The organism is Methylobacterium oryzihabitans (genome assembly GCF_004004555.2).
GTDB classification, from domain to species: Bacteria; Pseudomonadota; Alphaproteobacteria; order Rhizobiales; family Beijerinckiaceae; genus Methylobacterium; species Methylobacterium oryzihabitans.
The window spans coordinates 56,030-167,838 of sequence record NZ_SACP01000005.1; the positions used below are offsets into that span (position 1 = coordinate 56,030).

General features: G+C 72.3%; 102 protein-coding genes, 1 other RNA gene and 1 riboswitch (2 of these 104 running past the window's edge). Of the genes, 60 read left to right on the plus strand and 43 right to left on the minus strand.

Translation table 11 applies throughout. The annotated features are described in order from the left end of the window. On the minus strand, window positions 1–1,300 hold the 5' portion of the coding sequence (locus tag EOE48_RS07085) for a dihydroorotase (RefSeq protein ID WP_127728094.1). It extends 53 nt beyond the left edge of the window; only the first 1,300 of its 1,353 coding nucleotides appear in the window; the start codon lies at window positions 1,298–1,300; its stop codon lies off the left edge, out of view. Window positions 1,301–1,397: 97 nt separating this feature from the next. On the opposite strand from EOE48_RS07085, the gene ygfZ reads away from it, so the two are divergent. After that, a complete protein-coding gene (gene ygfZ, locus EOE48_RS07090) occupies window positions 1,398–2,225 on the plus strand; it encodes a CAF17-like 4Fe-4S cluster assembly/insertion protein YgfZ (RefSeq protein WP_127728095.1) in 828 nt (275 codons plus the stop codon). A gap of 431 nt (window positions 2,226–2,656) precedes the next feature. On the opposite strand, the gene EOE48_RS07095 is transcribed toward ygfZ, so the two are convergent. The 3 genes from EOE48_RS07095 to fumC form a co-directional block, all read right to left on the minus strand. Further along, on the minus strand, window positions 2,657–2,947 hold the full coding sequence (locus EOE48_RS07095) for a ribbon-helix-helix domain-containing protein (RefSeq protein ID WP_127728096.1): 291 nt from the start codon (window positions 2,945–2,947) through the stop codon (window positions 2,657–2,659). Then, window positions 2,944–3,138 carry a DUF4169 family protein gene (locus tag EOE48_RS07100; RefSeq protein ID WP_127728097.1) on the minus strand — a complete coding sequence of 65 codons (195 nt, stop codon included), beginning with the start codon at window positions 3,136–3,138 and terminating at the stop codon, window positions 2,944–2,946. The genes EOE48_RS07095 and EOE48_RS07100 overlap by 4 nt, the downstream gene beginning before the upstream one ends. Window positions 3,139–3,241: 103 nt before the next feature. Beyond that, window positions 3,242–4,651 (minus strand): class II fumarate hydratase, encoded by a 1,410-nt coding sequence (gene fumC / locus EOE48_RS07105; RefSeq protein ID WP_127728098.1) that lies wholly within the window; start codon window positions 4,649–4,651, stop codon window positions 3,242–3,244. A gap of 101 nt (window positions 4,652–4,752) precedes the next feature. Here fumC and EOE48_RS07110 point away from each other — a divergent pair, with 101 nt between their 5' ends. Further along, window positions 4,753–6,156, plus strand: a complete 1,404-nt coding sequence (locus EOE48_RS07110) for a cytochrome P450 (RefSeq protein WP_127728099.1) — start codon at window positions 4,753–4,755, stop codon at window positions 6,154–6,156. An 18-nt stretch (window positions 6,157–6,174) separates the two neighbouring features. Here EOE48_RS07110 and EOE48_RS07115 read toward each other — a convergent pair whose 3' ends face one another. After that, window positions 6,175–6,783 (minus strand): SspB family protein, encoded by a 609-nt coding sequence (locus EOE48_RS07115; RefSeq protein ID WP_127728100.1) that lies wholly within the window; start codon window positions 6,781–6,783, stop codon window positions 6,175–6,177. 44 nt (window positions 6,784–6,827) lie between these two features. Next, window positions 6,828–7,192, minus strand: a transfer-messenger RNA (tmRNA) gene (ssrA, locus tag EOE48_RS07120). Here ssrA and EOE48_RS07125 point away from each other — a divergent pair. Further along, the gene (locus tag EOE48_RS07125; protein WP_246154016.1) at window positions 7,184–7,954 is read left to right on the plus strand and encodes a CPBP family intramembrane glutamic endopeptidase; all 771 of its coding nucleotides are present in this window, start codon (window positions 7,184–7,186) and stop codon (window positions 7,952–7,954) included. The genes ssrA and EOE48_RS07125 overlap by 9 nt on opposite strands. Before the next feature lie 286 nt (window positions 7,955–8,240). Continuing rightward, on the plus strand, window positions 8,241–9,035 hold the full coding sequence (locus EOE48_RS07130) for a thymidylate synthase (RefSeq protein WP_127728102.1): 795 nt from the start codon (window positions 8,241–8,243) through the stop codon (window positions 9,033–9,035). A gap of 231 nt (window positions 9,036–9,266) precedes the next feature. Here EOE48_RS07130 and EOE48_RS07135 read toward each other — a convergent pair whose 3' ends face one another. Genes EOE48_RS07135 through EOE48_RS07145 form a run of 3 tightly spaced genes read right to left on the minus strand, consistent with a single transcriptional unit; the run spans window position 9,267 to window position 12,375 of the window. Further along, a complete protein-coding gene (locus EOE48_RS07135) occupies window positions 9,267–10,127 on the minus strand; it encodes an MBL fold metallo-hydrolase (RefSeq protein WP_127728103.1) in 861 nt (286 codons plus the stop codon). A 48-nt stretch (window positions 10,128–10,175) separates the two neighbouring features. Continuing rightward, the gene (locus tag EOE48_RS07140; protein ID WP_127728104.1) at window positions 10,176–11,612 is read right to left on the minus strand and encodes a protein adenylyltransferase SelO; all 1,437 of its coding nucleotides are present in this window, start codon (window positions 11,610–11,612) and stop codon (window positions 10,176–10,178) included. A 46-nt stretch (window positions 11,613–11,658) separates the two neighbouring features. Next, window positions 11,659–12,375, minus strand: coding sequence for a nitroreductase (locus tag EOE48_RS07145; RefSeq protein WP_127728105.1), 717 nt, complete (start codon window positions 12,373–12,375; stop codon window positions 11,659–11,661). Window positions 12,376–12,669: 294 nt separating this feature from the next. On the opposite strand from EOE48_RS07145, the gene EOE48_RS30180 reads away from it, so the two are divergent. Together EOE48_RS30180 and EOE48_RS07155 are read left to right on the plus strand one after the other, a co-directional pair. After that, a complete protein-coding gene (locus EOE48_RS30180) occupies window positions 12,670–13,467 on the plus strand; it encodes a cold-shock protein (protein WP_127728106.1) in 798 nt (265 codons plus the stop codon). Window positions 13,468–13,534: 67 nt separating this feature from the next. Then, entirely contained in the window at window positions 13,535–13,750 is a 216-nt protein-coding gene (locus tag EOE48_RS07155; RefSeq protein WP_127728107.1) for a hypothetical protein, read from the plus strand. 7 nt (window positions 13,751–13,757) lie between these two features. Here EOE48_RS07155 and EOE48_RS07160 read toward each other — a convergent pair whose 3' ends face one another. From EOE48_RS07160 to EOE48_RS07180, 5 genes are all read right to left on the minus strand, one after another. Beyond that, window positions 13,758–14,696, minus strand: a complete 939-nt coding sequence (locus EOE48_RS07160) for an efflux RND transporter periplasmic adaptor subunit (protein ID WP_127728108.1) — start codon at window positions 14,694–14,696, stop codon at window positions 13,758–13,760. Beyond that, window positions 14,693–14,902: a DUF1656 domain-containing protein gene (locus EOE48_RS07165; RefSeq protein ID WP_127728109.1), complete on the minus strand. Its 210-nt coding sequence runs from the start codon at window positions 14,900–14,902 to the stop codon at window positions 14,693–14,695. The genes EOE48_RS07160 and EOE48_RS07165 overlap by 4 nt, the downstream gene beginning before the upstream one ends. After that, complete coding sequence (locus tag EOE48_RS07170) at window positions 14,899–16,941, minus strand: FUSC family protein (protein ID WP_127728110.1); 2,043 nt, start codon at window positions 16,939–16,941, stop codon at window positions 14,899–14,901. The genes EOE48_RS07165 and EOE48_RS07170 overlap by 4 nt, the downstream gene beginning before the upstream one ends. Further along, window positions 16,938–17,393: a MarR family winged helix-turn-helix transcriptional regulator gene (locus EOE48_RS07175; RefSeq protein WP_127728111.1), complete on the minus strand. Its 456-nt coding sequence runs from the start codon at window positions 17,391–17,393 to the stop codon at window positions 16,938–16,940. The genes EOE48_RS07170 and EOE48_RS07175 overlap by 4 nt, the downstream gene beginning before the upstream one ends. Before the next feature lie 183 nt (window positions 17,394–17,576). Beyond that, a complete protein-coding gene (locus EOE48_RS07180; protein ID WP_127728112.1) occupies window positions 17,577–17,915 on the minus strand; it encodes a phasin family protein in 339 nt (112 codons plus the stop codon). A gap of 307 nt (window positions 17,916–18,222) precedes the next feature. On the opposite strand from EOE48_RS07180, the gene EOE48_RS07185 reads away from it, so the two are divergent. Beyond that, entirely contained in the window at window positions 18,223–19,734 is a 1,512-nt protein-coding gene (locus tag EOE48_RS07185; protein WP_127728113.1) for a D-alanyl-D-alanine carboxypeptidase, read from the plus strand. A 110-nt stretch (window positions 19,735–19,844) separates the two neighbouring features. Here the strand turns inward: EOE48_RS07185 and EOE48_RS07190 are convergent, their stop codons facing one another. The 3 genes from EOE48_RS07190 to egtB all read right to left on the minus strand — a co-directional run bounded on the left by EOE48_RS07190 (window position 19,845) and on the right by egtB (window position 23,030). Next, window positions 19,845–20,564 carry a J domain-containing protein gene (locus EOE48_RS07190; RefSeq protein WP_187371336.1) on the minus strand — a complete coding sequence of 240 codons (720 nt, stop codon included), beginning with the start codon at window positions 20,562–20,564 and terminating at the stop codon, window positions 19,845–19,847. A gap of 148 nt (window positions 20,565–20,712) precedes the next feature. Next, complete coding sequence (gene egtD, locus EOE48_RS07195; protein ID WP_246154017.1) at window positions 20,713–21,696, minus strand: L-histidine N(alpha)-methyltransferase; 984 nt, start codon at window positions 21,694–21,696, stop codon at window positions 20,713–20,715. A 71-nt stretch (window positions 21,697–21,767) separates the two neighbouring features. After that, a complete protein-coding gene (gene egtB, locus EOE48_RS07200) occupies window positions 21,768–23,030 on the minus strand; it encodes an ergothioneine biosynthesis protein EgtB (RefSeq protein ID WP_127728115.1) in 1,263 nt (420 codons plus the stop codon). A gap of 218 nt (window positions 23,031–23,248) precedes the next feature. Between egtB and murI the strand changes: the two genes are divergently transcribed. From murI to EOE48_RS07230, 6 genes are all read left to right on the plus strand, one after another. After that, window positions 23,249–24,124 carry a glutamate racemase gene (gene murI, locus EOE48_RS07205; RefSeq protein ID WP_127728116.1) on the plus strand — a complete coding sequence of 292 codons (876 nt, stop codon included), beginning with the start codon at window positions 23,249–23,251 and terminating at the stop codon, window positions 24,122–24,124. A gap of 13 nt (window positions 24,125–24,137) precedes the next feature. Continuing rightward, the gene (locus tag EOE48_RS07210) at window positions 24,138–24,989 is read left to right on the plus strand and encodes an alpha/beta hydrolase (protein WP_246154019.1); all 852 of its coding nucleotides are present in this window, start codon (window positions 24,138–24,140) and stop codon (window positions 24,987–24,989) included. Between the two features lie 184 nt (window positions 24,990–25,173). After that, window positions 25,174–25,791 carry a 30S ribosomal protein S4 gene (gene rpsD, locus EOE48_RS07215; protein WP_127728117.1) on the plus strand — a complete coding sequence of 206 codons (618 nt, stop codon included), beginning with the start codon at window positions 25,174–25,176 and terminating at the stop codon, window positions 25,789–25,791. 333 nt (window positions 25,792–26,124) lie between these two features. Next, window positions 26,125–26,520 carry an ATP-dependent Clp protease adapter ClpS gene (gene clpS, locus EOE48_RS07220; protein WP_127728118.1) on the plus strand — a complete coding sequence of 132 codons (396 nt, stop codon included), beginning with the start codon at window positions 26,125–26,127 and terminating at the stop codon, window positions 26,518–26,520. Window positions 26,521–26,557: 37 nt separating this feature from the next. Beyond that, window positions 26,558–29,011: an ATP-dependent Clp protease ATP-binding subunit ClpA gene (gene clpA, locus EOE48_RS07225; RefSeq protein WP_127728119.1), complete on the plus strand. Its 2,454-nt coding sequence runs from the start codon at window positions 26,558–26,560 to the stop codon at window positions 29,009–29,011. Between the two features lie 116 nt (window positions 29,012–29,127). Beyond that, window positions 29,128–29,397, plus strand: a complete 270-nt coding sequence (locus tag EOE48_RS07230) for a hypothetical protein (protein WP_127728120.1) — start codon at window positions 29,128–29,130, stop codon at window positions 29,395–29,397. A gap of 10 nt (window positions 29,398–29,407) precedes the next feature. On the opposite strand, the gene EOE48_RS07235 is transcribed toward EOE48_RS07230, so the two are convergent. Further along, a complete protein-coding gene (locus EOE48_RS07235; RefSeq protein WP_127728121.1) occupies window positions 29,408–30,208 on the minus strand; it encodes a 3'(2'),5'-bisphosphate nucleotidase CysQ in 801 nt (266 codons plus the stop codon). 327 nt (window positions 30,209–30,535) lie between these two features. Between EOE48_RS07235 and EOE48_RS07240 the strand changes: the two genes are divergently transcribed. Continuing rightward, window positions 30,536–31,051: a DUF6101 family protein gene (locus tag EOE48_RS07240; protein ID WP_246154020.1), complete on the plus strand. Its 516-nt coding sequence runs from the start codon at window positions 30,536–30,538 to the stop codon at window positions 31,049–31,051. A 4-nt stretch (window positions 31,052–31,055) separates the two neighbouring features. Here the strand turns inward: EOE48_RS07240 and ubiA are convergent, their stop codons facing one another. Further along, complete coding sequence (ubiA, locus tag EOE48_RS07245; protein WP_127728123.1) at window positions 31,056–31,997, minus strand: 4-hydroxybenzoate octaprenyltransferase; 942 nt, start codon at window positions 31,995–31,997, stop codon at window positions 31,056–31,058. A gap of 40 nt (window positions 31,998–32,037) precedes the next feature. After that, window positions 32,038–32,517 (minus strand): hypothetical protein, encoded by a 480-nt coding sequence (locus EOE48_RS07250; protein WP_127728233.1) that lies wholly within the window; start codon window positions 32,515–32,517, stop codon window positions 32,038–32,040. 239 nt (window positions 32,518–32,756) lie between these two features. Between EOE48_RS07250 and EOE48_RS07255 the strand changes: the two genes are divergently transcribed. After that, on the plus strand, window positions 32,757–33,527 hold the full coding sequence (locus EOE48_RS07255; RefSeq protein ID WP_127728124.1) for a 16S rRNA (uracil(1498)-N(3))-methyltransferase: 771 nt from the start codon (window positions 32,757–32,759) through the stop codon (window positions 33,525–33,527). 115 nt (window positions 33,528–33,642) lie between these two features. After that, window positions 33,643–34,779: a carboxylate-amine ligase gene (locus tag EOE48_RS07260; protein WP_127728125.1), complete on the plus strand. Its 1,137-nt coding sequence runs from the start codon at window positions 33,643–33,645 to the stop codon at window positions 34,777–34,779. 27 nt (window positions 34,780–34,806) lie between these two features. On the opposite strand, the gene EOE48_RS07265 is transcribed toward EOE48_RS07260, so the two are convergent. Both EOE48_RS07265 and EOE48_RS07270 read right to left on the minus strand, forming a co-directional pair. After that, on the minus strand, window positions 34,807–36,489 hold the full coding sequence (locus EOE48_RS07265) for an acyl-CoA dehydrogenase family protein (RefSeq protein WP_127728126.1): 1,683 nt from the start codon (window positions 36,487–36,489) through the stop codon (window positions 34,807–34,809). Between the two features lie 127 nt (window positions 36,490–36,616). Further along, window positions 36,617–37,522: a DMT family transporter gene (locus EOE48_RS07270; RefSeq protein ID WP_127728127.1), complete on the minus strand. Its 906-nt coding sequence runs from the start codon at window positions 37,520–37,522 to the stop codon at window positions 36,617–36,619. Between the two features lie 194 nt (window positions 37,523–37,716). On the opposite strand from EOE48_RS07270, the gene EOE48_RS07275 reads away from it, so the two are divergent. Continuing rightward, the gene (locus EOE48_RS07275) at window positions 37,717–38,580 is read left to right on the plus strand and encodes a YihY/virulence factor BrkB family protein (RefSeq protein WP_187371345.1); all 864 of its coding nucleotides are present in this window, start codon (window positions 37,717–37,719) and stop codon (window positions 38,578–38,580) included. 6 nt (window positions 38,581–38,586) lie between these two features. On the opposite strand, the gene EOE48_RS07280 is transcribed toward EOE48_RS07275, so the two are convergent. Next, window positions 38,587–40,368, minus strand: coding sequence for a glucan ABC transporter ATP-binding protein/ permease (locus EOE48_RS07280; protein ID WP_127728128.1), 1,782 nt, complete (start codon window positions 40,366–40,368; stop codon window positions 38,587–38,589). 260 nt (window positions 40,369–40,628) lie between these two features. Here EOE48_RS07280 and EOE48_RS07285 point away from each other — a divergent pair, with 260 nt between their 5' ends. Together EOE48_RS07285 and EOE48_RS07290 are read left to right on the plus strand one after the other, a co-directional pair. After that, a complete protein-coding gene (locus tag EOE48_RS07285) occupies window positions 40,629–41,402 on the plus strand; it encodes a motility protein A (protein WP_127728129.1) in 774 nt (257 codons plus the stop codon). Window positions 41,403–41,430: 28 nt separating this feature from the next. After that, a complete protein-coding gene (locus tag EOE48_RS07290; protein ID WP_127728130.1) occupies window positions 41,431–42,264 on the plus strand; it encodes an OmpA/MotB family protein in 834 nt (277 codons plus the stop codon). A gap of 18 nt (window positions 42,265–42,282) precedes the next feature. On the opposite strand, the gene EOE48_RS07295 is transcribed toward EOE48_RS07290, so the two are convergent. Beyond that, on the minus strand, window positions 42,283–42,924 hold the full coding sequence (locus tag EOE48_RS07295; protein WP_127728131.1) for an RraA family protein: 642 nt from the start codon (window positions 42,922–42,924) through the stop codon (window positions 42,283–42,285). Window positions 42,925–42,947: 23 nt separating this feature from the next. Beyond that, on the minus strand, window positions 42,948–43,856 hold the full coding sequence (locus tag EOE48_RS07300) for an amino acid ABC transporter substrate-binding protein (protein ID WP_127728132.1): 909 nt from the start codon (window positions 43,854–43,856) through the stop codon (window positions 42,948–42,950). A gap of 144 nt (window positions 43,857–44,000) precedes the next feature. On the opposite strand from EOE48_RS07300, the gene EOE48_RS07305 reads away from it, so the two are divergent. Next, window positions 44,001–44,903 carry a LysR family transcriptional regulator gene (locus tag EOE48_RS07305; RefSeq protein WP_127728133.1) on the plus strand — a complete coding sequence of 301 codons (903 nt, stop codon included), beginning with the start codon at window positions 44,001–44,003 and terminating at the stop codon, window positions 44,901–44,903. Between the two features lie 7 nt (window positions 44,904–44,910). Here the strand turns inward: EOE48_RS07305 and EOE48_RS07310 are convergent, their stop codons facing one another. Beyond that, window positions 44,911–45,297 carry a CAP domain-containing protein gene (locus EOE48_RS07310; RefSeq protein ID WP_127728235.1) on the minus strand — a complete coding sequence of 129 codons (387 nt, stop codon included), beginning with the start codon at window positions 45,295–45,297 and terminating at the stop codon, window positions 44,911–44,913. A gap of 128 nt (window positions 45,298–45,425) precedes the next feature. Continuing rightward, window positions 45,426–48,026 (minus strand): DUF3772 domain-containing protein, encoded by a 2,601-nt coding sequence (locus EOE48_RS07315; RefSeq protein ID WP_246154021.1) that lies wholly within the window; start codon window positions 48,024–48,026, stop codon window positions 45,426–45,428. A gap of 654 nt (window positions 48,027–48,680) precedes the next feature. Here EOE48_RS07315 and EOE48_RS07320 point away from each other — a divergent pair. Together EOE48_RS07320 and EOE48_RS07325 are read left to right on the plus strand one after the other, a co-directional pair. Next, on the plus strand, window positions 48,681–49,232 hold the full coding sequence (locus tag EOE48_RS07320) for an HNH endonuclease (RefSeq protein WP_127728135.1): 552 nt from the start codon (window positions 48,681–48,683) through the stop codon (window positions 49,230–49,232). A 103-nt stretch (window positions 49,233–49,335) separates the two neighbouring features. Further along, a complete protein-coding gene (locus EOE48_RS07325) occupies window positions 49,336–50,229 on the plus strand; it encodes a TIGR01459 family HAD-type hydrolase (RefSeq protein ID WP_127728136.1) in 894 nt (297 codons plus the stop codon). 12 nt (window positions 50,230–50,241) lie between these two features. On the opposite strand, the gene EOE48_RS07330 is transcribed toward EOE48_RS07325, so the two are convergent. Together EOE48_RS07330 and EOE48_RS07335 are read right to left on the minus strand one after the other, a co-directional pair. Continuing rightward, window positions 50,242–50,742 carry a protein phosphatase CheZ gene (locus EOE48_RS07330; protein ID WP_246154039.1) on the minus strand — a complete coding sequence of 167 codons (501 nt, stop codon included), beginning with the start codon at window positions 50,740–50,742 and terminating at the stop codon, window positions 50,242–50,244. Window positions 50,743–51,013: 271 nt separating this feature from the next. Further along, window positions 51,014–51,397: a response regulator gene (locus EOE48_RS07335; protein ID WP_127728138.1), complete on the minus strand. Its 384-nt coding sequence runs from the start codon at window positions 51,395–51,397 to the stop codon at window positions 51,014–51,016. Between the two features lie 432 nt (window positions 51,398–51,829). Between EOE48_RS07335 and EOE48_RS07340 the strand changes: the two genes are divergently transcribed. Then, window positions 51,830–52,846, plus strand: coding sequence for a bifunctional riboflavin kinase/FAD synthetase (locus tag EOE48_RS07340; protein ID WP_127728139.1), 1,017 nt, complete (start codon window positions 51,830–51,832; stop codon window positions 52,844–52,846). Between the two features lie 4 nt (window positions 52,847–52,850). On the opposite strand, the gene EOE48_RS29100 is transcribed toward EOE48_RS07340, so the two are convergent. Beyond that, window positions 52,851–53,087: a hypothetical protein gene (locus EOE48_RS29100; RefSeq protein ID WP_187371337.1), complete on the minus strand. Its 237-nt coding sequence runs from the start codon at window positions 53,085–53,087 to the stop codon at window positions 52,851–52,853. A gap of 75 nt (window positions 53,088–53,162) precedes the next feature. Beyond that, on the minus strand, window positions 53,163–54,719 hold the full coding sequence (locus EOE48_RS07350; RefSeq protein WP_187371338.1) for an acyltransferase family protein: 1,557 nt from the start codon (window positions 54,717–54,719) through the stop codon (window positions 53,163–53,165). 339 nt (window positions 54,720–55,058) lie between these two features. Here EOE48_RS07350 and ileS point away from each other — a divergent pair, with 339 nt between their 5' ends. The 9 genes from ileS to EOE48_RS07395 all read left to right on the plus strand — a co-directional run bounded on the left by ileS (window position 55,059) and on the right by EOE48_RS07395 (window position 67,330). After that, window positions 55,059–58,046 (plus strand): isoleucine--tRNA ligase, encoded by a 2,988-nt coding sequence (gene ileS, locus EOE48_RS07355; protein ID WP_127728142.1) that lies wholly within the window; start codon window positions 55,059–55,061, stop codon window positions 58,044–58,046. A 26-nt stretch (window positions 58,047–58,072) separates the two neighbouring features. Further along, entirely contained in the window at window positions 58,073–58,576 is a 504-nt protein-coding gene (gene lspA / locus EOE48_RS07360) for a signal peptidase II (RefSeq protein ID WP_127728143.1), read from the plus strand. A 189-nt stretch (window positions 58,577–58,765) separates the two neighbouring features. Continuing rightward, complete coding sequence (locus EOE48_RS07365) at window positions 58,766–59,422, plus strand: hypothetical protein (RefSeq protein WP_127728144.1); 657 nt, start codon at window positions 58,766–58,768, stop codon at window positions 59,420–59,422. 315 nt (window positions 59,423–59,737) lie between these two features. Beyond that, window positions 59,738–61,123, plus strand: coding sequence for a M16 family metallopeptidase (locus EOE48_RS07370; protein WP_127728145.1), 1,386 nt, complete (start codon window positions 59,738–59,740; stop codon window positions 61,121–61,123). Window positions 61,124–61,190: 67 nt separating this feature from the next. Beyond that, window positions 61,191–62,498 (plus strand): M16 family metallopeptidase, encoded by a 1,308-nt coding sequence (locus EOE48_RS07375; RefSeq protein WP_127728146.1) that lies wholly within the window; start codon window positions 61,191–61,193, stop codon window positions 62,496–62,498. Between the two features lie 120 nt (window positions 62,499–62,618). Beyond that, window positions 62,619–63,029 carry a DNA-directed RNA polymerase subunit omega gene (rpoZ, locus tag EOE48_RS07380; RefSeq protein WP_127728147.1) on the plus strand — a complete coding sequence of 137 codons (411 nt, stop codon included), beginning with the start codon at window positions 62,619–62,621 and terminating at the stop codon, window positions 63,027–63,029. A gap of 401 nt (window positions 63,030–63,430) precedes the next feature. After that, window positions 63,431–65,662, plus strand: coding sequence for a RelA/SpoT family protein (locus EOE48_RS07385; RefSeq protein ID WP_127728148.1), 2,232 nt, complete (start codon window positions 63,431–63,433; stop codon window positions 65,660–65,662). Between the two features lie 220 nt (window positions 65,663–65,882). Next, entirely contained in the window at window positions 65,883–66,470 is a 588-nt protein-coding gene (pyrE, locus tag EOE48_RS07390; protein ID WP_127728149.1) for an orotate phosphoribosyltransferase, read from the plus strand. 218 nt (window positions 66,471–66,688) lie between these two features. Next, window positions 66,689–67,330, plus strand: a complete 642-nt coding sequence (locus tag EOE48_RS07395; protein WP_127728150.1) for a LabA-like NYN domain-containing protein — start codon at window positions 66,689–66,691, stop codon at window positions 67,328–67,330. On the opposite strand, the gene EOE48_RS07400 is transcribed toward EOE48_RS07395, so the two are convergent. Both EOE48_RS07400 and EOE48_RS07405 read right to left on the minus strand, forming a co-directional pair. Beyond that, window positions 67,318–68,253: an NAD-dependent epimerase/dehydratase family protein gene (locus tag EOE48_RS07400; protein ID WP_127728151.1), complete on the minus strand. Its 936-nt coding sequence runs from the start codon at window positions 68,251–68,253 to the stop codon at window positions 67,318–67,320. The genes EOE48_RS07395 and EOE48_RS07400 overlap by 13 nt on opposite strands. Further along, window positions 68,250–69,257, minus strand: coding sequence for an MraY family glycosyltransferase (locus EOE48_RS07405; protein WP_127728152.1), 1,008 nt, complete (start codon window positions 69,255–69,257; stop codon window positions 68,250–68,252). Before EOE48_RS07405 ends, EOE48_RS07400 begins: the two co-directional genes overlap by 4 nt. Before the next feature lie 254 nt (window positions 69,258–69,511). Here EOE48_RS07405 and EOE48_RS07410 point away from each other — a divergent pair, with 254 nt between their 5' ends. Continuing rightward, entirely contained in the window at window positions 69,512–69,730 is a 219-nt protein-coding gene (locus tag EOE48_RS07410) for a ribbon-helix-helix protein, CopG family (RefSeq protein ID WP_127728153.1), read from the plus strand. 14 nt (window positions 69,731–69,744) lie between these two features. Then, on the plus strand, window positions 69,745–70,065 hold the full coding sequence (locus tag EOE48_RS07415; RefSeq protein ID WP_127728154.1) for a hypothetical protein: 321 nt from the start codon (window positions 69,745–69,747) through the stop codon (window positions 70,063–70,065). 93 nt (window positions 70,066–70,158) lie between these two features. Here the strand turns inward: EOE48_RS07415 and EOE48_RS07420 are convergent, their stop codons facing one another. After that, entirely contained in the window at window positions 70,159–72,192 is a 2,034-nt protein-coding gene (locus tag EOE48_RS07420; RefSeq protein WP_127728155.1) for a protein meaA, read from the minus strand. Window positions 72,193–72,521: 329 nt separating this feature from the next. Here EOE48_RS07420 and ccrA point away from each other — a divergent pair, with 329 nt between their 5' ends. The 3 genes from ccrA (at window position 72,522) to EOE48_RS07435 (ending at window position 75,823) form a co-directional block, all read left to right on the plus strand. Then, window positions 72,522–73,817, plus strand: coding sequence for a crotonyl-CoA carboxylase/reductase (gene ccrA, locus EOE48_RS07425; RefSeq protein WP_127728156.1), 1,296 nt, complete (start codon window positions 72,522–72,524; stop codon window positions 73,815–73,817). 98 nt (window positions 73,818–73,915) lie between these two features. Next, window positions 73,916–74,518 (plus strand): 3-isopropylmalate dehydratase small subunit, encoded by a 603-nt coding sequence (gene leuD, locus EOE48_RS07430; RefSeq protein WP_127728157.1) that lies wholly within the window; start codon window positions 73,916–73,918, stop codon window positions 74,516–74,518. Window positions 74,519–74,617: 99 nt separating this feature from the next. Beyond that, on the plus strand, window positions 74,618–75,823 hold the full coding sequence (locus EOE48_RS07435; RefSeq protein WP_127728236.1) for a lytic murein transglycosylase: 1,206 nt from the start codon (window positions 74,618–74,620) through the stop codon (window positions 75,821–75,823). A gap of 135 nt (window positions 75,824–75,958) precedes the next feature. Here the strand turns inward: EOE48_RS07435 and EOE48_RS07440 are convergent, their stop codons facing one another. Together EOE48_RS07440 and glcF are read right to left on the minus strand one after the other, a co-directional pair. Continuing rightward, window positions 75,959–76,438 carry a YbaK/EbsC family protein gene (locus EOE48_RS07440; protein WP_127728158.1) on the minus strand — a complete coding sequence of 160 codons (480 nt, stop codon included), beginning with the start codon at window positions 76,436–76,438 and terminating at the stop codon, window positions 75,959–75,961. A gap of 70 nt (window positions 76,439–76,508) precedes the next feature. After that, window positions 76,509–77,852, minus strand: a complete 1,344-nt coding sequence (gene glcF / locus EOE48_RS07445; RefSeq protein WP_127728159.1) for a glycolate oxidase subunit GlcF — start codon at window positions 77,850–77,852, stop codon at window positions 76,509–76,511. A 157-nt stretch (window positions 77,853–78,009) separates the two neighbouring features. Here glcF and EOE48_RS07450 point away from each other — a divergent pair, with 157 nt between their 5' ends. From EOE48_RS07450 to EOE48_RS07490, 9 genes are all read left to right on the plus strand, one after another. Continuing rightward, complete coding sequence (locus tag EOE48_RS07450; protein ID WP_127728160.1) at window positions 78,010–78,774, plus strand: histidine phosphatase family protein; 765 nt, start codon at window positions 78,010–78,012, stop codon at window positions 78,772–78,774. A gap of 13 nt (window positions 78,775–78,787) precedes the next feature. Next, window positions 78,788–79,678 carry an NAD(P)H-hydrate dehydratase gene (locus EOE48_RS07455; protein ID WP_127728161.1) on the plus strand — a complete coding sequence of 297 codons (891 nt, stop codon included), beginning with the start codon at window positions 78,788–78,790 and terminating at the stop codon, window positions 79,676–79,678. Next, window positions 79,675–80,157, plus strand: coding sequence for a nucleoside deaminase (locus tag EOE48_RS07460; RefSeq protein ID WP_127728162.1), 483 nt, complete (start codon window positions 79,675–79,677; stop codon window positions 80,155–80,157). Before EOE48_RS07455 ends, EOE48_RS07460 begins: the two co-directional genes overlap by 4 nt. Window positions 80,158–80,234: 77 nt before the next feature. Continuing rightward, a riboswitch (cobalamin riboswitch) is annotated at window positions 80,235–80,429 on the plus strand. A 113-nt stretch (window positions 80,430–80,542) separates the two neighbouring features. Continuing rightward, window positions 80,543–82,723 (plus strand): TonB-dependent receptor, encoded by a 2,181-nt coding sequence (locus tag EOE48_RS07465; protein WP_127728163.1) that lies wholly within the window; start codon window positions 80,543–80,545, stop codon window positions 82,721–82,723. After that, a complete protein-coding gene (locus EOE48_RS07470) occupies window positions 82,723–84,162 on the plus strand; it encodes a PepSY domain-containing protein (protein WP_127728164.1) in 1,440 nt (479 codons plus the stop codon). The genes EOE48_RS07465 and EOE48_RS07470 overlap by 1 nt, the downstream gene beginning before the upstream one ends. Window positions 84,163–84,241: 79 nt before the next feature. Further along, entirely contained in the window at window positions 84,242–85,276 is a 1,035-nt protein-coding gene (locus EOE48_RS07475; protein ID WP_246154023.1) for a patatin-like phospholipase family protein, read from the plus strand. A 62-nt stretch (window positions 85,277–85,338) separates the two neighbouring features. Then, window positions 85,339–85,812: a DUF2243 domain-containing protein gene (locus EOE48_RS07480; protein ID WP_127728166.1), complete on the plus strand. Its 474-nt coding sequence runs from the start codon at window positions 85,339–85,341 to the stop codon at window positions 85,810–85,812. A 353-nt stretch (window positions 85,813–86,165) separates the two neighbouring features. After that, a complete protein-coding gene (locus EOE48_RS07485) occupies window positions 86,166–89,585 on the plus strand; it encodes an acyl-[ACP]--phospholipid O-acyltransferase (protein ID WP_127728167.1) in 3,420 nt (1,139 codons plus the stop codon). Window positions 89,586–89,611: 26 nt separating this feature from the next. After that, window positions 89,612–90,145 carry an isochorismatase family protein gene (locus EOE48_RS07490; RefSeq protein ID WP_127728168.1) on the plus strand — a complete coding sequence of 178 codons (534 nt, stop codon included), beginning with the start codon at window positions 89,612–89,614 and terminating at the stop codon, window positions 90,143–90,145. A gap of 105 nt (window positions 90,146–90,250) precedes the next feature. On the opposite strand, the gene EOE48_RS07495 is transcribed toward EOE48_RS07490, so the two are convergent. Continuing rightward, on the minus strand, window positions 90,251–91,480 hold the full coding sequence (locus tag EOE48_RS07495; protein WP_127728169.1) for a histidine-type phosphatase: 1,230 nt from the start codon (window positions 91,478–91,480) through the stop codon (window positions 90,251–90,253). Window positions 91,481–92,002: 522 nt separating this feature from the next. Here EOE48_RS07495 and EOE48_RS07500 point away from each other — a divergent pair. Then, window positions 92,003–93,169 carry a helix-turn-helix transcriptional regulator gene (locus tag EOE48_RS07500; protein ID WP_127728170.1) on the plus strand — a complete coding sequence of 389 codons (1,167 nt, stop codon included), beginning with the start codon at window positions 92,003–92,005 and terminating at the stop codon, window positions 93,167–93,169. A gap of 3 nt (window positions 93,170–93,172) precedes the next feature. Here the strand turns inward: EOE48_RS07500 and EOE48_RS07505 are convergent, their stop codons facing one another. Continuing rightward, the gene (locus EOE48_RS07505; protein WP_127728171.1) at window positions 93,173–94,024 is read right to left on the minus strand and encodes a LysR family transcriptional regulator; all 852 of its coding nucleotides are present in this window, start codon (window positions 94,022–94,024) and stop codon (window positions 93,173–93,175) included. 135 nt (window positions 94,025–94,159) lie between these two features. Between EOE48_RS07505 and EOE48_RS07510 the strand changes: the two genes are divergently transcribed. The 8 genes from EOE48_RS07510 to EOE48_RS07545 all read left to right on the plus strand — a co-directional run bounded on the left by EOE48_RS07510 (window position 94,160) and on the right by EOE48_RS07545 (window position 101,407). Further along, window positions 94,160–95,173, plus strand: a complete 1,014-nt coding sequence (locus EOE48_RS07510) for a bile acid:sodium symporter family protein (RefSeq protein ID WP_127728172.1) — start codon at window positions 94,160–94,162, stop codon at window positions 95,171–95,173. Between the two features lie 216 nt (window positions 95,174–95,389). After that, window positions 95,390–96,631, plus strand: a complete 1,242-nt coding sequence (locus EOE48_RS07515) for an O-antigen ligase family protein (RefSeq protein WP_127728173.1) — start codon at window positions 95,390–95,392, stop codon at window positions 96,629–96,631. Between the two features lie 79 nt (window positions 96,632–96,710). After that, a complete protein-coding gene (locus tag EOE48_RS07520; RefSeq protein ID WP_127728174.1) occupies window positions 96,711–96,953 on the plus strand; it encodes a DUF6894 family protein in 243 nt (80 codons plus the stop codon). Between the two features lie 118 nt (window positions 96,954–97,071). Next, the gene (gene hisS / locus EOE48_RS07525) at window positions 97,072–98,607 is read left to right on the plus strand and encodes a histidine--tRNA ligase (RefSeq protein ID WP_127728175.1); all 1,536 of its coding nucleotides are present in this window, start codon (window positions 97,072–97,074) and stop codon (window positions 98,605–98,607) included. An 88-nt stretch (window positions 98,608–98,695) separates the two neighbouring features. After that, a complete protein-coding gene (locus tag EOE48_RS07530; RefSeq protein WP_127728176.1) occupies window positions 98,696–99,832 on the plus strand; it encodes an ATP phosphoribosyltransferase regulatory subunit in 1,137 nt (378 codons plus the stop codon). A 2-nt stretch (window positions 99,833–99,834) separates the two neighbouring features. Then, on the plus strand, window positions 99,835–100,824 hold the full coding sequence (gene hisG / locus EOE48_RS07535) for an ATP phosphoribosyltransferase (RefSeq protein ID WP_127728177.1): 990 nt from the start codon (window positions 99,835–99,837) through the stop codon (window positions 100,822–100,824). Window positions 100,825–100,898: 74 nt separating this feature from the next. Then, window positions 100,899–101,213, plus strand: a complete 315-nt coding sequence (locus tag EOE48_RS07540) for a hypothetical protein (protein WP_246154027.1) — start codon at window positions 100,899–100,901, stop codon at window positions 101,211–101,213. Continuing rightward, window positions 101,177–101,407, plus strand: coding sequence for a type II toxin-antitoxin system RelE/ParE family toxin (locus EOE48_RS07545; RefSeq protein WP_246154040.1), 231 nt, complete (start codon window positions 101,177–101,179; stop codon window positions 101,405–101,407). Before EOE48_RS07540 ends, EOE48_RS07545 begins: the two co-directional genes overlap by 37 nt. 16 nt (window positions 101,408–101,423) lie before the next feature. On the opposite strand, the gene hemA is transcribed toward EOE48_RS07545, so the two are convergent. Next, window positions 101,424–102,680, minus strand: coding sequence for a 5-aminolevulinate synthase (hemA, locus tag EOE48_RS07550; protein WP_127728178.1), 1,257 nt, complete (start codon window positions 102,678–102,680; stop codon window positions 101,424–101,426). 239 nt (window positions 102,681–102,919) lie between these two features. Here hemA and EOE48_RS29105 point away from each other — a divergent pair, with 239 nt between their 5' ends. After that, window positions 102,920–103,090 carry a hypothetical protein gene (locus tag EOE48_RS29105; protein ID WP_187371339.1) on the plus strand — a complete coding sequence of 57 codons (171 nt, stop codon included), beginning with the start codon at window positions 102,920–102,922 and terminating at the stop codon, window positions 103,088–103,090. Window positions 103,091–103,218: 128 nt separating this feature from the next. Continuing rightward, window positions 103,219–104,508: a UDP-N-acetylglucosamine 1-carboxyvinyltransferase gene (gene murA, locus EOE48_RS07555; RefSeq protein WP_127728179.1), complete on the plus strand. Its 1,290-nt coding sequence runs from the start codon at window positions 103,219–103,221 to the stop codon at window positions 104,506–104,508. 4 nt (window positions 104,509–104,512) lie between these two features. On the opposite strand, the gene EOE48_RS07560 is transcribed toward murA, so the two are convergent. The 4 genes from EOE48_RS07560 to EOE48_RS07575 form a co-directional block, all read right to left on the minus strand. After that, window positions 104,513–106,309, minus strand: a complete 1,797-nt coding sequence (locus EOE48_RS07560) for an MBL fold metallo-hydrolase (RefSeq protein ID WP_127728180.1) — start codon at window positions 106,307–106,309, stop codon at window positions 104,513–104,515. A gap of 92 nt (window positions 106,310–106,401) precedes the next feature. Continuing rightward, window positions 106,402–106,857, minus strand: a complete 456-nt coding sequence (locus tag EOE48_RS07565) for an acyl-CoA thioesterase (RefSeq protein ID WP_127728181.1) — start codon at window positions 106,855–106,857, stop codon at window positions 106,402–106,404. 10 nt (window positions 106,858–106,867) lie between these two features. Further along, entirely contained in the window at window positions 106,868–108,079 is a 1,212-nt protein-coding gene (locus EOE48_RS07570; protein WP_127728182.1) for an ABC transporter substrate-binding protein, read from the minus strand. 274 nt (window positions 108,080–108,353) lie between these two features. Further along, window positions 108,354–109,148 carry a crotonase/enoyl-CoA hydratase family protein gene (locus EOE48_RS07575; protein WP_127728183.1) on the minus strand — a complete coding sequence of 265 codons (795 nt, stop codon included), beginning with the start codon at window positions 109,146–109,148 and terminating at the stop codon, window positions 108,354–108,356. Between the two features lie 138 nt (window positions 109,149–109,286). Here EOE48_RS07575 and EOE48_RS07580 point away from each other — a divergent pair, with 138 nt between their 5' ends. The 3 genes in view from EOE48_RS07580 to EOE48_RS07590 are tightly spaced (at most 25 nt apart) and all read left to right on the plus strand, a layout consistent with a single transcriptional unit that may run on beyond the window. Beyond that, on the plus strand, window positions 109,287–110,270 hold the full coding sequence (locus EOE48_RS07580; RefSeq protein WP_127728184.1) for a 3-hydroxyacyl-CoA dehydrogenase NAD-binding domain-containing protein: 984 nt from the start codon (window positions 109,287–109,289) through the stop codon (window positions 110,268–110,270). 25 nt (window positions 110,271–110,295) lie between these two features. Next, window positions 110,296–111,183: a beta-keto acid cleavage family enzyme gene (locus EOE48_RS07585; protein WP_127728185.1), complete on the plus strand. Its 888-nt coding sequence runs from the start codon at window positions 110,296–110,298 to the stop codon at window positions 111,181–111,183. Window positions 111,184–111,191: 8 nt separating this feature from the next. Next, window positions 111,192–111,809, plus strand: the 5' portion of a protein-coding gene (locus EOE48_RS07590; protein WP_127728186.1) for an ABC transporter substrate-binding protein. It continues 606 nt past the right edge of the window; the window shows 618 of its 1,224 coding nt (coding positions 1–618); the start codon lies at window positions 111,192–111,194; the stop codon falls past the right edge of the window.

The following is a 111,809-nucleotide window of genomic DNA, read 5'->3' on the forward strand; positions in this document are numbered from 1 at the left end:
TCTCCAGGCTGCCCTCCCACATCACCGCGTGGCCGCGCACCACGGTGCCGACCGGCCAGCCGGTGACGGCGACGCCGTCATAGGGGGTCCAGCCGCAGCGCGAGGCGATCCAGCCGTTGGTGATCGTCTCCCGGCGCTTGAGGTCGACCACCGTCACGTCGGCGTCGTAGCCGACGGCGAGGCGGCCCTTGCGGGCGAGCCCGAACAGGCGCTTGGGGCCGGCGCTGGTCAGGTCGACGAACCGCGCCAGCGACAGGCGCCCGGCGGCGACGTGGTCGAGCATGATCGGCACCAGCGTCTGCACCCCGGTCATGCCCGAGGGCGAATCGGGATAGGGCTTGGCCTTCTCCTCGAGGGTGTGCGGCGCGTGGTCGGAGCCGAGCACGTCGGCGACGCCCTGGGTAAGGCCCCACCACAGCGCCTCACGGTGGGCCGCGTCGCGCACCGGCGGGTTCATCTGCACCAGCGTGCCGAGGCGCGCGTAAGCCTCGTCGCCGTCGAGGGTGAGATGGTGCGGGGTCAGCTCGGCCGTCGCCACGTCCTTGTGGTCGGCGAGGAAGCGCATCTCCTCGGCGGTCGAGATGTGCAGGACGTGGATGCGCGCGCCGGTCTCGCGGGCGATGCGCACGAGGCGCTGCGTCGCCTTGAGGGCAGCCTCCGGCGAGCGCCAGACCGGATGCGACGACGGATCGCCCGGCACCCGCAGCGGTTTACGCTCGCGCAGCATCGCCTCGTCCTCGGCGTGGAAGGCGGCGCGGCGGCGGATGCGCTTGAGGATCTCGGCGATGCCGGCATCGTCCTCGACGAGGAGCGACCCGGTCGAGGAGCCGATGAACACCTTGATCCCGGCCGCCCCCGGCAGGCGCTCGAGTTCGGCGACGTCGGCGGCGTTCTCGTGGGTGCCGCCGACCCAGAACGCGAAGTCGCAATGCATCCGGTGATGGCCGCGCCGGACCTTGTCGGCGAGCGCCTCCGGCGTCGTGGTCTGGGGATTGGTGTTCGGCATCTCGAACACCGTCGTGACCCCGCCCATCACGGCGGCGCGCGACCCGGTCTCCAGGTCCTCCTTGTGGTCGAGCCCGGGCTCGCGGAAATGGACCTGGCTGTCGATGACGCCGGGCAGCAGGTGCAGGCCGCGGCAATCCCGCTCCGTTCCGGCGCTCGCCTGCGACAGGTCGCCGATCGCCGCGATGCGGCCGTCGCGCACGCCGATGTCGGCGGCGCCGATGCCGTCCTGGTTGACGACGGTGCCGCCGCGCAGGATCAGGTCGAAGCTCTGGCTGGTGACGCTCTGGCCCATGGGGCGGCTCCGGTGCATTGAGGGCGGGGCGGTGCGGGCTTATGTCAGCCCTCGCCGGGGTTCAAGCGCGCGGCCCCGGGGAAGGATGTGAGCCGCGATGCCCCTCGCCCCCCTGCCGGACCGTGCCGTCGTGTCGGTGTCCGGCGCCGACGCCACGAGCTTTCTCCAGGGTCTCCTGACCTGCAACGTCGAGTCGCTGCCCGAGGGCGAGGCCCGGCTCGGTGCCCTGCTGTCGCCGCAGGGCAAGATCCTGTTCGACTTCCTCGTCTCCCGCGACGGCGACGGCTTCCGCCTCGACGCGCCGCGCGACCGCGCGGCCGATCTCGTCAAGCGGCTCTCGCTGTACCGCCTGCGGGCGAAGGTGACGGTGGCGGAGACGCCGCTCGCCGTCCTCGCCGGCTGGGATGCGCCGGCGCCTGACGGCGCCCTGCGCGACGGCCGCCTGCCCGAACTCGGCTGGCGGCTCTACCGGCCGGACGCCGAGGCGCCGGCCGGCGACGCGACCGCGGCCGCCTATCACGCCCACCGCGTCGCCCTGGCGGTGCCCGAGAGCGGCGCCGACTACGCCCTGGGCGACGCCTTCCCGCACGAGGCCGGCATGGACCAGCTCGGCGGGGTCGATTTCCGCAAGGGCTGCTACGTCGGCCAGGAGGTGGTGTCGCGGATGCAGCATCGCGGCACCGCCCGCACCCGGATCGTCGGCCTCGCCTACCGCGACGGCGTCGCGGCGGCACCGGGCGCGCCGGTCACCGCCGGGCAGCGCACCCTCGGCCAGACCGGCAGCGCCGCCGGGAGCCGCGGCCTCGCGCTGCTGCGCCTCGACCGGCTGTCGGACGCCCTTGCCGCCGGCGAGGCGGTCGAGGTCGAGCATCGGCCGGTCGCGGTGGAGAAGCCGGCCTATGCGAATTTTGGGTTTCCGGGGTAGGAATCGAACGGCCGGCGCGCTTGAACCCTCCCCCCTCTGCGCACGGCTGTCCGGGCAAAAATCCCTTCAAAATCAAGCGCGGGATCCCCTCTCCCGAGTGGGAGAGGGGTAGGGTGAGGGTGGCTCGGGGTCAGAATAGAGAAGCAAGCGTCGAGTTGCGCAGCTCAACACTGGTAATTCGATCCTGATCCCAAGCCACCCTCACCCCCGACCCCTCTCCCACTCGGGAGAGGGGAGGCGCGCCACTTCTTTCCCCGGACAGCCCTGCCCTCTGCGGGGAGGGTAGCGAGCGGAGCGGGACGCATTCCCGCCGAGAGGGGAACGCGACGCCGATTCAGGTGGTGCCCGTCACCGCGGTCGCGACTGTTCAGGAAGCGTCCCCTCTCCCGCCCCGCATCCGCGGGGCACCCTCCCCCGCAGAGGGGGGAGGGTCAGGACGGCGGTGCTATGTCCGCCGGATCCGCCCCGTCGAACTCCGGCGGCGCTCCCTCCACCCACACCGCCCGCAGCACGAACACCCGGATCGCCGAGGACAGGTTCTGCCCGCCCCGTCCGGCATCGACCTCGCCGATCAGCGCCTGCATCGAGGTGCCGCGGGCGGCGGCGAGGTGGCGCAGGGCGTCCCAGAACGGCGCCTCCAGCGACACGCTGGTGCGGTGGCCGGCGATCATCACCGACCGCTTCAGGATTCCCGGTTCCGGCCCGCCGGCCGCGGAGCTCATTCCTCGGCGGGATCGGTCTTCGACAGGCGGTGGCCCTCATGACGGGACTGCTCCAGCGCCTTCTGGGTCTCGGCCCGGGTCCTGGCCGTCTTGGGCCGGCCGAAGGCGGCGCGGTTGCGGCCAGCCTCCTCGGCCTTGGCCGCCTTCTCGCGCGCCTTGCGCACCTGCCTGAGATTGATGATCTCCGCCATCGGCCGCTCCTCCGCACAGGAAGCCGGCGCGGACCCTGCACGGCCGCGCCGGTCGAGACACATCAAGGTGCCCGCAAATCCGCGCGGGCGCCAGAGGTTTGCGCTACTCGGCGCTCGGGGCCAGCATGTCCTCGGGCCGCACCACCGCGTCGAACTGCTCGGCGGTGACGTAGCCGAGCCGCAGGGCCTCGTCCTTCAGGGTGGTGCCGTTCTTGTGCGCCGTCTTGGCGATCTCGGCGGCCTTGTCGTAGCCGATGGTCGGGGCGAGCGCGGTGACGAGCATCAGCGAGCGGCTCATCAGGTCGGCGATGCGGTCGGTGTTCGGCTTGATGCCGACGACGCAGTTGTCGGCGAAGCTCACCGCCACGTCGGCGAGCAGCCGCACCGATTGCAGCACCGCGTTGCCGATCACCGGCTTGAACACGTTCAGCTCGAAATGGCCCTGGCTGCCGGCCATCGAGACGGCGGTGCCGTTGCCGATCACCTGGCAGCACACCATCGTCATCGCCTCGGCCTGGGTCGGGTTGACCTTGCCGGGCATGATCGAGGAGCCGGGCTCGTTCTCCGGCAGCGAGATCTCGCCGAGGCCCGAGCGCGGCCCCGAGCCCATCAGCCGGATGTCGTTGGCGATCTTGAACAGGCCGCTCGCCAGCGCCGACAGCGCCCCTTGCGTGAACACCAGGGCGTCGTGAGTCGCCAGCGCCTCGAACTTGTTGTCGGCCGAGGTGAAGGGCAGCCCGGTCAGCTCCGCCACCTTGGCGGCGAATTTTTCGGCGAAGTCCGGATGGGCGTTGAGGCCGGTGCCGACCGCGGTGCCGCCCTGGGCCAGCGCCAGCACGCCCGGCAGCGTCGCGGCGACCCGGGCGCCGCCGAGGGAGACCTGCGCGGCGTAGCCGGAGAATTCCTGGCCGAGGGTGACCGGGGTGGCGTCCTGGAGGTGGGTGCGGCCGATCTTGACGATGTCGGCGAACGCCTTGGCCTTCGCGTCGAGGGCGCCGTGCAGGTGGTGCAGCGCCGGCATCAGCCGGTCGTTGATCTCGCGCGCCACCGCGATGTGCATCGCGGTCGGGAAGGTGTCGTTGGAGGACTGGCCGCGGTTGACGTGGTCGTTGGGGTGGACCGGCGACTTGCCGCCGCGCTGGCCGCCGAGGCGCTCGTTGGCGAGGCTGGCGATGACCTCGTTGGCGTTCATGTTCGACTGGGTGCCCGAGCCGGTCTGCCAGACGACCAGCGGGAACTCGTCGTCGTGGCGGCCCTCGACCACCTCGGCGGCGGAAGCCGCGACCGCGTCCGCGACCTTGACGTCGAGCACGCCGAGATCCTTGTTCACCAGCGCGGCCGCCTGCTTGACGAGGCCGAGGGCGTGGACGAGCGGCGCCGGCATGCGCTCGGTGCCGATCTTGAAGTTCTGGATCGAGCGCTGGGTCTGCGCGCCCCAGTAGCGGTGCGCCGGGACCTCGATCGGGCCGAACGTGTCGGATTCGGTGCGGGTGGCGGTCTCGGTCGGCGACATCATGGCCTCTTTGGCGGGTCTGGACGGCGCCTACTTAAGCCAAGAGCGGCGGCGGCGCGACCGCGATTCGCCCGCGCCTGAGACGCCTTCGAGGTTCGCGCATGCCCGAGACCATCGCCGTGGAGGCCGACGCCCGGTCGCGGCCCCTGTTCCGCCCGGTGGTGCCGCGCCCGCGCACCGAGCCGATGGACCTGTTCACCTTCCTCAAGGCGGCGCGGGCGAACCCGATCACCACCTGGTTCGCCGAGCATTTCGAGCAGCCGATCGTCGCCGGCGAAGGAGCGATCGGCCGGATCACCGTGGTCAGCGAGCCGTCGGCGATCCGCCGCATCCTCGTCGACAACGCCGCCAACTACCGCAAGGACGACCTCCAGCGCCGGGTGCTGGCGCCGGGCCTCGGCAACGGCCTGCTCACCGCCGAGGGCGACGAGTGGCGCCTGCAGCGCCGCACCCTCGCGCCGATTTTCTCGCCGCGCCACGTCGCCGGCTTCCACGCCCCGATGAGCGCCGCAGCCGCCCGCCTCGCCCGGCGGGTGACGCGCCGGGACGGGCAGACCATCGACGTCGCCCTCGAGATGACGCGGGTCACCCTCGACGTGCTGGAGCGCACGATCTTCACCCACGGCCTGCCGCGCGACCCCGACGCCCTCGGGCGGGCGATCACCCGCTACTTCGAGGCGCTCGGCCCCATCGACCCGCTCGACGTGTTCGGCATGCCCGACTGGCTGCCGCGGATCGGCCGCCTGCGCGCCCGCCCGGCGCTGCGCTTCTTCGCCGAGGTGGTGGACGAGCTGATCGAGCGCCGCCGGGACGTGCTGGCGCGGGGCGAGGCGCCGCACGACCTGCTGTCGCTGCTGCTGAAGGCGCAGGATCCCGAGACCGGCCGCGGCCTGTCGGACCTCGAGGTCAAGGCGAACATCGTCACCTTCATCGGCGCCGGGCACGAGACCACCGCCAACGCCCTGACCTGGACGCTCTACTGCCTGTCGCAGGACGAGACCGCCCGCGCGGCGGTCGAGGACGAGATCGACGCGGCCTTCGCGGCCTCCGACGCGCCGCAGGCCGACGCCCTGCCCTGGACCCGGGCCTGCCTCGAAGAGGCGATGCGGCTGTTTCCGCCGGTGCCGTTCATGAGCCGGCAGGCGCTGGAGGAGGATCGCATCGGCCGCATCAAGATCCCGCGCGGCTCGCTCGTCACGGTGGCGCCCTACGTGCTGCACCGCCACCGGACGCTGTGGGACGAGCCGGATGCGTTCCTGCCCGAGCGGTTCCTGCCGGGGGCCCGCGGGCGGATCGACCGCTTCGCCTACCTGCCGTTCGGCGCCGGTCCGCGGGTCTGCATCGGCCAGAGCTTTTCCGTGATGGAGGCGACCGTGGTGCTCGGCCACCTGCTGCGGGCGGTGCGCCTGGAGCGCCCGGCCGGCGCGGCACCGGTGACGCCGCTGCACCGGGTCACGCTGCGCCCGGCGGAGAGCCTGAGGATGCGGGTGACGGCGCGGCGGTGAGCCGCGCGGAGCGCCCCGTTAGTTCTTCTTGCGGAAGGCGTCGAGGCTGACGACGGAGGCGCCGCCCTCGGCCGGCGCGTCGGCCTCGGGGGTCTCGGCCTCGGCGGCAGCCGGCTTCTCGGGGGTGGTCGCGGGGAGCTTCGGCACGCTCGCGGCGATGGCCGGCACCTTCGGCGCTGCCTCGGCCGGCTCGGAGCCGGCGCCGCGGATCGCCCGCAGGGTCGGCGCGGCGCCGGCGGCCGGGGCCGCGGCCTCCTCGCCGCCGGTGCCGTCGTTGAGCTCGAACTTGAGGCCGAACTGGACCGAGGGGTCGAAGAACCCGGTCACCGCCTCGAACGGGACCAGCAGCCGCTCGGGTACGCCGGAGAACGACAGCCCGACCTCGAAGGTGTGCTCGGTGACGCCGAGGTCCCAGAACTGGTGCTGGAGCACGATCGTCATGTCCTGCGGGTACTTTTCCCGCAGGCGCTGCGAGATGCGCACGCCCGGGTAGTCGGTGCGGAACGAGACGTAGAAATGGTGCTCGCCCATCAGGCCGTCGCGGGCGGCGTCGCCGATCACCTTGCGCACCACGCTGCGGAGTGCGTCCTGCACCAGGAGATCGTAGCGAATCAGATCGTCTGCCATCAACAGTCGCTTGCCTGGTGCCGCGAGGCCGTTCGGAAAAATTGAGTGGAGGCTTCTGTTGCCAGGTGCCTCCGAACCCCGCCTATGCGGTGCTACCCGCCAGGACTTCGTTTGGTCTTGGGGACCGCTTACGCGGCCACCGCCACCGGAGCAAAGTTGTCGTTGGCAACTATTGCAAAGGCCCGATAACGGCGGAACCATGCCGAGCGAAAGTCCAACCTTTACGCCCTCGTCGATCCTATTTCGCCCCCGCCGGAACCCGGCCCGTGTGGACCGGTTCGGGTTCGGGTGGAGGCGCCGGGTACCGCCCCCGGGTCCGATAGGTTTATTCCGAAGAACGTTTATCGCCATAGCCGGCCTTGCGACCGGCACTCGCAATATAGGGGCACTCGCGGCGGTTTTGAAGCCCATCGATCGCCATTCCGCGCCGGATCCGGCGGATGCGGCGGGCCGGCCACGGCGGCCGGGCCTGCGGCTGGTCGTCCTGGTGCTGCGCGCGCCCGTCTTCCTCGTCGCGGCGGGCCTTCTCGGCCTCGCGGCGGTCGCCGGGTCCGAGCGGCTGCTGGTGCTGCTCGGGCTGCGGCCGGCGGCGTTCGGGCCCGGCGGCTCCGGGCCGTCCGCCCTGGCCCTCGCGATGGTGCCGCTGCCGATCCTCGTCGGGCTGGTGGCGTGGCGCGCCCGTGTCCGCCATGGCGGCGGCTGGGCGCGGGCGCTCGGCCTCGTCGTCCCGCGCTCGCCCGGCCGCCTCGCGCTCGCGCTCGCGCTGTGGCCGCCGCTCCAGATCGGGTGGACGGCGATGCTGGCGGCCGCCTCCGGGGTGCCGCTGTCGCGGGCCTGGCAGCTGCCGCCGTTCGCCGGCGCCACCCTGGCGGCCTGGATCGTCTGGCTCGTGGTGTTGGCGCCGGTGGCGGAGGAGATGCTGTTTCGCGGCGACCTGTTCGCCCGCGCCCGCGGCCTGCTCGGGCCGGCCGCCACGGTCGTCCTCGCGGCCGGGCTGTTCGCGTTGAGCCACGCCGAGCGCGGCTGGGCGCAGCCGCTCTCGGTACTGCCGCTCGGCCTCGTGCTCGGCGCGGTGCGGCTGTGGTGCGCCAGCCTGTGGGCCGCGATCCTGCTGCACGCGGCGAGCAACGGCGCCGTCGTCGCGGTGATGCTGTGGCACGCCCGGCCGTGAACCATCGCGGCACGTTTCGGCGGACAACCCGTCAGGGCAATTGGGTGAAACCCGATTGTCGATCCGGCGGGCGCGAAGAGCGCCCCGCGCAGCGGGTCCAGGAGGACGACTGTCCTCCCGGACGCAGAGCGGAGCGAAGCCAAGGTCGCGGAGGCGGCCGCCGGCGACTGAGGCCAAGCAGGAAACCCAGGGCAATCGGGTTCACCCGATTGCCCTGGACAACCCGTCAGGAGAGGTGCCCGGGCGGGCCCGGATCGGCTAGGTTCTCGGGCTCCGGAGGACAGCGATGCGCCCCTACCACGACCTCCTCCAGCGGATCCTGAACCACGGGGTCGAGAAGCACGACCGCACCGGCACCGGCACGCTGTCGGTCTTCGGGCACCAGATGCGCTTCGACCTCGCCGAGGGCTTCCCCCTGGTGACCACCAAGCGGCTGCACCTGCGCTCGATCATCCACGAGCTGCTGTGGTTCCTCGCCGGCGACACCAACGTCGCGTATCTCCAGTCGAACGGCGTCACGATCTGGGACGAGTGGGCCGACGAGCGCGGCGACCTCGGCCCGGTCTACGGCAAGCAGTGGCGCTCCTGGGCCAAGCCGGACGGCGGCAGCGTCGACCAGATCGCCTGGGTGCTCGACGAGATCCGCCGCAACCCCGATTCCCGCCGCCTCGTCGTGTCGGCCTGGAACCCCGCCGATCTCGACCGGATGGCGCTGGCGCCCTGCCATTGCCTGTTCCAGTTCTACGTCGCGGACGGGCGGCTGTCGTGCCAGCTCTACCAGCGCTCCGCCGACGTCTTTCTCGGCGTGCCGTTCAACATCGCGAGCTACGCGCTCCTGACGGCGATGATGGCGCAGGCGACCGGGCTCCGGCCCGGCGACTTCGTCCACACCCTCGGCGACGCCCACCTCTACGTGAACCACCTCACCCAGGCCCGCGAGCAGCTCGGCCGCGACCTGCGCCCCCTGCCCCGACTGCGGCTCAACCCGGAGGTGCGCTCGCTGTTCGAGTTTCGCTACGACGACGTCGCGATCGAGGGCTACGATCCGCACCCGGCGATCCGGGCGCCGGTCGCGGTGTAGCTCGGCTCCTGCGCGGACCGGCCCCGCCCGATCCGCCCTGCGCCGCGACGGCCTGGGCGCCCGAGCCGGGTGGCTCCGTCCCCGATCATACGAAATCCGATTGATCGCTCGGCGATCCCTCCGGGATTGCTTCGCGATGCGGATTTCGGCTTCGCTCAAGCGTGTGGAGCCTCCGGCTCCACCGCGCGGGCTGATGATACGATTTTCGGAACTGATCGTCCGAAAATCGTATCACAGATCCTCCAGCCTCACCGGATACGCATGCGGGCGCCGCGCCAGCATCGCGTCGATCAGCGCCAGCACCTCGCGCCGGCCGGCATTCGCCGCCTGCTCGAACGGGGTCCAGGTCTGGTCGAAGTCGAGGGCGGCGAAGACCTCGCGGTAGCGCCGCAGCTCCGCCGGGGTCAGCGGCACGCCGCGCACGAACGCCTTGTGGGCCGAGATGGTCAGCGCCCGGCGCGGGTCGGCGGGGTCGAGCTCGAACTTCAGGGCGTCGCCGCAGAACACGATCCGGCGGGCGCGGTCGTACAGCACCGCGTGACCGTCGAAATGGCCGGCGGTGCGGATCAGGCTCAGGCCGGGCAGCGGCTCGAGGTCGTCGTCGTAGGGCCACGACACCTGGAGCGCGGCGCTCCAGGTGAAGTCGGCCGCCGGCAGGGCGAGTTCGGGATCGAAGCGGTCCTGGAGCTGCGCCAGGGCGCCGTAGCTGTGCGGGTGCGAGGCCGAGATCACCTTCAGCCCGCCGAGGGCCGCGATGTGGTCGAGCGCCGCCTCGCTGAAGACCGGGCAGCCCTCGAACCCCATGTTGCCCTCGGGCGTGACGATCACGTAGGCGCTCGGGCCGATGCCCGAGACGGGGTCGTTCCAGAACCGCCACACCCCGGGCTCGACCTCGGCCCAGTGGCACGGGAAGGCGGCCTGCGCCTCGGCCACGGTGCGGAAGCGCCAGCCGTCCTGCGGCACGACGTGGCGGGCGTCGAGGCAGAGCGGGCAGGACGGCGGGGCCGCGAAGTGGCGCTGCCAGAAGCCGCAATTGTCGCAGACGAAGCCGGGCAGATCGAGGGCGCCCGCGAAGGGCAGGTAACCGGGCACGGGCGCGTCCTCGCCGTCGTTGGAGATCCGCCGATATAGGCCCGCGCCTCAGCCCGTCGATGCCGGGGCGGTGCCGTAGGCCTCCGCCATCTCGGCGATGGCCGCGAGCTTGGCGTGGAGCGCCGACCAGTCGTCGGAGGCCGCGATCGGCGCCCACAGGGCCTCGACCTCGTCGATCAGCATCGTGCAGGGTCGCTCGCGCGCGAAGTACGGATGGTCGAGCCGGGCGCCGGGGACGGGCGCGAACGGAACCAGGGCGGCGTGGACGCGGGCGAAGTCCTCGCCGGCATAATGCTCGGCGATCGGGCTGCGGGCCGCCCGCGTCTCGCTCGCCCGGCCGCCGTACCAGTCGAAGAACGCCTGCTCGAACGGCGCGCGGGTGCGGGTGAGGAAGGCCCAGAAGGCTCCGGCCAGGGCGTGCATCTCGCCCTCGTCGCCGGTCGGCGCGAGGCCGAGGCGGCGCAGGACCGCCTCGGCGAAGGCCGCCTGGAGGGCCGGACCGAAGCCGGCCAGCGCCTCCTCCAGCCGCTCCTTGGAGCAGAGCGGCAGCAGGCACTCGGCGAGGCGGGCGACGTTCCAGGCCAGGGCCTCGGGCTGGCGGCCGAAGGCGTAGAGGCCGTGCTCGTCGAAATAGGCCGCCGTGAAGGCGAGGTCGGCGACCGGCGCGAACCGCCACGGCCCGTAATCGAAGCTCTCGCCCGTGATGTTGATGTTGTCGGTGTTGAGCACCCCGTGGACGAAGCCCGCCGCCATCCAGTTCGCCCCGGTGCGGGCGACGCGGCGCCCGACCTCGGCCAGGAATCCGGCGGCGCGCGCGGCCTCGTCCTCGTGCCACAGGTCGGGCAGGTAGGTGCGGATCGCGTGGTCGAGCAGCCGGCGGATCTGGTCGGTCTCCTCGCGGTAGGCGAGGCGCTGGAAGCTGCCGATGCGGATGTGCGAGTGGCTGAGCCGCACCAGCACCGCGGCCCGGGTCGGCGACGGCTCGTCGTGGCGCTCGAGCTGCTCGCCGGTCTCGATCAGGCTGAACGACTTCGAGGTGTCGACGCCGAGCGCCTCCAGCATCGCGGTGGCCAGCACTTCGCGCACCCCGCCCTTGAGGGTCAGGCGGCCGTCGCCGCTGCGCGACCACGGCGTGCGGCCGCTGCCCTTGGTGCCGAGGTCGAGCAGGCGGCCGTCGCGCAGGTCGTGGAGTTGCGCGAACAGGAAGCCGCGGCCGTCGCCGAGATCGGGGTTGTAGTGCCGGAACTGGTGGCCGTGGTAGCGCAGGGCCAGCGGCTGCTCCAGGCTGCCGGGCAGCGGTGCGAACCGGCCGAAATGCGCGATCCAGGCGTCGTCGGAGAGCCCGCCGAGGCCGACCCGTTCGGCCCAGGGCTGGTTGCGGTGGCGCAGGACCGCCTGCGGGAAGCGGGCCGCCTCGACCGGATCGTAGAAGTCCGGCCCGAGTTCGGCATGGCGACGGGACGGGCGGAAGCTGTCAGCCGGCATCGGCACCTCGGACGGAACGCGTGTCACGGAATCGGGAACGCCCGGATCACCGGTCGGGGTCCGGCCGGCCGGGGCCGGGGAAGCCGAGCAGGGTGGCGAACTCGTCCGGTCCGGCCCGCTCCGGCACGAGGCGGTTCTCCGGGGCGGATGCGTCGGCGTAGCCGAGCGCCATGCCGCAGACCACGTGCTCGTCGGCGCCGATCGGCAGATGGCGGCGCAGCACTGCGTGGTAGGGCGCGAAGGCCGCCTGGGCGCAGGTATCGAGGCCGCGGGCGCGGGCCGCGAGCATCAGGGTCTGGAGGAAGCCGCCGTAATCGAGCCAGCTCCCCACCGCCAGCCGGCGGTCGATGGTGAAGATCAGCCCGACCGGCGCGTCGAAGAAGCGGAAGTTGCGGGCGTGCTGGGCCTGCATCCCGGCCTTGTCGTCGCGCCCGAGGCCGAGCAGGCCGTAGAGCCCGAGGCCGACGGCCCGGCGCCGGCCGCGATAGGGCTCGAAGAACGTGTCGGGATAATATGGCTGGGCCGCCTCGCCCTCCTCCCCGGCGAGGTAGGCGGCGACCACCGCTTCGCAGACCCGGTCGCGGACCGCCCCGGCGAGCGCGTAGGCCCGCCACGGCTGCATGTTGCTGCCGCTCGGCGCCTGGGCGGCGAGATCGAGGAGCGTCGTCACGGTCGCGGCCGGGACGGGATCGGGCCGGAACGCCCGCACCGCCCGCCGGCTCCGGATGGCGGCATCGACCGCCGCCGCTGTTTCATCGGGCATCACAGGCTCCTGCGCGATGGATTCCGAGTCGGAAAAAAGGTGGGATCACGGCGGAGATCCGCGCTGCCTCCGACAAATCAGTCTGTCAATCCGCTCCGGAACGTGAGAAAGTGGCGTCGTCGGCCCCATGTCAGGCAGATCCGCCTTGCGGTACGGTCTGAGTTGCGTCAGGACTGTGGCTGTCGTCTTGGTCACCGCAACCGGGAATGGAGACGCGTTGCCGCTTCGCCGTCACACAGACGGGCACGGCGGCGCGAAGGTTTGGTCGGCGGGTTACGTTTTTGCGAGCTTCTAATGGGACGTGGTCGTGATTTCAGGGAGCCGCGCCGTCGCGGCTTCGACGAGGGTGGTGGTGAGCCGCGGTGGCCGGACCAGGCCCCCCCGAGCGGCGGTGGCTACGGCGGCGGCGGTTACGGTGGTGGCGGCGGCGGTAGCTACGGCGGCGGAGGCGGCGGCTTCGGCGGTGGTGGCTTCGGCGGCGGCGGTGGCGGCGGTTTCGGCCGCGGCGGCCCGGCCCGTCCCAGCGTCGCCCCCTCCGGACCGGAGCGCGACGCGACGGTCAAGTGGTTCAACAAGGAGAAGGGCTTCGGCTTCGTCGAACTCGGCGACGGCTCGGGTGACGCCTTCCTCCACATCCGCGCGGTCGAGGCCGCCGGCCACGACGACCTGATGCCGGGCACCCGGCTGACGGTCCAGACCGCCCAGGGCCAGAAGGGCCCGCAGGTCACGAACATCACCAGCGTCGACACCAGCACGGCCGAGGCGCCCGCGCGCCGCGAGCCGCGCCCGCCGCGCGCCGGTGGCTTCGGCGACCGTGGCGGCTTCGGCGGCGGCGGCGGTGGCGGCTTCGGTGGCGGCGGACGCTCGGCGTCGGGCCCGTCCACCGAGATGACCGGCACCGTGAAGTGGTACGATCCCGCCAAGGGCTTCGGCTTCGTCTCGGTCAAGGACGGCGGCAAGGACGTGTTCATCCACCGTTCGGCCCTCGCCCGCGCCGGCCTCGATTCCCTCGCCGAGGGTCAGGCGGTCACCATGGCCGTCGTCGAAGGCCAGAAGGGCCGCGAGGCCCAGAGCATCAACGTCGACGAGTGATCGTCCCGTGCGGTTCGTCCCGCACTTGAATTACGTGGAGCGGTGGCCCCTGGCCGCCGCTCTTCTCATGTCCGGCCTGCTCGCAGGCCCGGCGGCGGCCGAGGACTTCACCGGCTTCTATGCCGGCGTCAACGCCGGCTGGGGCCGCGGCCCGGCGAAGGACGAGCCCCCGGCCTTCGGCACCTCCACCCCGCACGCGCCGTCCGCGCTGCCGCCGAGCGCGGCCCGGGCCGCCGGGGCGAATCCTGGGATGCGTGCGCCCCGCGACCGGCCGGCGCGCTGACCATTCCTCACCGGGCCGGCGCGACCCGCTCGGCCACGCCCTCCCACATCTTCAGCAGCCGCGGCGAGGCCCCCTCCCCCTTCGCCTCGACCGACACCGTCGCGGTCCGGCCGGCGATCAGCCGCACGCCGTCCGGCAGCGCGTCGAGGGCGATGCGGACCGGGACGCGCTGGGCGAGCCGCACCCACGAGAAGGTCGGGTTGACGTTGGCGAGCAGGCTCGACCCCGCACTGCGGTCGCGGTCCTCGATGCCGCCGGCGATGCTCTCGACCCGGCCCGACAGCGTGCCCGCCTCGCCCATCAGCCGCACCGTCACCGGATCGCCGACGCGGATGCGCGGCAGCTTGGTCTCCTCGAAATAGCCCTCGACCCGTAGGGTGTCGTCGTCGATGAGCGCCATCACGCCGCGCCCGACCGTCACGTAGGCCCCCGGCCGCAGGTCCATGTTGGTGATGCGGCCGTTGACCGACGCCTTGACCTCGGAACGGGCGAGGTTGAGCCGGGCGACGTCGCGGTCGGCGGTCGCCTGATCGTAGGCGGCCTGCGCCTCCAGGCTCGCCGCCCGTGCCGCCTCGACCCGCTGCTGCGAGACCGCGTTCTCGCTCAGCTTGGAGTAGCGCTCGTAATCGGCCGCCATCTGCTCGGCCGCCGCCTTCTTGCCGGCGACCGTCGCCTCGGCCTGCCGCAGAGCGAGGCTGAATCGCTCCGGGTCGATGCGGAACAGAACGTCGCCCCGGCGCACCGGCTGGTTGTCGCCGACCTTCACCTCGGTGACGAGGCCCGAGACGTCGGGCGCCACCGCCACCACGTCGGCGCGCACCCGCCCGTCCCGGGTCCAGGGGGCTTCGAGGTAGTAGTCCCACAGGCCGACGCCGACGACGAGGGCGGCGGCGACCATCGCCAGGGTGACGACGACGCGGATGAGGCTGGTGAGGAGCGAGGTCATGACACGAACCGGGGGGCGAGATGGACGACGAGGCCGAGCACGACGACGTAGAGCGCGAGGTCGAACAGCGGGCGGTGCCAGACGAGGCGGTAGAAGCCGGCCCGCGCGAGCACGACGCGCAGCGGGACGACGAGGACGAGGGCGGCGAGCGCCCAGGCGAGAAGCGCCGGGACGAAGACGCCGTAGAGGTCGATCTGGCCGGTCACGCGGCGAGTCCTCCGAGGGTGCCGGCCCCGGCCGGGCGATAGGCCGGCGCGTCCGGAAAAAGTCCGCGGCGCAGGCCGACCAGGGCGAGCAGCGTGCGCTCGGCCTCCGGGTGCCGCGGGACGCGGCCGGCGACGTCGAGGCTGTCGTCGAGGAGTGCGAGGATCGCCGGCGGGGCGTGGGGCGCGTCGGTGCGGAAATGCCCGGCGAGGGCGGCGAGCAGGCGCTCGACGCGGGTCCTGGCCTCCTCCGGCAGGGCGCGGCGGGCGCGGCGCAGCTCGACCACGTTGATGCCGGCCCGGACCTCGCCGAGGAGGCCGGCGGTCCAGGCCGCGTCCTCCGGCGGCAGTGCGGCGAGCCGCGGCGCGATCAGCCCGACCCTGTCGAGCATCAGCGCCGCGAGGCGCAGGCCGTCCTGGCCGCCGAGCCGGCTCGCCGCCTCGGCGAGGCTGCGTCGGTTGGTCCGGTGCAGGCGCCGGGCGCTCCAGGCGGCGCCGACCGAGCGCATCAGCCGGATCACCGCCGCGGCGGTCCACATGCCGATGACGATCGCCAGGGTCGAGTTGGCGAACGACTCGAAGTCGCCGCGATAGCCGTTCTGGAGCGCCAGCATGGTCGAGCCGTTCACCGCCGCCCCGAGGGCGAGGGGCGCGGTCCGCGGCCGGGTCATGAAGTAGCCGCACGGGATCAGGGCCGGCGCCAGCGCCAGCACCACCATCTCGAACGTCGTCGCCTGCGGCAGGATCGCGAACAGGTAGAGGCCGGACGCCGCCGCCCCGAGCAGGGCCGAGTTGGCGAAGCCGAGGATCTGCGGCGCCGGGTCGTCGAGGGCGGCGAACATGCAGCAGGTCACGGCGGCCATCATCGGCGCGGCCGAACCGTCGCTCCAGCCGGTCGCGATCCAGATCGCGCAGGTGAGCAGGATCGCCACCACCGTGCCGACGCTCGACAGCAGCGCCATGCCGTGATCGGCGTGGCGGATGCGGCGCGACTTGGCGGTGTAGCGGAAGCGCAGCGGCCCGCTCGGCGGCACCCCGGCCGTGAGATGGGCGCGCAGCACCCGGATGTCCTGGCTGAGATCGATGAAGTCGCGCAGCCGCCCGAGCAGGCTGGCGAGGACGAGGGCGTTCCAGTCCGGCCGCGGGCCGAGCCCCGCATCGAGCGCCTGCACCTCGCCGCGCAGCCGCTCGGCGGCGGCCGGATCGGTGGTGCCGGCGGCGAGCCACTCCGCCACCCGGTCCAGCAGGTCGCGGACCGGGCGCGGCAGCGCCCCTGCCGCCTCCAGCACCCCGACCCGGTCGGCGACGCCGCCGACGATCGGCAGCACCATCAGCATGTGCTGGCGCAGCACCGCCATCGCGGCGACCGGGCGCGCGTCGCCCGGGCGTTCGTAGCGCAGGGGCGTCGCCAGGGCGTCGAGGGCGACCGCGTCGGCGGCGAGCCGCAGCCGGGCGACCCGGCGCCCGTCGCGGCGGCCCCGGAACCGGCCGAGGCCCTCGGCGGCCCAGGCCCGGGCCTCGCGGCTCCAGCCGTCGAGCCGGGTGGCGATCACCGGCCGCACCGATTGCGGCAGGACGACCGTCGAGACGAGGCTGGCGCAGAGGATGCCCAGCGTGATCTCTTCCGCCCGCGACACCGCGGTGTCGAAGATCGCGCCGGGCTCCGAGACCGACGGGAAGCCGACCAGCGCCGCGGTGTAGCCTGCGAGCATCGGCAGGTAGCTGCCCGGGGTGCGGTCGAGGAGCGCGAAGTACAGGCAGGCGCCGACCCACAGGGCGATGGCGAGCGAGAGCAGCTCGGGCGCATCGACGAGGTTGGGCACCAGCACCACCGCCACCGCCGCCCCGACGAGCGTGCCGCCGACCCGGTAGACCGCCTTCGAGCGCGTCGCCCCGGCGAGCGCTTGGCTGGTGATGTAGACGGTGCCGACCGCCCAGTACGGCCGCGGCAGGTCGATCCACAGGGCGATCCCGAAGGCGAGCATCGCCGCCGCGAAGGTTTTGAGGGCGAAGGCCCAGTCGCGCCAGGCGGATCCCGTCATGACGCCGCTCCCTGGCCCGACGCACCTCGCTGCACCGCCTGGAGAACGCGCAGGCCCGCTTCGAGGTCGGCCCGGCTCACCCCGGCGAACACGCTCCGGCGCAATCGCACGAGTTCGCCCTCGATACGCGCCACCGCCGCGCGGCCCTCGGCGGTCAGGCTCAGCACCTTGGCGCGGCGGTCGGCGGGATCCTCGCGCCGCGTCACGAGGCCGGCGGCTTCGAGCTGGTCGAGCAGCCGCACGAGGCTCGGCCCCTCGATCCCCACCGCCTCGGCGACGGCGCTCTGCCGCGGCTCGCCGTCGAGCCGGCCGATCGTCACCAGCGGCAGCGCGGTGGCGTCCGACACGCCGTGGATCCGCATTCCGGCATCAGCGAGCCGCCGCCAGTGCCGGCCGGCCTGCAGCAGGGCCCCGGTATAGGCCTGTTCCAGGCGGGCCCTGTCCGTCGTCATCGCGTGCTCCCGTCGGCGTTGCGGGGCAGTCTAACCGATAGGATCCAAACAATGAGGCTGCGAAGATCTCGGACCGCCCCGGCACCGGGCGCAGGGCCGCGACGGAGAAAGGCGCGGACCGACCGGCCGCGCCTCTGGGTCGTCTCGGGATCTGGGGCCGGCGCGGGCGCCGGCCCGGCGCCGTCACGCGGCGGTGGGGACCTTCTGGACCAGGCCCTCGTAGGGCTTCACCAGGTCCTTGGCGAGGGCGGTGTAGAGCTCGGTCATCTTGGCCGACTGGGCGGCGAGACGCTCGAACGAGGTCTTGACGTATTCGGTCTGGATCTCGACGGCCTTGTCGAGCGAGCGCACGCCGGCGAGCTTCTCGAGGGTGGCGGTGCCGAGCTCGAACGACTGCTTGGCGAAATCGGCCGCCTCGACCGCGATCGCCTGGCTCGACTTCGACAGCGTGCCGAAGCTGCGCAGCATGGCGTCCATGCCTTCCTTGCCGACCTTCTGGGCGTTCTCGATCTGCTGGTTCATTCGACGATCCGGCGCGCGCGGCGCCGCCCCTCCTCGCGTGGCAGACAACGGGTCCGGAGCCGCCCACGCATCGCGTCTCCCGGTAACCCTGATATGTGCACTGCACAAAGGGCGTCAAGGGGCGTTTTGTGCGTCGCACAATGCAGACAATTGTTCCTATTAACCCGGGCGTAACCGAGCCTGCCTAGCCTGATTGACAGTGATGCCGCCGCGTCGGGCCCCCTGGCCGGACGCCAGCGGCGGCCCTGCGGCCGGCTCCGGAACGACCGCGTCGCAGGGCGGATCTCGCGAGTGGGATTGGTGCGTGATGGGTTGCGTTCGCGGCGTTTCTGGAGGTGCGATCCCGGCCGCGTTCGCGGTGGCCGTCCTGGCCACCGCCCTGGCCTCGACCCCGGCCGAGGCGCGCCGGCGGGCGCATGGCGGCGGGGGCGGCTATAACCCGCCCTACGCCGCGATGGTGGTGGACGTGAAGTCCGGCCGCGTGCTGCACGCGGTCAACGAGGACGCCCTGCGCCATCCGGCCTCGATCACCAAGGTGATGACGCTCTACCTGCTGTTCGAGCAGATCGAGCGCGGCAAGATGAGTCTCGACACGCCGCTGGAGATCTCGGCCAACGCCTCCCGGCAGGCGCCCTCGAAGCTCGGCCTGCGCCCAGGCTCGACCATCACCGCCGAGGAGGCGATCAAGGCGCTGGTGACCAAGTCGGCCAACGACGTCGCCTGCGCGATCGGCGAGAACATCGCCGGCTCCGAGGCCGCCTTCGCCGAGATGATGACCCGCAAGGCCCACGCCCTCGGCATGAGCCGCACGCACTACGCCAACGCCTCGGGCCTGCCGGATTCCGACCAGATCACCACCGCCCGCGACCTCACCATCCTGGCGCAGGCGATCCAGGACCGCTTCCCGCGCTACTACCGGTTCTTCCAGACCCGCTCCTTCGCCTTCCGCGGCCGGGTGATCGGCAACCACAACAACCTGCTCGGGCGGGTCGAGGGCGTCGACGGCATCAAGACCGGCTACACCCGCGATTCCGGCTTCAACCTGATGACCTCGGCCCGGACCGCCGACCGCCACATCGTCGCGATCGTGCTCGGCGGCAAGTCGGGGGCGAGCCGCGACGCGATCATGGCCAAGCTGGTCCAGAGCAACCTGCCGCGGGCCTATGCGGGCTCCCGCACGACCCCCGCCGTGGTCGAGGTGGCCGAGCGGGCCCGCCCCGCCGTGGTGGCCGAGCGGCCGGTGGCGACCCGCACGATGGTCGCCTCGGCCGACGACGACGACGCGGTCGCCACCACCGCCTCGACCGGACAGCCCCTCGAGCTGATGCCGTCGCGCCAATCCGCCTCGACCACCACCCCGGGCGCCGCCCGGTGGCGCAGCGGCCCGCAGGGCGGCGCGGTGCCCGGGGCGGCCCAGGCCTACGCGCCCGCCCAGGCGCCGGCCGCGTTCCCGGCCCCGCCCCCCGGCGCCAAGTACGCCTCGCGCCTGCCGGCCTCCGAGCCCGGCGAGATGCGCGCCCCCTCCCCCGCCCGGACCGAGGCGCCGGCCGCGAGCGTCAAGGCGGTCAGCGTGACGCCGTGGGTGATCCAGCTCGGCGCGATGGACGACGAGGCCAAGGCGAAGTCGATGCTCGCCGAGGCCCGCAGCCGCGGCGGCAGCTCCCTGTCGAAGGCGGCGCCGTTCACCGAGAAGGTTTCGCACGGCGGCACCACCCTGTACCGCGCCCGCTTCTCGGGCTTTGCCGAGTCCGAGAGCGCCCAGGAGGCCTGCCGGGCGCTCAAGCGCAGCGGCTTCACCTGCTTCGCCACCCGTAGCTGACCTGCGATCCCGCCGCGGCCCCGTTCGGGCCGCGTCCGCCGGCTTCCGCGAACCGGAACGCCGGCGGTCCGGTCACGCCCTCATCACCCCGTCGACACGCGCGTGGAGTATCAGCGATGTCGGTTGAGCAGACGGTCCTTGGCCGCGTTGACGCGCGCCGCGAGGTACCCCGACCCGCCCTGGTCCGGATGAAGCCGCTTCATGAGCGTCCGGTGAGCCCGTCGCACGTCGTCGACGGGCGCCCCGCGCTCAAGCCCCAGGACCTGATAGGCCTCCTCCTCCGTCATCGACCCTGGCTGCGGCGCGGCGCCCGCCCGCGGGTCCGGGTGGCCCTCAGCGTGTTCACGCCATCCGGGCATCCGGCGGTCCAGATACGCCTCTAGGAAGCGGGCGCCCTCCGGGTCGCCGGCGCGGCAGGTCGCCAGCAGCTCGGACAGGGCGGCGGGGGGCAGGTCGTCGAGGGCGCGCCCGGCGAGGCGGCCGGCCAGCACCGTGCCGCGCAGGGCACCCGAGCGCGGGTCGATCTCCATCTCGATCATCGCCGAGCGCAGCCGCGCCGCCCCCGCCGGCGGACCTCCGGGCAGCAGGGCGTCGAGGCCGAACGGCAGCGTCGGCCTGTGGGTGCCGAGCAGCCACGCCCCGACGAAGCCGAGCACCGTCGCCATGTCGAGGCGACCGCGCAGCAGCATCACCGCCGCCACCGCGAGGGCGAGCCAGCCGCCGGCGCGGCGCGCGTGCTTCACCAGCAGCGCCCGCGAGGGCGGCGCGTTCTGGCGGCCGAGCCACCACAAACCGACCAGGACCAGGGCGCCGAGACCGAGGGGAATCATTCAGGGGACCGCGGAAGGACCAGAACCGGGCCCCTTGTCGCCCGGGAGCCGCCGGCCGTCGAGGCGCCGGGCCGCGACCGTGGCGCGCAAGCCGCGCCGGATCCCGGGGGAGCGGGCCCGCGGGCCGGGCTCCCCGGGACCCGGATGCTCAGTGCCGCCGGATCGTCGTAGTGGTCAGGGCGTGGACCGAGAACAGCCCGTCCGGATCGGTCCACACCGCCCTGCCCTCCCAGCCGGCGCGGGCGGCAAGCGCCCGGAAGCCCGGGATCGTGTACTTGTAGCTGTTCTCGGTGTGGATGGTCTCGCCCTCGCGGAAGGCGAACGGGACGTTCGCCACCGTCACGACCTGATCGCGGCGGCTGACGAGGTGCATCTCGATCCGCGCCAGATTCTCGTTGAAGAAGGCGCGGTGGGCGAAGGCGTCGAGGTCGAAATCGGCCCCGATCTCGCGGTTGATCCGGCGCAGCAGGTTGAGGTTGAACGCCGCCGTCACCCCGGCCGCGTCGTCGTAGGCGGCGTCGAGCACCGCCTTGTCCTTCACGAGGTCGACGCCGACGACCAGGCTGGCGCCGGCCCCGAGGGTGCGGGCGAAGTGGCCGAGCAGGGTCGCGGCGGTCTCGGGCTCGAAATTGCCGATGGTCGAGCCTGGGAAGAAGCCCATCCGGGCCTCCGGCAGGTCGTCCGGCAGGGCGAAGGGCCGGGTGAAGTCGGCCGCCGCCGGCTCGATGCGCAGGTGCGGGAAGTCGCGGCCGAGATCCTCGGCCTCGCTGCGCAGGAACTCCTCCGAGACGTCGACCGGCACGTAGGCGCCGAGGCCGGGCAGGTGCGGCAGCAGGCGGCGGACCTTCTCAGTCGAGCCGCTGCCGAACTCCACCAGAGCGCCGCCGGGCGCCAGCAGCGCGGCGATCTCGGCGCCGTGCCGCTCCAGGATCGCGAACTCGGTCCGCGTCGGATAATATTCCGGCAGCCGCGTGATCTCCTCGAACAGCGCCGATCCGGCGCTGTCGTAGAAGTACTTGGCCGACAGAGTCTTGCGCGGCGCCGCGAGGCCCGCGAGCACGTCCTGGGCGAAGGCGGTCGCGGCGGGGCCCTGGGCCGGCGCGGGGGCGAGATGGGGCGTGGCAGCGTTCACGGCGGACTCCGGGGTCGGCGGCCGGGACAGCCCGCCGCCTTGCATAGGGTCAAGGCAGGACTGCCCGCGGATCAGGCGGACTGCACCTGAGATAGTCTGACGCCGGTGAACTGCCAGCGCTGGTGCGGGTAGAAGAAGTTGCGGTAGGTCGCCCGGCTGTGGCCGGCCGGCGTCGCCACCGACGAGCCGCGCAGCACGAACTGGCTGACCATGAACTTGCCGTTGTACTCGCCCAGCGCCCCGGGCAGCGGCCGGTAGCCCGGATAGGCGCCGTAGGCGCTGCGGGTCCATTGCCAGACGTGGCCGAAGGCGCCGTCGAGCCCGGCCTCGCGCTCGGCGGTCTCCCACTCGGCCTCGGTCGGCAGGTCGCGGCCGGCCCAGCGGGCATAGGCGTCGGCCTCGTAGTAGCTGACATGGGTGACCGGCAGGGTCGGGTCGACCGGCTGCATCCCGGCGAGCGTCATGCTCGACCACACCCCGTCGCGACGGCGCCAGTAGCCCGGGGCCTCCCAGCCCTCGGCCTGGGCGGCGACGAAGCCGTCGGAGAGCCACAGGTCGGCGCGGCCGTAGCCGCCATCCTGCATGAATTCGAGCCAGTCGCCGTTGGTGACGAGGGCGCGGTCGACCGAGACGCTGGGGATCAGCGCCTCGTGCCGGGGCGATTCGTTGTCGAAGCTGAAGCCGTCGCCCTCGTGACCGACCCGGCGGATGCCCCGCTCCAGCCGCACGCTGCCCTCGGCCGCCGCCGGGACCGGGAAGCGCCATGCCGGATCGTAGGCCGGCGCGAGCGGGTTCTGGGCGAAGGCGTGCAGGATGTCGGTGAGCATCAGTTCCTGGTGCTGCTGCTCGTGGTGCAGGCCGATCTCCACCACCGCGACGAGGTCCGGCAGCGCCGCCTCGGGGGCGGTCCCGATCAGCCGGCACACCGCCGCGTCGACATGGGCGCGGAACGCCGCCACCTCGTCGCAGGTCGGGCGGGTGACGAGGCCGCGGCTGATGCGCGGCGCCCGCGGGCCGGCCTGCACGTAGTAGGAATTGAACAGGTAGGCGAAGCGCTCGTCGAACGGCCGGTAGCCGGGGACGTGGGGCCCGAGCAGGAACTGCTCGAAGAACCACGTCGTGTGCGCCCGGTGCCACTTGGTCGGGCTCGCGTCGGCCATCGACTGGATCTGCTGGTCCTCGGGCGAGAGCGGCGCGGCGCGGCGCTCGGTCTCGTCGCGGACGTGCCGGAAGGCGGCGATCCACGCCTCGCGGTCGACGGGCCGGGCCGATACCGGGGGCGGCGGGAATGCCGGCGCGCGCGTCTGGGTCGTGACGGTCGCGGTCGCAGCCATGCCGTGTCTCCTTGTTGGCGGCGGACAAGCTGACCGCCTTATCTGTAGTGCGCGGAAGGATCGTCCACCCGCGACCGGACGCGGAGACGATCCTCCCCCCGCCTTTCCCCGCTGCGCTGCGTCAGGCGCGGCCTTTTTCCGGCCGCAGTGACCAAGCCTTAACGAAGCCGCCGGAGAGTTTCCGGCATTCCCCGGTACGGTTTCCGAGATCCATGGCGATGCGGTTCGATCTGATGGCGGGCACCCTCTCGGCGCTGCCGGGTCCGGTGCTGCGGGCGCCCGTCGTGCTGGTGTTCGATTCCGGGCTCGGCGGCCTGACGGTCCATGCCGAGCTGCGCCGCGCCCGGCCCGACGCCCGCGTGATCTACGCCGCCGACGACGCCGCCTTCCCGTACGGCGACCTGTCCGAGGAGGCGCTGGTTGCCCGGGTGGTCGCGGTGATGGAGCGGCTCGTCGCCGCCCACGCGCCCGACGTGGTGGTGATCGCCTGCAACACCGCGACGACCCTGGTGCTGCCGGCCCTGCGGGCGCGCTTCGCGCTGCCCTTCGTCGGCACGGTGCCGGCGATCAAGCCGGCCGCCGCCGCGACGCGCTCCGGCCGGATCAGCGTGCTCGCCACGCCCGGCACGGTGCGGCGCGACTACACCCGCGAGCTGATCGCCGCCTATGCCGGCACCTGCGCGGTGACGCTGGTCGGGGCGACGCGGCTCGCCGGCCTCGCCGAGGCCGAGCTCGCCGGCGCGCCGGTCCCGGACGACGACCTGTGGCGGGAGATCGCGCCGTGCTTCGTCGCGGACGGTGCGGATCGCACCGACGTGGTGGTGCTCGGCTGCACCCATTATCCGCTGCTGCTGCGCCGCTTCGAGCGCCTCGCGCCGTGGCCGGTGACCTGGATCGACCCGGCCCCGGCGGTGGCGCGGCGGATGGCGCAGCTCCTCGGCCCGGCGGCGCAGCCGCGCCACCTCGACGAGACGCCCGCCGCGGAGGCGGTGTTCACCGGCGAGCGACCGATCGGCGAGGCCCTGCGCGCCGCCCTGGCGGATCGCGGCCTCGGCCGCGTCACCACCGGCTTCATGCCGCTGCCGCGGCAGTAGCGTCCCGCCTGCCGTGCGACACTTCCCGAAGCCGGGGCGCTGGCTGCGGCGGCTCGCCCTGGGCGCGGTCCTGGCGGCTCTGCTGGTCTACGCGACCGTCGCGGGCGTGCTGTGGTCCGTGCAGCGCGACCTGATCTACCCGGGCTCGCGCGGCCTCGTGAAGGGATCGCGCGAGCGGCCGGCGGAGGTGGCGGAGATCCGGCTCGGGACGGCGGACGGCGAGACCCTGCGCGCCCTGTGGCGCCCGCCCGCCCCGGGCTGCGGCGTGGTCGTCAGCTTCCACGGCAACGCCTCGCAGCCGGAGAGGCCGGCGGCCCGCTTCGTGCGCGATCCGTGGCAACGCCACGGCTGGGGCCTGCTCGCGGTCGCCTACCGGGGCTATCCCGGCTCGACGGGGCGGCCGAGCGAGGCCGGGCTGATCGCCGACGGGCTCGCCGCGGTGGCGGAGGTCGAGCGGCGCGTCCCGGGCGCCCCGGTGCTGCTGCACGGCCACTCCCTCGGCACGGCGGTCGCGGTGGCGGTGGCGGCCGAGCGGCCGCATCTCGGCCTCTACCTTGAGGCCCCGTTCGCCTCGATGACAGCGATGGCGCGCCTGCGCTTCCCGGCGATTCCGGCCTTCCTGCTGCGCGATCCCTGGCGCTCCGACCTGCGCATCGCCGGTGTCGCCGGCCCGATCGTGATCGTGCACGGCGGCGCCGATCCGGTGGTTCCGCTCTCGCAAGGGGAGAGGTTGGCCCGGGCGGCTCCGAACGGAACGCGGTTCATCGTCGTCGAGGGCGACCACGTCAGTCTGCTCGGCCGGGAGGACGGCCCGGCCGAGGCGCTGTTTCGCGCCGCGATGCCGCCGGGCTGCAAGGCCGGCTGAGTTGGCCGGCTGACGAAGCCTTGACTTCCCGGGCGGTTGCCCGTAGCAGCACCGGGCTTGCGGGGTCCTTCGGGGCCCCGCGGCTTTTTCAGCGCACCCGCGGGCCGCCGGTCACGGCAGCCCTGTCGCCCCGGACGGGGAGCAGGAGGGCGCGTTCCTCACCACTGACATTCGAGGACACGCGATGTCGAAACGCGTTCAGGCGAAGCACAAGCTCGATCGCCGCATGGGCCAGAACATCTGGGGCCGCCCGAAGAGCCCCGTGAACCGCCGCGAGTACGGCCCGGGCCAGCACGGCCAGCGCCGCAAGGGCAAGATGTCCGACTTCGGCACGCAGCTGCGCGCCAAGCAGAAGCTCAAGGGCTACTACGCCAACATCACCGAGAAGCAGTTCCGCCGCTACTACGCCGAGGCGATCCGCCTGCGCGGCGATTCGGGCGAGAACCTGATCGGCCTGCTCGAGCGCCGTCTCGACGCGGTGGTCTACCGCTCGAAGTTCGTCGCGACCCCGTTCGCGGCGCGCCAGTTCGTCAACCACGGCCACATCAAGGTCAACGGGCAGCGGGTCAACATCCCGAGCTACCTCGTGAAGGCCGGCGACGTGATCGAGGTCAAGGAGGCGTCCCGCCAGCTCGAGGTCGTCGTCGTCGCCTCGCAGCTCGCCGAGCGCGACGTGCCGGACTACATCGAGGTCGACCACGGCAAGATGACCGCGCGCATGACCCGCGTGCCGGGCCTGTCCGAGGTGCCCTACCCGGTCCACATGGAGCCGAACCTCGTCATCGAGTTCTACTCGCGCTGACCGATCCCGGGCGCGGGCGGATTTCCTCCGCCCGCCTCGCCGAGAAGCCGCCCCCCGTGGGCGGCTTTTCGCGTTTGCGGGGGCCGACCACCGTGGACGATCCTGCACGTCCTCCGAGGGCCGTCCCCTGGGCGGCCCCGCGTGTTTTGCAAGCCCCGCCCCGCTGCTCCGGGCCGCAGCCCTCCCCCGACTGGCGAACGCCCCCCCGGGCCTATAGATTAGGCTCGGCACCGGCGCGCGGCGTGCTACGCTGCCGGTTCGCGGCAGCGAGGGACCCGGTCGAGGGGGGCCCGCGTTCCCGATTGCGCCCAGGGTGAGGTCGAAACGATTCAGATGGCTCAGGACCCGAGGCAGGTCACCGATCCGAAAGGCCCCGTCGGCGCGACGCCCCGCGCACCGGGCGGTGACAACGGCAACGAGGGCGGGGACGGGCGCTCCGGCACGGCGGTCATCACCCGCACGAAGCCGCGCACCAAGCGGCCGAACCTCTACCGCGTACTGCTGCTCAACGACGACTACACCCCGATGGAGTTCGTGGTCCACGTCGTCGAGCGCTTCTTCAACAAGTCGCGCGAGGACGCGACCCGGATCATGATGCACGTCCACCAGAACGGCGTCGGGGAGTGCGGCATCTTCACCTACGAGGTGGCGGAGACCAAGGTGACGCAGGTCATGGACTTTGCCCGGAAACACCAACATCCTCTCCAGTGCGTCATGGAAAAGAAATAGGCATCAGCCAAGACAGGCACCAGCAAAGAGGCCCGCTTTGCCCAGCTTCTCCCGCAGCCTTGAACAAGCCCTTCACCGCGCTCTGGCGCTGGCCGGCGAGCGCCGCCACGAATACGCCACGCTGGAGCATCTTCTGCTCGCCCTGGTCGACGACCAGGACGCGGCGGCGGTGATGCGGGCCTGCAACGTCGATGTCGATCTGCTGAAGCGGAACCTCGTCGAATACATCGACACCGAGCTGTCGAATCTCACCGGCGACGGGCGGCAGGACGCCAAGCCCACCGCCGGCTTCCAGCGCGTGATCCAGCGCGCGGTGATCCACGTCCAGTCCTCCGGACGGGAGGAGGTGACCGGGGCCAACGTGCTGGTGGCGATCTTCGCCGAGCGCGAGAGCCACGCCGCCTACTTCCTGCAGGAGCAGGACATGACCCGCTACGACGCGGTCAACTACATCAGCCACGGCATCGCCAAGCGGCCGGGCCTGTCCGAGGCCAAGCCCGTGCGGGGCTCCGAGGAGGAGAGCGCCGCCGAGCGCCCGAGCGGCCCTGAGGAGGAGCGCGCCGGCCAGAAGAAGAAGGGCGACGCGCTCGACGCCTACTGCGTCAACCTCAACAAGAAGGCCCGCGACGGCCGGATTGATCCGCTGATCGGCCGCCACGCCGAGGTCGAGCGCACGATCCAGGTCCTGTGCCGGCGGCAGAAGAACAACCCGCTCCTCGTCGGCGATCCCGGCGTCGGCAAGACCGCGATCGCGGAAGGGCTGGCGCGCAAGATCATCCAGCACGAGGTGCCGGAGGTGCTGGCCGACGCCACCGTGTTCTCCCTCGACATGGGCACGCTGCTCGCCGGCACCCGCTACCGCGGCGACTTCGAGGAGCGCCTCAAGCAGGTGATGAAGGAGATCGAGGCGCACCCGAACGCCATCATGTTCATCGACGAGATCCACACGGTGATCGGCGCCGGTGCGACCTCGGGCGGCGCGATGGACGCCTCGAACCTGCTGAAGCCCGCGCTGGCCTCGGGCGCGCTGCGCTGCATCGGCTCGACCACCTACAAGGAGTACCGCCAGTACTTCGAGAAGGACCGCGCGCTCGTCCGCCGGTTCCAGAAGATCGACGTCAACGAGCCGTCGATCCCCGACGCGATCGAGATCGTGAAGGGCCTGCGCCCGTACTTCGAGGAGTTCCACAAGCTCAAGTACACGACCGAGGCGGTGAAGGCGGCGGTCGAGCTGTCGGCGCGCTACATCAACGACCGCAAGCTGCCGGACAAGGCGATCGACGTGATCGACGAGACCGGCGCCTCGCAGATGCTGGTGCCCGAGGGCCGGCGCAAGCGGACCATCGGCGTCAAGGAGATCGAGACCACGATCGCCTCGATGGCGCGCATCCCGCCCAAGACCGTGTCGAAGGACGACGCGGTGGTGCTCTCGCACCTCACCGACAACCTCAAGCGCGTCGTCTACGGCCAGGACAGCGCGATCGAGGCGCTCACCGCCTCGATCAAGCTCGCCCGCGCCGGCCTGCGCGACCCCGACAAGCCGATCGGCGCCTACCTGTTCGCCGGCCCGACCGGCGTCGGCAAGACCGAGGCCGCCAAGCAGCTCGCCGCCAGCCTCGGCGTCGAGATGCTGCGCTTCGACATGTCGGAATACATGGAGCGCCACACCGTCTCGCGGCTGATCGGCGCGCCTCCGGGCTATGTCGGCTTCGACCAGGGCGGCCTGCTCACCGACGGCATCGACCAGCACCCGCACTGCGTGCTGCTGCTCGACGAGATCGAGAAGGCCCACCCGGACCTGTTCAACATCCTGTTGCAGGTGATGGATCACGGCAAGCTCACCGACCACAACGGCAAGCAGGTCGATTTCCGCAACGTCATCATCATCATGACGTCGAATGCGGGCGCGGCCGATCTCGCCAAGGCGGCGTTCGGCTTCACCCAGAACAAGCGCACCGGCGACGACCACGAGGCGATCAACCGCCTGTTCGCCCCGGAATTCCGCAACCGCCTCGACGCGATCGTGTCGTTCAGCCACCTGCCGAAGTCGGTGGTGTCGAAGGTCGTCGACAAGTTCGTGCTCCAGCTCGAAGCGCAGCTCGCCGACCGCAACGTCACGATCGAGCTGTCCGACGAGGCCCGCGACTGGCTGGTGGAGAACGGCTACGACGAGACCATGGGCGCCCGCCCGATGGCCCGTCTGATCCAGTCCACCATCAAGACGCCGCTCGCCGACGACGTGCTGTTCGGCCGGCTCAAGGACGGCGGCGCGGTCCGGGTGGTGGTCAGGCACCAGGAGGGCGAGAAGCCGAAGCTCGGCTTCGAGTATCCGGCCGGCCCGGTGACCCCGAAGCCGGAGAAGGACGTCACCAACGCGGCCAAGAAGAAGCGGTCGCGCCCGAAGGCGGCGCCCAAGAAGCCGAACAAGGGCAATGGCGACGGCGGCGGCGGCGTCCGCACCGTCCCGAAGGTGCCGCTGGTGCGGGCCTGACGCATCGCCCTGCACGGGGTCGCGCCGGGCAGCGGTCTCGGCTATGACCGCAACGAAGCGATGGAGGTTCCCGGCGGCCCGCCGCCGGGACCGGACGAGACAGTGACGAGACCACCATGAACGGCGACCTCAACGAGGGGCCCCTCGCCCCGGCCTCGACGGTCGCGCCGCCGCCCAAGCTGACCGGCCGGGAGAAGCGGCGCCTGCGCCGCCGGCGCCGGATCATCGGCGAGGAGATCCTGGCCTGGCTGCTGGTGCCGCTGATCGTGCTCGCGGGCTACTGGGCGGTGACGGCGGGACTATCGGCGATGGGCACCAGCCCGAGCGCGGTGCTCGACCAGCTCAACCAGATCAAGCTCGCGCTGGAGAAGAAGCGCGGCACGTGAGGCGCTGCCCTCAGCGCAGGGCGGCCAGCACCGGATCGCGCAGGGCCTCGGGCAAAGCCACCAGCTCGCCGTGGATCGGCTCGCGCTGGTTGTAGGCCGGTACGCGGCCGTCGAGGCCGACCATCGTGCCGCCGGCCTCGCGCAGGATCAGGTCGGCGCCGGCGAGGTCCCAGTCGCGCGCGTCCGACGAGATCAGCCCGACATCCACCGCTCCCTCGGCCACCCGTGCCAGCCGCAGCGCCAGGGAGGGAATCCGCGGCAGCCGGACCAGCGCGGCGCCGCCGAGGCGCCGCTCCATGTGGTCGGCCATCGGCTTGGGGCCGGCGACCCGCGCCCCGGCGAGGTCGGCACGCGGGCTGACCCGAATCGCCTCGCCGTCGCGGCGGGCACCCTGCCCGGCCACCGCCTCGTAGGTGATGCCCGGCACCGGCGCCGCGACCATGCCGAGCACCGGCTCGCCGTGGCGCAGCAGCGCCACCGCGATCGACCAGTCCGGATCCCCGTTGAGGAAGGCCCGGGTGCCGTCGATCGGATCGACGATCCACACCATGTCGTGCCGGAGGCGGACCGGATCGTCCCGGGTCTCCTCCGACAGCCAGGCCGCCTGCGGCGCGATCTCGCTGAGCCGGATCTTCAGGAAGGCGTCGACCGTGACGTCGGCCTCGGTGACCGGCGAGCCGCCGGCCTTGTTCCAGACCCGGGCGCTGGTGCGGGCGCCGTCGCGGAAGAACGGCAGCGCGAGGCGGCCCGCCTGCTCGACGGCGGCCCGGACCTGGACGAGGAGCGCGGGCAGGTCGTCTGGGGAAGGCATGGATGGCCGATCTCGAAGGTTGAGAAGCGCGACGTCGGGCCGGTGGCGTGTCCTGGCCGGGCGCGGCCTCCGTTGTAGGCGCGGGCGTCCCGGGCCACAAGGACGCGCCGCCGCGGCATCGGCGCTGGTGGCGGGCTCGCTTCACGGTTGCGGCAAGGTCATTCGACGACCGCGACAAGGATCTGTTGAGCATCGGAAGCGGCAACCTCCGCTTAACTCTGCCTCTTAAGGCGTTCTGAGGCGACACTGCCCCAGTCTCAACTCTAACAAGCGGACGACCCGCCAGAGGTCGCCGCCCCACGGGACAGGGCGTCGAGCACCATGGTCATGAGAATCCCCTCTCCGGACTGGCAGGCCGCACCACACAGGGTCGAAGGCGAGTTTCCCAACACCCATCGCGGCCCGATCCATGCCGAGCCGACGCCGCTTCCGGTCGTCGGCGCCCTGCCGGGAGCCGCCGCCGCCGGCGGCGTCGCCCTGTGCTTCGACGCCGAGGCCAGCGACGCCTGCGACGAGGACCGGTTCGCGATCGTCGTGGTCGACGCGGCCGGCGACCCGCTGATGCGGCTCGGTACCTACGACGACGGGGTGGTCGTCGCGGTGTGGCGCCGATTCGCCGCCGAATCGGGGCTGCCGATGCTCGTGATCCAGGAAGACGGCGTCGTCACGCCGATGGGCGACCAGCTCGGCCGGGTGAAGCTCGGCGCGACCCGGCTGCGGCGCCGCAGCGGCCTGCTCGGCGGGCGCCGGCCGCGCTTCCTCGTGCGCCGCAAGACCGGCAGCCTGCCGCTGCGGCCGATGGTCCACCGCAACGAGGACGCCCTGACCGACGGCGAGGTCTAACCTCTCACGCCAGCCCCTGCCAGATCGCGTCGAGGGCGAGGCCCGCGAACAGGATCAGCCCGGCGTCGCGGTTGGAGCGGAACAGCGCCAGCGCCCGGTTGCCGTCGCGGGGATCGAGCCGCCAGACCTGCCAGGCGAGGTGGGCGGCGAACAGGCCCGCCCCGATCATCCCGACCGGTCCGGCGCCGGCGAGGTGCAGGGCGACCGCGATGGCGGCGACCGTGACCGCGAAGCAGGCGCCCACCGCCGGCCGGACCCAAGGGCCGAAGAACCGGGCCGAGGACTTGATGCCGGCGATCTCGTCGTCCTCGATGTCCTGCACCGCGTAGATCGTGTCGTAGCCCACCACCCAGGCGATCGTGCCGGCGTAGAGCCACAGGGCCGGGGCATCGAGGCTGCCGGTGAGGCCGACCCAGCCCATCAGGCCGCCCCACGCGAAGGCGAGGCCGAGCACGACCTGCGGCACCGGCATCACCCGCTTCATGAACGGGTAGATCGCCACCGGCGCCAGCGAGGCGAGGCCGACCAGGATCGCGACGCGATTGAACTGCAGCAGCACCGCGAGCCCGACCAGCGCCTGCAGCGCCAGGAACACCGCCGCATCGCGGGTGCGGATCTGCCCGGACGGCAGCGGGCGCAGGCGGGTGCGCTCGACCCGGCCGTCGAGGTCGCGGTCGGCGATGTCGTTGTAGGTCGAGCCGGCACCGCGCATCGCGACCGCGCCGACCAGGAACAGCAGCATGTGCCAGGGGTCGGGCCCGGTGCGGCCGACCGCGGTCGCCGCGAGGGCGGCCGACCACCAGCACGGCAGCAGCAGCAGCCACCAGCCGATCGGCCGCTCAATGCGGGCGAGCCGCAGGTAGGGGCGGAACCGGGCCGGCGCGTGCCGGTCGACCCAGTGGCCGCGCACGGCATCCGCGACCGGGCGGTCGTGCCCGGCGATCATCGGGACGGGCCCGCGGCGACCGGTCGCCGGGCGGCGCGGCTCAAAGGGCGCCCTGCGGCAGGCGGTAGCTGCCGGTGAGGCCGGGGCCGCCGAGCAGCCCGCCACCGCCGCCTCCGGCGGCGTTCTGCGCCGCCTGCTCGCGGGCGCGCTTCTCCATCACCGCCTGCTGCTTGGCCGCGGCGCAGATCTTGCTGTGGATGCCCGTGACCTTGGTGTGGTCGGCCTTGAACCCCTCGACGAACGAGTCCGGGATCGAGCACCAATCCTTGTTGGCGGTGATCCACTTCAGTCCCTCGTTGCCGTTGGCCTGGAGCTTGCCGAACACCGTGCAGGCCTGGGAAGGCGTCATCTTGACCTTCTTCGACTGCGACGAGGCGTTGATCTTGGCAACGATGTCCTTGCGCTCGCTGAGCGTCTTCTGGATCACGCTGCAATCGGCCCCCTGCGCGAGGGCCGGGGCGCTCGCCAGCACGGCGGCGAGCACGGCTCCGGCGATGGTCGCCAGGGTCATCTGGAACATGCGGATCATCTGTCTCATCCCCCCGCGATCGGGCCCTAGCACGACAGCCCGGATGCCGCGAGGTGCGGTGCGGCGGCGCACCGGGCCATCCCCGAAGAAATCGTTGCCGTCCGCGTCGAAGCCCATGCTTCTGCACGGGAATGTGGCGGCTTTAGAGCGCCGGGCCTCCCGGCACCGGCATGGCCGCGCTTGCTTCGCGTAATTGACAGCCGCCTGCCGCCTCGGCGACGAGGGCGGCCATGGCCGCCACCGACTTCTCCACCCCGCGCCTGTTCCTCGACATTCCGATGGCCGCGGGCACCCGCCACACCCTCGACCGGGCGCAGGCCAACTACCTGCTCACGGTCCTGCGCCGCAGCGAGGGCGACGGCGTGCTGGTGTTCAACGGCCGCGACGGCGAGTGGCTCGCCGCGATCGCGCCGACCGGGCGCAAGGCCGCCGACCTCGTCCTGCGCGAGCGGACCCGGCCGCAGACGCCGCCGGGCGACCTGCACTACCTGTTCGCGCCCCTGAAGGCGGCGCGGCTCGACTACGTCGCCCAGAAGGCGGTCGAGATGGGCGCGAGCGCGATCCGGCCGGTGGTGACCCGGCGCACCCAGGGCGACCGGATCAAGCTCGACCGGCTGCGCGCCAACGCCATCGAGGCGGCGGAGCAGTGCGGCATCCTGGCGATTCCCGACCTGCACGAGGCGGTGCCGCTGACCGAGGCCGTGGCCTCCCTGGAACCCGGCCGCGTGCTGGTGTTCTGCGACGAGGACGCGCCGATCGCCGATCCGGTCGAGGCCCTGCGCCGGGCGGCTCCCGCCGGGGGGACGCGGAACGCCGCCCTCCCCCTCGCCGTTGTGCTCGGACCCGAGGGGGGATTCACGCCGGAGGAGCGCGCCCTCATCCTGGAACGGCCCGGGACCATCCGCCTGTCGCTCGGACCGCGCATCCTGCGCGCCGACACCGCCGCCGTGGCGGTGCTGGCCCTGGTGCAGGCGGTGCTCGGCGACGGCCGCGGCGCCTGATCCCCCGCCATCATCCTGACCCAAGACGCATCGAGGCTCCCGCGAGCCGGCCGTCGCGCGGCACACGCCGCCGGCGCCGCGTCCCGTGCGACCGACACCCGGAGATCCTGACAGCATGCAGGCGGAATTCGGTTTCTGCATCGAGGAGGAGGTCTTCGTCAGCGACGCGGCGCGGCGCGATGCCGCCCGCGCCCGCCTGCGCGACCTCCTCGACGTCTGCCGCGGCGCCTTCCCGACCGTGCGGGCCGGCCCGTCCGAGCCGCAACTCGCCTGGACCACCCCGGCCCTGCACGCCTTTGCCGACGCCCGCCGCACGCTCGCCGAGTTCCGCGCCGGCATCGGCGCCCTCGCCCAGGCCCGCGGCCTCGCCCTGATGGCGGCCGGCACCCATCCGCTGGCGCAGTGGAGCCGGGTGCGCCCGCGCGATGCCGCGCCCCGGGACGCGGTCCGGCGCGACCTTCAGATGGTCGGCTGCCGCACGGTGGTGTGCGGGCTGGGCGTCCACGTCGCGGTGCCGGACGGCGTATCGCGGGTCGACGTGATGAACCGCATCCAGCCGTTCCTGCCGCTGCTGCTGGCGCTCTCGACCTCGTCGCCGTTCTGGCAGGCGCAGCGCACCGGGCTGCTCGGCTACCGGCTGGCGGCCTCGCGGGAATTGCCGCGCAGCGGCCTGCCGCCCTATTTTCGCGACGACGACGATTACCGCCGCTACGTCGAGACCGTGATGGCGGCCGGCGCGATCGACGACCTCGACCACGTCTGGTGGGTGATCCGGCCCAATCCGCACCACCCGACCCTCGACCTGCGCATCGCCGACAGTTGCACCCGCCTCGACGACGCGCTGGCGGTCGCAGCGCTGTTCCGCTGCCTCGTGCGCCGGCTCTGCGCCGATCCCGCCCTGCACCGCGATCTCAGCGGCACCTCGCACGCGCTCGTGGCCGAGAATTGCTGGCGCGCCCAGCGCTACGGCATCCACGGCAGCTTCGTCAGCGAGGCCGGGGCGAGCGCCCGGCCGGTCCGCGACGTGCTGGCCGAGACCCTGGCCCTGGTGGCGGAGGATGCCCGCGCCCTCGGCTGCGGCGCCGAGCTCGACCTCGTGCGCTGGATCGTCGCCCGCGGCACCAGCGCCGACCGGCAGCTCGCCCTGTTCACCGAGGCGCAGGGGCGCGGGCTGGCGCCGCGCGACGCCCTGGCCTCGGTGGTGGACTGGCTCACCGCCGAGACGGTCGGGCAGAACCCGACCCGGCACTGACCGGCACTTGCGGGGGAAGCGCCGCGATCACTGCGTCTCGAGCAGCCGGCGGGCGATGACCTGGGCCTGGATCTCGGCCGCGCCCTCGAAGATCGACAGGATGCGGGCGTCGCACAGCACCCGGCTCACCGGGTATTCGAGGGCGAAGCCGTTGCCGCCGTGGATCTGGAGCGCGTTGTCGGCCGCCGCCCAGGCGACGCGGGCGGCGAGCAGCTTGGCCATGCCGGCCTCCAGGTCGCAGCGCTTGCCCTCGTCCTTCTCGCGGGCGGCGAAATAGGTGATCTGGCGGGCGATCGCGATCTCGACCGCCATCATGGCGAGCTTGTCGGCGACGCGCGGGAACGCCACCAGCGGCTTGCCGAACTGGATCCGCTCCTCACCGTAGCGCAGGCCGAGGTCGAGGGCCGATTGCGCGACGCCGATCGCCCGGGCCGCGGTCTGGATGCGGGCCGATTCGAAGGTCTGCATGAGCTGGGCGAAGCCCTTGCCCTCGACGCCGCCGAGAAGGTTCGCCGCCGGCACCTCGAACCCGTCGAAGGCCAGTTCGTACTCCTTCATGCCGCGGTAGCCGAGCACCTCGATCTCGCCGCCCGACAGGCCGGCGACCGGGAACGGATCCGCGTCGGTGCCGCGCGGCTTCTCGCCGAGCAGCAGCGACAGGCCCTTGTGGCCCGGCTCCTCGGGCCTGGTGCGCACCAGCACGGTCATCAGGTCGGCGCGGACCGGGTGGGTGATCCAGGTCTTGTTGCCGGAGATCCGCCACACCTCGCCGTCCTTCGTGGCGCGGGTGCGCAGGGAGGCGAGGTCGGAGCCGGTGTTGGGCTCGGTGAAGACCGCGGTCGGCAGGATGTCGCCGGAGGCGATCTTGGGCAGGAAGCGCTGCTTCTGCTCCTCGGTGCCGCCGCACAGGATCAGCTCGGCGGCGATCTCCGAGCGGGTGCCGAGGGAGCCGACGCCGATATAGGCCCGCGACAGTTCCTCCGAGACGACGCACATCGAGATCTTCGGCAGGCCCATGCCGCCGTATTCCTCGGGGATCGTCAGGCCGAACACCCCGAGCTCGGCCATCTGGCCGATGATCTCGAGCGGGATGTAGGCGTTCTCGCGGTGCCAGTCCTGGGCGTGGGGCGCCACCTCGGCCTGCCCGAAGCGGCGCATCTCGGAGCGGATCGCCTCCATGTCCTCGTCGAGGCCGCTGTCGCCGATCGTCGCCGACGCCTGACCGTCGCGGATCCGCCGCACCAGGGCGGCGCGGTTCCCGGCGGTGTTGCCCTCGGAAATCAGGGTCTCGACGGCGCCGGTGCGGTGGCGGGCGACCTCCTGGGCCGACAGGCCGAGGGAGGTGGTCGGGCGCACGGTCTCGCCCTGGCTCATCGGGATGCCGGAGAAGATCTGGTCGAGGTATTCGCCGAGGCCGATCCGTACGAGCAGCGTCTCGGTCTCGCCGAGCCGGCCGGCCTCGGCGAGCCGCCCGGCATAGGCGGCGAACTGGTCGATCGCCTCGGCGTAGGTCGCGAGCCAGGCCAGCCCGTGGGCGGCGTGCTGCTCGGCCTCCAGCCGCTCCGCCGAGAGGCGCCCCTCGGGCGACAGGACCGAGGCGCGCACCCGCCGGGCGGCGTCGGCGGCCAGCGCCTTGGCGGCGAGGGCGGCCTCTCCGGCGAGGGTCACGAGGTCGGTCGGGGCGGGCGAGATTGCGGCCTGGGCGGACATCGGCATCTCCGGGATTGCACTGTTGCAGTGCATGATAACGGCGAATGGAGCCCGTGTAGAGCGTCCCGTCCGCGGTTGCATCCCGACTTTCGGCGTTCTCGTCCCCAACGTCACCCGGCGGCGCGGCTCAGCCCCGGCTCGCCACCGCGACGCCGGCCACCGCCACCACCATGCCGAGGATCTGCACCGGGGCCAGGGTCTCGCCGAAGCCGAGGAAGGCCATCGCGGCCGAGACCGGGGGCACGAGGTAGAACAGCGCCGAGACGCCGGCCACCGCGCCGCGGCGGATCAGGGCGAGCAGGATCAGGATGCCGCCGACCGACAGGCCGAGCACCGCCCAGGCGAGACCGAAGAACACCTCCGGCACCGCCTCGACCCGGCCGTCCTCCAGGAGCAGCGCGAGGGGCACCGTCATCGCGGCGGCGCCGACGAACTGCACCGCGGCGTTGGTGCGCAGGTCCGCCGCGGCGCCCGTCCGCTTCTGCCACAGGGTGCCGAGCGTGATCGAAGCGGTGCCGCACAGGCACACCGCCAGCGCCTCGGGCGGGATCGCGCCCGCCCCGGCCCCGATCTTCGGCGCCAGCACCAGCCCGGCGCCGACGAAGCCGAGCGCGATGCCGAGCCAGCGCCGCGGCGAGACCCGCTCGCCGAGCAGCGGCCCGGCCGCCGCGGCGGTGAACAGCGGTTGCAGGCTCGTCACGAGCGCGGCGATGCCGGCCGGCATGCCGCGATGGACCGACCAGAACACCGCGTCGAGGTAGAGCCCCTGGATCAGCACGCCGGCGACCAGGGCGTCGCGCCAGCCGCGCCAGCCGGCGGGCCAGCGCGCTCCGGAGACGAGCGCGAGTCCGGTCAGCACCGCCACCGTGCCGAGGAACCGCAGGCTGAGGAAGGTCAGCGGCTCGGCATGCGGCGCCACCAGCCGCGCCACCACGAACCCGGTCGCCCAGATCAGCACGAAGGCGCCCGGGGCGAGCCGCGCGGCGGAGGCGGCCGTATCAGGCCAGGAGATGGGCAGGGAGCGGGGCAACATGCACGATCCTGCAGCACGGCCGTCGCCGGCTTGCAACCATGACGCGGCGCGCAGGCCCCATCCGCCCGGCGCAGGACCGGCTCCGGGCCGCGGGTGCTTCCCTTTGCCGGCCTCATCGCCCTAGGTGAGGCGGCACCGTCCCCAGCGGTCGGTCCGCCGGAGTCCCGAGCCCCGTGATCCGCTTCCGTACCGCCATGGAGATCGCCGCGATCGCGGCCCAGCGCTTCGTCGCGCATGACGGGTGGGCCATCGCGAGCCACATCGCGCTGTCGTTCCTGACCTCCCTGTTTCCGTTCCTGATCCTGCTGACCGCGCTCGCCGGCGTGTTCGGCACCCAGTCGCTCGCCGACGAGGCCGGCAACCTGCTGTTCGAGATCTGGCCGAGCGAGGTCGCGGGCCCGATCGCCGGCGAGGTTCACCGGGTGCTCACCGAGCAGCGCGGCGGCATTCTCACCCTCGGCGCGGTGCTGGCGCTGTACTTCTCGTCGAGCGGGGTCGAAAGCCTGCGGGTCGGGCTCAACCGCGCCTACGGCCTGCGCGAGATGCGGCCGTGGTGGGTGACGCGCCTCGAATCGATCGGCTACGTCATCATCGCGGCGTTCTCGATGCTGACCTTCACCTTCCTGGTGGTGCTCGGGCCGCTGATCTGGCGCGGGCTGGTCCTCGTCGCCCCCGGCATCGAGCCGCTGCAGCTCACCGTCGCGGTCGGCCGCCTCCTCGTCACCGCGCTGCTGATCGCGGTGGTGCTGGTGATCGCCCACAAGTTCATCGCCGCCGGGCGCCGGCCCTGGCACATGGTGCTGCCGGGCGTGGGCGTGACCCTCGGCCTGTGGTTCCTCGCCGGGCTCGGCTTCGGCGCCTATCTCGACCGGTTCTCGGGCGCCTACGTCTCGACCTATGGCGGACTCGCGACCGCGATGGTGTTTCTGGTGTTCCTGTACTGGCTCGCCGCGATGTTCCTGTTCGGCGGCGAGGTCAACGGTACGGTGATCGCCGCCCGCCGCCGCCGGCTCCAGGCCAAGGCCCAGAGCCGGCGCGAGACGGTGAAGCTCTTGTAGCCCGGCTCACGCCGCCATCGCGTAGTCCGGCTCCTCGGGCCCGGCCATGAACTGGGCCCGGGCCAGTTCGGCGAAGCGGCCGCCACGGGCGACGAGGGCGTCGAAGGTGCCGCTCTCGACGATGCGGCCGCGATCGAACACCAGGATCCGGTCGGCGTTGCGGATCGTCGCGAGGCGGTGGGCGATCACGAAGGTCGTGCGTCCCTCCATCACCGCGTCGAGGGCGCCCTGGAGCTTGCGCTCGGTGGCGGCGTCGAGGGCGCTGGTCGCCTCGTCGAGGATCAGCACCGGCGGGTTCTTCAGCAGCGCCCGGGCGATCGAGAGCCGCTGGCGCTCGCCGCCCGACAGCGAGCGGCCGCGCTCGCCGATCACCGTGTCGAGGCCGTCGGGCTGGCGGGCCATGAAGTCGCCGGCCTGGGCGCGTTCGAGGGCGTCGAGCATCTCGGCGTCGGTGGCGTCGGGCCGGCCGACCTGGAGGTTCTCGCGGATCGAGCGGGCGAACAGCATCGGCTCCTGAAAGACCACCCCGATGGTGTGGCGCAGGGACGCGACCGAGAACTCGCGGATGTCGGTGCCGTCGAGGCGGATGGTGCCCTCGTCGGGATCGAAGGCGCGGTGGAGCAGGCTCAGGGTGGTGGACTTGCCCGATCCCGTGGTGCCGACGAGCGCCACGGTCTCGCCGGGCTTCGCCGTGAACGAGACCCCGTCGAGCGCCGGGCGGCGGCCGTCGTAGGAGAAGCCGACCGCCTCGAAGCTCACCTCGCCGTCGAGGTGCTCGATCGGCCGGGCGCCGGGCCGGTCGCGCACCGCCGGCACGGTGTCGAGGATCTCGAAGAACTCCGCCATCTTGGGCGCCTGGAGGAAGAGGCCGTTGATGAAGGCGACGACCTGATCGAGCCGGCCGACCAGCATGGTCGCGAGGCTCATGAACGACACCACCTCGCCGACCGAGGCCAGCCCGTTGAGGTGCAGCACGATGCCGGTGACGAAGATCGCCGTCATCGTGACGGTGGCCGAGGCGCGGGTGGCCACGGCGGCGAGCGCCCACCACGACAGGACCGGGGTCTGGGCGGCGAGCAGGTCGCGGATGATGCCCTGCATCGCCTCCTTCTCGGCCTTGGCGCGAGTGAAGGACTGGATCACCGCGACGTTGCCCAGCGCGTCGGAGGCGTGGGCGGCGAGGCCGGAATGATGGTGCTCGACCTCGCCCTGGAGCGTCTCGGTGCGGCGCAGGACGAAGGCGGTCAGCAGGGTGAACACGCCGACCAGCACCACCAGGATCGCGCCGAGGCGCCAGTTCAGGAACAGGGTCAGCGGCAGCAGCACGCCGAGCGAGACCAGGGCGGCGCAATGGTCGCGGAAGAAGCCGAGCCACAGCCACGCCATGCCGTTGGTGCCCTCCAGCATCGCCTTCAGGATCCGGCCGGAATGGTTGGCCGAGTGGAAGGCGAGCGGCAGTTCGAGGACGTGCTCGAAATAGCCCGCCATCGCGGAGAGCCGCCGGCGATGGGCGAGGCGGTCCGCGTGGAGCGCGATCAGCACGCCGGCCGCGATGGTGAACAAACCGAACCCGACCCAGGCGCCGATCAGCCACAGATCCGCCGCCGAGGCGAAGCCGCCGCCGCGCTCGGGCGCGTGGGTGAGCCGGTCGATGATGCGGCCGAACAGCACCGGTTCGGCGAAGGCCGCGACGGCCAAGGCCACGTTGGCGAGACCGAGCACCGCGCCGAGGCGCAGGTCAGGGCCGAGCTGGCCCATCACCCGGGCATAGAGGCGAAACAGCCGCATCCGATGAACTCCGAGAACCCTCGTCGCGCGGGCATCACGGACCCGACGCCTTCCCCGTTTCGCGCCGTCCCGACCTTGTTGCAGCGGTCGGTGGAGCGGCGCGTGTCCGTCATGGGGCACGGCGCCTGAACGGCGCATGACATGGGTCATTCGAAAGCCCGGAATTGTCGGGTTTTTTACGCTTCGTTGAGCCCGGTTCCCTACCATCGCGGGTGGAACCAGTGCCGCCGGCCGGCGGCCGGCAGGAATTCGGCAGGGCCATGGATCTCGCAACCGGCGCCGGCCTCATCGGCGGCATCGCCGTCGTCATCGTGCTCATCCTGATCGACGGCGGCAACTTCGCGGCCTATTTCGACAAGCACGCGGTGATCGTGATCTTCGGCGGCGCCACCGCCGCCACGATGCTGCGGTTCCCGTTCTCGGTCATCATGCACGGCGTGCCGATGGGGCTGCGCTTCGCCTTCACCATGCGGGCGATCCGCCCGCGCGACCTCATCGAGGAGATCACCCAGATCGCCGAGGTCGTGCGCAAGTCGGGCCCGATGGCGCTCGAGAACATGGAGATCTCGGATCCGTTCCTCGCCCAGGGCGTGCGCTACCTCGCCGACGGCTACGACCGCGAGTTCATCCGCGACACGATGGAGCGGGACCGCGACAACTTCCTGATGCATCTCGACGAGGGCTCGAAGGTCTACCGCGCCTTCGGCGACTGCGCGCCGGCCTGGGGCATGATCGGCACGATTCTCGGCATGGTGACGATGTTCGCCAACATGTCCGATCCCTCGAAGCTCGGGCCCGCGATGGCGACCGCGCTGCTCGCGACCCTCTACGGCGCGCTGATCGCCAACATGATCGCCCTGCCGATCGCCGACAAGCTGCACGTCAAGCTGGAGGAGGAGGACGTGTCGCGCTCCCTCATCATCGACGGCATCCTGATGATCCGCGACGCCAAGAGCGCCTCGCTCGTGCGCGAGATGCTGGTCGCCTACCTGCCGCACAACCACCGCGACGAGCTGGCGCCCGAGCCGGCCTGACCCCGGCACCCACGGCAGGAGGCCGGCCTTGGCGAGGAAGAAGCGCGGCGGTGCCCATGGCGGCCATGGCTGGTTCGTGACCTTCGCAGACCTGATGGCGCTGCTGATGAGCTTCTTCGTGATGATCGCGGCCTATTCGACGCAGGACCAGAAGAAGCTCCAAGCGGTCGCCGGCTCGATGCGGGAGGCGTTCGGCGTCAACAAGGAATCGCGCCTCAACGGCATCATCGAGCGCAACGGCCTGCCGACCAACCCGAAGGTCCGCGACGTCAGCCAGGTCCCGCCGGAGAAGTCTTCCGACCGGACCGCCCCGCCCTCGCCCGACGACCTGTTCGACAACGGCCTGGAGAAGAACACCTACAAGGACTCGTTCTCCTACGCGATGGCGTCCCTGCGTCAGGCGCTCCAGGACCTGCCGGAGATCGCCGAGCTGTCGAAGAACATCGTCATCGAGCCGAGCCCGCTCGGGCTCGACATCTCGCTCGTCGACCAGGACAACCGGTCGATGTTCCCCGACGGCTCGACCCGGCCCAACGACCGAACCCGGCAGGTGCTGGAGCGCATCGCCCCGGTGATCCGCCGGATGCCGAACCGGGTCGCGGTCTCCGGCTACACCGCCGCCGACCGCCCCGGCCGCCGGCCGCCGGCCCCGCCCTGGGAATTGTCGGCCGGGCGCGCGGTCAGCGTGCGCGAGGTCCTGGCCCTGGCCGGGGTGCCCGACGACCGCTTCGCCTCGGTCTCCGGCAAGGCGGACACCGAGCCGCTGTTTCCCGACAACCCCTACCTCGCCGCCAACCGCCGGGTCACCGTGACCCTGCTGCGCGAGGCGCCGCCGACGCCGGTGGGGCGCGGCCTGCCGTAGGAGGCGCGGGTCCTCGCCTCACGCCCCCGCCGGCTTCGCGTAGCGCCCGTCATACTCGCCGCGCTCGATCAGGCGCATCACCTCGGCCTCGCGCGCCTCCTGCGCCCGGACCGCCTCGGCCAAAGCGAGGGCGCCGGCGGCCGGGAAGGTCACGATCCCGTCCTCGTCGCCGACCACCACGTCGCCGGGCGACACGACCCAGCCGCCGATCGCGACGGGAACGTCGATCTCGCCCGGGCCGGTCTTGTACGGGCCGCGATGGGTGACGCCGCGGGCGTAGCAGGGGAAATCCGAGGCGGCGAAGTCGGCGCGGTCGCGGATCGCCCCGTCGACGACGAAGCCGGCGGCGCCGCGCGCCTGCGCGATCGCCTTCATGATGCCGCCGACGAGGGCGCGGCCGGTCTCGCCGCCGCCGTCGACCACCACCACATCCCCCGGCCGGACGATCTCCAGCGCCTGATGGATCGCGAGGTTGTCGCCGCCCCGCACCCGGACGGTGAGCGCCCGCCCGAGCAGGCGGCCGCCGCGGTGGAACGGCTGCAACCCGACGATCCCCGGCAGGCGGCCGAGATTGTCGCTGATCGTCGCGGTGGCAGCTCCGGCGAACGCCGCGAGGATCGCCGGGTCGAGGGCCGGCGCCGCGTTCGGGGCCTGGGTCATGCGGGCGTCTCCGTCCTCGTCGGTCACGGCAGCGCGTAGGCGGCCGGGTCCGGGCTGCTCGTCGGCTCGGCATAGACCCGCTTCAGCTCCGGCGAGAGCGGGACCCGGAAGTTGAGCCCGTTCGGCGGCACCGGCGACTGGAACCACTTGGCGTAGAGCGCCGTCATGGCGGGGCTGCGGTAGAGGTCGGCCGTCGCCCGGTCGGCGAGCGCCTTGAACGGTGCGTCGTCCCGCCGCAGCATGATCCCGTAGGGCTCAGGGAGAGAGAACGCCTCCTCGCTGACCTTGTAGGCCGCCGGCTCCTTCGACTGGGCGATCAGGATGCTGAGCTGGACGTCGTCGGTCACCATCGCGGCGACGCGGCCGGTCTCCAGCAGCAGGAAGCCCTCGGCCGGGTCCTTGGCCGACTGGATCGTCATGCCGAGCTTGCGCTCGCCGTTGACCCGGTTGAGCTGGATCGCGTTGGTCGAACCCGCCACCGTCGCGACCGTGCGCCCCTTGAGGCTGTCGATGCCGTCGAGCCCGGACGCGACCTTCGAGGCGAACCGGGTCGCCGCGAGGAAGTGGGTGTTGGTGAAGGTGACCTGCTTCTGCCGCTCGGCGTTGTTGGTGGTGGTGCCGCATTCGAGGTCGATCGACCCGTTGGTCATCAGCGGGAGCCGGGTCGAGGAGATCACGGTCTGCTTCTCGACGCGCAGGTCCGGCGCCTTGATCTCGGCCTTGATCGCCTCGACGATCGTCTCGCAGATGTCGACCGTGAAGCCGCTGATGCCGTTCTTGTCGTCGAGGTAGCTGAACGGCACCGACGAGTCGCGCACGCCGAGCACGATCCGGTTGGTCTCCTTGATCTTCTTCAGCGTCCCGGACAGCTCCTGCGCCGTGGCGGGGCCGCAGAGGAACGTGGCGGCGAGGAGCGCGAGGATCGGACGCATGAGGTCTCCGTTTCGATGGAAGGGCGCGCGCGGCAGCACCGGATGATGGCGGCCGCAACCCTGCGGCAGCGGGCCGGGCGAAAAAAGCGATAAAAACTTCGCCGGAGACTTGCCAAAAAGGAATGCCACGCGGAGGAGTGCCCGGTGCCGACCCTCAAGCAGCTCGACGCCCTGCACTGGATCGCCGCGCTCGGCAGCTTCGAGCGGGCGGCAGAGCGGCTCGGCACGACGCAATCGGCGGTGTCGAAGCGGATCCACGAGCTGGAGGCGGCTCTCGGCGTCGAGATCTTCGACCGGAGCCAGCGCGGGGCCCGCCTCACCCCGACCGGCGAGGCGGTGCTGGCGACCGCCGGCGACATGCTGGACCTGCGCGACCGGCTGCTCGACTTCGCGGGACAGGATCCTCCCTCGATGCGCCGGCTCCGCTTCGGCGTGACCGAGCTGACCGCCATGACCTGGCTCCCGGCCTTCGTCTCGGAGCTGCGGGCCGCCTATCCGCGGGTCGCGCTGGAACCGGAGGTCGAGCAGAGCGCCGACCTGCTCGAACGGCTGGAGAGCGGCAGCCTCGACTTCATCGTCGTGCCGGACGTGTTCTGGCACTCGGCCTGCCGCGCCGTGCCGCTCGGCAGCGTCGAGAACGCCTGGTTCAGCAGCCCCGGCCTCGTCGGCGAGCCGCACCCGATCGGCCTCGACGAGCTGATGACCCGGCCGATCCTGGTCCAGGGCAACCGCTCCGGATCGGGCCTGTTCTACGAGCGCTGGCTGCACCAGCACGGGGCGAGCCCGCGCCGGGCGATCCGCAGCAACAGCATGACCGCCCTCGTCGGCCTGACCATGGCGGGAATCGGGATCAGCTACATGCCGCGCCTGTGCCTCGGCGGCATCGTGGCGAGCGGCGACCTGCGCATCGTCGAGACCGATCCGCCGCTGCCGCCGGTGACCTACGTGCTGATGGTCCGCGCCGGCGAGGCGCAGACCCTCGTCGCCACCGTCACCGACCTCGCCCGGCGCACCTGCGACTTCTCGCGTCCGGTGCGCTGGAGCTGAACGCGGATCACTTCGCGACCAGCAGCGCCCAGTACACCTTGTACTTCGAGCCCGGCGCGTAGGCGGTGGCGATGCCCATCCGGGTCGCGTCGGGGTCGAGCAGCACCGCGTTGTGGGGCGGGCTGTCGCGCCAGCCGGAGAACGCCTCGGCGAGGGTGTGGTAGCCGGCCGAGAGGTTGGCGTGCGGATCCGAAAAACCCATCCGCGCCGCCACGGTCTTGACGATGTCGGCCTGGCTCGGCCGGCCGGCGGCGGCCATCGCGGCGGTCTCGGTCACCGCGAGCTGCTGCAGGCCGGGATCGAGGGCGAGCATCGGCAGGCCCCTGTTGCGGCGGTAGGCGGCGATCATCTCCTGCGCCGCGCCGGCATCGAGCTGGGCGTTGGCGGCGTTCATCGGCCAGTACAGGCTCGGGGTCCCCGGCGTCGCCGGCACGCTCGCGTCGAGACCTCGGGCGCAGGCGGAGACCAGCACCAGCAGGCCGAGGGCGAGGACGGGCCGGAGACGGGCGGGGACGACAGGGATCAAGGGACACTCTCGGGCGTTCGGCGGCGGGCCTCCGCGGCGGGGGCCTCGCCGGCAGGCCGGTCCTCGGCGGCGCCGCGGCCGGGGACCGCGACCGAGGTCGTTCCCACCGTCCGGGCGATCATCCCGAGGGCGTCCTGCATCGGTTCGAGACCCTGGACCGTCACGATGCTCGCTCCCGGCCCGAGATTGGGGATCAATCCCTTCTCGGACAAGGTGCGGAACACCGCGAAGTTGAGATCACTCTGAACTTTCAGTTGCGACGCGACGTCGGTGATCATCGCGATCAGCTCGAATTCGAGGAACGGATCGCCGATCTTGCGGAAGACCACCCGCGGCGGCGGCTCCTTGAGCACGTCGGCATGGGCCTTGGCGCAGGAGACGATCAGCTCGGCGGCGTTGACCGGGTCCTGGTTGCGCAGGACGTTGACGGTGATCGCGACCCGGCCGACCCGGTCGCCGCGGACCCGGTTCTTCACCACGCCGGAGATCAGGTTGGAATTCGGCACGATCACCGCCGAGCGGTCGAAGGTCTGGATCTCGGTCGAGCGCACGCTGATGCGCCGGACGTAGCCCTCGTTGTCGCCGATCACCACGAGGTCGCCGACGCGGATCGGGCGCTCCCACAGCAGCAGCAGGCCCGACACGAAGTTGTTGACGATCGACTGGAGGCCGAAGCCGATACCGACCGACAGCGCGCCGGCGACGATGGTGACCTTCTCGAGGCTGAGGCCCAGATACGAGAACGCCACCGCGAGGGCGACCAGGAAGCCGACATAGCCGGCGATGGTCGCGATCGAGTTGCGCAGGCCGAGATCGAGGTCGGTCGCCGGCAGGTAGGTGTTCTCCAGCCAGCGCTTGATCGCCCGGGCGATCACGATGCCGACGGCGAACAGCGCGAGCGCCACCGCGATCGTCGACAGCGAGATCGTCACGTCGCCGACCTTGAAGCCGAAGAACGCCGCCCGCGCCGAGGCGAGCAGGTCGGTCGAGTCGACGCCCCAGGTGGCGAGCAGGATCACCGCGGCGGCGGTGAGCAGCACCACCCGGACGAAGCCGGTGATGAGCACCGCGATCTGGTTGAGCGAACGCTTGCGCAGGCCGGTATTGGCCTGGAGCGCGGTGGCGAAGCCGGAATCGTTCTGCAGCGCCCCGCCGACGAAGCTGTCGACGCTGAGGATGCACAGGGTCAGCATCGACGCGGCGACCGCGGTCCACAGCAACTGGTTGATGAGGAACGACGACAGCGCGATGTAGCCGGTGACGGCGCTCGCGGCGATCGCCGCGACCACGATCCAGCCGACGAGGCGCAGCGGCCCGCCGATCCCGGTGGAGGATTCCGCCGCGACGTAGGGGCCGAGGCAGGCCTCATCGGTCTCGGCCCGGGCGGCGAAGCGGCGCAGGCCGATCGCCAGCACCACCGCCACCACGAGGGCGAACAGGCCCTTGGTGACGATCGTCACCGGCAGGCCGACCGAGATGCCGGCGTTGAGGGCCTCGATGGTGCGCCCGCCCGTGATGACGACCGCGATCCCGACCGCGAGGCGGTTGATCCGCTCGGCGGTGGCGTCCTCCATCGCGATCAGCCGCCAGGCCGGCCGGCCGGGGGAGAGCAGCGCGTCGGCCATCGCCTCGACGACCGCCACGAAGGCGATCGCCCCGAGCAGGCTGTGGAACACCGTGAGCAGGCGGGCCGGCATCACGTCGGTGACGTCGACGGTGTAGCCGACGACGAAGCTGCCGAGCACCGCCGGGACCGCCCCGATGAGAAAGACCCGCCACGCGGCCAGCACCTTGGCGCCGCGTTCCGGCGCGCGCGCCGCGGACGCGCGGTGGCCGACCGCCGGGGCGATGTGCCGGCGCCCGATATAGAGCGCGACCGAGACGCCGATCGCGAGGGCGACGAGGAGGAGGCGAAAGGGCGTGCCGTTGCGCTGGACCTGAACCACCGCGTCGGCGGCCGCGGCTTCCAGCGACTTCAGGTCCCGCGGCACGTCGCCGAGCGCCCGCTGCCACAGGTCGGGGCTGACCAGCGGATCGGTGCGCTCGAACAGCGCCCGGGTAAAGGCGGTGCGGCGCCGGTTGCTGATCTGGTCGGAGATCTGCTCGCTCTGCACCAGCAGCGAGCGGGCGATGCGCAGGGTGTCGTCGGTCTCGGCGACCGCGGCCTCGCGCTGGGCCCGCTCCTCGGCCACGTCCTGGGCCTCCGGCGCGTCCTTGGGCTTGGGCCCGATCTGGTTCAGGCGCTCCTTGGCGGCGTCGAGCCGGGGGCCGAGATTGTCGATGACCTGCCGCAGGCGGTCGGCGACCGGATCGATCCCCTCGCGCAGCATCGCGAGGTCGTCCTTGTTGAGCTCGCGGTTGGAGAGCGCCTTCTCGCGCTGGTCGAGATCGGCCTTCTCGTTGTCGAGCTGGGCGCGGACCTGCTGGATCTGCTCGGAGATCGGCGGCGGCTTGACCGGCGCCGCGGGAGCCGGAGCGGCCGGCGCCGGCGCCCCGGCGGCGGGCTTGTCGGCGGCCGGGCGAGACGGCGCGGCGGCAGGCTTGGCCGGTGGATCCTGCGCGACCGCGAAGCCGGGCGCCAGGACGGCGGCGGTCATCAGGGCGGCGATCCATCGGCGAAACCGTCTCATGCGTGGTCCTTCCGGTCGTGGCAGGTGCGGCGCGGGCACCCGGCTCGGCGATCCCGCGCACGGGGGTGACCTAGGGCAGGGTGCGGCGCGGTGAACAGCGCCCGTCATGGCCGGCCATCGCGGCGGAATGAGGCCGCCGGGGGCAAGTCGTCCCCAGCCTGTGGGCCGCGACGTCTGGCCCGGCCGGCGAACCTTCACAAGCCTGTCATCGTGATATTAGACTTAGCCCCAATGGACACGGCCTCCTCGTTCCACGCCGCCCGGGCGACCACGGTCCCGCCGGGCCGGCCGCAAAGCCGGTCCGGGTGCCCCGCCCCGGTGCCGCCCCCCGTCGGCGGTCCCCCGCGGGTCCGTGCCGGCTGGCCGCCGCGTCCTCTCCTCCTCACTCCCACCGGCCGGCCCGGAGGATAAGGCGATGGCTCCCATCTCCTGCCTCCGCGAGCGGTCCGAAGGCCGGCCTCGCGCCGGGCCCTTCCACCGCGGCCGGTCTCCCCGCCAGGGCAGGATGATGCTGGACAGTCGAACGCTTCTCCGTCGTGCGGCCGGAGGGCCGCTCTCCTCGTCCCGCGCCGACCGGATCCGGTCGGCGGCCGGGATGGACAGCCGGGCGGGAGGGCGCGCATGAGTGCCGACCTCCAGACCCTCGTGCTCAACGCGGATTACCGTCCGCTCTCCTACAATCCGCTGTCGCTGTGGTGCTGGAAGGACGCGCTGACCGCCCTGTTCCTCGACCGGGTGACGCTGGTGGCGACCTACGACGCCCAGGCCCGCTCGCCGAGCAAGAGCTTCCAGATCCCGAGCGTCGTCGCGCTGAAGAGCTACGTCACGCTGGCGCGCACGCCGGCCTTCACGCGCTACAACATCTACCTGCGCGATTCGTTCTCGTGCCAGTACTGCGCCGTGCGGCTGCCCTCGGGCGGGCTGACCTTCGACCACGTGGTGCCGCGCTCCCGCGGCGGGCTCTCGACCTGGGAGAACGTCGTCGCGGCCTGCTCGCCGTGCAACCTGCGCAAGGCCAACCGGACCCCGGCCGAGGCGGAGATGCCGCTGCTGACCGAGCCGCGCCGGCCGACCCGCTACGAGCTGCACCACCGCCAGCCGGAATTCGACCACCGCCAGTACCACCATACCTGGCTCGACTACCTGTACTGGGACAGCGAGCTGGAGAGCTGAGCCCCCTCCCCCGCTGGCCGGCGGGACGTTGCGTTCCCGGTCCCGGGCGTCTAGTCCGGAACCGTCGCGGGCATGCTGCGGCGCAGCAACGAGGATGCGGCCGATGACGCGGACGACGGGTGCGACGGTGCCGGTGCTGGACGGGATCGCGGATCTCGCCCCGCGCTTCGACCTGATCCTCTGCGACGTCTGGGGCGTCCTGCACAACGGTGAGCGGGCGCATGCGGCAGCCGGCGAGGCGCTGACGCGCTTCCGCGCGTTGCCGGGCGAGCGGCCGCGCCGGGTGGTGCTGGTCTCGAACGCCCCGCGGCCGGGCTCTTTGGTGCAGGCCCAGCTCGACGGATTCGGCCTGCCGCGCTCGGCCTACGATGCGATCGTCACCTCGGGCGACCTGACCCGGGCGCTGATCGCCGCCAGCGCCGGGGAGCCGGTCCACCATCTCGGTCCCGAGCGCGACCTGCCGATCTTCGAGGGGCTCGACCTGCGCCGCACCGGAGCCGAGGAGGCCGCCCACGTCGTCTGCACCGGGCTCCTCGACGACGAGACGGAGACGGCGGAGGATTATCGCGAGCGGCTCGCGGCGATGCAGGCGCGGGGCGTGCGGATGATCTGCGCCAACCCCGACCTCGTGGTCGAGCGCGGCACCCGGCTCATCCCCTGCGCCGGCGCCCTGGCGAGCCTCTACGAGCACCTCGGCGGCGAGGTGGTGTGGGCCGGCAAGCCGCACCGCCCGGTCTACCAGGAGGCGGTCGCCACCGCCGCGGCGATCGACGGTGTGGAGCCCGTCGCGCCCGGACGGATCCTCGCCATCGGCGACGCGATCCGCACCGACATCGCGGGGGCGCACGGGTTCGGGGTCGCCTCGCTGCTGATCGCCCGCGGCATCCATGCCGCCGAACTCGGGATCGAGGGCGGGGCGACGCTCGGCGACGTGGCGCACTGGCTCGAACGCCAGCCGGTCCATCCGGACGCGATCGTCGAGCGTCTGCAATGGTGACGCGGCACGCCGTCAGGAGAACAGGGCGTCGATCGCGTCCTGGGGCGTCGCGGGTCCCTTGAGCTGGGGCCCGTTGAGCATCAGGGTCTCGGCCCGGGACTGGCGCTTGGCGTCCTCCGGATCGAGCTTGGCCTCGCCGTCCTGGATCTTCACCGTCGTGGCGAAGCTCTCGAGGCGCTTCTCGAGCTGGCCGAGGGCCTCGACCACCTTCGAGATGCGCTGGCCGGTGATGTCCTGGAAGGTGCAGGCCTCGAAGATCTCGTAGATCCGGCTCTCGACCTTGGCGCGGTAGCCGTCGAGGGTCGAATCCTCGATGACCAGGATCGCCTCGGCCGCCTCCATGATCGAGTTGGTGGCGCCGGCGGTCGCCGCCACCACGCTGCCGAGCTCGTCATGAGCCATCGGCAGTCGGTCGCGCATCAGCTCCTGCGCCCGCAGTGCCGCGATGCCGGATTTCAGCCGGGTGATGTAATCGGCGATCTCCTTGAGTTCGCCGACCACCGCCGGATCGATCCCGCTCGCCTTGGGCGCCCGGCCCGCCGGCTCCGGCCGTCGCTCGGCCGGGGCATCGCCCAGCACCCGAGCGATCGACGAATAGACTCGTTCCGTCGTCTGCCTCAGCACGACCCGCTCCTTGCCGGTCCGTCGCACCCCGTGCGCCGGGCGTCGCCACCCGGGGGAGGTCATGGGGCCGCCACAGGCCCCACGCATCCCGCCTCGCCCGCTCCCGATCGCCGGACCGCGACGCGGCCCGGAACGCGGCGGCCTCGCGCCGCCGGCGCGCTCAGGCGCCGCAGACCGCCTCGATCTTGGTCTTGAGGGTCTGGGCGTTGAACGGCTTGACGATGTAGTTGTTCACACCGGCCTTCTTCGCCGCGATGACGTTCTCGGTCTTCGACTCCGCCGTCACCATGATGAAGGGCGTGGTGCGCAGGCCGTCGTCGGCGCGGACGTGGCGCAGCAGCTCGTAGCCCGTCATCGGCTCCATGTTCCAGTCGGAGATGACGAGGCCGTATTTCTTCTGCTTCAGCTTGGCGAGGGCGCCGGTGCCGTCCGAGGCGTCGTCCACGTCCTCGAAGCCGAGCTGCTTGAGCAGATTGCGGATGATGCGGACCATCGTCTGGTAATCGTCCACGACGAGGATCGGCATGCCGAGGTCAAGGGCCATCGTTTCGGCTCCGTTCGCGGGCGGGGCGCGTCGGCGCGCATCGCTCCTGCACCAGTGATCGAGAGAAGACGCCGGATCGCGCTTCTGCCTGTCCGGTGTAGTCCGGCCGCCTTGCGAAGCCGTTAATCGGATACGGAAGCGGTGGATCGTCGATCGTCGCGCCGTGGAGAACCATCGCTCCGACTCTACAGACGTGGTGATCCGGGTGTTTCGACTTACCTTTCGTAAAGGTTGCTTTTTCCCTTCCGCATGGAACCTCGCGCGGATGGGGGCGGAGAGTCCGCATGGGCGAGCCGGATCCGCCGGACGGCCGCCGGTCCTGCGCCGGCGCCCCGCGCGCTTGACCCCCCCGGCGGATTTCGACAGGGTCGCGCGGCCGCGGCGGGGGCCGCGGCGTGACCGCCCTCATCGCGCTGACCCGATCGGATCCTCATGTTGCCGAGCGACGAGACCGCCGCGACCCCTCCTGCGGCGTCCTCCCCGCTGCGTCCCGCCCCGATCGTCAACCGCGACGGCGACCCGGTGCCGGCCCGCCTGCGCGGGGCCGTCGCGGCCCTGGGCAACTTCGACGGCATCCATCAGGGCCACCGGGCGCTGATCGCGGCGGTGCGCGAGGAGGCGGCGGCGCGGGGCGTCGCCGCGACCGTCCTCACCTTCGAGCCGCATCCGCGCGAGTTCTTCGCGCCCGACCGGCCGATGTTCCGCCTCACCGACGAGGCCGCCAAGCTGCGGGTCCTCGACCGTCTCGGACTCGACGGCGTGTTCGTGCGCCGGTTCGACGCGGCGCTCGCCGGCACCGGGGCGGAGGGGTTCGTCGCCGGATTGCTGCGCGGGGAACTCGGCCTGTCGGGCGTGGTGATCGGCCACGACTTCCATTTCGGCCGCGGGCGCGAGGGCACGCCGGAGGTCCTGCGCGCCTTGTGCGCCCGCCACGGCCTCGCCTGCCGGATCGTCGGCGCGGTGGCGCCGGGAGCCGGCGCGGCCCCGGTCTCGTCCAGCGCGATCCGGGCCGCCCTCGAAGCCGGCGACGTCGCGGCCGCCAACCGCCTGCTCGGCTACCGCTGGTTCGTCACCGGCACCGTTCGCCACGGCGACAAGCGCGGGCGCACCCTCGGCTTCCCGACCGCCAACATGGCGCTGCGCGCCTGCGGCCTCGCCCACGGCATCTACGCGGTCCGGGTCCGCCTCGCCGACGGGTCGGTGCGGGACGGTGTCGCGAGCTACGGGCGTCGCCCGACCTTCGACGACGGGGCGCCGCTGCTCGAAACCTTCCTGTTCGACTTCTCCGGCGACCTCTACGGCCAGGAGGCCGGCGTCGAGTTCGTCGGCTGGATCCGCGGCGAGGCCCGGTTCGACGGCGCCGAGGCGCTGGTCGCGCAGATGCACGACGACGCGGCGCGGGCGCGCCGGATCCTCGCAGGGGACGCCACGCCCTCGATGCTCGGCTGAGCGGTCAGTCCGGGGCCAGTTCGCGGGCCGGCCCCTCGATCGCGCGGCCGTGCGGACGTGGCCGGCGTCGCGTCTCGCGCGCCTCGTCGTCGCGCTCCGGGATCAGCACCGGATCGGCCGGGGTGACGCTGCCGGTGGCGTCGATGTCGCCCGACAGCGGCGGGGGCGGCGGGCGGTCGCGGGCGGCGGCCGGGACGGCGAACAGGGCGAGCGCTGCCACAGCGGCGAAACGAATCGGCATCGGGAACCTCCCGTCGGGGAACCGCGCTGGACTCGCGGGGTCAACCCGCTGCCCGGCGCGTCCGTTCCGGGTGTCTCACGACCCCGGCAGCAGGATCGTGCCGTCGTCCGGGTCGACCAGGAGCGCGACCGGCGGCGGTCCCGGCGGGCAGGCGGCGGCCGGCACGCGGACCCGGAACCCGATCCGGCGGCTCTTCACGCCCTCGAAGCCCGGCCTTTGCGCCACGTCGCCGCGCTGCCGGCGCGCGAGGTCGGCCCCCGCCGGCACGCCGCCGCAGAAGGCGAGCAGGACGAAGCTCCGGTCCGGCCGGGCCGAATCGAACGCGAAGGCGCGCAGGCGCGCCTCGGTGTGGGTGACCCGGTCGAGCCCCTCGACCGCCGCCCGGATCGAGGCCGGCGGCGGGCGGCCGGCGAGGGCTGCCGCGGCGCTGTCCGGCGACAGCCAGGAGGCCGGCGGGAACGCCGCCGCGAGGTCGGCGGCGCGGGCGAGCCGGCGCTCCTCGCGCACCGCCTGGACGCTGCCGAAGCCGGCGGTGCCGAGGAACAGCGCGAGCCAGGCCGCCATCACCCCGGCGACGCGGCGGCGGGGCGCGGCGTCGATCGCCCGCCGCAGGACGCGGTAGGCGCGCAGGTCCCACGGCCCGAGGAGCGCCGTCGCCGCCAGGATCGCGGCGATGCAGGCCGGCCACAGCGCCGGGCCGGACCAGCCCGCCGGGGCGAGGTGGAGGACCAGGAAGATCACCGGGACGTGGGCGAGGTAGAGCACGTAACTCCAGTCGCCGAACCGCAGCGCCGCGCGGGTCATCGGCCCGTCGTCGCGCACCTGCCGCCCCTGCACCGCGAGGCCAACCGCCAGGATCGCCGCGAGGCCGCACAGCCACCGCGCCGTCGTGATCGGTACCACCGTGCTGGCGAGGACCAGCGGCGGGACGAGCAGAAGCAGAGCGGGATGCAGGTGGTGGCGGGCGAGCAGGCGCGGCAGCAGGAGGCCGGCGGCGAACGGCGCGCAGGCGCTCGCGACGAGGACGAGGTGCAGCGGCGGCTGGGCCCCGGCGACCGCCGCGGGCGGCAGCAGGCACCACGCCGCGGCGAGCACGACGAGCCAGCCGGCCGCGACGGCGGTGAGGCGGGAGGCCGCCCCGGCCAGGGCGAGCCCGAACAGGGCGACGTAGAAGGTCAGCTCGAAGACGAGGGTCCACTCGACCCCGAGCGGGTAGGTGCGCGGCCCGCTCGGCGCCAAGGTGAGGGCGAAGAAGCCGATGCTGAACCCGAGCTTCAGCAGCGCGAACAGGCCGCCGAACAGCAGCGTCACCGCGAGATAGGCCGGGACGATGCGGGCCACCCGGTGCGCCAGGAACGTCGCGGGCGCGGTGCGGCCGAGGAGCCCGGCCATCAGGAATCCGGAGATCGCGAAGAAGATCGCGACGCCGAACGCCCCCAGGATGCCGTCGAGCATCGGGACGGCGCGCGGGATGCCCCGCAGCATCTCGAGATAGGCCGCGACGTGGTGGATCACGACGCAGGACGCCGCGACGAAGCGCAGGATCTGGAGATTCGGGATCTGGCCGCGCGGAAGCGCCGGAGACGCCTGAAGACCATTCGGCCGCGTGCCGGCAGGCGGTGACGTCAGCACCCGTCGATCCCGTCGTCCGGCATGGCAGTTCCGCTCCCCGGTTGCATGAAGTGGTGGCGCCGCTCTAGCGCCGTTGCCCGCGGCCGTGAAGGGCGCGGGCCACCGTGTCGACGGGCGCCGCCGCAATCGCCCGCTTCCCCCACCGCCCCAGCGCTGCTAGAAGCGCCGGATGACCGTTTCGCACCCGCGCGCCGCCGTGACCCGGCGAATTACGAGCCCGGCTTCCGCCTGAGGGCCGCGTCGTGCGGCCGCGGAGGCCGGGATCCTGCCGCCATCCGCGAAACCTCCCGAGCCGGGTCCGCCGCGACGGCCCGCGCCCGCCAGACGAGCCCTCGACCGATGACCGATTCCAAGCCCGCCGCCGGGCGCGACTATTCCGAGACCCTGTTTCTCCCCCGCACCGACTTTCCGATGCGGGCCGGGCTGCCGCAGCGCGAGCCGGAGATCCTGTCGCGATGGGCCGCGACCGACCTCTACGGCCGCATCCGGGCGGCGGCGGCCGGTCGGCCGAAATTCGTGCTCCACGACGGCCCGCCCTACGCCAACGGCCACATCCACATCGGCACGGCCCTCAACAAGATCCTCAAGGACGTGATCGTGCGCGCGCAAGGCGCGCTCGGCCACGACGCGAACTACGTGCCGGGCTGGGACTGCCACGGCCTGCCGATCGAGTGGAAGATCGAGGAGCAGTACCGCGCCAAGGGCCGCAACAAGGACGAGGTGCCGGTCGTCGAATTCCGCCGCGAATGCCGCGCCTTCGCCGAGCACTGGCTGTCGGTGCAGCGCGAGGAGTTCAAGCGCCTCGGCGTCACCGGCGACTGGGACCATCCCTACGTCACGATGTCCTACCCGGCGGAAGCCGCGATCGCCCGCGAGCTGATGACCTTCGCGACCACCGGCCAGCTCTATCGCGGCTCGAAGCCGGTGATGTGGTCGGTGGTCGAGAAGACCGCGCTCGCCGAGGCCGAGGTCGAGTACGAGGACCACGTCAGCGACACGATCTGGGCGGCGTTCCCGGTCGTCGCCGGGCCGGACGACCTCGCCGGACCCGACGATCTCGTCGGCGCCAGCGTGGTCATCTGGACCACGACCCCGTGGACCATCCCGGGCAACCGGGCGGTCGCCTATTCCAACAAGGTTTCCTACGGACTGTATCGTGTCGTTGCCGCTGCTGAAGAGAACTGGGCTCAACCTGGTGTTCGTTACGTTGTTGCTGACCAACTCGCGGGGGATGTTTTTAAGGCCGCTCGCGTCGAGGCTTTCGAGCGGGTGGCCGCGGTTGCCCCGGAGACGCTCGCCGGCCTGACGCTCGCCCATCCGCTGGCCGCGTGGAACGAGGGCTACCGCTTCGCGGTGCCGATGCTCGACGGCGAGCACGTCACCGACGAGGCCGGCACCGGCTTCGTCCACACCGCCCCCGGCCACGGCCGCGAGGATTTCGAGGTGTGGATGGCCAACGGCCGGGCGCTGCGGGCGCGCGGCATCGAGGTCGCGATCCCCTACACGGTCGACGCCGACGGCGCCCTGACCGAGGCCGCGCCGGGCCTCACCGGCCGCCGGGTGCTGACCGACAAGGGCGACAAGGGCGACGCCAACAAGGCGGTGATCGCCGCGCTGACCGAGGCCGGGACGCTGGTGGCGCGCAGCACGCTCAAGCACAGCTACCCGCATTCCTGGCGCTCGAAGAAGCCGGTCATCTTCCGCAACACGCCGCAATGGTTCATCGCCCTCGACAAGCCGGTCGAGACCCTGCACGGCGAGACCCTGCGCGAGGTGGCGCTGCGCGAGATCGCCGCGACCCAGTGGGTGCCGCCGCAGGGGCAGAACCGCATCACCGGCATGATCGCCAACCGCCCGGACTGGGTGGTGTCGCGCCAGCGCGCCTGGGGCGTGCCGATCACCGTGTTCGTCCACAAGGGCACCGGCGAGATCCTGCGCGACGAGCGGGTCAACGCGCGCATCGTGGCGGCCTTCGCGGCCGAGGGCGCCGATGCGTGGTTCACCGACGAGACCGGCGGCCGGTTCCTCGGCCCCGACCACGATCCGGCCGATTACGACAAGGTCACCGACGTCCTCGACGTGTGGTTCGATTCCGGCTCGACCCACGCCTTCACCCTCGACGATCCCGAGCAGTTCCCCGGCCTCGCCGGCATCCGCCGCAAGCGCGACGGCGGGGCGGACACGGTGATGTATCTCGAGGGCTCGGACCAGCACCGCGGCTGGTTCCACTCCTCGCTGCTCGAATCCTGCGGCACCCGCGACCGCGCCCCCTACGACGTGGTGCTCACCCACGGCTTCGTCCTCGACCCCAAGGGCGAGAAGATGTCGAAGTCGAAGGGCAACGTCGTCGCGCCGCAGGACGTCATCAAGGGCTCGGGCGCCGACATCCTGCGGCTGTGGGTGGCGGCCTCGGACTACACCGACGACCTGCGCATCGGCCCCGAGATCATCAAGACCTTCTCGGAGACCTACCGCAAGCTGCGCAACTCCCTGCGCTGGATGCTCGGCACGCTGGCCCACTTCGACCCGCAGGACCGGGTCGCGCCCGAGGCGATGCCGGAGCTGGAGCGGTTCATCCTGCACCGCCTCGCCGAGCTCGACGGCGAGATCCGCGAGGCCTACCGGACCCACGACACCAAGCGGGTGGTGGCGTTGCTCAACGGCTTCATGACCGGCGACCTGTCGTCGTTCTACTTCGACGTGCGCAAGGACGCGCTGTACTGCGATCCCGCCTCCAGCCCGGCGCGCCGGGCGGCGCTGACCGCCGTCGAGGAGACGTTCCGGCGGGTGACGATCTGGCTCGCGCCGGTGCTGGCCTTCACGGCCGAGGAGGCGTGGCTCGCCCGCTTCCCCTCCGCCGAGGGCTCGGTCCATCTCCAGACCCTGCCGGAGACGCCGGCGGCGTGGCGCGACGACGCCCTGGCACAGCGCTGGGCGCGCATCCGCCGGGTGCGCCGGGTCGTCACCGGGGCGCTGGAGATCGAGCGCGCGGCCAAGCGCATTGGCGCCAGCCTGGAGGCGGCGCCGGTGGTGTTCATCGCCGACCCCGAACTGCGCACCGCCCTCGACGGCGTCGACTTCGCCGAGATCTGCATCACCTCGGACATCCGGGTCGAGGCCGGCGAAGGCCCGGCCGACGCCTTCCGCCTCGACGAGGTCCGCGGCGTCGCGGTGGTGCCGGCCCTGGCCGAAGGGCGCAAATGCGCCCGCTCGTGGAAGGTGACGCCGGCGGTCGGCAGCGATCCGGACTATCCGGACGTGACGCCCCGCGACGCCCTGGCGCTGCGGGAATGGGATGCGCGCCATCCGGCCCAGGCGGCGGAGTAGCGGGGGCCTCAGCCACCGCACCCTCGATGCGCCCCCTGCCCTTCGGCCTCCTCGTCGCGGTCGCGACGCTGGTCCTCGATCAGGCGAGCAAGCTCGGCCTGCTGTTCTGGGCCGACCTGCCGCTGCGCCAGCCGGTGGTGCTGGCGCCATTCGCCCAGCTCATCGTGGTGTGGAACCGCGGCATCTCCTACGGGCTGTTCCAGCAGGACGGCGACCTCGGCCGCTGGATCCTGGTCGGCATCTCGCTGGTCGCCGCCGCGGCGCTCGGCGCCTGGATGGCGAAGGCCGGCAGCCGCCTGCTCGCCGGGTCGCTCGGCCTGATCGTCGGCGGCGCGATCGGCAACGCCATCGACCGCGCCGCCTACGGCGCGGTGTTCGACTTCGTCCACCTCCATGCTGGCGGCTGGTCCTGGTACGTGTTCAACGTCGCCGATGCCGGCATCGTGTTCGGCGTCGTCGGCCTGCTCTACGACGGCCTGTGGGCCGACCGGCGCGGCGTCGCGACCGCCGGCAAGGAGCCGGTCAAGTAAACCGGCGAGCAGACCGGCGTCTTGCGCCCGTGCGTCCGGCCGGAACCTGTGTGTCGGCGCCGACACAGCCTGCCGGCACCTTGCGTGACTTGGCCGTGGCGCCATACCTTCGCCCGAAACCGCACCCACCCGAGAGGGCGAGACGGGGCGCACCGGCCGCAAAGGCCGGCAACCAAGGCAGGGGCCAGCATGATCCATCACCGCACGATCCTCGCGCTCGCGGCCTGCGCGGCGGCCTTCGGTGCCGGCGGCGCCCGGGCCGCGGAGGAAGGCGTCTTCATGAAGAACGCCCTGTCGCGGATGGGTCTGATCGAGCCCGAGCGCCCGACCATCACCTATCGCGAGCGCGCGCCCCTGGTGCTGCCGCCGAAGATGGACAAGGCCGCGCTGCCGCCGCCGGTCTCCCGCGGCGCCGTGCGCGAGAGCAACGCAAACTGGCCGGTCGATCCCGAGACGGTCGGGCGCGAGCGCCGAGCGGCCGAGGCCCGCAAGCCGATCGCCCGCGGCGAGCAGGGCCGGATGAACGACAACAACACCACGCTGTCGATCTACGAGATGCGGGCCGGCCGCCGCGAGGGCGCCAGCGTCGAGACGACGCCGACCTACAAGCCCGGCGACAACGTCAAGGAATCGACCTGGCTCAACCCGCTGTCGCTGTTTTCCAGCAACAAGGCCGAGGCGACCCCGTCCGAGATCGAGCCCGACCGCGACACCCTCACCGACCCGCCGACCGGCTACCGCAAGGCCCCGGCCAAGGTCGCCCGCACGAGTTCGGATCCGGTCGGCGGCCCGATCAACGACCGCGCCGAGGCCGATCCCGGCGCCTACCTGCGCTCGCGCCAGTAGGGTCGTCCGCGGCGCACCGTCGCCCGGCTCCCCGTTGGGGTCCTCTCCCGGCGCCGGGACCCGGGAGATGTCGCGTTCGGCCGGCGCCGCCCAGCCCTGCGCAGTCTTCGCTGCCTGAACCGTGACTGGTTCTCTGGTACGATTCTTCGGAAGGATCGGGTCCACGTCGCCTTAAAATGCTCTAGAACCCCCTATTCAAGGAGTTCCGATTCCCGGCGGCGCGGTGGCGATTCGGGCGGGAACGGGAGCCTCCGGCAACGGAGGCGGTTCGAGAACAGCACGGACGGCCCCGGCCGTCCGACGAGGTAGAGCAGGATGCACGACGACAGGAAGCGCTCCGCCTTCGGGCCGGCCACGACCCAGGGCGCGACGCTGCGCACCGATGCCGCGCCGTTCGGGCGGGCGGAGGCAGGGGGGCCCGAAGTCGCTTCCTTCGTTCTCGACAACGGGCTCGACGTGGTGGTGGTGCCCGATCACCGCGCCCCGGTCGTCACCCACATGATCTGGTACCGCAACGGCTCGGCCGACGATCCGCTCGGCCAGTCGGGCATCGCCCACTTCCTCGAGCACCTGATGTTCAAGGGCACCGAGACCCACCCGGTCGGCGCCTTCTCGAAGGTGGTGTCGGGCCTCGGCGGCCAGGAGAACGCCTTCACGTCGTTCGACTACACCGCCTACTTCCAGCGGGTCGCCCGCGAGAACCTCAAGACCATGATGGAGTTCGAGGCCGACCGGATGACCGGCCTCGTCCTCGACGACGCGGTGGTGGCGCCCGAGCGCGACGTGGTGCTGGAGGAGCGCCGCATGCGGGTCGAGACCGACCCGAGCGCCCAGCTCTCCGAGGCGATGGCCGCCTCGCTGTTCGTGCACCATCCCTACGGCATCCCGATCATCGGCTGGATGCACGAGATCGAGGATCTCGACCGCACCCACGCCCTCGACTACTACAAGCGCTTCTACACCCCCGAGAACGCGATCCTGGTGGTGGCCGGCGACGTCACCGCCGACGAGGTCCGCCGGCTGGCCGACGGCACCTACGGCCGCGTGGCGGGGAGCGGCGCCCGCCCGCGGCGCCTGCGCCCGCGCGAGCCGGAGCCCCGCGCCGCCCGCCGCATCAGCGTCGCCGACCCGAAGGTCGAGCAGCCGACCCTGCAGCGGCTCTACCTCGTGCCGTCCTGCATGACCGCGAAGGACGGCGAGAGCCACGCCCTCGAACTGCTGGCCGAGGTGCTCGGCGGCGGGCCGACCTCCTACCTCTACCGCAGCCTGGTCCTGGAGCAGGGCGTCGCGGTCAATGCCGGCGCCTGGTACATGGGCTCGGCGATCGACGACACCCGGTTCTCGGTCTACGCGGTCCCGGCGGCGGGCGTGAGCCTCGAGGCGCTGGAGGAAGCGGTCGACCGCGCCCTGCGCCGGGCGCCAGACGAGGCCCTGGGCGCCCAGGCGATCGAGCGGGCCAAGACCCGGCTCGTCGCCGAGACGGTATATTCCTCCGACAGCCAGTCGTCCCTGGCCCGGATCTTCGGCTCGGCGCTCGCCATCGGCGAGAGCATCGAGGACGTGCGGCGCTGGCCGTCGGAGATCAACGCGATCGACCGCGACCGGCTCGCGGCGGTCGCCCGGCGCTACCTCGTCCCGGCCCGCTCGGTGACCGGCTACCTCATCAAGGCGCGCGACCACGAGGAGGCGGGGGCGGCCTGACCGCCTCCCTCCCCCGTCGCAGGGGCCGCGCCGGCGGCCGCCGTCACCCAATCGACAAGAGGTCCCCATGACCCTCGCGGATGCCACACTGGTCGCCCCCCGCTCCGCCGCCCTCGCCGCCGCTGCCTCGCCGGCCAAGGCCAACGCCGTCGTCTCGGCCCGCGGGATCGAGGCGTGGCACGTCGAGTCCCCGGTCGTCCCGCTGATCGCCCTCGCCTTCACCTTCGAGGGCGGCGCGGCGCAGGACCCCGCCGGCAAGTCCGGCGCGACCCAGATGCTCGCCCGCCTGCTCGACGAGGGCGCCGGGCCCCACGAGTCGGACGCGTTCCAGGAGCAGCTCGCCGCCCGCGCGATCGAGCTGAGCTTCCATGCCGGCCCCGACGCCATCGGCGGCTCGCTCAAGACCCTGGTCGCCCATGCCGACGAGGCGATCGGGCTGCTCGCCCTGGCGCTGGCGCAGCCGCGCTTCGACCCGGCGGCGATCGAGCGGGTGCGTGGGCAGATGCTCGCCGGCCTGCGCTACCAGCAGAACGACCCCGGCGTCCTCGCCTCCCGGCGCTTCTTCGCCGAGGCGTATCCGGACCATCCCTACGGCCGTCCCTCCGCCGGCACGATCGAGAGCGTGTCGAGCATCACCCGGGACGACCTCGTCGCCCTGCACGCGCGGCTGATGAGCCGGACGCGCGTCAAGGTCGCGGCGGTCGGCGCCATCGACGCCGACGCCCTGGCGCGGGCGCTCGACCGGGCCTTCGGCGACCTCGGCGAGGGCGGACCGCTCGCCGTCGTGCCGGAGACCCGCCTCGCCGGGCTCGGGCGCCGGCTGGTGGTCGATCTCGACGTGCCGCAATCGGTGATCCGTTTCGGCACCCACGGCGTGGCGTGGCGCGACCCGGACTTCATCCCGGCCTACGTGCTCAACCACGTCCTCGGCGGCGGCGCGTTCACGTCGCGGCTGTTCCAGGAGGTGCGCGAGAAGCGCGGCCTCGCCTACTCGGTCGGCACCTCGCTCGTCAGCCACCGGGCCTCGGCGATGACCTGGGGCTACACCGCGACCAAGAACGAGCGGGTCGCCGAGTGCCTGACGGTGATCCAGGACGAGATCGCCCGCCTCACCGGCGACGGCCCGAGCGACGACGAGCTGCAGAAGGCCAAGGACTATCTCACCGGCTCCTACGCGCTCGGCTTCGACACCTCGACCAAGATCGCGCACCAGCTCGTGCAGATCGCCTTCGAGGGCCTGGGGATGGACTACATCGCCCGCCGCAACGGCCTCATCGCCGCGGTGACGCAGGACGACATCCGCCGCGCCGCCCGGCGCACCCTCGGCGACGGCCGGCTCCTCGTCGTCGCGGCGGGACGGCCGACCGACATCTGACGACGGCTCACGTGCGACGCAACAAGCCTCGCCTCCGGCGGGCGCTTGTTGCGTGCGCGCGTCGCGTATATGTAGGCCGATCCCCGAGATTGCCGTTCGTCCGAAGGAAGGAGCCTGCGCATGGCTCGCGTCACCGTTGAAGACTGCATCGACAAGGTCGAGAACCGCTTCGAGCTGGTCCTGCTCGCCGGCCACCGGGCCCGCCTGCTCTCGTCGGGTGCGCCGCTCACCATCGACCGCGACCGCGACAAGAACCCGGTCGTGGCCCTGCGCGAGATCGCCGACGAGACCATCACGCCGGACGACCTCAAGGAGCAGCTGATCCACTCGCTCCAGAAATACGTCGAGGTCGACGAGCCCGAGGCCGAGACCGTGCCGCTGCTGTCGAGCTCGCCGGCCGCCGCCGCGGTGGCACCGCAATCGAGCAGCGACGATTCCGAGGTGACCTTCGACCGCATGAGCGAGGAAGACCTCCTGCGCGGCCTGGAGAACCTCGCACCCCCGACCGAGAGCGACGACGAGGGCGACTGAGGCGCAAGGCCGCCGCCCGGAAACCCTCCCCCCTTTGCGGGGGAGGGTGGCGAGCGCAGCGAGCCGGGGCGAAGCCCCGCGAGAGGGGAACCCGGCTTCCGAATAGGTCGCGCCCCGGCTGACGGACGCCACGTTCTGAGGCGTCGCGCTCCCCTCTTGCGGGACTATCGTCCCGGCCCGCCCCACTCCGTGGGGCACCCTCCCCCGCAGAGGGGGGGCAGGCCATTGTTGCGAGACGGACCCGCAGCCTTGCGCCCGACGCCCGCACAACGATGGCCCCGCGACGCCGGAGGATCTGGCGCCGCCGCACGAACGGCGCGATAGTCTCATCCTCCCCTCACCGGTGCCGGCAGCGGCGCCCTCGGAACCGGACGCACGGGCGGCCAGGAGACCTCCGGCGGATGATGCGCCAGTACGAACTCGTCGAGCGGGTCAAGGCCTACAACCCCGCCGCCGACGAGGCGATGCTCAACCGGGCCTACATCTACGCGATGCGGGCCCACGGGACCCAGAAGCGGGCCTCCGGCGATCCGTTCTTCGCCCATCCGCTCGAAGTCGCCGCGATCCTCACCGACCTGCGCCTGGACGACGCCACCATCGTGGCGGCCGTGCTGCACGACACGGTCGAGGACACCGCCGCCACCCTCGACGAGATCAACCGAACCTTCTCGCCCGAGATCGGCACGCTCGTCGACGGCCTGACCAAGATCAAGCGGCTCGACCTCGTGTCGAAGCGCGCGGCCCAGGGCGAGAACTTCCGCAAGCTGCTGCTCGCCATCGCGGCGGACGTGCGCGTGCTGCTGGTCAAGCTGGCCGACCGGCTGCACAACATGCGCACGCTTCAGCACATGACCGCGGAGAAGCGCGCCCGCATCGCCCAGGAGACCCTCGACATCTACGCGCCCCTGGCGAGCCGGATGGGCATGCAGGAGATGCGCGAGGAGCTCGAAGACCTCTCGTTCCGCAACCTCAAGCCCGACGTCTACGCGACGATCAGCCGGCGCCTCGCCGACCTGTCGGCGAAGTCCGAGCGGCTGGTCGAGAGCATCGAGGCCGACCTGACCCAGAGGCTCGCCGCCAAGGGCATCACCGCAACGGTCAAGGGACGGCAGAAGCGGGCCTACTCGATCTACGCCAAGATGGAGCGCAAGTCGGTCGCGTTCGAGCAGCTCTCCGACATCTTCGGGTTCCGGGTCGTGGTCGACGACGTCGACACCTGCTACCGGGCGCTCGGCGTCGTCCACACGACCTGGCCGATGGTGCCGGGCCGCTACAAGGACTACATCTCGACCCCCAAGCAGAACGACTACCGGTCGATCCACACCACCGTCATCGGCCCGAAGAGCCAGCGGGTCGAATTGCAGATCCGCACCGGCGCGATGGACGAGATCGGCGAGTACGGCATCGCCGCCCACGCGCTCTACAAGGACGGCTCGCCGCATCTGGCCACCGAGAGCGGCGCCTACCAGTGGTTGCGCCGAACGATCGAGCTGCTCGCCGAGGGCGACAGCCCGGAGGAGTTCCTGGAGCACACCAAGCTCGAACTGTTTCAGGATCAGGTCTTCTGCTTCACCCCGAAGGGCCGCCTGATCGCGCTGCCGCGGGGCGCGACGCCGATCGATTTCGCGTATGCCGTCCATACGGATGTCGGCAACACCGCGGTCGGCACCAAGATCAACGGCCGCATCGCGCCGCTGCTGACCCAGCTCCAGAACGGCGACGAGGTCGAGATCGTGCGCGCCGACGGCCAGACCCCGCCGGCGGCCTGGGAATCCCTCGCCGTCACCGGCAAGGCGCGGGCGGCGATCCGCCGGGCGACCCGTTCGGCGGTGCGCCGGCAATATGCCGGGCTCGGGCGCCAGATCCTCGACCGCGCCTTCGAGCGCGCCGGCAAGAACTTCTCCGACGAGAAGCTGCGCGGCGCCCTCTCGCGCCTCGCCCGGGTCTCGACCGAGGACGTGTTCGCGGCGGTCGGCCGCGGCGAGATGTTCTCCGGCGACGTCGTGAAGGCGGTCTATCCCGACTACAAGGACGAGCGCCGCAGCAACGCCCCGGTGCCGGCCCCGGGGCCGAAGCCGCACGTCAACGGCGCCGGGCGGCTGTCCCTCGACAAGGACCAGACCGTGCGTCTGACCTGGCCCGGGCGCGACGCCGCCGGCGGCGAGGGCGCGGGCCAGGATGCCGGCATCCCGATCCGCGGCCTCGACCGCGACGTGCTGGTCCGCTTCGCCCCCGAGGGCGGCGCGGTGCCGGGCGACCGGATCGTCGGCATCCTCACGCCCGGCGAGGGCGTGACGATCTACCCGATCCAGTCGCCGGCGCTCGCCGCCTTCGACAACGAGCCCGACCGCTGGCTCGACGTGCGCTGGGACGTCGACGGCGGCCCCCATCAGCGCTTCCCCGCCCGCCTCGCCCTGCAGTCGATCAACGAGCCCGGCAGCTTCGCCCAGATCGCCCAGGTCATCGCCGACCACGACGGCAACATCGACAACATCTCGATGCGGCGGCGGACCCAGGACTTCACCGACGTGGTGATCGATCTCGCGGTCTGGGACCTCAAGCACCTCACCGCCATCGTGTCGGAGCTGCGGGCCAAGCGGGTGGTCAGCCGGGTCGACCGGGTGAACGGGTGATGCGATGTCCGGAAGATGTCTTCCGGAGATCGCATCACGAGCCCGCGCGGTGGAGCCGGAGGCTCCACACGCCTGAGCGAAGCCCGTTTTCGCATCGCTTCAGGTGGTCCCCACGGGACCGCCCGAAGCGATCGATCGGAAACGGCATGATCCTCCGGTTGCCTACCGCCCGGGGCGCTGCCACAACCGAGCCCGGCTTCCTCCAGCGCTCCGGTGACCGATGACATCCGACGAGGTTCTCGACGAATTCCGCGCCGCCGGCGCCCTCCTCGAAGGCCACTTCATCCTGTCGTCCGGCCTGCGCAGCGCGGTGTTCCTGCAGAAGATGGCGATCTTCACCGACCCGGTCCGGACCGCGAAGGTCTGCGCCGGCCTCGCCGACCTGATCCGCGCACGCTACGGCGCCGTCGACTACATCGTGTCCCCGGCGGTCGGCGGCATCGTGCCGGGCTACGAGACCGCCCGGGCGCTTGGCGCCAAGGCGATCTTCGTCGAGCGCGACCCCGGCGGACCGTTCGCCCTGCGCCGCGGCTTCCGCATCCCGCACGGCGCCCGCGCCGTGATGGTCGAGGACATCGTCACCACCGGCCTGTCGTCGCGGGAATGCCTCGCCGCCCTTCGGGACGAGCCGGGCGAGGTCGTCGGCGCCGCCTGCCTCATCGACCGCTCCGGCGGCAAGGCCGATCTCGGAATGCCGCTCGCCGCCCTCGTCACCCTCGACATCCCGAACTACTCCCCCGACGCGCTGCCGCCGGAACTCGCCGCGATCCCGCCGGTCAAGCCCGGCAGCCGCGCCCTCCCGGGCTGAGCCCGATCCCGCGCCGGGCGGGAATTGCGGGGAACACCCGCCCCGCCGCTTGACACCCGTGCAAGTCCGTTCTTACTTCGATCCCGAATTGCAAATCACGGGGCATTGCCTCCCGTTTTGCCGTTTTTCATCGTCGGCGCCGTTCCAGCGAGATATTCTTCCTCGCCTGACCAGCGTTCTTATTGTTCGCGGCCGTGCCGCACCACCAGGACTATTCGATGGGTTATCATCGCAGCGCCCTCTTCATTGACGGCGCCAACATCTATGCCACCACCAAGGCGCTCGGATTCGACATCGACTACCGGAAGCTCCTGGCGGACTTCAAGGCGCGGGAGAACCTTCTTCGGGCCTTCTACTATACGGCGATCATCGAGGACCAGGAATATTCGTCGATCCGGCCGCTGATCGACTGGCTCGACTACAACGGTTACCGGGTCGTGACCAAGCCGGCCAAGGAGTTCACCGACTCCAACGGCCGCCGCAAGGTCAAGGGCAACATGGACATCGAGCTGGCGATCGACGCCCTCGAACTCGCCTCCCACATCGACCACATGGTGCTGTTCTCCGGCGACGGCGACTTCCGCTCCCTCGTCGCCGCGATGCAGCGGCGCGGGGTGCGGGTCACCGTCGTCTCCACGATCCAGACCCAGCCGCCGATGGTCTCCGACGACCTGCGCCGGCAGGCCGACGAGTTCGTCGACATCGTCACGCTGATCCCGCGCATCGGGCGCGAGGCCGGCGAGCGCCCGGCGCGTCCGCCGCGGGTCCTCGAAGGGCCGGACCGTCCCCGGCCGGCGCCGAGCCTGGAGAACCGCTACGGCATCCGCCAGCCCGACGACGAGGACGATCACGAGGATTGAGGGGAACTCCCGCGCGCCAGGGCCGCGAGGCCCTCGCGCGTGGTGAGCGGCGCGGTCCATCCGAGGGCCGCGAGCCCGTCCGGGCGGGCGACGAGCGAGCCCGAGAGGCGCTCCCACGCTTCCGCCCGTCCGGCGAGGCGCAGGCCGAGCGCCAGGAGGCCGGCCGGCACCGGCAGCAGGCCCGGCCGGCGGCCGAGCCCGGCGCGGAGCGCCGCGATCATCTCCGGCAGGGCGAGCGGGTCGGGTTCGGCGACGATGAACGGCCGGCGCAGGGAGTCCGGCGCCCGCAGCACCGTCGCGACGGCGGCGGCCAGGGACTCGACCGAGACGAGGGAGCGGCGGCCCGACAATCCTCCGAAGGGCAGCGGCAGCGGGCGCGCGGCCAGCGCCAGGAGCGACGCCATGTTGCCCTTGACCCCCGGGCCGTAGACGAGGACCGGGCGCAGGACGGCGTAGTCGATCCCGGCACCGGCCAGCGCCTCCTCGGCGGCGAGCTTCGAGCGGCCGTAGGGATCGACCGGAGCCGGCGCGTCGGCTTCGGTGACGATCCCCGGCGCCGAGGGCCCGGTCTGGGCGCGGATCGAGGACAGGAACACGAACCGGCGCACCCGCGCCTTGGCGGCGGCCTGGGCGAGGCGCAGGGTCGCCTCGGTGTTCGAGGTCCGGTAATCGTCCTCCGGCGTTCCCGACATCGCGTGGGCGAGGCCGGCGGAATGCACCACCGCGTCGACCCCGGCGAGCGCCGCCGCCATGTTCTGCGGCCGGGCGAGGTCGCCGACCACGGCGCCGCTGAGGCCGGGCGGCAGTTCGACCGGGCGGCGCAGGATCACCCGCACCCGGTAGCCGCCCGCGGTGAGCGCGCCGAGCAGGTGGCGTCCGATGAAGCCGGTCGAGCCGGTGAGGGCGATCAGCGGGCCGGTCATGCGGCGGCGGGCTCCTGTCCACGGGGGGTGGCGAACAGCGCGAGCACCCCGGCGACCAGGGCGGCCCCGAGGGCGAGCGCTCCGAGCGCCACCGGCCAGGACGGCCAGACCAGGGTGGCGGCGGCGAGCAGCGCCAGGGCGAGGTTGAGGGCGAACACCGTCCCGACCACCGCCGGCACGGCGCGGCCGTTGGCGGTGGCGCGCTGGTAGAAATGGCTGCGATGTGCCTGCCAGACCGGCTCGCGGGCCTGGGCCCGGCGCAGCAGCGTCAGGGTCGCGTCGGCGAGATAGTACAGCGGCAGCAGCAAAGCGGCGGCGAACCCGCCCTCCCCCGCCAGCCGGTAGAGCAGCCACGCCAGCAGCAGCCCGATCGGCAGCGAGCCGACATCGCCGAGGAAGAGCCTCGCCACCGGCCGGTTGAACGGCGCGAAGCCGAGCATCGCGCCGAGCAGGCAGGCGGCGACGAGGAGCGGTGCCGCCGCCAGATGCCCGGCGAGGCCGAGCCCCACGAGGGCGCCGGCGACCGGCACCACCTCGGCGACCGTCATCCAGTCGAGCCCGTCCATGAAGTTGACGAGGTTGACGAACCACAGCCCGGCGAGCAGCGACAGCCCCCATTCGGCGCCGACGGGCAGGTCGGGGAACAGACGGGTCCCGGAGGCCGCGACCACTCCGCCGACCGCCAGCGCCTGGAGCAGGAGCCGCGGCAGGACCGGCAGCGGCCGGATGTCGTCGATGGTGCCGACGAAGGCGAGGCCGAGCGTCGCCGCGGCGAGCATGGCGGCCTCTTGCCCGAAGGGCTCCGGCCAGAAGGCGACGCCGACGAGGACGGCCGCACCGATCACCGCGATTCCCCCGCCCTGAGGGGTCGGCGCCGCATGGCTCGATCGGGCGTTGGGGCGCGCCATGGCGTAGCGCCGCAGGAGCGGCATGAGCAGAACGATCATCCCGGCTGCGACGAGCGCGGCGACCGGGATCGCGACGAGAGCGGGATGGGACGGCATCGGGCTGCTCTACGCCGTACCCGTCACACGGAAAAGGTCGTTTCAGGAGGGAGAGACCGGACGAGGCCCCGAGACGGTCGGCCCGAGGTCTCGTGGCCCGATGCGCGGAGACCGCATCATCGCGTCCTCGACGTCCACCCGTGGCCCGTGTTACGCGTCGGATACGCCTGTTTTACGCGCCTTTGCACCTTCGAACGCGCATCGCGTTCGCCTCACGGCATGAGTCGTTCGCGTTCGATACCCGGAGAGGATCAATGGCCAGCGATTCGGTCCGCCTGAACCTCCAGATCTCGCCCGATCTGAACGAGATGATCGAACGCATCGCGAACGAGACGAAAACCAATCGCACCGCCGTGATCCGACAGGCCCTCGCGCTCATGAAGGTCGCGCATGACGCCAAGGCCAAGGGCAAGCACATCGGTTTGGTGACCGATCCCGACAAGCTCGATACGGAAATCGTCGGCCTGCTCTGAACGGGGGGCCGTTCATGCCGAACGAAATCAGGCTCGATGAGGCACTGGGCGATGCGGTCATCCGCATCGAGCCGCGCGAGAATTCCGATGATCGGGCAGAGCGGCTGCGCCGCGAGCGGGCGGAGAGCCGGTTCGAACTCGCGAAGCGCTACGTTTCGCTCGGGATGTTCTGCACGGGGATCATCGCGATCACGACTGTCAGCGTCTACGTCGCGGCGTTCGATCCATCCGCATCCCCGGACACGAAACGGTGGGCGCAGCTCACCGTTTCGTCGATCATCACGGGCGGCCTGTCCTTCATTCTCGGTCAGGCCACCGCGAGCAAGAGCCGGTAGGCGGGCCCGAGCATCGCCGACGGAACGGACACCGCTTCGTCGGCGAGCACCCCCCGGATCCGCGACCCGGAGTGAAGGCCGGCGGCTCCCGCCTCAGAACACCTCTTCCCGCCGTGGCGCCCCTTCCTCCGCCTCCCGCTTGGCGATCGCCCGCTCGACCACCTTGGCGAGGCCGACCATGATCGTGTCGAGGGAGTAGTCCTTCGGCGTGTAGACCGCCGACACGCCCATGTTCTTGAGCACCTGCTCGTCCTCCGGCGAGATGATGCCGCCGACGACGACCGGGACGTGGTCGAGCCCTTCGTGGCGCAGCAGCGCCTTGACCTCGCGCACCAGCGGGACGTGCGAGCCCGACAGGATCGACAGGCCGACGACGTGGGCGCCGCGCTCGCGCGCCTTGGCGACGACCTCGGCCGGGGTCTGGCGGATGCCGTCGTAGGTGACCTCGAAGCCGACGTCGCGGGCGCGCAGGGCGATCTGCTCGGCGCCGTTGGAATGGCCGTCGAGGCCGGGCTTGCCGACGACGAGCTTCGGCGTCTCGCCGAGGCGCTCGCCGAGATCGGCGATCAGCAGGCGGGCTTCCTCCGCCGCGCCCGACGAGGCGGTCTCCAGCGTCACGCCGGTCGGGGCGCGGTACTCGCCGAACACCTCGCGCAGGCGCTGGCCCCATTCGCCGGTGGTGACGCCCGCCTTGGCGCAGGCGATCGAGACCGGCATGATGTTGCGCCCTTCCCGCGCCGCCGATTCGAGATCGGCGAGCGCCGCCTCGACGGCGGCGCCGTCGCGCTGCGACCGCCACGTGCGGATGCGCTGCTCGGCCTCCATCTCGACGGTCTCCGAGACGGTGAAGATCGCGCCGTCGCCGGCGGTGAGCGGCGAGGGCTCGCCGGTCTCGAAGCGGTTGACGCCGACCACCACCTGCTCGCCACGCTCGATCGCGGCGATGCGGCGGGCGTTGGACTCGACCAGCGCCCGCTTGAGCGCCCCGGTCTCGATCGCCGCGACCGCGCCGCCGAGCGCCCCGATCCGCTCCAGTTCGGCCCGGGTCTCGGCCTTCAGCGCCTCGACCTTGGCGTCGATGACGGTCGAGCCGTCGAAGATGTCGTCGAATTCGAGCAGGTCGGTCTCGTAGGCGAGGATCTGCTGCATCCGCATCGACCATTGCTGGTCCCACGGCCGCGGCAGGCCGAGCGCCTCGTTCCAGGCCGGCAACTGCACCGCGCGGGCGCGGGCGCGCTTGGACAGGGTGACGGCCAGCATCTCGATCAGGATGCGGTGGACGTTGTTCTCCGGCTGCTGCTCGGTGAGGCCGAGGGAGTTGACCTGCACGCCGTAGCGGAAGACCCGCTTCTTCGGGTCGTCGATGCCGTAGCGGTCGCGGGTGATCTCGTCCCACAGGTCCGAGAACGCCCGCATCTTGCAGATCTCGGTGATGAAGCGGAGACCCGCATTGACGAAGAACGAGATCCGCCCGACCACGTCGGCGAAGGTCGCCTCGTCGAAGTTCGGGTCGTCGCGCACGGTGTCGAGCACCGCGATGGCGATGGCGAGTGCGTAGGACAGCTCCTGGACCGGCGTCGCCCCCGCCTCCTGCAGGTGGTAGGAGCAGACGTTCATCGGGTTCCACTTCGGCACCTGGGCCGTCGTGAACAGGATCACGTCCTTGGTCAGCCGCAGGGACGGGGCCGGCGGGAACACGTAGGTCCCGCGCGACAGGTACTCCTTGATGATGTCGTTCTGGGTCGTGCCCTGGAGGGCGGCGAGCGGCGCGCCCTGCTCCTCGGCGACGGCGAGGTAGAGCGACAGCAGCCACGGCGCCGTCGCGTTGATCGTCATCGACGTGTTCATCTGGGCGAGCGGGATGTCCTGGAACAGGGTCCGCATGTCGCCGAGATGGGCTATCGAGACGCCGACCTTGCCGACCTCGCCGCGGGCAAGCTCGTGGTCGGGGTCGTAGCCGGTCTGGGTCGGCAGGTCGAAGGCGACCGAGAGCCCGGTCTGGCCCTTGGCGAGGTTGCGCCGGTAGAGCGCGTTCGACTCCGCCGCGTTGGAATGGCCGGCATAGGTCCTGATGATCCAGGGCTTGTCGCGCGCCGGCCCCGCCCCGCCCGTCACCTGCTCAGCCATGCGCCTCGTCTCCCCTCCGGATGGTCGCCACGGGGCCGGGACCATGGCCGTCCCGGCGCGGGGGCCGCGCCGTCGCGCCCCGCCCCCGGGGGACGCGAGGCCCCCGCCCCATCGTAGTCACAGGCTCCGCCTGCGTCACCCGTGACCTAAGCAGCAATCCGCCGCCGCGATCGCGGGACCGCGACGAAAGTCCGATTGCCTCTGCGGCGCGGTGTGCGATCTGCCCAGGGACAGGGCGACCTGCCCTGTTCCGATGCTTGTGGTCTATTGGAACCGGCGGGGTTCGCCGCTAGCATCGGTGCGGTGCAACACGCTGGGAGGGGTTCACGATGGCTGCGAGCGCCGCGGTGCAACCGATCGCCGCCGGGGCGGCGGGAGGCAAGGACCTGTACGAGATCGGTGAGATCCCGCCACTCGGTCACGTCCCGGCCAAGATGTACGCCTGGGCGATCCGCCGGGAGCGGCACGGGCCCCCCGAGACCTCGATGCAGCTCGAAGTGCTGCCGACCTGGTCGATCGGCGACGACGAGGTGCTGGTCCTCGTGATGGCCGCCGGCGTGAACTACAACGGCGTCTGGGCCGGCCTCGGCGAGCCGATCTCGCCGTTCGACGTCCACAAGGCCGATTTCCACATCGCCGGGTCGGACGCCTCGGGCATCGTCTGGGCGGTCGGCGCCAAGGTGAAGCGCTGGAAGGTCGGCGACGAGGTCATCGTCCACTGCAACCAGGACGACGGCGACGACGAGGAGTGCAACGGCGGCGACCCGATGTTCTCGCCCTCGCAGCGGATCTGGGGCTACGAGACGCCGGACGGCTCGTTCGGCCAGTTCTGCCGGGTGCAGTCGCGCCAGCTGATGAAGCGGCCCCAGCACCTGACCTGGGAGGAGAGCGCCTGCTACACGCTCACCCTCGCCACCGCCTACCGGATGCTGTTCGGCCACGCCCCGCACACCGTGCGGCCGGGCCAGAACGTGCTGATCTGGGGTGCGTCGGGCGGGCTCGGGGTGTTCGGCGTCCAGCTCTGCGCCGCCACCGGCGCCAACGCGATCGCGGTGATCTCCGACGAGTCGAAGCGCGACTACGTGATGAGCCTCGGCGCCAAGGGCGTCATCAACCGCAAGGACTTCAACTGCTGGGGCCAGCTTCCCAAGGTCAACTCGCCCGAGTTCAACGAGTGGACCAAGGAAGCGCGCAAGTTCGGCAAGGCGATCTGGGACATCACCGGCAAGGGCAACGACGTCGACATCGTGTTCGAGCATCCCGGCGAGGCGACCTTCCCGGTCTCGGCGCTGGTGGTGAAGCGCGGCGGCATGGTGGTGTTCTGCGCCGGCACGACCGGCTTCAACATCACCTTCGACGCCCGCTACGTCTGGATGCGCCAGAAGCGGATCCAGGGCTCGCACTTCGCCCACCTCAAGCAGGCGGCCTCGGCCAACCAGTTCGTCATCGACCGCAGGGTCGATCCCTGCATGAGCGAGCTGTTCCCCTGGGACAAGATCCCGGAGGCCCACACCAAGATGTGGAGGAACCAGCACGCGCCGGGCAATATGGCGGTGCTGGTGAACGCGCCGCGGGCGGGCCTGCGGACCTTCGACGACGTGCTGGAGCTGTCGGGATCGCGCTGATACCGGGACCGGCGCGCTTGCGCGCCGGTCCCCGCTTGCTAGAAGTCCTTGAAACCAGCCGCGCGGCGCCTCCCCCGCGCGGCACGGGGACGAGGCCGATGGAAAAGTTCACCGTTCTGGAAGGCGTCGCGGCGCCGCTGCGGATCGTCAACGTCGACACCGACCGCATCATCCCGAAGCAGTACCTCAAGACGATCAAGCGCACCGGCCTCGGCAAGGGCCTCTTCTCCGAGATGCGCTACAGCGACGACGGCTCCGAGAACCCGGACTTCGTCCTCAACCAGCCGGCCTACCGCAACGCCAAGATCCTGGTCGCCGGCGACAATTTCGGCTGCGGTTCGTCGCGCGAGCACGCCCCGTGGGCGCTCGCCGATTTCGGCATCCGCTGCGTGATCTCGACCAGCTTCGCCGACATCTTCTACAACAACAGCGCCAAGAACGGCATCCTGCTCATCACGGTGAAGCCGGAGGACCTGGAGAAGCTGTTCGACGACGCCGGGCGCGGCGCCAACGCGACCCTGACCATCGACCTGGAGCGCCAGGAGATCCGCGGTCCGGACGGCGGCACCCTGCACTTCGACATCGAGCCCGGGCGCAAGCACAACCTGCTCAACGGGCTCGACGACATCGGCCTGACGCTGGAGAACGAGGGGGCGATCGACGCCTACGAGGCCAAGCTCGCCGCGCGCGCCTGGGCGTGAGGGCCGGTCCGGTCACGGTCGCGCGAGGCTCAAGGCTTCGTTAACCGTGATGCCGCCCTATTCCCGTGCTCTGGTCGGGGAAGAGGGACGAGGCCGATGATGATGCTGCGCGCGCGCGAACGGGCTGCCGCCCTGCTCTGCCTTGCCGGTTGCGGGCTTGCCGGTTTCGCCATGCCGGCCGCGGCGCAGGCGGATTTCGGCGGCTGCCTCGCCGGCCTGCGCCAGCAGGCGGTCGCCGGCGGCATCGCGGCCCGCACCTTCGATTCCGCCACGGCCGGCATCAGCTTCGACCCGAAGGTGATCGAGTCGTCGCAGTTCCAGCCCGAGTTCAAGACGCCGATCTGGGACTACATGGCGGCGCTGGTCGACGAGGAGCGGGTCGAGGACGGGCAGGCGGCGATGCGCCAGCACGCCTCCGCCCTCGCCCAGGCCGAGGCGCGCTACGGCGTCGACCGCTACACCATCGCGGCGGTCTGGGGCGTGGAGTCGAATTTCGGCAAGAACCTCGGCAAGTCGCCGCTGGTCCAGTCCCTCGCGACTCTCGCCTGCAGCGGCAACCGCCGCCGCGACTTCTTCCGCGGCGAGCTGATGGCGACGCTCAAGATCATCGACCGCGGCGACATCGACGCCAGCCGCCTGACCGGCTCGTGGGCCGGCGCGTTCGGCCAGACCCAGTTCATGCCGACGACCTACCACCGCCTCGCCGTCGACCTCGACGGCGACGGGCGGCGCGACATCGTCGATTCGGTGCCCGACGCCCTCGGCTCGACCGCGAACTTCCTGCGCGTCGCCAAGTGGAACAACGGTCACCCCTGGGGCTACGAGGTGCGGCTGCCGGACGGCTTCAGCCTCGCGGCGGCCGGCCGCAAGAACAAGCGCCCGGTCGCGCACTGGGCGAGCCTCGGCGTGACCCGGGTCGACGGGCGCCCGCTCTCGGGGGGCGATGCCGCCGGCATCATCGCGCCGGCCGGAATCGAGGGCCCGGCCTTCCTGGTGACGAAGAACTTCGACGCGATCTACTCCTACAACGCCGCCGAATCCTACGGTCTCGCCATCGCGGTGCTGTCCGACCGCCTGCGCGGCAAGGCCGGGATCCGCACGGCCTGGCCGACCGACGACCCGCCGCTGTCGCGGGCCGAGCGGCGCCAGCTCCAGGTCGCCCTCGCGGCCCGGGGCTACGACGTCGGCGAGCCGGACGGCCGGGTCGGCTCCAAGACCCGCGACGCGATCAAGGACGTCGAGCGCCGCCTCGGCATGACCCCGACTGGGCGCCCGGGCGCCAAGGTGCTGCAGGCCCTGCGCTGAGGGGAGGCCGCCGCATCGGGCTCGGCCGCCCCGTGGAACCGTGGCACTCGAACGGGCGCGCGGGCCTCCCGGGGACGGCGTGCGCGCGACGACGTCCCGATGCTTCGCCGTCGCATCGCCCCGTCACCGGGTTCGCTACGCTGACCCGGCATCGGCCTCCTGGCACACGTCGACCCACTGCGCGCCGGCGAGGTCCGCCATCCGGTCGGGCGACAGCCGCACCGCGCTGTTGGGCGAGCCCGCCGCCGGCACCACCTCGTCGAAGGCCTTCAGCCCGACGTCGCAATAGACCGGCAGCGGCGCGACGAGCCCGAACGGGCACACGCCGCCGACCGGATGGCCGGTGAGAGTCTCGACCTCCTCCGGCCCGAGCATCCGCGCCTTGCCGCCGAACGCCGCCTTCACCTTGCGGTTGTCGAGCCGGGCGTCGCCCCGCGCCACCACCAGCAGCACCCGCTCGCCGACCCGCAGCGACAGCGTCTTGGCGATCCGCGCCGGCTCGACGCCGTGCGCCTGCGCCGCCAGCGTCACCGTGGCCGAACTCGCCTCGGTCTCGATCACGGTGAGGTCGGGGGCGATCGCGGCGAGGTGCGCGCGGACGGATGCGAGGCTCACGCTGGGGGCTCCGTGTCGGGGAAGGAGCCTGTTTGCGCCGCCCGGTCGTCCCCGGGCAAGCCCGGCTCGCCTACTCCGCCGCCGCGAGCGCCGGGCGCCGGTCCGGCAGCCCGTCGAGGGCGGCCGGGCGCGGGCCGCCGGTGGCCCAGTCGAGCAGTTCGACGGTGTGGACGATCGGGATCGCGGTGCCCTTCCCGATCTGCGTGGCGCAGCCGATGTTGCCGGTGGCGATCAGGTCGGGCTTGATCCGCTCGATGTTGGCGACCTTGCGCTCGCGCAGGCGCCCGGCGAGTTCCGGCTGGAGGATGTTGTAGGTCCCGGCCGAGCCGCAGCAGATGTGGCCCTCCGGCACGTCCTTCACGGTGAAGCCGGCGCGCTTGAGCAGCGCCTTCGGCTCGGTGCGCAGGCCCTGGCCGTGCTGCATCGAGCAGGCCGAGTGGTAGGCGACGACGAGGTCGGTCTCGACCACCGGCTCGGACAGGCCGAGGCTCGTGACGTACTCGGTCACGTCCTTGGCCAGCGCCGACACCCGCCTCGCCTTCTCGGCATAGGCCGGGTCGTCGCGGAACATGAAGCCGTAATCCTTGATCGTCGTGCCGCAGCCCGACGCCGTGACCACGATCGCGTCGAGGCCCGGCCCGTCCATCTCGGCGATCCAGGCGTCGATGGTGCGCCGCGCCAGCGCGTGCGACGACGCCTCGCGGCCCATGTGGTGGGTGAGCGCGCCGCAGCACCCCTCCCCCTTGGCCTGCACCACCTCGATGCCGTGGCGGTTGAGCAGCCGGATCGCCGCCTCGTTGAAGTCCGGCCGCAGCACGCTCTGGGCGCAGCCGCGCAGCAGCGCCACCCGGCCGCGCCGGGGGCCCGGCGCCGGGAAGGTGCCGGGCCGGTCGCCGGCGCCGCGCCCCGGCAGCGGCGAGGGCGCGAGGTCGAGCATCGCGGCAAGCCGGCTGCCGAGGCCCGGCACCCGCGCGGCGACCGCGCGGAACGGCCGCGCCGCGGCAGCGGCGAGGAGCGCGAGGCGGAAGCGGTTCGGATAGGGCAGCACCCGCGCCAGCACCTCCCGCATCAGGCGGTCGCCGAGCGGGCGGCGGTAGGTCTGCTCGATGTGCGAGCGGGCGTGGTCGACGAGGTGCATGTAATGCACCCCGGACGGACAGGTGGTCATGCAGGACAGGCACGACAGGCAGCGGTCGACGTGCTTGACCACCTCCGGCGTCGCCGCCTTGCCGCCCTCCAGCATGTCCTTGATGAGGTAGATGCGGCCGCGCGGCGAATCGAGCTCGTCGCCGAGCATCAGGTAGGTCGGGCAGGTCGCGGTGCAGAAGCCGCAATGCACGCAGGTGCGCAGGATCTTCTCCGAGGCCGCCATGGCCGGGTCGGCGAGCTGCGCGGGGGTGAAGCTGGTCTGCACGGCGGTTCCTCGGCGGCGTTTCTTCGTCTGCGCCCCTTTCTAGAACATTTTCAGCCTGCGGGGAGCGTGGCGATGCCGCGCCGCCGGGTTTCCCGCCCGCCGCGCGAACCGATCGCCTCCCCGCGACGTTGGTGGGCGTCCTTAACGCAGGTGAACGATGTCGCAGCTTTGGCCGGACCGGATCTGGATCGTTCGCCACGGCGAGAGCGCCGGCAACGTCGCCCGCGACGAGGCCGACCGGGCCGGGCTCGCGCGCATCGCCATCGACGAGCGCGACGTCGACGTGCCGCTGAGCCCCCGCGGCGAGCGGCAGGCCCGGGCGCTGGGCGCGTGGTTCTCCGCGATGCCGGCCTCCGAGCGGCCCGACGTGGTGCTGACCTCGCCCTACGTGCGCGCCGAGCGCACCGCGGCGCTGATCCGCGAGGCCGGCGGGCTGGCCGAGCCGATGCCGGATTTCGTCGTCGACGAGCGGCTGCGCGAGAAGGAGTTCGGCATCCTCGACCGGCTGACCCGGGCCGGCATCGTCGAGCTGCATCCCGAGCAGGCCGAGCTGCGCCGTCTGCTCGGCAAGTTCTACCACCGGCCGCCAGGCGGCGAGAGCTGGTGCGACGTGATCCTGCGCCTGCGCAGCAGCCTCGACACGATCTCGCTGCACTATCCCGGGCAGCGGGTGCTGATCGTCGCGCATCAGGTCGTGGTCCTGTGCCTGCGCTACCTCATCGAGCGGATGACCGAGGACGAGATCCTGGCGATCGACGCCGAGGGCGACGTCGCCAACTGCTCGGTCACCGAATACGCCTTCGACCCGCGGCTGGGGCAGTCCGGCGCCCTGGCCCTGCGGCGCTACAACGTCGTCGCCCCCGTGGCCGAGGGCGGCGCGCCGGTGACCGCCGAGCCCGACCGCAATCAGGCCGCGCGCTGAAGGAGGCGACACCATGCCGACGCCGACCGAACTCACGCCCGACCTGCTCCGACGCATGCCCCTGCCCCGGCTGGATGCCGGCAGCAAGGACGAGCGCGGCCGCGCCATGGTGATCGGCGGCAGCGTCGAGGTGCCGGGCGGAGTGCTGCTCGCCGCCAACGCGGTGCTGCGGGCCGGCGCCGGCAAGGTCCAGGTCGCCACCGTGGCGTCCTGCGCCCAGGGGCTCGCCCTGGCGATCCCCGAGGCGCTGGTGATCGGCTTTCCCGAGACGCCGGAGGGCGGGCTTGAGGCGGAGCCGGCGATCGAGCGGCTGGTGCCGCGGATCGGCCGTTGCGACGCGGTGCTGGTCGGGCCCGGGATGGCGCAGGGCGACGCGACGGTGGCGCTGACCGAAGCCCTGCTCGCCGGCGACGAGGCGAGCTTCGTCCTCGACGCCGCCGCCCTCGACGGGCTGCCGGACCACCCCGAAACCGTCCGTTCCTGCGGCGGCCGGGTGGTGATGACGCCCCATGCCGGCGAGATGGCGAAGCTGCTCGGGCGCGAGCGCGAGGCGATCGAGGACGATCCCCTCGCAGCGGCCTGCGAAGCGGCGGACCGGTTCGGCGCGGTGGTGGTGATGAAGGGCGCCCGCACCTGCATCGTCGCCCCGGACGGCCGGGCCTGGAGCTATGCCGGCGGCGGGGTCGGGCTCGCCACCTCCGGGTCGGGCGACGTGCTCGCTGGCCTCGTCACCGGCCTGATCGCCCGCGGCGCGCCGGTGGCCGAGGCCGCCCTGTGGGGGGTCCATCTCCACGGCGAGGCCGGGCGGCGGCTGGCCCGCTCCCACGGCCCGGTCGGGTTCCTGGCCCGCGAACTCGGCGCCGAGGTGCCGCGGCTGCTGCACGAGACCGGACGCGAGGCGTGAGCGGCCCGGCAGACGAGGCGGCGTTCATGCGCCGGGCGATCGCCCTGTCCGAGGAGGCGGTGGCGAAGGGGCAGGCGCCGTTCGGCGCGGTGGTGGTCGATGCGGCGGGCCGGGTCGTCGGCGAGGGCCACAACACCGTGCGGGCCCACCACGACCCGACCGCCCACGGCGAGATGGTGGCTCTGCGCGACGCCTGGGGGCGGCTCGGCGAGCGCGGGCCGCTGGAGGATTGCACGCTCTACACCAGTTGCGAGCCGTGCCTGATGTGCACGGTGGTGATCGCGCAGATGCGCCTGCGCCGGGTCGTCTTCGCCGCCCGCGGCACCGACGTGCCCGGGGCGCAGCGCCTGTTCGACGCCGACCTCGCCAAGGCCGCGGCCTGGATCGACGGGCGCCCGGGCTGGCGGGCGGTGGAGGTCGAGGGCGACGTGTTGCGCGACGAGGCCCTGGCGGTGATGCGGCTCTTCGACTGGCTGTAGAACCGCCACACCCGGCGAATCCCGGTGGGTGGATTCAACCTTGCCGGGCATCGCCGGTTGACCGCGCGCAGGCCGCGGATACTGTCACAGCGACGGTTCCCCTCGGGGATCAAAAGGGAACGCGGTGAGGGCTCACGCCCGAGGCCGCGGCTGCCCCCGCAACTGTGAGCGGCGAGCCCTCCACCACCACGTCACTGGGGTCCGAGCCCTGGGAAGACGGTGGCGGGCGACGACCCGCGAGCCAGGAGACCTGCCGTCAGCCGTGGTCACACGCGAGCACGTCGGGCGGGGTGTCCTGATGGTAGCCGAACCGGACGCCCGCGGGCGGCCCGGCGCGTCTTCTGGTTCGCGGTGACGTGCCACTGCCGTCCCGGGTCCCACCACCGTGCCTGTCCTCCCCCGTCACCGCTCGCCGGAGCGGCGCCTCGCGCGCCTGCTCCTCGTCTCCGCCGGCCTGTCCGCAGCGCCCGCCTCGGCCCAGCCTGCCTCGGCCCAGGAGGCCGGGACCATCGCCCTCGACGCGATCTCGGTCGCGGGACGCGGCTCCGCCCCCTACACGGCGGCCCCGGCCGGCCTGAACCTGACCACGCCGAGCCGCAGCGGCAGCCGGCTCGGCCTCAGCCCGATCGAGACGCCGGCCAGCCTCGAGATCATCCCGGGCCAGAAGATCCGCGAGCGCGGCCAGGAGACGGTCGCCGAGGCGGTGACCCAGAACGCCACCGGCATCACCTCGATCGCCGCGCCGGGCAACGGCTTCACCTCCTACACCTCGCGCGGCTTCCCCGGGCTGAACTCGGTGATGCAGCTCTACGACGGCACCCGCCTGTTCGTCGGCAACGGCACCATCACCTTCCCGTTCGACACCTGGAACGTCGACCGGATCGAGGTGCTGCGCGGCCCGGCCTCGGTCCTGTACGGTGAGGGCGCGATCGGCGGCGTCGTCAACGTGGTGCCGAAGACGCCAACCTTCGTGGCGATCAACGAGGCCCGGGCGGCGGTCGGGTCGGACGCGGTGACGCGGCTCGCCCTCGACAGCGGCGGGCCGCTCGGCGAGAGCGTCGCCTACCGGCTCAACGTCAGCGCCAACCGCGCCGCCGGCTGGCTGCGCGAGAACGGCGAGTTCCAGAACATCGCGGTCTCGGGCGCCCTGCTGTGGCAGGCCGCGCCCGACCTCGCGGTCAGCCTGTCGCACGATTTCGGCTACCAGGAGCCGATGCGCTACTTCGGCACGCCGCTCATCGCCGGCGGCATCGATCCGCGCACGCGGCTTCGCAACTACAACGTCGACGACGGCCTGATTCGGTTCCGGGACAACTGGACCCAGCTCAAGACCGAGTGGAATCCGAGCGCCGACATCACGGTGCGCAACACCGCCTACTACCTCACTTCGAACCGGCACTGGCGCAACGTCGAGACCTACGCCACCCTGCCGGGCCTGCGTCGGGTCGAGCGCCGCGACTACATCGAGATCACCCACGATCAGGCGCAGATCGGCAACCGCTTCGACGTCGCGCTGCGCGGCAGCCTGTTCGGGCTGCGCAACGAGGGGCTGGTCGGGTTCGAGGTCAACCACATCGACTTCCAGCGCAACAACAACGCGCCCTATGGCGGCGTCAGCCGGGTCGATCCGTTCGCCTTCGATCCGGGGGCGTTCCTGCGCGTGAACCTCACCGGGCCCGACTACCGCTCCTCGACCGATCAGGCCGCGCTCTTCGCCGAGGACCGGCTTTTTCTGACCGACCGGCTCTCGCTCGTCGCCGGCCTGCGCTACGAGGCGCCGACGATCCGGCGCAGCGACCTGCGCAACCCCGCCAACGACTTCAGCCGGAGCTTCCAGGCCCTCACCTACCGGGTCGGGGCGGTGTTCAACCCGACCCCCGATTCGGCGCTGTACGTCCAGTACGCCACGGCGGTCGATCCGGTCACCGGCCTCATCAGCCTGCCGGTCTCGCAGCGCGATTTCCGGCTCTCGACCGGCCGGCAGGTCGAGATCGGCGTCAAGCAGGCGTTCTGGGGCGGGCGCGGCGAGTTCACCCTCGCCGGCTACCGCATCACCAAGGACAACCTCATCACGGTCGACATCAACACTCCCGGCATCGCGGTGCAGGTCGGGAGCCAGTCGGCGCAGGGCGTCGAGGCGTTCGTGTCGCTCGGCCTCTCGGACGAATGGCGGGTCGAGGGCAACCTCGCGCTGCTGCACGCGCAATACGACCGCTTCGCCCAGTCGGTCGGCGGCGTCGCGGTGTCCTATGCCGGCAACCAGCCGCAGAACGTGCCGGAACTCGTCGGCAACCTGTGGCTGACCTGGGCCTTCGCCCCGCGCTGGGAGGCCCGGGCCGGCGTGCAGGTGGTCGGCGAGACCTACGGCGACTTCGCCAACACCGCCCGGCGCGACGCCTATGCGGTGGTCAACGCCACGCTCGACTACCGCGTCACCGAGGCGTCGCGCCTGAGCCTGCGGGCCTACAACCTCACCGACGAGACCTACGCGATCACCGGGTCGAGCACCGCGTGGCTGCTCGGACGGCCGCGCTCGTTCGAGGTCGCCTACAGCGTGGCGTTCTGATGCGGCCCGCCAAGCGGCTCAAGCGGTGGCTGATTCTCGGCCACCGCTGGCTCGGCATCGTCACCTGCCTGCTGTTCGTCGTCTGGTTCGGGTCCGGGCTGGTGATGATGTCGGTCGGCTTCCCGGCCCTGACCGAGGAGGAGCGCCGGGCCGGCCTGCCGGTCCTCGCCCTCGACCGGGTGGCGGTGACGCCCGACGCCGCCCTCGCGGCCGCCGGGCAGACGGACTTCCCCCGCGCGCTCCGGCTGGAGATGCAGGACGGCGGGCCGGTCTACCGGGTCACCGCCTGGGACGGCACCCGGCACGCGGTCTCGGCGGTGACCGGATCGCCCCTCGCCGCGGTGCCGGAGGCGTCGGCCGTCGCGGCCGCGGCGCACGACCCGCGGGCGGTGCGGCCACGGCCGCTCGACCCGGTGGAGCGCGACCAGTGGTCGGTGACCGCGCGCTACGATCCCCTGCGGCCGTTTCACCGCGTCGCGCTGGGCGACCCGGACGACACCGTGCTGTACGTCTCGGCCCGGACCGGCGAGGTCGCGCTCGATACCAGCGCGCGGGAGCGGCTGTGGAACTGGTTCGGGGCGATCCCGCACTGGATCTACCTCACGCCCCTGCGGGCACAGGCGGCGTTGTGGCGCGACGTGGTGCTGTGGGTGTCCGGCATCGCGACCGCCGGGGCGGTGACGGGGCTGGTCGTCGGCCTGCTGCGCCTGCGCCCGCGCCGCGGCTTTCGTCTCACGCCCCATCGCGGCTGGGCGGCGTGGCACCATCTCGGCGGCCTCGTCGGCGGGGTGACGCTCGTCACCTTCGTGGCGAGCGGCTGGCTGTCGGTGAACCCGAACCGGTGGTTCGGGCCGCGGGCGCCGTCGCGGGCGATGCTGGAGAGCTACGCCGGCAACACCGCCCCGACCGCCCTCGACCTCGACGCGGTGCGGGCGGGTGCCTGCCGCGATCCGGTCGAGGTCCGGTTCGCCCGGATCGGCGGCGCGGCGCGGGCGCTGATCGCCTGCCGCGGGGCGGGTCTCACGGTCGCGCCGGCGGAGCCGCCCGAGGCGATGCGGGCGCGCATCGCCCGGGCGGCGCGGCTTCTGCTGCCGGAGGCGCCGCCGCCCGTCACGACCCTGCTCAGCGAGGAGGATGCGTACTGGTACGCCCACCACCGCCCGCCCCGCCTGCCGGTGCTGCGGGTCGCCTTCGACGACCCGGCGGCGACGTGGTTCCACCTCGACCCGGTCACCGGCGAGGTGCTCGACCGGCTCGACCGCAGCGGCCGTGTCTACCGCTGGCTGTTCCACGCCCCGCACAGCTTCGATCTCGGCATCCTGCTGCGCCATCGAGCGGCCCGGGACCTGCTGCTGTGGGGGATCATCGCCGCCGGGATGGTGGTGTCGGTCTCCGGCACCGTGGTCGGCTGGCGCCGCCTGCGCCGGAACCGGATTTGAGCGAGACCGTTGCCCGCTCGCTCTGTGGTTGCAATGGTGTGTTCCCGCCTTGTCCGGCCCGCTTCCGCTCGATCCGTCGTTGAACGATCCCGCCTTCGCCCTCGTGCTCGGGGGCGGCAATGCGCTCGGCGCCTACCATGCCGGTGCCTTCGAGGCGCTGAGCGAGCGGGGCCTCCTGCCGGGCTGGATCGTCGGCGCCTCGGTCGGCGCGGTCACCGGCGCGATCATCGCCGGCAACGCCCCTGAGGACCGGGTCGCGCGGCTGCGCCGGTTCTGGGACGAGACGCGCCAGCATACCGGGCCCGATCCGGCGATTCCGGGCCGGCCGCGGCAGGTCTATAACGGGCTGCACGCGCTCGCGGCCCTGGCCTGGGGCCGGCCGAACCTGTTTCGCCATCGCTGGCCCGGCCTGTGGTCGGCGCTGCCGTTCGTGCCGAACGACGTCGCGCTGTTCGACCACGGGCCGATGCTCGACACCCTGGCCCGGCTGGTCGATTTCGAGCGGCTCAACGGCGGCGAGATCCGCTTCACCGTCGCGTGCGTCGACCTCGCCACCGGCGAGGAGGTGCTGTTCGACAGCGCCCGCGAGCGGATCCGGCCCGAGCACATCCTCGCCAGCACCGCGATCATGCCGGCCTTTCCGCCGGTCGCGATCGACGGGCGGGTGCTGTGCGATGCCGGCTACACCAACAACCTGCCCCTCGATCCGGTCTTCGCCGGCGAGCCCGAGCGGGACCTGGTCTGCCTCGCCCTGGAGCTGTTCAGCCTGCGGGCGCCGCCGCCGGCCTCCCTCGACGCGGTGCTGGAGCGGGCGAACGACCTCATCTTCGCCAGCGCCGGCCGGCGGACCCTCGCGGCCCTCGACCGCGAATACGCCCTGCGGCAGCAATTGCGGCCCGACGGCCCCGCGATCACGCTGGTCCATTCGGTCTATCAGGCCGGCGCCGACGAGCTGGCGGCCAAGAGCTTCGACTACTCGCCGGCCTCGATCCGCGACCGCTGGGAGGCCGGCCGCCGCGACGTCGCGGCGATCTCCGCGCGCGTCGGGCGGCCGGGCCCGCGCGAGCGGCGCCTGCGCGTCGTCAGCCTGCACGGTTCGGGCGAGCCGGGTTAACATCCGGCATTGCGACGGCCCCTCCGATGCGCCGAAGCCTCCCGGGCACGGAGGGCGACGGCATGGCGGACGCGAGCGGACGATCATTCCCCGTCCCGGCCGGGATCCTGCTCGGCCTCGGGCTCGGCGGGTTCTTCGACGGGATCGTGCTGCATCAGGTGCTGCAATGGCACCACATGCTGAGCACCTGGTACCCGATCACCTCGGTCGAGAACCTCGAACGCAACACCCTGTGGGACGGGATCTTCCACAGCGCGACCTACGTGTTCGTGGTGCTCGGCCTGTTCGTGCTGTGGCGCCGCGGCCGGATCCGCCCGCTGCGCTGGTCGGGCCGGGGGCTCGCCGGGTCGCTGCTGGTCGGCTGGGGCCTGTTCAACCTCGTCGAGGGGCTGGTCGACCACGCGGTGCTCGGCGTCCACCACGTCAACGAGTTGCGGCCGCGGGCGGAGTGGTGGCTGTGGGATCTCGGCTTCCTGGCCTGGGGCGCCGCGATGCTGGCCCTCGGCCTGGGGTGGGTGCGGGCCGCACGGACATGACGGCGGCGCGCCTGCGCCGGGGCCTGCCCTGGCTCGTCCTCTTGGCGGGCCTTGTCCTCGCGACGATGCCGGCATGGCGGCCACTGCTGTTCGGGGTGGCGCTCGGGCTCGACGACTGGCTGCTGCTGCGCTGCCTGCCGGGCTGAGGAGGCCGTTGAGGCGGGGCGGCCTGCGCATGCGTCGATGCGACGAAGCCGGCCTCGACCGGGCCGGTCCGAGCCGGAGGCCGGTCCCTTTGCCGGGGCTCGCTTCGGCGAATGCTCCAACCTCTGCTAGACTGGGCCCTTCGGCCTCGATGCGCCTGCGGGCTCGCAGGTCCGGCCTCCCGCCACCGACGAGGGCGCGTCACCACCATGTCCCGATCGCTGATGGCCTCGCGGCGGTTCGCGCCGCTGTTCTGGTGCCAGTTCTTCTCCGCCTTCAACGACAACTTCCTCAAGAACGCCCTGGTGTTCCTGATCCTGTTCGGAGTCCACGGCACGGGCGGCGGGGTCGAGGGCGGCGGGGGCGCCCTGGTGACGCTCGCCGGGGCGGCCTTCATCGCGCCGTTCTTCCTGCTCTCGGGGCTCGGCGGCGAACTCGCCGACCGCTACGACAAGGCGCGGGTCGCCCGCCGGCTCAAGGCGGCGGAGATCGCCGCCGCCGGCGTCGCGGTGCTCGGCTTCTTCCTCGCCTCGGTGCCGGTGCTGTTCGTGGCCCTGGTGATGTTCGGGTCGATCGCCGCCCTGTTCGGGCCGATCAAGTACGGCATCCTGCCCGACCACCTCGCCAAGGCGGAACTGCCCGCCGGCAACGCGCTGGTCGAGGCCGCGACCTTCCTCGCCATCCTCACCGGCACCATCGCGGGCGGGCTCGCGGTGACCCATGGCGGCGCGCCGATCTTCGGCGCCCTGGTGATGGGCTTCGCCGTCCTGTGCTGGGCCGCGAGCCTGATGATCCCGGCCACCGGCGAGGCGGCCCCGACGCTGGCCGTCGACCGCAACGTCCTGCGCTCGACGGCGAGCCTCGTGCGCGACCTCTACGCGGACACCCGGCTGTGGCGCACCGGGCTCATCACCTGCTGGTTCTGGCTCGTCGGCGCGGTGGTGCTCGCCCTGCTGCCGGTGGTCGCCAAGGCGACCTTCGGCGGCGACGAGACCGTGGTGACGGCGATGCTGGCGCTGTTCTCGATCGGCGTCGCGCTGGGCTCGGGCCTCGCCTCGTGGCTCGCCGCCGGGCGCATCGTGCTGCTGCCGACCCCGCTCGCTGCCTTCGCCATGGCGGCGTTCTCCCTCGACATCGCGGTGCTGGCCTGGAGCGCGCCGCCGCCTGCGGCGGTGCCGGTCGGCGCCCTCGACTTCTTCGCCTCGTGGCGCGGGGTGCGGCTCGGCCTCGACTTTGTCGGGCTGGCGGCCGCCGCCGGCCTGTTCATCGTGCCGTCCTTCGCCGCGCTCCAGGCCTGGACCCCGAAGGAGCGCCGCGCCCGGGTCATCGCCGCCTCGAACGTGCTCTCGGCCGCGCTCATCGTCCTCGGCGCCGCCGGCATCGCGGCGTTGCAGGGTGCCGGTTTCTCCGGGGGCGCGCTGTTCCTCATCGTGGCGCTCGCCAACCTCGCGGCCGGCGCGGCCGTGCTCGCGGTGCTGCCGACGAGTCCGTTCCGCGACTTCCTGTCGATCCTGTTTCGCGCCTTTTACCGCATGGAGGTGCGCGGGATCGAGAACCTGGAGAAGGCCGGCCCGGGCGCGATCGTCGCCCTCAACCACGTCAGCTTCCTCGACGGCGGCCTCGCCCTGTCGCTGATGGAGGAGGAGCCGGTCTTCGCCATCGACCACGGCATCGCCAAGCGCTGGTGGGTGCGCCCGTTCGTGTGGCTGACCAAGGCGCTGCCGCTCGACCCGACCAAGCCGCTGGCGACCCGCAAGCTCATCAACGCGGTCAGGGCCGGCGAGACCCTCATCATCTTCCCCGAGGGCCGGCTCACCGTGACCGGGAGCCTGATGAAGGTCTACGACGGCGCCGGGCTGATCGCCGACAAGTCCGGCGCGGTCGTGGTGCCGGTAAAGATCGAGGGGCCGGAGCGGACCCTGTTCTCGCGCCTCTCGCGCGCCCAGGTGCGCCGGCGCTGGTGGCCGGAGATCACCGTCACGGTGCTGGAACCGGTGCGCCTCGCGGTCGATCCGGCGCTCAAGGGCAAGCAGCGCCGGCAGGCGGCGGGCGCCGCGCTCTACGGCGTGATGTCCGACCTGATCTTTCGCACCGCGCCCACCGACCGCACGGTGTTCGAGGCGGTGGTGCAGGCCGCCGAGCGCGAGGGCGCCGGCCGCAAGGCGGTCGAGGATCCGGTCGCGGGCTCGCTGACCTACCGCAAGCTCCTCCTCGGCACCCGGGTGCTCGCGGGCAAGCTCGCGCCCCTCGCCCCCGTTGGCGGAGCGGTCGGGGTGATGCTGCCCAACGCCAACGGCGCGGCGGTGGCGGTGCTCGCCCTGATGTCGGCCGGGCGGGTGCCGGCGATGATCAACTTCACCGCCGGCGCGACGACCATCCTCAGCGCCTGCAAAGCGGCCGAGGTCGACACGATCGTGACGTCCCGCGCCTTCGTCGAGAAGGGCCGCCTCGATGCCCTGGTCGCCGCTCTGGGCGAACGCCTGCGCGTCGTCTACCTTGAGGACGTCCGCGCCACGGTCGGGCTCGCCGACAAGCTCGGCGGGCTGATGAACTGGCGCCACGCCCTCCATCCCCGCCGCCCGGACGACCCGGCGGCGATCCTGTTCACCTCCGGCAGCGAGGGCACGCCGAAGGGCGTGGTGCTGTCCCACCGCAACATGCTGGCCAACGCCGCCCAGGCCCAGGCGCGGATCGATTTCGGCCGCACCGACAAGGTGTTCAACGTCCTGCCGGTGTTCCACTCCTTCGGGCTGACGGTCGGGCTGGTGCTGCCGCTGGTCTCGGGCGTGCCGGTCTACCTCTACCCGTCGCCGCTGCACTACCGGGTGGTGCCGGAACTGGTCTACGGCTCCAACGCCACGATCCTGTTCGGCACCGACACCTTCCTCGCCGGCTACGCCCGCGCCGCCCACCCCTACGACTTCCGCTCCCTGCGCTACATCTTGGCCGGGGCCGAGCCGGTGAAGGCCCAGACCCGCAAGGTCTACGCGGAGAAATTCGGCCTGCGGATCCTCGAAGGCTACGGCGTCACCGAGACCGCGCCGGTGCTCGCCCTCAACACCCCGATGTTCAACCGCTTCGGCACCGTCGGTCGGATCATGCCCGGCATGGAGGCACGGCTCGAACCCGTGCCCGGGGTCGAGGAGGGCGGGCGCCTGTTCGTGCGCGGTCCCAACGTGATGCTGGGCTACCTGCGGGCCGAGAAGCCCGGCGTGCTGGAGCCGCCGCCCGGAGGCTGGCACGACACCGGCGACATCGTCTCCATCGACGAGGCCGGCTTCGTCACCATTCGGGGCCGGGCCAAGCGCTTCGCCAAGGTCGGCGGCGAGATGATCTCGCTCGCCGCCGTCGAGGCGATGGCCGCCGACCTCTGGCCGGAGGCCGCCTCCGCCGTCGCCACCCGCCCCGACCCGCGCAAGGGCGAGCGGCTGATCCTCGTCACCGAGCGCCGCGACGCCACCCGCGCGGCGTTCCAGGCCCATGCCCGCGCCGTCGGCGCGAGCGAGCTGGCGGTGCCGGCCGAGATCCTGGTGGTCGATCGGCTGCCGCAGCTCGGCTCGGGCAAGACCGACTTCTCCGCCGTCACCGCCCTGGTGCGCGAGCGGGCGCCGGCCGAGGCGGCCGAGTGAGCCGCGGGTCCGAAGGAGCCTCGACGATGCCGCTGCTGTCGCGCACCCGCTCGGCCCTCCTCGTCGTCGACCTCCAGGCCCGCCTCGTCCCGGCGATCGCGGACGGCGCCGCCGTGGTGGCGCAGGCGGGGCGGCTAATGCGGGCGGCCGAGCGGCTCGGCGTGCCGGTGCTGCTGACCGAGCAGAACCCGAAGGGCCTCGGCGCCACCGTGCCGCAGCTGGAGGCCGGGTCGCATCCGGTGCTGGAGAAGCGCGCCTTCTCGGCGACCCGGGCCGAGGGGTTCCTCGCCTGCCTGCCGGACCGGCCCGACGTGGTGGTGGCCGGCTGCGAGGCGCATGTCTGCGTGCTCCAGACCGTCGCCGGGCTGATCGAGGCCGGGCGCCGGGTCTTCGTGGTCGAGGACGCGGTCGGCTCGCGGGCGCCCGCCAGCCGCGCCGCCGCCCTGCGCCGGATGACGGCGCACGGCGCCGAGATCGTCACCGTCGAGATGGTGGTGTTCGAGTGGCTGGAGAGCGCCGCGGATCCGCTGTTCAAGGATGTGGTCGCGCTGGTGAAGTAGGGTCTAAGCAGACTTGCGTTGGCAAGCCGACGCTTCGTCCGCTTGGATTTTTGTTGTGTCGCAGATTTTTGCCGCAAAACGGGCAATCACTTTTGCGAAATCTGCTTAGCGTCCGCATTCCGACGGGATGCGGCTCAGGATCCGCTGGCGCAGGTCCGTCAGCGGGCACAGTCCGTTCTCGCAGCCGGGGAGCGGCACCGGGACGGCGTGCACCTTGGCGGGGTCGAGGGCGCGCATGCCGTCGAGTTCGGCGTACCACAGGGTGAGGCCGACCCGCCGCTCGCCGGTCGCCTCGTCGCGCCAGCCTTCGAGGGCGAAGGCGGTGGCGGGGGCGGCGCGGTCCGGCTGGCCCGGCAGCGTCCAGTCGACCCCGAACACCCCCGCCATGTTGACGAGGTTGGTGTCGTGCCCGGCCAGCGCCAGCAGCCGCGTGCCGGGCCCGACCGCCGGGTCGGCCGCCCGGGTCTCGCCCGCGAGGGCCGCGAGCATCAGCCGGGCCATGGCGGCACCCCGCCGCAGGCTCACGGCGGGCAGGCGTCCCGTGATCGCCTCGCCCCGGTTGCGGGCGGGGAGCAATGGGCCGATCTGCGCCGGAGTGGTCGCGAGGCCCCAGCCGATCTCGGCGGGCGGCAGGCCCTGGGCGTATTCCAGCAGCATGATCTCGGAGGCCGGCGCGGCGACGCTCAGAGGTCCCTTCAGTTCGACGCCGTCGTGCTTCACCGCGACCGAGGACGGGCCGGGCGTCTCGCCGGGGCGCAGGATCGCCCAGACCGCCCGCACCGCCGTGTCGGTCGCCGGGTCGGTCAGGCCGCCGCCGAACGTCTCCGCGATGGCGGCGCGGGTCGCCTCGGGGTCGAGGCGGCAGGTCTCGGAGAACGAATCGAACACCGGGTCCCGCGTGCCGTCCGGCTTGGCCCCGACCGGGACGCCGCAGCCGGGGGCGAGCCGGTCGGCCATCTCGCGGCCGCTCTCCCGGGTCCGCCGGACGCGGCCGTCGGCCCACACCGCGAGCGCCTCGCCGGGGCAGCCCTGCGCGGGCAGCAGCCCCCGGGCGACGTAGCCGGCCCGGATGGCGTCGGCGACGAGGCCCACCACCCGGGCGCCCTTCGGCGTCAGCTCGCCGGCGCCGACCGGCCAGCCCGGCCAGCCGCGCTCGCTGAAGCGGGCGAGCGCCTCCGGCGATTGGGTCGGTGCGCGCACGCCGTGACGCTGGATCAGCACCACACGGTCGAGCACCAGCGCGGCCCCGGGGGACGCGGTCAGGATCGCTCCGGCGAGAGCGGCGCCGCCGAGAAGGCGGCGGGAGCACAGAACATCGAGCAGATGCCGGATCATCGCGGGAAACCTCGGGTCGCGGGCGGGCGCCCCGCCGCTGGCCGGCCGCGAGGTGCGTCGGGCCCAGTCCTAGCGGCCCGGCCGCCCGGATCCGGTTTCCGCACCGGCGGCGTCCCGCGGATTCCCGGCTGCAATCCGCAGCAACCCGGAAACATCGTGAAGACCGGACTGCGCGGCGGGCCGGCACCCCGGGGCCCGGCTGCCGCCCTGCACCGGACGGCGGCCTGCGGCGCCCAGATCGGTTTCGTCCAGGGAGTGGTGTTCGCATGGCTTGGAAAGGCCGCGCCATCGCCGTCCAAGAATGTGATCGCCCCTGTGAAGTCGCTGCGGCCGTCGCTTTCCCGTTCGAGACTGGTGCCGGTGCAGCCTGCATTGGCGCGCATTCGACGGGATTGCCCAATCGGACGGCACGTTGATTCCTGGACTTCAATCCTTCGTAGGTTTGGATTACGTCCCGTGTCGTGCTAGCCACGAAGACCGTGGTCCCGCGACCACTCGCGGGACGCGGCGGGCCGATCTCTGGTGCAGGGCGTCATTGTGCCGATGCAGGACACGGATGCCGAGCAGCTCTCGCACCTGATCGGTGCCTTCTACGACGCGGCACTCGATCCTGGCCAGTGGACCGAGACCCTCGAACGGGCCGCGCGCTTCCTCGACGGTGCCGGCGTCAACATCTTCTGGCAGGATTCGACCACCCAAGCCGCGGTGGTGTTTCATAGCTGGGGAGACGACCCGGCCTACACCGAATCCTACCTGCGGGACTACATCGCGATCAATCCGTTCTTCCCGGCGATGTCGTTCGTCCAGCCGGGCGTGGTGTTCAGCGGCGGCGACCTGATCCCGCACCAGGAGTTCGCCAAGACCCGCTTCTTCCAGGAATGGGTGGCGCCGCAGGGCTATGTCGACGTCATCGGGGTCAACCTGCATCGCTTCGCGATGACCGTGTCGTCGTTCACGGTCCGCCGCAGCCGCGAGCAGGGCTACGTCGACGACGAGATGCGCCGGCGGCTGACCCTGCTGGTGCCGCATATCCGCCGGGCGGCGGCGATCGGCCGGGAGATCGACGGGCGCCGCACCCAGGCGGCCAACCTGGAAGCCGTGCTCGACCGCGTCGCCGCCGGCGCCCTGCTCGTCGATGCCGACGGCCGGATCGATTACGCCAACGAGCCGGGTCGCGCCCTGCTCGACCGCGGCGACCCGCTCGTCGCCCGCGACGGCATCCTGCACGCCGCCGGCCGTGAGGAGGAGAAGCAGCTGCGCGCCGCGCTCGCCGCCACCGCGTCGCCGCACGCGGTCTCGACGGAGGCGCCGGAGGCGTCGCTGGTCCTCCCAGGCCGCGACGGCGAGCGCTACCTCGCCCACATCCTGCCGCTCGCCGCCGGCGACCGCCTGCGCTCCAGCCAGGGCGGGCCGGCGAGCGCGGCGGTGTTCGTGCGCCGGGCCGAGATCCCGATCGTCTCGGGCATCGAACTGGTGGCGAAGCTGCACGGGCTGACCCCGGGCGAAATCAAGGTGCTGCAGGCGGTGATGGCCAATGCCGGGGTCAGCGAGATGGCGGCCGCCCTCGGCCTGTCGGCCACCACGGTCAAGACCCATCTCGGCTCGCTGTTCGCCAAGACTGGTGCCCGCCGGCAATCCGATCTCGTCAAGCAGGTCGCCGCCCACGGCAGCCCATTCCTGTTCACCTGACGCTCAGTCCCAGATCTCGGCGTTCAGGATCTCGTGGGCCAGCGTCCGGCCCGGCTCGCGGCGCAGGCCCGGGCCGTCGAGGACGAACTCGACGTCGGCGAGGCGCGGCAGGTCGCTGCCGGCGAGGTCCTGCAACCCGTCCGGGATTAGGCTGCGCGGCTGCACCATCACGCCGACCCCGGCAAGAGCCGCCGCCCGCAACCCGCTCAGGCCGGCGCAGGTGCAGGTGATGCGCCACGGCCGGCTCTCCGCGGTCAGCGCCGCCAGCGCGATCGCCCGGGTGATGCTCGGCGGCGGGAAGGTGACGAGGGAGACCGGCTCGCCCCGCTCCGGCGCCGCCTGCGGCAGTCCGACCCAGGCGAGGCGGTCGCGCCGCACCAGCACGCCCTTCGTCTCGCCGACATGGCGCTTGCCGAGCACGAGGTCGAGCTCGCCCCGGGCCAGCGCGTCGTTGAGCAGGCCGGTCAGCGCGACGCTGAGTTCGAGGTCGACCGACGGATAGGCGGCGCGAAAGTCGCGCAGCACCTCCGACAGCCGGCTCTGCACGAAGTCCTCGGACGCGCCGAAGCGCAGCCGGCCCCGGACCGCGCCGCCGGCGAGGGTGCGCTCCAGCCGTTCATGGGCGTCGAGCACGCTGCGGGCGAAGGCCAGCACCGCCTCGCCCTCCGGCGTCAGCCCGAGGGAATGGGTGGTGCGCAGGAGCAGGCGGCGGCCGAGCTGGGCCTCGAGCCGTTGGACGTGCTGGCTCACCGTCGATTGCCGCAGGCCGAGCTGCTCGGCCGCGCGGCTGAAGCTGCGGCTGCGCACCACCGTCGCGAGGCTGCGCAGCAGCACCGGGTCGATCAGCCGGGTCATCGGCTCCCGCAGCCTCCCGCATGAAACCTCGCCGGTTTATCACGAGTCGTGATGCCAGTCATCGCGGCCGTCGGCGTACCGCCGGCCCGACCGGCGGGTTACAGTGCCGGAATCCCCGATCCGCCGGACCCCGAGATGTCGCGCTTCCGCCCCGATACCTTCACGCTGCTCCTCATCGTCACGGTCGCCCTCGGCACCGTGCTGCCGGCTCAGGGCCGGGCGGAGGAGATCGTCTCCCTCGTCGCCAATGCCGGCATCGCGCTGCTGTTCTTCCTGCACGGCGCCCGCATCGACCGGCGCACGGCGGTGGCCGGGCTGGCGCATTGGCGGCTCCACCTCGTGGTGTTCCTCGCGACCTTCGGGCTGTTTCCGGTGCTCGGCCTCGCCGCCGGCCTGCTGAGCCCGACGCTCCTCACCCCGACGCTCGCCGCCGGCGTGCTGTTCCTGTGCGTGCTGCCCTCGACGGTGCAGTCCTCGATCGCCTTCACGTCGATGGCCGGCGGCAACGTGCCGGCGGCGGTGTGCTCGGCCTCGGCGTCCAACATCATCGGCATGTTCCTCACGCCGCTCCTCGTCACCGCCCTGCTGTCGGTCCACGGCTCGGGCTTCGAGTGGAAGGCGGTCGGCGACATCCTGCTCCAGCTCCTCGCGCCGTTCGTCCTCGGCCAACTGCTCCAGCCCTGGCTCGGCGGCGTCCTCAACCGCCACAAGCCGCTCACCAACATCGTCGATCGCGGCTCGATCCTGCTGGTGGTCTACCTCGCCTTCGGCCACGCCGTCGCCTCGGGGCTGTGGTCGCGCACGCCGCTGCCGGCGCTCGTCACCATGCTGGTCGTCGACGTGGTTCTGCTCGCCATCGTGCTCACGGTCACGACCGTCGCCAGCCGCCGCCTCGGCTTCTCCCGCGAGGACGAGATCACGATCGTGTTCTGCGGCTCGAAGAAGAGCCTCGCCTCCGGCGTACCGATGGCCAACGTCATCTTCGCCGGCCAGGACGTCGGCGGCGTGGTGCTGCCGCTGATGATCTTCCATCAGGTCCAGCTCTTCGCCTGCGCGGCGCTGGCCCGCCGCTACGCCCGCCGCGCCGCCGAGGTCGAGGCGCGCGAGGCCGCGGCCTTCGCCCCGACGCTCGCGCCGCGGCCGCGTTGACGAAGGATTCACCGCTTCGCGTCATTCTCCGTCGCGAGCCAGGGTTGCGTAACGGCTCGCTTCCTCGACCGGCCCCGTCGCATTCCCTGCGGCGGGGCCGCGCGCTTGAGGGGGCGTGAACCGTTCGTTCACCCTGTCGCTTCAGCCGGCGCAAACCGTTTCAGGCGAAGTCTCTCCGCGACGGCAGGTCCCTCCGGACCCGAGCGGAGACCCCCGATGAGCACCCTCGTCCTGCCGCGCCGGAACCTCGCCGCCGTTCCGGTGCGCCGGGCGCTGCACGGCTTCGGCCTCGCCCTGATGGCGGGCTTCATCTTCTTCGCCTGCTTCGCCTTCTCGGAGGTGGCGCCCTACGATGTCGTCGCGGTGCCGACGATCCTGGTCTGGCTCGGCCTCGGCATCCGGCTCCATCGCGGGGCGCTGCCCTTCGCCGGGCTGATGCTGCTCTATCTCGGCGCCGTCGTCGTCGCGCTGACGCCCTACCTCGACGAGACGCTGCCGGTGACCTGGACGATCCAGCTCGCCTACCTCGTCGTCACCGGCATCTTCTTCGCGATGTTCTTCTCCGACGACGTCGACCGCCGGATGGAGCTGGCGCTGAAAGTCTACACCGCCAGCACCCTGTTCTCGGCGGGCCTCGGCATCGGCGGCTATCTCGGGCTGATCGGCGAGGACGGGCTGTTCAGCCGCTGGGGCCGGGCCTCGGGCACGTTCCAGGACCCGAACGTGTTCGGCTCGTTCCTGATCCTCGGCGCGCTCTACCTGATGCACAACCTGCTCGGCGGCCGCGCCCGCCACCCGGTGCTGTCGGTCGCCGGCCTGCTCGTCCTGATGACCGGCGTCCTGCTGTCGTTCTCCCGCGGCTCGTGGGGCGCCACGATCGTGGCGACCGCGATCATGGTCGCGTGCCTGTACCGCTGCGCCTCCCGGCCGCTGCGCCGGCGCATCGCGCTGCTCTCCGGCGTCACGCTGGGCCTCGCCCTCCTGGCCTTCGCGGCCCTCTTGTCGGTCGGCAGCGTCGCCCAGACCCTGTCGCAGCGGGCGTCGGTGACCCAGGACTACGACGAGGGCGAGACCGGGCGCTTCGGCAACCAGCTGCGCGGCCTCGGCATGCTGGTCGAGGAACCGCTCGGCATGGGCCCGCTGCGCTGGCGCCGCACCTTCGAGGTCGAGCCGCACAATTCCTACATCGGCTCGTTCTCCAACGGCGGCTGGCTCGCCGGAGTGACCTTCCTGCTCCTCGTCGGGACGACCGCCTTCGTCGGCGTCCGGCTGATGCTGGTCGCCTCGCCCTCCCGCAGGCTCGCCCAAATTGTCGTCCCGGCCCTGCTGGTCTTCTTCCTGCAGGCGCTCCAGATTGACGTCGAGAAATGGCGCCACGTCTACATGATGCTCGGCATGGTGTGGGGACTGGAAGCGGCCCGCCGGCGCTGGAGCGCGGGGCGGGCCGAGACCGGCTGAGCGCGGCGCCGCCGCATCGTCCGTCCCGGCCTGCGGGGCGGGCACCGTGCGCGTCGCGCACGGGAAGAGGGGAACAGTCTTGCCGCGTTACCATTTCCACATCATCGACGGTCGCACCCTGCTCGACCCGGAGGGAGTGGAGCTGCCCGATGCCGCCGGGGCCCGCGACGAGGCGCTGCGCCTCGTCGGCGAGATCCTGCGCGATCCCGTGCAGAGCGTGGCCTTCGGCAGCCGCTGGCGGCTGGAGGCGACGGATTCCGCCGGCAACCTGCTGCTCGGCCTCGATCTCAGTCTCCCGGTCGCGGCCCCTGCCGGCGGCTGAGGCGGGCCCACTGCGGTTGGCCGGCGCGGGCAAATGGTCTAGAGCCGGCCGGCCCCGGATCCCCGCGCCGCCCTGCGGCCCCCGCGGGCCCCGTCACGACCGGAACGTCTGAAGTCTCATGTCCAAGCCCGCGAAGGCCGAGAAGGCCGCCACCCTCAAGCCCCGCCTGCCGCGCGGCTTCGTCGACCGCGGACCCGCCGACATCGCCGCCACCCACCGGATGCTGGAGAAGATCCGCGAGAGCTTCGAGCTCTACGGCTTCGAGGCGGTCGAGACCCCGTTCATCGAGTATACCGAGGCGCTGGGCAAGTTCCTGCCCGACCTCGACCGCCCGAACGAGGGCGTGTTCTCGTTCCAGGACGACGACGAGAGCTGGCTGTCGCTGCGCTACGACCTCACCGCGCCGCTCGCCCGCTACGTCGCCGAGCATTTCGACGCGCTGCCGAAGCCCTATCGCAGCTACCGCGCCGGCTACGTCTTCCGCAACGAGAAGCCGGGCCCGGGCCGGTTCCGCCAGTTCATGCAGTTCGACGCCGACATCGTCGGCTCGGCCAGCATCGCGGCCGATGCCGAGATCTGCATGATGGCCGCCGACACCCTGGAGCGGGTCGGCATCGCCCGCGGCGACTACGTGGTGAAGGTCAACAACCGCAAGGTCCTCGACGGCGTGATGGAGGCGATCGGCCTCGGTGGCCTCGAGCAGGCCGGGCGCCGCCTCACTGTGCTGCGCGCCATCGACAAGCTCGACCGACTTGGGCCGGACGGCGTGCGCCTGCTGCTCGGCCCCGGCCGCAAGGACGAGAGCGGCGACTTCACCAGGGGCGCGGGCCTCGCCGACGACGCCATCGAGCGCATCCTGCGCTACGTCTCGTTCCAGGCCGCGCCGACCCACGACGGCGACCGGCTCGCCTTCTGGGAGGCGTTCTTCGGCGGCTGGAGCGAGGTGGTCGGATCGTCCGAGACCGGCCGCGAGGGCATCGCCGAACTGCACGCGATCATGCGGCTGTGCGAGGCCGCCGGCTACGGCCACGACCGGGTGCGGGCCGACCCCTCGGTGGTGCGCGGGCTCGAATACTATACCGGCCCGGTCTACGAGGCCGAGCTGACCTTCCCGGTGGTGGACGAGGACGGCCAGACCGTGCGCTTCGGCTCGGTCGCCGGCGGCGGGCGCTACGACGGCCTCGTCGGGCGCTTCCGCTCCGAGCCGGTGCCGGCGACCGGCTTTTCGGTCGGCGTGTCGCGTCTGTTCTCGGCGCTCCAGATCATCCGCTCGCCGCTCGTCGCCGGGCACGCCAAGCCCGGCCCGGTGGTGGTGCTGGTCCTCGACCGCGAGGAGATCCCGGCCTACCAGCGCCTCGTCGCGTCGCTGCGGCAGGCCGGCATCCGCGCCGAACTCTATCTCGGCGCCTCCGGCATGAAGGCGCAGATGAAGTACGCCGACCGCCGCGGCGCGCCCTGCGTCGTCATCCAGGGCAGCGACGAGCGCGCCCGCGGCGAGGTCCAGATCAAGGACCTGATCGAGGGCGCCCGCGCGGCCGAGGCCATCGCCAGCAACGCCGAGTGGAAGGCCGCCCGGCCGGCCCAGTTCTCGGTGCCCGAGGACGAGATGGTGGCGCGGGTGCGCGAGGTGGTGGGACGCCATTTCGGCGGGTGAGCCGAGCCGTTCACGCTAAGCAGTGACGGGCGTCGCCAACCGGGCGCTCCCTTGCTAGACGGGCGCCCGTAAGGACGGATCAGGACCGATGACAGGGAACGGAGCGGCGGCGCAGCGGCCGTCGGCAGCGCACGAGCGTCTCCTGGCGCTGTTCGAGGGACGCGGCTACGCGCGGATCGAGCCGCCGGTGCTCCAGCCGATCGAGCCGTTCCTGGAGCTGTCGGGCGAGGACATCCGCCGGCGCATCTTCGTCACCCAGGACGAGGCCGGGGCCGAGCTGTGCCTGCGGCCGGAATACACGATTCCCGTCTGCCGCCACCACCGCGCCACCGCCGGCGAGGCCCCGGCGGAGTACAGCTATCTCGGCCCGGTCTTCCGCCTGCGCGGCCACGAGCCGGACGAGTTCCATCAGGGCGGGATCGAGTCGATCGGCCGGACCGACACCCCGGCCGCCGATGCCGAGATCCTGGCGCTCGCCGTCGAGGGGCTGGCGCGGCTCGGGCGCGAGGACGGACAGGTCCGCCTCGGCGACATGGGGCTGACCTCGGCGCTCCTCGACGCCCTCGGGGTCACCCCGGCGGCGCGGCGGCGCTGCCTGCGGGCCATCGCCGCCGGCCGCTCCCTGGACGACCTCGCGGCGCCGGTCGCGGTCGACGCCGCCCATGCCGGCCTGCTCAGCGCGATCCAGGGCCAGGATCCGCAGGGCGTGCGCGCCTTCGTCGAGGACGTGCTCGCCATCGCGGGCATCAGCCGGGTCGGCGGGCGCACCGCCGGCGAGATCGCCGAGCGCTTCCTCGCCAAGGCGGCGGCGCAGGGCAGCGGCGGCGCCGGCCTGTCGCCGCGCGCACGCGCGGTGATCGACGAGTATCTCGCCATCGCGGGCGACCCCGATGCGGCGGCGGGTGCCGTGCGCGACCTCGGCCGCCGGGCCGGGCTCGACGCGCCGGGCTTCGCGGCGGCGCTCGCCCTGTTCGAGGAGCGCGCCGGGTTCATGGCGGCGAGCGGCCTGCCGATCGAGCGCTACCGGTTCACTGGCCGCTTCGCCCGCAACCTCGACTACTATACCGGCTTCATCTTCGAGATCGCCGGAAGCGAGGGCGACCGCCCCTGGGTCGGCGGCGGCCGCTACGACGGCCTGCTGCGCCACCTCGGCAGCGCCGAACCGATCCCGGCGGTCGGCTGCGCCTTCTGGCTCGAGCGGGCGTTCCCGCGGGAGGGGCTGTGACCATGGCCGAGATCGCCGCCACCGACGGGCCGCTCGTCCTCGCCGTCCCCTCCAAGGGCCGCTTGCAGGAGAACGCCGCCGCCTTCTTCGCCCGCGCCGGGCTGACGCTCGCCCAGACCAGCGGCGTGCGCGATTACCGCGGCCACCTCAAGGGCGTCGCCGACGTCGAGGTGCGCTACCTCTCGGCCTCCGAGATCGCCGGCCAGCTCGCCAGCGGCGCGGCCCATCTCGGCATCACCGGCGAGGACCTGATCCGCGAGACGCTGCCGGATTCCGAGGACCGGGTCGAGCTGCTGACCCGCCTCGGCTTCGGCAATGCCACGGTGGTGGTGGCGGTGCCCCAGGCGTGGATCGACGTGCGCTCGATGGCCGATCTCGACGAGGTCGCGATCGACATGCGCCTGCGCCACGGCCGGCGCCTGCGCATCGCCACCAAGTACGTCAACCTGACCCGCCGCTTCTTCGCCGAGCACGGCGTCGCCGATTACCGCATCGTCGAGAGCCTCGGCGCCACCGAGGGCGCGCCCGCCGCCGGCAGCGCCGAGATCGTGGTCGACATCACCACCACCGGCGCGACGCTCGCCGCCAACGCCCTCAAGGTGCTCGACGACGGGGTCATTCTGCGCTCGGAGGCGAACCTCGTCGCCTCCCTCGCCGCCCCCTGGGGCGAGCGGGCCCGGGCCGCAGTGACGGCGGTGCTCGGCCGCATCGGCGCCGAGGAGCGCGCCCGCACCACCCGCGAGGTCCGGGCCGGGATGCCGGCCTCCGGCGAGATCGACCTCGCCGCCATCGCGGGCCTGCACGCGGCCGAACTGCCCTACGGCGCCCCCGAGGGACGAGGCGAGATAGTGATGCGCTGCCCCGCCGACGCGGTGTTCGACCTCGCCGGGTCGCTGGCGGCGGCCGGCGCCCAGGCGGTCAGCGTGCGCCGCATCGACTACGCCTTCGCGGCCGAGAACCCCCTGGTCGAGCGGCTGTTCGGACGGATTTGACCCCCGCATGACGCTGCGCGAGAGTGTTGGCGACGCGCCGGCCGGGAGCCGGCGCCGGTCCCAGGGTCTCGTGCATGACCAAGTTGCTCGAACAGGCGATGGACGCCGTGCGGCAGATGCCGCCTGCCGACCAGGATGCGATCGCCCAGGCGATTCTCAGTTTGCTGAGCCCAGGCGAAGCCGACGAGATCGACCCGGATCATCTCCAGGACGTGATCGAGGGACTGGCGGAGATCGACCGCGGCGAGGTTGCAACGGACGAGGAGGTCGAAGCTGCGTTCCGTAGTTTCGACCGGGGAACCTCGTCGTCTCCGACCGGGCGATCCGCCGTCTCCGGGAGACCTCGACCTACATCCAGGCCCATCATCCGGGTGCCGCGGACGATGTGAGGCAAGCGATCCGCAGCGCGTTCACGCTGATCGCGCATTACCCGGATGTCGGACGGAGGGTGCGCCCCCGGATCCGCCGTTTCGTCGTCCCGAGGCTACCCTATCTGGTCTACTACACCGTCGATGAGGGAGCCGGGACGGTGACGATCATCACCGTCCGGCATGCCGCGCAATCGAGGCGGGGGCTCGGTTGAAGGCGAGCCGCGCCGCCTACTCCGCCGCCTCCTTGAACACCGTCCCGGCCCGCGGCAGCGACAGGGCGTCCCACACCTCCGCCAGGGCGTCGGTGAGGCGGGCGATGTGGGCCTCGTCGTGGAACGGCGAGGGGGTGATGCGCAGGCGCTCGGTGCCGCGCGGCACGGTCGGGTAGTTGATCGGCTGGATGTAGATGCCGTGGCGCTCCAGCAGCCGGTCGGCCGCGGCCTTGCACAACTCGGCGTCGCCGACCATCAGCGGCACGATGTGGGTCTCGGTCGCCAGCACCGGCAGGCCGGCGTCGTCGAGGGCCTGCTTGGTCAGGGCGGCCTGGCGCTGGTGCGCCGCGCGCTCGGCCTGCGAGCCCTTGAGGTAGCGGATCGAGGCCGCGGCCGCGGCGGCGATCGCCGGCGGCAGGGCGGTGGTGAAGATGAAGCCCGGCGCGAAGCTGCGCACCGCGTCGCACAGGGCGCTGCTGCCGGTGATGTAGCCGCCGACGACCCCGAAGCCCTTGGCCATCGTGCCCTCGATCACGTCGACCCGGTGCATCACGCCGTCGCGCTCGGCGATGCCGGCGCCGCGCGCGCCGTAGAGGCCGACCGCATGGACCTCGTCGAGGTAGGTCATCGCGCCGTAGCGGTCGGCGAGGTCGCAGATCGCCCCGATCGGCGCGACGTCGCCGTCCATCGAGTACACGCTCTCGAACGCGATCAGCTTCGGCCGGTCGCCGGCCGCACGCAGCAGCTCCTCGAGATGCGCGAGGTCGTTGTGGCGGAACACCACCTTGTCGCAGCCCGAGTGGCGGATGCCCTCGATCATCGAGTTGTGGTTGAAGGCGTCCGACAGGATCAGGCAGTCCGGGATCAGCTTCGCGATCGTCGAGATGCCGGCCTGGTTCGAGACGTAGCCCGAGGTGAAGACGAGCGCCGCCTCCTTGCCGTGCAGGTCGGCGAGTTCGCGCTCGAGGTCGACCAGCGGCGAGTTGTTGCCGGCGATGTTGCGGGTGCCGCCGGCGCCGACGCCGCAGCGCCGCGCCGTCTCGGTCAGCGCCGCGACCACCGCCGAGTGCTGGCCCATGCCGAGATAGTCGTTGGAGCACCACACCGTGATCTCCCGGGTGCCGCCGTCGGGCTGGCGCCACAGGGCGGTGGGGAACCGGCCGGCCACCCGCTCGATATCCGCGAACACGCGGTAGCGCCGCTCGCCGTGCAGGCGATCGAGGGCGCCGCGGAACAGGGACTGGTAGTCGGTCGCGGTGTGACGGTCGGGCATCGGGGTCCTACGAGGCTGGCCGGACCGGGGGTCCGGGGCGGGACCGGGCGGGCCTCGGGGGCCCGTCGTGCGGCGCAGGCGCGAAGCCTGCCGTGGTCGCGCCGTGTTCGCGCTGATATGGCTCGTCCCTGGAACTGGAGCAGCTCCAAGGCGGCGGGGTGGTTGTCGCGCCTCCCGCACGGGCAAGGAACCCGGAAAATGGTCATGGCGACGATGGGTCGCGCGAGGGAAACGGGGCGATGAACGGAACCCGCGACGACGACAAGTCGCAGCGATTGCGCGCGGCGCTGAGGGACAACCTCAAGCGGCGCAAGGCGCAGGCCCGCGGCCGCGCCGCCGCCGGGCCGGAAGAAGACGCGCCGGAGCCATCGCCGGAGGCGACGGATCCGGTCCGTCGCGACGTGCGTTGAGGCAAGCGTAGCCGTTCGGTTGCCGCTTTTCGTGTTTACGACGTGACCGGAGGGCTCGGGCCGAGCCGACGCAACGAGGGGACGGTGCCGCGGCGCGAGCCGCGCGGCGCCGCACGAGGGATTCGACAATGGACCGCATTCACATCGTCGGCGGGGCAAAGCTGCACGGCGTCATCCCGATCTCGGGCGCCAAGAACGCGGCCCTGCCGCTGATGATCGCCAGCCTGCTCACCGGCGAGACGCTCGAACTCGCCAACGTGCCGCGGCTCGCCGACATCACCGCGCTGCTGCGCATCCTCGGCAACCACGGCGTCGACCACATGGTCGTCGGCAAGCGCCCGGGCCAGACCACCGAGACCGGCCAGACCATCCGGCTCACCGCCTCCAACGTCATCGACACCACGGCGCCCTACGATCTGGTCTCGACCATGCGGGCGAGCTTCTGGGTGATCGCGCCCCTGCTCGCCCGCTTCGGCGAGGCGCGGGTGTCGATGCCCGGCGGCTGCGCCATCGGCACCCGGCCGGTCGACCTGCTGCTGATGGCGATGGAGCAGCTCGGCGCGACGATCGAGATCGACGGCGGCTACGTCGTGGCGCGGACGAAGAACGGCCTGCGCGGTGGCGAGATCCACTTCCCGAAGGTCACGGTCGGCGGCACCCACGTCGCCCTGATGGCGGCGGTGCTGGCCAACGGCACCACGGTGATCGAGAACGCCGCCCGCGAGCCGGAGGTGGTCGACCTCGCCGCCTGCCTGACCAAGATGGGCGCCCGCATCCAGGGCGCCGGCACGCCGCGCATCGTCGTCGAGGGGGTGTCGCGCCTCAACGGCACCCGCCACGAGGTGCTGCCCGACCGGATCGAGACCGGCACCTACGCCATGGCGGTGGCGATGACCGGCGGCGACGTCACGCTGGAGAACACCCGCGCCGACCTGCTGCACAGCGCCCTCGACATCCTCGCCACCACCGGCACCGAGGTCACCCCGACCGCCGACGGCATCCGGGTGCGCCGCAACGGCGCCGGCGTCGCCGCCGTCGACGTCACCACCGATCCGTTCCCGGGCTTCCCGACCGACCTCCAGGCGCAGTTCATGGCGCTGATGACCCGCGCCCGGGGCCAGTCGCACATCCGCGAGACGATCTTCGAGAACCGGTTCATGCACGTGCAGGAGCTGGCCCGGCTCGGCGCACGGATCCGGCTGGAGGGCGACCTCGCGGTGGTCGAGGGCGTAGACCGGCTGAAGGGCGCGCCCGTGATGGCGACCGACCTGCGCGCGTCGGTCTCCCTCGTCATCGCCGGCCTCGCCGCCGAGGGCGAGACGATCATCAACCGGGTCTACCACCTCGACCGCGGCTTCGAGGCGCTGGAGGCCAAGCTCGGCCGCTGCGGCGCCGAGATCCGCCGCGAGCGCGCCTGAATCCTCAGCGCCCCTCGGCTTCCGCCAGGGCGAGGCCGGCGAGGCGGCGCAGTTGCGCCAGCGCCTCGCCGTCCGGATCGCGCGGGCGGGTGTCGGCGACGCACAGGGTGCCGATGCAGTGGCCGCCGGCGAGCACCAGCGGCTGCCCGGCATAGAACCGGATATGCGGCGGCCCGGTGACGACCGGGTTGTCGGCGAAGCGCCCGTCGCCGTGGGTGTCGGGGACCACCAGCGCGTCCGCCGCGCCGCGGCCGGCGGCCGCGACCGCGTGGTCGCACAGCGACAGGTCGCGGGCCGATTCCCGGAAGCCGAGGCCGATCGACGCCTTGAACCACTGCCGGTCGCGGTCGATCAGGGTCAGGGCGGCGTAGGGCGTCGCGAGGGCCTCGGCGGCGAGGCGCACGATGCGGTCGAAGCGCTCCTCCGCCGGCGTGTCGAGCAGGGCGAGCCCGGCCACGGCGGCCAGCCGCCCGGCCTCGTCGGGCCCCGGCACCGCCCGCTCCCAGCGGCAGGTCTCGCGCATCAGCCACGCCCGCAGCCGGGTGCGGGCGAAGGCGTCGGTGAACGGCGCCGCGAGCCGGTCGGCGAGGCCGAGCGCCTCGTCGCGCGCCGGGTCGGTGCCGGCCGCCGCCAGGACGAGGGCGGGCCTCGCCTCCGGGTCGCTGCCGGGTGCGCCGAGGGCGTCGCAGATCGCCGCCACCGCCGGGCCGGTCCCAGTCCCGTCGGTCAGCACCACCAGGGCCGGGCGGTGACGCGCCACCGCCGCCCGGACCGCCTCCGGCTGCACCGCCACCGCGTGCACCGGCACCTCGTCCTCCGCCAGCAGGCCGGCGATCCGCGCGCCCAGAGCCGGATCCGCGGCGGCCAGCACCACGGCGGCCTCGGTCCGGGCGGTGTCGGGCGCGCGCTCGGCGCTGGCTCCGCCGCGATGCGCCGCGGCCCCGGTCTGCGTCAGGTCGAGGCTCAGGCCCTCCGCCGCCGCGATCAGGTCCGGGCCGGGCGACGTCGCCCGGTAGCGGGCGACCAGGGCGTCGAGGGCGTCGTCGTCGCGCAGGGGATCGTGGTGCATCAGCGCGAGGCGCCGGGCGCCCTTCGCCGCCCGCAGGGCGTACTCGACCGTGCTGTGGCCCCAGCCCTGCCGGTCGCGGTATTCCTCGGCGGTGTACTGGGCGTCGTGGATCACGAGGTCGGCGCCGTCGAGGAATTCGGCGTGGCGGCGGTCGGGCCCGCGCAGGGGCGTGCGGCCCTCGGCGGCGCAGGCGGCGTAGGGCTCGTGGTCGAGGGCGTAGACGAGGCTCGCCCCGTCCGCCTGGAGCCGGTAGCCGAGGGTCAGGGCCGGGTGGTTGAGGTAGCGCGCCTCGACCGCGACGTCGCCGTCCGGCCCGAGGGCGAGGCTGCCCTCGACCAGCTCGTGGTAGCGGATCGTGGCGCCGAGCTGGTCGAGGGACACCGGGAAGTAGCGGTGCTGCATCTGCCCCGACAGGGTCTCGCGCAAGGAGGCGCCAAGGCCGCGCGGCGCGTAGATGTCCCATTCGTTGCCGGGCACGAACAGCGGCGCGAAGAACGGTAGACCCTGGATGTGGTCCCAGTGGGTGTGGGTGATGAGCAGGTGCCCGCGCCCGGCGAGCCCCTTCGCGGTGAGGTCGCGCCCGAGCGCGTAGGCGCCGGTGCCGATGTCGAGCACCACGAGGGTTCCGCGCCGCGAGCGCACGCAGACGCAGGAAGTGTTGCCGCCGTACCGGACCGTGCCGGGCCCGGGCACCGGCAGCGAGCCGCGCGTTCCGTAGAACCGAACCAGCATGGCGCCCTTCACCCGCGAGGTTCCGCCCGGCCTGCGCCGCACGGGCGCGATGATGCCTGCTTCGCTGCCCCTCGGGAAGGGGCGGCGTCGGATCAGGGCACGGCCTCGCCCCGCAGGACCCGGGCCACCGCCTCGGGGATCGGCGCCGCCTTCATCCGGCCGCGCTCCTCCGGGTGGTGGCCGGCCCAGACCCGGCGCTCGCGCCCCTCGACCGCGAGGGTGCCGGCGTTGAGCAGCCGGTGGCGGATCGCGAAGCTGGAGCGGCCGACCTCGACCACCGTCGAGACGATCTCGACGGTCTCGCCGTAGGACGAGGGCTTGAGGAAGCGCGCCCCGGTCTCGACCAGCGGGATGCCGATCAGGTCGTGCGCCGCCAGCAGGGCCGGCTTGGGCAGCCCGATCGCGGCTTCGAGCAGCAGCGCGCTCGACCAGTCGAAGAACCCGAAGAAGTTCGGGTTGAAGACGATGCCGGCGGGGTCGCAGTGACCCCATTCGATCGTCAGGGTGCGGGAATGCGAGAAACCCTCGCGCTCGTCGGTCGCGGTCACGGCGGCCTCCTCAGCTCTTCACCAGCGGGCAGCCGCCGGCGGCGAGGGGACGCCACGCCTCGTCGGCCGGGATCGTCCGGACGATCCTGAAGAAGTCCCAGCCGCCCTTGCTCTCGGCCTCGGTCTTGGTGACGAGGAGGTGCATCGGGTGGAGCTTGCGCCCGTCGGCGCGGATCGAGCCCTTGCCGAAGACCGGGTCGTCGGTCGGCATCGCCTTCATCGCCGCGACGACAGCGCGGCCGTCGGCCGGATCGGTGCCGGCCGCGAGCGTCTTGAGGTAGTGCGCCACCGCCGAGTAGACGCCGGCCTGCATGTCGTTGGGCATCGCGCGGCGAGGGTGGCGCGCGGCGTAGCGGGCCGCGAAGGCGCGGGTGCCCTCGTCGGTGTCCCAGTAATAGCCGGTGACGATGTGGACACCCTGCGTCGCCTTGAGGCCGAGCGCCGGCATGTGGGTGACGTTGAGGATCAGCCCGGCGAGGCGCTGGGCCGGGGCGATGCCGAATTCCGACGCCTGCTTGAGGGTGTTGGAGGTGTCGTCGCCGGCATTCGCCACCCCGATCACGTCGGCGCCGGACGCCTGGGCCTGGAGCAGGTAGGACGAGAAGTCGCTGCTGCCGATCGGGTGGCGGGCGCTGCCCTTGACGCTGCCGCCGGCCGCCGCGACCTCCTCGGCGGCGCTCGCCTCCAGATCCTTGCCGAAGGTGTAGTCGGCGGTGATGAAGTACCAGCTCCTGCCGCCCTGGGCGACCAGGGCCTTGGCGAGGCCGTGGCCGAGCGCCCAGGTGTCGTAGGTCCAGTGGATCGTGTTCGGCGAGCATTGCCGCCCGGTCAGCTCGGCGGTGCCGGCGCCCGAGCCGATGAACACCCGATTCTTCTCCCGCGCCAGGGTCGAGACCGCGAGCGCCACCGCGGAGTTCGGCACGTCGACGATGAGGTCGACCCCGTCCTGGTCGTACCAGCGCCGGGCGATCGCGGCGCCGATGTCGGTCTTGTTCTGGTGGTCGGCGGCCACGACCTCGACCGGGCGCCCGACCTTGGCGCCGAAATCCTCGACGGCGAGCCGGGCGGCGATGACAGAGCCCTGGCCCTGATGGTCGGCATAGGGGCCGGACTGGTCGTTGAGCACGCCGATCCGCACCGGCCGGTCGCCGGCACGGGCGGGGAGAGGGAGGGTCAGGGCGAGCGCGGCGAGCAGGCCGGCCGCGAGGGGGCGGAGAGACATGGCGTTTCCTCCTGGGGTGGTTTTTGGTTTGGGTGGTTTCTTGATTGGGTTGGGTCTGGTCAGCACCGCCGTCTAACCCTCCCCCCTCTGCGGGGGAGGGTGGCGAACGGAGTGAGCCGGGAGAGGGGAGCGCGACGTTGCAGGACGTGGCGCCTGTCATGACGGTCGCGACCTCTCCGGAGCCGGCGTCCCCTCTCCCGCCCTCCTGCACGAGTGCTTCGCACTCGCTGGAGGGCACCCTCCCCCGCAGAGGGGGGAGGGTTTGTCGGCGCCGCTACTCCTTCGCCACCTTCGCGGCGCGGCCGGCGAGGAAGTCCGCCAGCCGGCTTTTGGCCTCGGCGTCGCTCTGGGCCACCGCGGCCATCAGCGATTCGGTGAGGAAGCCCATCGCCGGGTCGGCCTCGGCGATGCGCGGCAGGGCATGGATCAGGGCGTAGTTGGTCAGCGGCGCGTTCCCGGCCGCGCGCTCGGCGAGGCGGATCGCTGTTTCCAGGCCCTCGCCGGCGGGCACGCGGTACTGCGAGATCCCGAGCCGCTCGCCGGCATCGGCGTCGTGGACCCGGCCGGTCAGCATCATGTCGCGCATCCGCGTCACGCCGATCAGCCGCGGCAGCCGCACCGAGGCGCCGCCGCCGACGAAGATGCCGCGCTGGCCCTCCGGCAGGGCGTAGAACGCGCTGTCCTCGGCCACCCGCAGATGCGCCGACAGCGCCAGTTCGAGCCCGCCGCCGATCACCGCGCCCTTGAGCGCCGCCACCACCGGCACGCGGCCGAACTCGATCTCGTGGAAGGCGCGGTGCCACATCCGCGAATGCATCATCCCGGCGGCGGCGTCGCGCTCGGTCAGTTCGGCGAGGTCGAGCCCGGCGCAGAAATGCGGGCCCTCCGCCGCCAGCACCAGGGCGCGGATCTCCTCCGGCAGCGAGCGGACGATCCGCTCGAGCCCCAGCACCATGCCGTCGTCGAGGGCGTTGCGCTTGGCCGGCCGCGCCAGCGTCACGATCGCGACCGCCCCCCGGCGCTCGACGCGCAGCGATTCGGTGCCGAGCCCGGCAAGCTCGTCCGGCATGGTGGATCCTCCCTCGTGGGTCCGGTCGATGCCGGATTGCCAAACCTGAAATGTAATGTGATATAACAATCGAACCGGGTCAATCGGCCGCCGCGGCGGCCGAGAGAATCCCGGAGCGGGACAGGGAGGGACGGGCCGATGCCGGAGAACCGGTCGGAGACCGTTTATCGCCAGGACATCTATCGCCAGGACATCCGCCGGGTGGCGGTGATCGGCTGCGGGGTGATCGGCGCGTCGTGGGCGTCGCTGGTCCTCGCCGCCGGGCTCGACGTGACGGCGAGCGACCCGGCACCGGGCGCCGAGGCGCGGCTGCGGGCCACCGTGGCGGCGCAGTGGCCCGCCCTGGAGGCGATCGGGCTGGCGCCGGACGCCTCCCCCGAGCGCCTGCGCTTCGTCACCGGGCCGGAAGTGGCCGCGGCGGATGCCGACTTCGTCCAGGAGAACGGCCCCGAGCGCCTCGACGTGAAGCGCGAGACCTACGCCCGGCTCGACGCCGCCGCGGCCCCCGACGTGGTGCTGGCGACGAGTTCGTCCGGCCTCAAGCCCAGCGACATCCAGGGCGCCTGCCGCCATCCCGGCCGCGTCGTGCTCGGCCACCCGTTCAACCCGCCCCACCTCGTGCCGCTGGTCGAGGTGGTGGGAGGATCGGCGACCGACGAGGGCGCGGTGGCGACCGCGATGGCGTTCTACACCCGCCTCGGCAAGCGGCCGATCCGCCTGCGGCGCGAACTGACCGGTCACGTCGCCAACCGGCTCCAGGCTGCCCTGTGGCGCGAGGCGTTCCACCTCGTCGGCACCGGCGCGGCGAGCGTGGCCGACATCGACGCCGCCATCGCGCACGGGCCCGGCCTGCGCTGGGCGCTGATGGGGCCCTGCCTGCTCAATCACCTCTCCGGCGGCCCGGGCGGCCTCGCCCACACCCTCGACCATCTCGGGCCGCTGATGGAAGCGATGTGGGCCGATCTCGGCGAGCCGCGCCTGACGCCGGAGCTGAAGCAGGCCCTGGTCGCCGGGCTCGCCGACGAACTCGCCGGGCGCGACGAGGCGGCGATGCTGGCCGAGCGCGACGCCCTGCTGATCGACCTCGTGCGCCGCAAGCGCGGGACGCGTGAACTCCCATAACCATCGTTCCACGGAGGAGACGACCATGGCCAAGGTGATCGTGACGGTGGCGCCGACCGGCGGCATGGCCTCGAAGGCGCAGAACCACAACCTGCCGACCCAGCCCGACGAGATCGCCGAGTCGGTCCACAGGTCGTGGAAGGAAGGCGCGGCGATCGCGGCCCTGCACGCCCGCCGGCCCGACGACGAGGCGACCTGCAACGCCGGGATCTACAAGCAGATCAACGGTCTGATCCGCGAGCGCTGCGACATCGTCATCAACAACTCGACCGGCGGCGGATCGAGCGGCGACATGCTGGTGCCGCGGCCCGACGGGCTGTTCGAGTCGAGCTTCGAGGAGCGGCTGAAGGGCTGCGACGCCGGGGCCGAGATGGCGACCTTCGACGGCATGACCTTCGCGGACGTGCATGGCGGGCGCGAGATCTGCGTCATCACCACGCCGTCGCGCTGCGAGGCCCTGGCCAAGCGGATGCAGGAGCGCGGCATCAAGCCGGAATGGGAAGTCTTCGGCCCGCAGCACATCCTGCAGGACGTCACGCGGCTGATCGAGAAGGGCTACGACAAGCCCCCCTACTACATCAACATGGTGCTCGGCGCCGACAAGGGCTTCCAGGGGGCGATGCCGTATTCGCACGACATCCTGGCGGCGATGATCCGGATGCTGCCGCCGCACTCGATCTTCTGCGTCTCGGCGATCGGCCCGGCGCAACTGCCGGCGACCACCCAGGCGATCCTGCTCGGCGGCCACGTCCGGGTCGGGCTCGAGGACAACAACTACTATGCCAAGGGCCAGCTCGCGACCAACGAGCAGCTCGTCGCCCGCACGGTGCGGATCATCAAGGAGCTGAACCACGAGGTCGCCTCGCCGGGCGAGGCCCGCGACATCCTCGGCCTGCCGGCCGTGAAAGCCTGAGGCCGGCCATGCGCGCGCTCCTTCGCACCCTGCTCGCCGCCACGCTCCTCGCTGCGCCGGCCGCGGCCCAGACGCCGAAGGAGGCGCCCGCGATCTCCGGCGGCGCCGTCCGCATCGGCGTGCTCGCCGACATGTCGACCGGCATGGCCGACAATTTCGGCACCGGCAGCGTCACCGCCGCCCGCCTCGCCCTGGAGGATTTCGGCCCCACCGTCCTCGGACGGCCGATCGAACTCGTCCAGGCCGACCACCAGAGCAAGCCGGACGTGGCGATGAGCCTCGCCCGGCGCTGGTACGACGACGGCGTCGACATGATCACCGACCTCGACAACTCGGCGATCGCGCTGGGCGTCCAGGCGCTCGCCAGGGACAAGGGCAGGCTCGCGCTCATCACCGGCTCGGGCTCGACGGTCATCACCGGGGCGCAATGCTCGCCGAAAGGGGCGCTGTGGGTGATCGACACCTACGCGCTCGCCCGCACCATCGCCAAGCCGATGGTCGAGGCCGGCGACAAGTCCTGGTACTACATCGTCGCCGACATCACGCTGGGCAAATCCTTCGTCGCCGACGTGACCCCGGTGGTGACGGGCGGCGGCGGCAAGGTGGTGGGCCAAGTGTTCCACCCG

Excerpts from the sequence above, each read along its gene's own strand:
- EOE48_RS07370 (WP_127728145.1), top strand. The coding sequence starts at position 59,738 with ATGCACGACGACAGGAAGCGCTCCGCCTTCGGGCCGGCCACGACCCAG.
- EOE48_RS07320 (WP_127728135.1), top strand. The coding sequence starts at position 48,681 with ATGAGTGCCGACCTCCAGACCCTCGTGCTCAACGCGGATTACCGTCCG.
- EOE48_RS30180 (WP_127728106.1), top strand. The coding sequence starts at position 12,670 with ATGGGACGTGGTCGTGATTTCAGGGAGCCGCGCCGTCGCGGCTTCGAC.
- EOE48_RS07405 (WP_127728152.1), bottom strand. The coding sequence starts at position 69,257 with ATGCCGTCCCATCCCGCTCTCGTCGCGATCCCGGTCGCCGCGCTCGTC.
- murI (WP_127728116.1), top strand. The coding sequence starts at position 23,249 with ATGCGGTTCGATCTGATGGCGGGCACCCTCTCGGCGCTGCCGGGTCCG.
- EOE48_RS07255 (WP_127728124.1), top strand. The coding sequence starts at position 32,757 with ATGGCCGCCACCGACTTCTCCACCCCGCGCCTGTTCCTCGACATTCCG.
- EOE48_RS07340 (WP_127728139.1), top strand. The coding sequence starts at position 51,830 with ATGTTGCCGAGCGACGAGACCGCCGCGACCCCTCCTGCGGCGTCCTCC.
- hemA (WP_127728178.1), bottom strand. The coding sequence starts at position 102,680 with ATGCCCGACCGTCACACCGCGACCGACTACCAGTCCCTGTTCCGCGGC.
- EOE48_RS07585 (WP_127728185.1), top strand. The coding sequence starts at position 110,296 with ATGGCCAAGGTGATCGTGACGGTGGCGCCGACCGGCGGCATGGCCTCG.
- EOE48_RS07285 (WP_127728129.1), top strand. The coding sequence starts at position 40,629 with ATGGATCTCGCAACCGGCGCCGGCCTCATCGGCGGCATCGCCGTCGTC.
- EOE48_RS07420 (WP_127728155.1), bottom strand. The coding sequence starts at position 72,192 with ATGGCTGAGCAGGTGACGGGCGGGGCGGGGCCGGCGCGCGACAAGCCC.
- lspA (WP_127728143.1), top strand. The coding sequence starts at position 58,073 with ATGCGCCCCCTGCCCTTCGGCCTCCTCGTCGCGGTCGCGACGCTGGTC.
- clpS (WP_127728118.1), top strand. The coding sequence starts at position 26,125 with ATGGCTCAGGACCCGAGGCAGGTCACCGATCCGAAAGGCCCCGTCGGC.
- EOE48_RS07170 (WP_127728110.1), bottom strand. The coding sequence starts at position 16,941 with ATGACGGGATCCGCCTGGCGCGACTGGGCCTTCGCCCTCAAAACCTTC.
- EOE48_RS07185 (WP_127728113.1), top strand. The coding sequence starts at position 18,223 with ATGGGTTGCGTTCGCGGCGTTTCTGGAGGTGCGATCCCGGCCGCGTTC.
- EOE48_RS07140 (WP_127728104.1), bottom strand. The coding sequence starts at position 11,612 with ATGCCGGCTGACAGCTTCCGCCCGTCCCGTCGCCATGCCGAACTCGGG.
- EOE48_RS07110 (WP_127728099.1), top strand. The coding sequence starts at position 4,753 with ATGCCCGAGACCATCGCCGTGGAGGCCGACGCCCGGTCGCGGCCCCTG.
- EOE48_RS07160 (WP_127728108.1), bottom strand. The coding sequence starts at position 14,696 with ATGACCTCGCTCCTCACCAGCCTCATCCGCGTCGTCGTCACCCTGGCG.
- ccrA (WP_127728156.1), top strand. The coding sequence starts at position 72,522 with ATGGCTGCGAGCGCCGCGGTGCAACCGATCGCCGCCGGGGCGGCGGGA.
- EOE48_RS07540 (WP_246154027.1), top strand. The coding sequence starts at position 100,899 with ATGACCAAGTTGCTCGAACAGGCGATGGACGCCGTGCGGCAGATGCCG.
- EOE48_RS07490 (WP_127728168.1), top strand. The coding sequence starts at position 89,612 with ATGCCGCTGCTGTCGCGCACCCGCTCGGCCCTCCTCGTCGTCGACCTC.
- EOE48_RS07450 (WP_127728160.1), top strand. The coding sequence starts at position 78,010 with ATGTCGCAGCTTTGGCCGGACCGGATCTGGATCGTTCGCCACGGCGAG.
- EOE48_RS07240 (WP_246154020.1), top strand. The coding sequence starts at position 30,536 with ATGAGAATCCCCTCTCCGGACTGGCAGGCCGCACCACACAGGGTCGAA.
- EOE48_RS07130 (WP_127728102.1), top strand. The coding sequence starts at position 8,241 with ATGCGCCCCTACCACGACCTCCTCCAGCGGATCCTGAACCACGGGGTC.
- ileS (WP_127728142.1), top strand. The coding sequence starts at position 55,059 with ATGACCGATTCCAAGCCCGCCGCCGGGCGCGACTATTCCGAGACCCTG.
- EOE48_RS07265 (WP_127728126.1), bottom strand. The coding sequence starts at position 36,489 with ATGTCCGCCCAGGCCGCAATCTCGCCCGCCCCGACCGACCTCGTGACC.
- EOE48_RS07235 (WP_127728121.1), bottom strand. The coding sequence starts at position 30,208 with ATGCCTTCCCCAGACGACCTGCCCGCGCTCCTCGTCCAGGTCCGGGCC.
- fumC (WP_127728098.1), bottom strand. The coding sequence starts at position 4,651 with ATGTCGCCGACCGAGACCGCCACCCGCACCGAATCCGACACGTTCGGC.
- EOE48_RS07495 (WP_127728169.1), bottom strand. The coding sequence starts at position 91,480 with ATGATCCGGCATCTGCTCGATGTTCTGTGCTCCCGCCGCCTTCTCGGC.
- EOE48_RS07455 (WP_127728161.1), top strand. The coding sequence starts at position 78,788 with ATGCCGACGCCGACCGAACTCACGCCCGACCTGCTCCGACGCATGCCC.
- EOE48_RS07530 (WP_127728176.1), top strand. The coding sequence starts at position 98,696 with ATGACAGGGAACGGAGCGGCGGCGCAGCGGCCGTCGGCAGCGCACGAG.
- hisG (WP_127728177.1), top strand. The coding sequence starts at position 99,835 with ATGGCCGAGATCGCCGCCACCGACGGGCCGCTCGTCCTCGCCGTCCCC.
- EOE48_RS07415 (WP_127728154.1), top strand. The coding sequence starts at position 69,745 with ATGCCGAACGAAATCAGGCTCGATGAGGCACTGGGCGATGCGGTCATC.
- EOE48_RS07280 (WP_127728128.1), bottom strand. The coding sequence starts at position 40,368 with ATGCGGCTGTTTCGCCTCTATGCCCGGGTGATGGGCCAGCTCGGCCCT.
- EOE48_RS07115 (WP_127728100.1), bottom strand. The coding sequence starts at position 6,783 with ATGGCAGACGATCTGATTCGCTACGATCTCCTGGTGCAGGACGCACTC.
- ubiA (WP_127728123.1), bottom strand. The coding sequence starts at position 31,997 with ATGATCGCCGGGCACGACCGCCCGGTCGCGGATGCCGTGCGCGGCCAC.
- EOE48_RS07365 (WP_127728144.1), top strand. The coding sequence starts at position 58,766 with ATGATCCATCACCGCACGATCCTCGCGCTCGCGGCCTGCGCGGCGGCC.
- EOE48_RS07395 (WP_127728150.1), top strand. The coding sequence starts at position 66,689 with ATGGGTTATCATCGCAGCGCCCTCTTCATTGACGGCGCCAACATCTAT.
- EOE48_RS07310 (WP_127728235.1), bottom strand. The coding sequence starts at position 45,297 with ATGAACGCCGCCAACGCCCAGCTCGATGCCGGCGCGGCGCAGGAGATG.
- rpsD (WP_127728117.1), top strand. The coding sequence starts at position 25,174 with ATGTCGAAACGCGTTCAGGCGAAGCACAAGCTCGATCGCCGCATGGGC.
- EOE48_RS07470 (WP_127728164.1), top strand. The coding sequence starts at position 82,723 with ATGCGGCCCGCCAAGCGGCTCAAGCGGTGGCTGATTCTCGGCCACCGC.
- EOE48_RS07260 (WP_127728125.1), top strand. The coding sequence starts at position 33,643 with ATGCAGGCGGAATTCGGTTTCTGCATCGAGGAGGAGGTCTTCGTCAGC.
- EOE48_RS07570 (WP_127728182.1), bottom strand. The coding sequence starts at position 108,079 with ATGTCTCTCCGCCCCCTCGCGGCCGGCCTGCTCGCCGCGCTCGCCCTG.
- egtB (WP_127728115.1), bottom strand. The coding sequence starts at position 23,030 with ATGGCTGCGACCGCGACCGTCACGACCCAGACGCGCGCGCCGGCATTC.
- EOE48_RS07580 (WP_127728184.1), top strand. The coding sequence starts at position 109,287 with ATGCCGGAGAACCGGTCGGAGACCGTTTATCGCCAGGACATCTATCGC.
- EOE48_RS07435 (WP_127728236.1), top strand. The coding sequence starts at position 74,618 with ATGATGCTGCGCGCGCGCGAACGGGCTGCCGCCCTGCTCTGCCTTGCC.
- EOE48_RS07270 (WP_127728127.1), bottom strand. The coding sequence starts at position 37,522 with ATGTTGCCCCGCTCCCTGCCCATCTCCTGGCCTGATACGGCCGCCTCC.
- EOE48_RS29100 (WP_187371337.1), bottom strand. The coding sequence starts at position 53,087 with ATGCCGATTCGTTTCGCCGCTGTGGCAGCGCTCGCCCTGTTCGCCGTC.
- EOE48_RS07515 (WP_127728173.1), top strand. The coding sequence starts at position 95,390 with ATGAGCACCCTCGTCCTGCCGCGCCGGAACCTCGCCGCCGTTCCGGTG.
- EOE48_RS07400 (WP_127728151.1), bottom strand. The coding sequence starts at position 68,253 with ATGACCGGCCCGCTGATCGCCCTCACCGGCTCGACCGGCTTCATCGGA.
- EOE48_RS07145 (WP_127728105.1), bottom strand. The coding sequence starts at position 12,375 with ATGCCCGATGAAACAGCGGCGGCGGTCGATGCCGCCATCCGGAGCCGG.
- EOE48_RS07095 (WP_127728096.1), bottom strand. The coding sequence starts at position 2,947 with ATGAGCTCCGCGGCCGGCGGGCCGGAACCGGGAATCCTGAAGCGGTCG.
- EOE48_RS07485 (WP_127728167.1), top strand. The coding sequence starts at position 86,166 with ATGTCCCGATCGCTGATGGCCTCGCGGCGGTTCGCGCCGCTGTTCTGG.
- hisS (WP_127728175.1), top strand. The coding sequence starts at position 97,072 with ATGTCCAAGCCCGCGAAGGCCGAGAAGGCCGCCACCCTCAAGCCCCGC.
- EOE48_RS07510 (WP_127728172.1), top strand. The coding sequence starts at position 94,160 with ATGTCGCGCTTCCGCCCCGATACCTTCACGCTGCTCCTCATCGTCACG.
- murA (WP_127728179.1), top strand. The coding sequence starts at position 103,219 with ATGGACCGCATTCACATCGTCGGCGGGGCAAAGCTGCACGGCGTCATC.
- EOE48_RS07275 (WP_187371345.1), top strand. The coding sequence starts at position 37,717 with ATGGAGATCGCCGCGATCGCGGCCCAGCGCTTCGTCGCGCATGACGGG.
- rpoZ (WP_127728147.1), top strand. The coding sequence starts at position 62,619 with ATGGCTCGCGTCACCGTTGAAGACTGCATCGACAAGGTCGAGAACCGC.
- EOE48_RS07300 (WP_127728132.1), bottom strand. The coding sequence starts at position 43,856 with ATGCGTCCGATCCTCGCGCTCCTCGCCGCCACGTTCCTCTGCGGCCCC.
- EOE48_RS07250 (WP_127728233.1), bottom strand. The coding sequence starts at position 32,517 with ATGTTCCAGATGACCCTGGCGACCATCGCCGGAGCCGTGCTCGCCGCC.
- EOE48_RS07375 (WP_127728146.1), top strand. The coding sequence starts at position 61,191 with ATGACCCTCGCGGATGCCACACTGGTCGCCCCCCGCTCCGCCGCCCTC.
- EOE48_RS07480 (WP_127728166.1), top strand. The coding sequence starts at position 85,339 with ATGGCGGACGCGAGCGGACGATCATTCCCCGTCCCGGCCGGGATCCTG.
- EOE48_RS07335 (WP_127728138.1), bottom strand. The coding sequence starts at position 51,397 with ATGGCCCTTGACCTCGGCATGCCGATCCTCGTCGTGGACGATTACCAG.
- EOE48_RS07385 (WP_127728148.1), top strand. The coding sequence starts at position 63,431 with ATGATGCGCCAGTACGAACTCGTCGAGCGGGTCAAGGCCTACAACCCC.
- EOE48_RS07560 (WP_127728180.1), bottom strand. The coding sequence starts at position 106,309 with ATGCTGGTTCGGTTCTACGGAACGCGCGGCTCGCTGCCGGTGCCCGGG.
- EOE48_RS07155 (WP_127728107.1), top strand. The coding sequence starts at position 13,535 with ATGTCCGGCCTGCTCGCAGGCCCGGCGGCGGCCGAGGACTTCACCGGC.
- EOE48_RS07175 (WP_127728111.1), bottom strand. The coding sequence starts at position 17,393 with ATGACGACGGACAGGGCCCGCCTGGAACAGGCCTATACCGGGGCCCTG.
- EOE48_RS07190 (WP_187371336.1), bottom strand. The coding sequence starts at position 20,564 with ATGATTCCCCTCGGTCTCGGCGCCCTGGTCCTGGTCGGTTTGTGGTGG.
- EOE48_RS07315 (WP_246154021.1), bottom strand. The coding sequence starts at position 48,026 with ATGACCGCCGCCGTCCTGGCGCCCGGCTTCGCGGTCGCGCAGGATCCA.
- EOE48_RS07230 (WP_127728120.1), top strand. The coding sequence starts at position 29,128 with ATGAACGGCGACCTCAACGAGGGGCCCCTCGCCCCGGCCTCGACGGTC.
- EOE48_RS07410 (WP_127728153.1), top strand. The coding sequence starts at position 69,512 with ATGGCCAGCGATTCGGTCCGCCTGAACCTCCAGATCTCGCCCGATCTG.
- EOE48_RS07100 (WP_127728097.1), bottom strand. The coding sequence starts at position 3,138 with ATGGCGGAGATCATCAATCTCAGGCAGGTGCGCAAGGCGCGCGAGAAG.
- ygfZ (WP_127728095.1), top strand. The coding sequence starts at position 1,398 with ATGCCCCTCGCCCCCCTGCCGGACCGTGCCGTCGTGTCGGTGTCCGGC.
- pyrE (WP_127728149.1), top strand. The coding sequence starts at position 65,883 with ATGACATCCGACGAGGTTCTCGACGAATTCCGCGCCGCCGGCGCCCTC.
- EOE48_RS07575 (WP_127728183.1), bottom strand. The coding sequence starts at position 109,148 with ATGCCGGACGAGCTTGCCGGGCTCGGCACCGAATCGCTGCGCGTCGAG.
- EOE48_RS07180 (WP_127728112.1), bottom strand. The coding sequence starts at position 17,915 with ATGAACCAGCAGATCGAGAACGCCCAGAAGGTCGGCAAGGAAGGCATG.
- leuD (WP_127728157.1), top strand. The coding sequence starts at position 73,916 with ATGGAAAAGTTCACCGTTCTGGAAGGCGTCGCGGCGCCGCTGCGGATC.
- EOE48_RS07325 (WP_127728136.1), top strand. The coding sequence starts at position 49,336 with ATGACGCGGACGACGGGTGCGACGGTGCCGGTGCTGGACGGGATCGCG.
- EOE48_RS29105 (WP_187371339.1), top strand. The coding sequence starts at position 102,920 with ATGAACGGAACCCGCGACGACGACAAGTCGCAGCGATTGCGCGCGGCG.
- EOE48_RS07505 (WP_127728171.1), bottom strand. The coding sequence starts at position 94,024 with ATGACCCGGCTGATCGACCCGGTGCTGCTGCGCAGCCTCGCGACGGTG.
- EOE48_RS07295 (WP_127728131.1), bottom strand. The coding sequence starts at position 42,924 with ATGACCCAGGCCCCGAACGCGGCGCCGGCCCTCGACCCGGCGATCCTC.